Genomic DNA, 115343 nt, shown 5'->3' with positions numbered 1-115343 from the left:
CGTGGAGGGGCCGACGCTCGGGGCCGACTACGCCACGTACCGCCACGTGCTCTTCCTCGTGGCGAGCTTGCTCCGGCGCGTGGGCTCGCGGGCCAAGGACCAGGGCGAGAACGAGCAGCGCGAGCGGTACATGTGGTCGCGCATGCGGCAGTGGCTGCGCGAGAAGAAGGTGGACGCGAAGGATGCGATCCACGTCTGTGGCGCGATCCATGCGGTGAGCCCCATCCCCGAGTTCGGGGTGAACGCGACGACGGAGTGGGAGGTACCGCCGCGCACCAAGACCGCGTGGCTCTACGGCGTCGTGCCCTCCAGCTATGCGGCCATCGAGCACCAGTTCGGGCTGCCGTCGGGCGAGATCGCCATCGCGCGGCAGACCTGGGAGAAGGGGCACAAAGCGATCGGCGTCGAGCCCTTCCTGATCAAGGCGCCCAGCAAGCACCTGGCTCCCACCAGGCCCACCAAGAAGACCGCAGCGACGGCCGCAGCGACGCCCGCGACGACGTCAAAAAAACCTGCCCCCGGAACCACCTCTCAAGGGGTAGCGACCATCGGGAGCGTAGGGGGCTCCGCCCCCTCACCCGCACCGGCCGGGCCGGCGGCCGGGCCGGTGGCCGGCCCGGCGGGGGTCAGGCTCCATGACTTGCTGATGCGGCCGCCTTCGTTCGTCGAAGGGGATGACGAGCAGCTCATGGGGTGGTGCGTGGAGGTGGTGCGCCTCGCTCGCAAGAATGGGTATCTGTCGTCGACGGCGGACACCATTGCCATCCTCCACACCTCGTATCTCCTCGCGCGCTTGCGCGACCGCGCCCATCCCTCGCCGTATGACTTTCGCGAGGCGGCCATCACCTGTCTCGAGAAGAACCGCGTTCCTGGCAAGCGGAACATCGCGCGGATTTGCGACATCCTCCTCGGGGGCGACAAGCTCGGGCAGGTCGGGTACGAGTCGCTCCCGCCGCTCGCGCAGGACGTCTACGACAGGCTCGCCGTCCTCGGTGTGAACCTCAAGGCCAGCCAGATCCAGCGTGCCCTGCTCGACTTCACGGCGCGGCCGGATCAGCTCCCCGCCTCTGACCTGCTCTGGCGGCTGCGCTACCTCGGCGTCCCCGTGGTGCCTGTCATGGGGGAGCGCAACCTCGGCACGAAGCCCAAGCAGGAGTCGTGGGACATCTCGATCGGCAAGAGCCAGCACTCGCTGATCCAGCTCGGTTACGAGGGCATCACCGTCGAGCAGGTCCTGGAGAAGCGCCTCAAGGTCAAGGCGTTCGCGCAGAACGCGCGCACGGTGAATGCTCTGGAGGCGGCCGAGGACAGCGTCATTTACCTGAAGAGTGGACGCCTCGCGCGCGAGCTGGGCTTGCGCGCGGTGGAGCTGCTCAAGGCGGAGGCGGGCGGCGCGGATGCGCCCGAGATCTTCCAGCGCGTGCGGCGGCTCGTGCACTACTACCGCACGGTCGGGCTCCCGGACTGGATCAAGGAGTTCGTCGCCACGGGCTACCAGCATTACTCCACGCTGCTGCCCGAAGCGTTCACGGACCGGGGGGTCACGCCCCAGCAGCTCGCGGCGATGCTCGCGTTCATCTTCACCCAGGAGGCGCTCGCGTTCTCCGTGGGGTGCCAGCGCAGCCAGCTCCTCATCTCGGTGCAGCAGGCAGCGCCCGAGGATGCTCCGAAGCGCGCGCTGCTGTGGGCCGCCCAGTGGGTGCTCCTCCTCAAGAGCGAGGATGAGCTGCGGCAGGAGTTCACCCACCTCCTCTCGCAGCCGCTGCTCCTCCCGGTCTTTCCAGAGTACGTGGCGGGGTTCCTGCTCGCGCTGGAGTTCACCCCGCGCATCACCCGCCTCTGCGTGGAGCTGATGACGCGCGCCTTCTCCGAGCTGCCGGAGGAGGTGCTGGTGCCCTGGCTGCCGAAGCTCGTGGTCGCGCTCCGGCCGCTCGGGCCCGGGGTGATGAGCACCCTGGTGAAGGAGGCGGGGCTCGCGTTCCCGCGCGTGGCGAAGGAGCTGTCGGGCTGGCAGTTCCCCTGGGAGCGCCAGGCCAAGACCGCGGCGAAGCCGGCGCCTGGGCCCACTGCGGCGGGCGGGGCGGCGGTGCCCGAGCCTCCGGGAGGCGCGGCGGCTCCCGCGCCGACGGGGCCTGCGCTCTCGCCTGCCGAGGCGAGCATTGCAGCGATGCTGCGCGCGCATCCCGAACCGCTCGACGGCATCGCCGCGCGGCTCGGGATCGACGGGCGCTGGGCGGCGGCAGGTGCCGTGAGCGCTGGAGGTGCTGCGGGCCCCACGACGGGCGACGCGGCGCAGCAGGGCGCAGCGGGGGAGGTGTCGCAAGATGCTGCGTCCGCGACGGCGGGGGCCACCGAGGATGTGCACGAGACTGCGCGGGTCCTCGTCGACCATCCGGAGGCCGTGAGGGCGCTGGCTGCCTGGATCGGCGTCGCCTGAGAGACGGCGACCGTCGATCCAGGCCGTGGCTCCTGGTAGCATCCGCGGCCATCCCTCAGGCGTCATCGCGGTCATCTTCCTGGAGCAGCAGCATGCGGCCTCGGCTCGTCGTCGCCTTCGCGACCCTCATGGCCCTCGCGGCCTGCATGAACGACTTCGATCGGTTCGACTCGACCTCGGGTGATTCCACCACCACCACCACAGGTCCCGGCGGGGGCGGCGGCAGCACCTCGTCGAGCACCGCGACGACCACCAGCAGCGGCGGCGGGACGGCGGTGGGGGGCGGGGGGAGCGGCGGCTCCGGCGGGTCGCCGGTGGAGCCGGAGACGGAGTGTCACGACGGCGATGACAACGACGACGACGGGCTGACCGACTGCAGGGATCCGGACTGCGCCGGGCCGAGCTGCGCCGAGGTCTGCGATGACGGTGTCGACAACGATGGGAACGGCGACGTCGACTGCGACGACATGCTCTGCGCCTTCTCCTCGGCGTGCGAAGAGGACTGCACCAACGACCAGGACGACGACGGGGACGGCCTGACCGACTGCGAGGACTTCGGCTGCTACGACTCGGGGGACTGTGACGAGAGCTGCTTCAACCCCAACGCCGACGACAACGGCAACGGCCTCTCCGGCTGCGCGGACTTCCACTGCTTCGAGTTCGGCGGGTGTCCCGAGTTCTGCACCAACAACCAGGACGACGACGGGGATGGCATGACCGACTGTGAGGACTACCGCTGCTGGGATCACCCTGCGTGCGAGGAAGACTGCACGGACGGCGTCGACGACAACGACAACGGCACCATCGACTGCCAGGACTTCTCGTGCATGGAGGCGGATGCCTGCAGGCCTTGAGAGGCCACGCAGGACCGCCGGCGTGGGTCGCTGCGCGGAGGCGCCCGCAGCGCCCCTCCGGTGAGCTGTCCCGGGCTCAGGGCCCGCAGGATCAAGGGATGTCGTAGGTGAGCAGGCGGCACTCGATGTCGCCGTTCCAGACTGCCAGGGAGCGGGGGCGGGGGGCGGGGGGCTCCGGGAGGCGTTGCTCCATGGCCCGCTCGATGTCGGGGGTGCCGGAGAGGAGCGCGACCCGGTGGCCGTGGAGGCGGCGGAGGGCGCGGGCCATGTCGCGGTAGAGGTCGCGGGTGCCCGGCAGGCGCTCGTTGTAGGGGGGGTTGAGGATCACGTGACCTGGCGGATCGGTGGGGCCGAGGTCCTCCACGCGCGCCTTGTGGACCGACACCTCCACCCCTGCGGCTCTGGCGTTCTCGCGCGTGAACGCGACCATGGCGGCGTCGCTGTCGCTGGCGAGGATGGGGGGGGCCGAGGTGCGCACCCGTCCCCGCGCGGCCTCCCGGATCTCTGCCATGCGGCGCGCGGCGGCCTCGTCGTGGCATCCCCAGCGCTCGAACCCGAACTGCCGTTCCTCGCCGTCCGTGGCGAGCAGGCCGGGGGCGATGTGGCGTGCCCAGAGGGCTGCCTCGATGGCGATGGTGCCCGAGCCGCACATCGGGTCCACGAGCGGGCGCTCCCTGTCCCAGCCCGAAAGCCGGAGCAGCGCCGCGGCGAGCGTCTCCTTCAGGGGCGCCTCTCCCGCCATGCTGCGGAAGCCACGCCGGTGGAGCGAGGCCCCGCCGAGGTCGAGGTAGACCGTGGCCCGGTCGCGGACGAGGTGGACGAAGATGAGGACGTCGGGGTCGTCGCGGTCCACGCTCGGGCGCGCCCCGTGGCGCTGGCGGAGCTGGTCGACCACGGCGTCCTTGGTCTTCTGGGCGATGTACTGGGTGTGGGTGAGGGCGCTGGAGCGGCAGGCGGCGCGCACGGCGAGGGTGCGCGAGGGGTCGAGGAACCGGGTCCAGTCGATGCCCTGCACGCCCTCGTAGAGCGCGCCCTCGTGCGGGGCGTCGAAGCTACCCAGCTCGGTGAGCACCCTGAGGGCGCAGCGCAGCTCGAAGCAGGCCCGGAAGCCCTCGTCCAGGGCGCCGGTGAAGTGGACGCCTCCCCGGTCGGCCCGCACGCCGCGGAAGCGAAGCTCGCGCAGCTCGTCCCGGATCGCGGGCTCGGTGCCCTTGGCGGCAGTGGCGAAGAAGTCCATCGGGCCCGGGTTCTAGACCAAGTGCGGGGGCTGCGTCCCCCGAATCAGGGGCATGGGCATCTCCGCGCGTCCCCGCGCGTCCCGGAGGAGAGCCAGGGAGCGAACGCACGAAGGCCCGGCCGCCGACCGGGGACGTTGCCGTCCGGGTCGAGGGTCAGGCCTTGGCTCGGTGCGAGGTCGTGAGGGGTGACCGTGCTCGGGTCACCGCCGCGACGTCAGCGCTTCTCGACCGGCTGAACGATGATCTCCACGCGGCGGTTGTTGGCGCGGCCCTCGGCCGAGTTGTTGTCGGCGACGGGGCGCGACTCGCCGAGGCCGGTGGCGGAGATCATCTCGGCGGGCACGCCGCGAGACACCAGGTAGTCGCGCACGGACTGCGCGCGGTTCTTGCCGAGGACCATGTTGGACTCGTCGGTGCCCTGGGAGTCGGTGTGACCCTCGACGATGATCTTGCGGTCATCCTGGTTCTTGAGGGCATCGGCGACCTGGTCGAGCTTCTGCTGGGCCGCCGGCAAGAGGGCGTACTTGCCGGAGGTGAAGAGGACGCCGCTCGGGATGGTGATGACCGTGCCGCGCTGCTCTTCCTTCACGGCGAGCGCCGAGGCGACGGCGAGCTTGTCCATGGCGTCACGCGCTCGGCGCTCTGCCTCCTCGCGGGCCTTCTTCTCGCTGGCCAGCTCGGCCTGGGTCTTGTTCAGCGCGCCCTGGGTCGCCGCCAGGTTGGCCTGAGCGGCCTGCATGCCCGCCTGCGCGTTCGCGAGCTGGCGGGTCTGCATCTGGCTCTGGAGCTGTGCGAGCTCCCGATGGGCCTGGTCGCGCTGCGTCGTGGCCTGCGCGGTGTTGCCCTTGGACTCGGCGAGGAGCGCCTTCCGCTCGGCGATGTAGGCGAGATCGCGGGTGCGCTGCGACTCGGCGTCTTCGTTGAAGGCTCCCTCGGCGGCGTTGAGGGCCTGCTTCGCGTCGTGCAGCGGCACGGGCGTGAGCTGCGGCGCCTTGCTCGCCTGGGCACGCTCATAGGCGGCCCGCGCGTTCACGAGCTCCTGGGGCGGCTGCGCTGCCGCGCACCCACCCAGACAGAACCCCAACCCCAGCACCAGTGCGCTTCGGCTCCACTTCATGGTCGTATCCTTCCTAGGTCCTTGAGCTCATTTCATCTGGTTGCGGAGCTGGGACACCTGTCCCATCACCTGCGCAGCGTCGGTCCGGGCCTTGCTCTCGCGTGCCAGCGACAGCGCCAGCTCCGCGTCCGACTGGGCGCGCTTCAGGAGCCGGTCCGCCGTCTCGTTGTCGTCCTCGGCCATGGCAGCCTTGGCCTTGGCGATGCCTTCCTCGGCGAGGCGCAGCTCGAGCGATGCCTGAGGCACGCGCTCCGCACCGACCTCACGGGCACCGCGAACCGCAGCCTCTGTGGAAGCCATCTGTTCCGTGGGCGCGGGCAGGCTTGCACAGCCGGCTGCGAGCGGAACGAACAGCGCGAGCATTGCTACTGATTTCATGCGTTCTTTCCCCTTGTCGATCAGGGTCAGCAAGCCCCTTGCCTAGGCACGGCGACGCGCGGTGGCGCGTCCTCGTTCCTGGGCACCGAGGTCCCAATCACTGGTTGATAAGATGTTCGAGGCGGGCCTCCGTTGCTCGCGGTTTCAGGCGTTCTTTGTGCCTCGGGCGCGCCCGTACGCGCTTCATCAACGTCCTTCACGGCGCTGCGCTGCGCCCCTGCTGCCGCAGAATCTGCGGGCCTGGATCAAGGCGAAGATGCACTCCAGACAGGCGGCGACGCGCAGCCCTGCAAGCGCGATCGCGACGCCGTTGCCTGGCCTCGCGCCGCGCACGGCAGGAGATCTCGGGCGCTGTCGCAGGCGGCGGAGATCAGGCCCGAAGGCCGAGGATCCAGGGAGGACTGGTCGCTGACAGCAGAGACGTACGCGGGTCAGCGAAGCACGAAGAGATAGACGATCACGAGGATGGCGGTGATCACCATGCCGGCCATGAACCCGATGAGGAGGCCCACGCGGCCGCTGAGCAGCCCACCGCCCGTCGAGGGCTGGGGGCCGGAGAACTGCGCCATGTCGTTGACCGTGGGCGGCAGGACGGGGGCCTGTGGGGGGATGGGGAGGGTGCCTGTCGGGCGGGGTACGGGGGTCCCGAAGGTGCCGCCGGAGCCGTAGTTGTCGCGCGGCGGGGCAGGGTTCGGGCCGGTCCCCGCGGGCTGGTTGATGCGTACCGTCTTTAGCACCTGGGGCGAGACGGCCGCGGCCGGCACGCCACGCCCGGATCGGGCGAGCATGTCGGTGGGGTCCGACGAGGGTCCGGCGTGCCCGTGCCGGGCGCCGGCAGCCGGGATCTGGACCTGGACCTCGGGGCGCTTCTCCGGGACCGGCGGCTTGATCCCGAACTCCTCGGCCGAGCGGAGGGTGGACTTCACCTCGCGGACGCCGGGCCTCTGGGCGCCAGCGGCGAAGTCCAGGTCGGGTGAGGAGTCGCTGGCGGTGCGGATCAAGGTCACCGCGCGATCCTCGTCAGGGTCGTCGTCGCGCAGGTCCCCGGGCAAGCGCGCCCCGGCGCGGGGTACACCAGGGAGCACCGAGGCCGTGGGCCACCCGGCCGAAGGTGCCTGCTCCGCCATGGGGCGCGGCCTGGTCGCGATGGCGTCTTCGGTGCGGGGAGCGGCAGGCGGCGCGGCGCTGCGATCATGCTCCAGCGTCTGGATGTCGTCGCTGCTCGGGTACGACTGCCGCACCTGGAGGGGGTCGTTCAGGAGGACCTGGGGGAGCGTGCCGATCTCGGCTGCGGTGGAGACCAGGGTCTTCGCCGATTCGAGCGACTCCTCGTCCGAGTACGGTTCGTTGGACGAGGCCACCAGCGCGGCGAGGGGCCCCGGCGGGCGCGCAGGGGTCGGGGCCTGGGGCATGAGCGCTGGCTGGATCTGGACGCGCGGGGTGGCCGCCAGGCCCGCGATGGGGGTCGCAGGAGGGGTGTCTTCGAGGGCAGCGCCGATGACGCGCGCCTCTTCGCGGGGCCACCTCGAGCTGATCTGGCGGCGCGAGATGGGGCCAGTGACGAGGGAGGCGTCGGAGAGCATGGGGAGCAGCTTGCGCAGCGAGGCGCCGAGGTGGCGCGCGGTCTGGTGCCGCTCCGCAGGGCGCTTGGCGAGCGCCTTCTGGATGAGGGCGTCGAGCCGAGGATCGAGGCCCGGCGCGAAGGCGGCGGCGGAGGGGATGGGGGCGTGGATGTGGAGCGAGGCGGTGTGGAACGGGGTGTCGCCTTCGAAGGGCAGCCGGCCCGTGACGAGCTGGAAGAGCAGCACGCCGCACGTGTAGATGTCGGAGCGGGTGTCGACCGGGAGGAGGCCGCACTGCTCGGGCGACATGTACGCGGGGGTGCCCACGATCTGGCCGACGCGGGTGATCGCCGAAGGGGGGCCGTCCGCGGAGTCGATGGGTCCGGACTCCTCGATTTCCTCCACTTCGAGCAGCTTGGCGATGCCGAAGTCGAGGACCTTCACGCGCTCGCCCTGGGGCACGCGCACGTCGGGGATGACCATGATGTTCTCGGGCTTCAGGTCGCGGTGGATGATGCCCATCTCGTGGGCGACCTGGAGGACGTCGCAGACCTCGGCCAGGATGCGCGCGGCGCGCGCCTGAGGGAGCACGCCGTACAGTTCGAGGAGCTGGTAGAGGTCGTGCCCGTCGAGGAGCTCCATCACGATGTAGCTGAGGTTTCCCTCGGTGCCGTACTCGTAGATGGTGACGGAGCTCGGGTGCTTCACGACCGAGGCGGCCTTGGCCTCGCGCTGGAAGCGGCGCACGAAGGCGCGGTCGGCGCAGAGGTCGGCGTTCATGATCTTGACCGCCACCTGGCGCGGCTCGATGTCGCGCTCCCCCACGTAGACCGCGGCCATGCCCCCTTCGCCGAGGAGCCGCTTGACGGTGATGCGTCCGGCGATCTTGCGGCCGATGATCCCTTCGTGCCTCATGCGACGGTCCTCCCTCCACGGCCCGGGGCTCCGCCAAACGGGTCGGCCGACCCGGCCCAGGGCGCTGCGAGGAGGGAAAGGTCCACGTCGCGACCATAGCAAAGAACAGCTCGGCGCACGACCTGGGGAGAGGTGGTCACAGGCCGTCCCCATCCTGGCCATGGACTGGCCACGGAGGCGCGAGGTTCCCCGGAAAACCCGGCCAGGAGCGACGCGGAGGAGCGACGTGCACGAGGACCGGACGCCTGGCGAGGTGCTCTCCGCGGGCAGGCGGTGACGCTCGGGGGCACGGCCACGGAAAGAGCAGGGCGCGACGGTCCCCAGATCCGGGGCCCGCGGGACTACCATGCGGCGCATGCAGCGCCTGCATCCCCCAAACGAGCTGGACACGGTGGCGCCGGTTCTGCCCGCCACGAAAGAGCACGTGCGCGCCTTCACCGCCTTCGTCCTGGAGCACGCGGCGGAGTCCGGGCAGGACGGCATGCCTCCCCATGCGTTGCAGCCCGATCGATCCGGCGAGGAGGTGGAGGCAGTGGCGCTCGAGCGCTGGTCGCGGCCGCTCACGAGCCCGAGGTGGGGGCGCGCGTGGCTGCTGTGGTCTGGCCCGCTTCCTGCGGCAGGGCCGGCAGGGTTTCACGATCCGGGGGCGCGGGTGGTCGGGCACGTGGAGCTTCAGGGAGGGCGCATCGGCGCGGAGCTGCACCGGGCGACGCTGGGCATCGGGCTGCTGTCGGCTTACCGGGGGCAGGGCCACGGGCGACGCTTGATGCAGGCGGCCATCGACTGGGCACGGGGCGAGGCCGGGCTGGATCACGTCGATCTCGGGGTCTTCGTGGGCAACGACCGGGCAAAGCGGCTCTACGTGAGCATGGGGTTCGTGGAGATCGGGGTGCGCCACGATGCCTTCCGGGTGGATGGCCGCTCGGTGGACGACATCGAGATGACCCTGGCGCTCAGGGCATGAGCGGGGGCGGAAAGGGGTTATGCTGCCCGCGCTCCGTGACCAGGGCGCCGCCTCAGGGCCCGGTTTGCCGGCCACGCGCCCAGGGTCGATCGACAGGCACCGATGCTACGTTCCCCTCTTCTGCCGATATTTCTCACGATCTTCGTCGACGTCTTCGGCATGACGATGATCATCCCGGTGCTCCCCTTCTTCGCGCAGCACCTCGGCGCGTCGGAGGTGGTGACCGGGGCGCTGCTCGCGACGTACGCGGCGTGTCAGCTCGTCTCCGGGCCGATCCTGGGGCGCATCTCCGACCGGGTGGGCCGCAAGCCGACGCTCCTCGCGAGCCAGCTCGGGACCATGGTCGGCTTCACGGTGCTGGGCTTCTCGCACACGCTGTGGATGCTGTTCCTGAGCCGGTTCATCTCCGGCTCGACGGCGGGCAACCTGACCGTCGCGCAGGCGTACATCGCCGACGTCACCAAGCCCGAGGACCGGACGAGGGCCTACGGCCTGGTGGGCGTGGCCTTCGGGACAGGGTTCCTGATCGGCCCCGCGCTCTCCGGTGAGCTCGCCGAGCGGTACGGGTATGGCGTCCCCGGGCTCGCGGCGGCAGGCCTGTCGCTGCTGTCTTTCGTGCTGACGGCGACGCTGCTCCCGGCCCGGAAGCCGCTGACCGTGCCCGATACGAGGGGCCGCGTCGCGGCCTTCCAGCAGCTCTTCCAGCGGCCACTGCCGCGGCGACGCCTGATCGAGTTCTTCTTCTTCAGCCTGTCGTTCGCGACGCTGACGGGGGGGCTGTCGTTCTACCTGCAGCGGCGGTTCTCGTTCACCATGAAGAACGTGGGTCACCTGTACGCCTACTCGGGGCTCATCGGGGGGATGGTGCAAGGGGGGCTGATCGGCAGGATGGCGAAGAAGCTCGGCGAGCAGCGGATCGCCATCATGGGCTTCGCGCTCATGGCGGTCGGGTACGCGTTCCTGGGGGCGCTCTACACGCTGCCGATGCTCCTGGTCGTGGTGGCGTTCTCGTCGATCGGGTCGGCGGTGGTGAGGCCGGTGCTGACGACGCTGATCACGAAGAGCGTGGGCCCGCACGAGCAGGGGACGGTGCTCGGGGTGAGCCAGACCCTGTCGTGTCTGGCGCTCATCACCGGGCCACTCCTCGCGAACACGTTCATCGGGCAGGGGAGGCTCGCGGCGTACGGCCTCTCGGCGGCGATCTTCGCGGCGATCGGGGTGGGGATCGGGCTCAGGGACGCGCCGCCTCCCGAGACGGTGTCCTGATACACGCGGCAGGGGACATCGTCCGCTTCCCGAGGCGACGGGCGTCAGGCCCGAAGCGGCAAAACGCTCTGGAGACCGCGGGTGGATCGCGGAGTGGGGGGCCCCGACGAGCTTTGCTCGGCGGGGGGCGGGGGCGCGAGCCCCTGCCGTGTGAATGAGGTCAGCGGAAGTCGCAGCTCCCGCCAGTGCAACCGGAGGGGACGGTGATCCGCGGCTCGCCAGCGAAGACGGTCTCGAAGTACTCGAACATCTGCTGGCGCGCGGCCTCGCCGCCAGGGCCGCTCTCGGCGGCGAAGCCGTGCACCGCGTAGGCGTCGTCGCCGGGGACCCAGTACTGGGTGATGGCGCTCTGACCGACGGCTTCGTCGGTAGAGGTGACGCCCTCGATGGGCACCAGGGTCGCGCCGACCATCACGGCGCCGACGGAGATGGCCACCATCTCCGAGCCGGGGTTCGGTAGCACGGGGTCGCCGATGCTCTCCTGGACGAGGAAGTAGGGGTCCTTGGCGCGGAGCTTGTCGATCCACGCGGCGCCGTCGATGTCGTCCCAGTTGCCCTGGCTCATGCTGAGGGCGTGGAGGAAGCCGAGGTTGCCGCCGTAGCTGCTCCGGAGCAGGCCCTCCACGACGCCGTAGACGACCGACAGGGGCACGAAGTGGGTCCAGCCGGCGCCCGGTACGTTCAGCAGCCCGGCGCGCATCTCCGGGTCGGCGCTCGCGTAGACAAGGCCCAGCGATCCGCCCAGCGATCCGCCCGCCCACACGGGGATGCTGCCGTCGGGGCGGCGGCCGGCGAGGGGGTTCGGGGTGGTGTTCAGCATGGGATCGGCGAGCGCGTCGCCGAGGACGCCGCTCATGGCCTCCTGGACGGCGGCGGCGTCGGCGAGCGACTGCATCAGCCGCGCGGTGGAGAGGTGGGTCCCCTCCGCCATGCTCACGAAGCCGGCGAAGGTGTCGATGAGGTCGTCCCCGGTCCACCCTCGGAACTGGATGCCGACCTTGGCGAGGCCGCTCGCGGTGACCTCTGCGTCGAAGGAGTCGTCGCTGTAGGAGCCGCCCATGCCGTGGCCGTACATCAGGAAGCGGTAGTCGCCCGTGCCTGCGGGGAGGGAGACGCGGAAGGGGGCTTCGCCCTTGCCCTGAGCGATGGGCAGGCCGGCGTCGCTGAGGGTGAGGCCCGCGTCGCCGCTGAACGTCGGCAGGCCGACGAGGCGTCCCTCGACGACGGCGGCGATGGTGCCGTCCGCGGGGACATCGACCACGTCGAAGGTCACCTCGACGTCTCCCGAGCGTACGGCTTCGCGCGCCTCCTCTTGCATCGCGAGGAGCCGGCGGGTCGCGTCGTCGGAGGAGCGGGTGGTGAAGTCCCAGGCGCGGACCACGCGGGTGGGGTCGATGCCGGCGCGCCCGAGGACGTCGCGGGTGGGGGCGTGGTAGCCGAGCAGGTCGGCCTCTTCCTGCGAGGCGGGCGCCTCGCGATCGAGCGCGAGGAGGGTCTGGCGCGTGGGCTGGAGCGCGCCGCCGCTGGTGGAGCGGAGCGCGTCGGTCACGACGGCGACGTAGTCGGCGTCCGGCTCCAGGGGGCGCAGGGGGTAGGCGACGATCATGGAGCGGTCGGGGAGGTCGGGGTCGGCGTGGGCGACGATGCGCAGGGGGACGGGCTCGCCGTAAGCGGGGTGATCGTGCTGTGCAAGGATGAGACGGACCACGCCCTCGGTGGGAGACGCCTCGGGCAGGGCGGCGAGCCCCGCCTGGAAGCCGACCACGAGGGGCGTGAGGCGAGAGAAGCCGTCAGCCCGGTTGAACGAGGCGGGGTCGTCCTCGGCGTGATAGAGGGCGCTCGCGTCGACGTGCACGCGGAGGCCCGTGGGCGAGGCGGTGTCGACCTGGCTGAACGTGCTCGAAGGCCAGGGCATCAGGCAATGCAGGTCCTCGGTGTCGCCGCAGCGCGCGGTCAGGGGGGTGCGATCCCCGGCGGCGCGGTTCGGCGCGGTGAACTCGGGGGCGTCGTCGCCGCCGCAACCCGGGATGGCTGCCAGGGCGAAGGCGGCGAGGAGGGCATGGGAGGCGCGGGGGAGGCGGGGCAGCATGGGGTGGATCCCGTGTACCACCCCGGCGGTGACGCGCGAAGAGGGCGTCAGCGCCGGGCGAGGGCGGGGAGGTTGCCCCAGCGGTCGTCGCCTTCGACGACCCAGGCGAAGGCGCGCCGCACCTGGTCTTCCATGACGCCGCCGTAGCTGTGGCCAGCGCCCTCGACATCGAGGACGCGCGCGGTGACCCCGGCGGCTTCGAGGAGCTTCGAGGCGTGGGTCGCCTTGGTGACGCAGGAGGGGCCGCCGCAGGCGAAGAGCGCGCGCTCGCCGCCGCGATCCTTGAAGAGCCGGGCGGCGAGCGCGCTCCATTCGCGGTAGCCGCCGTAGCCACCCTCGATGAGCACGGCGCGCGAGAAGCGGGCCGGGCCCTCGAAGAGCACGGGGACGCCCTGGATGGCTCCCTGCGAGAAGCCCGTGTAGACGGGTGCCTCCAGGTCGAGGTGCTCGGGGAACCGCGCTTCGAGGGCGGCAAGGGCGGCGGCGATCTCGCGGCCGAGGTGGTGGTGATCCCGGTAGAAGTAGCCCGTGTAGGGGCCGGGCTCTCCCGCGCCCATGGCGGTGCCGCGCGGGCAGAGCACGAAGCCCCGATCCTGGATGGTGTTGCGCCAGATGGTGCAATGCGGCTCGGCGCGATCGCCGGCGCCGTGGGTGGCGACGATGACCGGGCGCGGGGAGGTGGCACGGCGCGGGACGGAGACGACCGCGGGGTGGTGGCCAGGGACGTCGATCTCGATGAGCGGCTCCTCGTCGAGCGCGGGGAGCGCGCCACGCGGTGCGGGGACGCCGGGGTCCTCCGGTTCCACGCGTGACTCGAAGGTCGGCGTTCGGGCAGAGGCTCCGGAGGAAGCGCGCGCGCCGGACGCGGGGCTGCTGGCGGCGTTCCATGCGGACGAGCCTGTTCGAACATCGTGCCCGTCGGCGCTCCGACCGGGTGTCGTCGACGCACAGTGGACAGCACCGAGCGCGACGCAACCGAGCGCGATCAGGCCGAAGGGATGTGCTTTGGCTGCATGCATTCTGTTCACGCTGCGCCTCCGTCAGGGGGCTCCAGCAATGGCGATGCCGCGGGCGGTTGCGGGCCCGACGCCGCTCCTCCTTGCTTGCTTGCACCGACCGGGTCGCCCGTCGCACGGTGAGGGCCATGGACTTCGACGGCGCGGGCTGGGTGGTTGGGCGGGTGGATCTCATGCCCGTGGCCGAGGCGTGGTCCGTGCTCTCCCCCGACCCCGAGGCGCGCGTGGACGAGGCGCGCTGGGCTCACGTGGCCACGGCGTTCTTCCGCGTGGATCTCGGCGTGGTGCAGAAGAAGTCCTACGCGTCGGGGGCGACGCCCCTCGCGGACGCGCTGGAGGTGGACGTCGGTTGGCGCGGGGGCGCGACGACGCGGGTCCGCATGGTCACGGTGCCGTTCGACAGGGCAGACGCCGTGCGCGCGGCGGCAGCGCGCAGCGTGGCGGCCATCGGTGGCGCCGGGATGGATGCGCTCGTGGCGCGGGCGAAGCGGGTGTGGCAGGTGCGCGCCGCCGTGGAGGAGGGCGGTGATGCGCGCGCTCCCCTCGCGCTCGCGGCGGTGCTCGCTGCCGCGCTGCAGGCGCCCATCGTGCCGCCAGACGAGGTGGCCATCTTCGGGGTGAAGGGCGCGCGCGAGAGGCTGGAGGCGCGAGGTCTCCGGGCGTGAGTGACGCCTCCGCAGCGCGGCGGATCCCGCTGGCGCCTGGAACGCAGGCGGGACGTCCTGGCGACGCGCAATCAGACGTGCACGGTTGAACAACTACCGTGGTGACGTCGCCGAACCGATTACGGACAGCATTCGGTTGGACAAGTACCGCGGCAACGTCCGGTGCTGGTCGTTAACAAATTCTCACTATGGTTCGTGTTGCACTGGTGGTGCGGTGGAGGTAAGTCGATGTGCCATGCGCAACCCGTCTCTCCTCCTGTTCACCACACTCACCGCGGCCCTCCTTTCTGCATGCACTGCCGATGTCGATGGCCCCGAGGACCTCGGCGATGAGGCCGCGCACGAGGAAGATTCCGACGCCATTGTCGGCGGGACGAACCAGAACATCACCAGCCATCCCTGGCAGATCTCCTTGCAGTCCTCCTCGGGAGGCCATTTCTGCGGCGGCTCGATACTCAATGCGAGCTGGATCCTGACGGCCCAGCACTGCATCGCGACGGGCAATGCCTTCGAGGTCTCGGCTCCCGGGACGATGCGCATCGCGGCGGGCAGCTCCACCCTGAGCGGGATGAGCACCAGCGGCCAGATCCGGCAAATTGAGCAGGTGATTCCTTATCCGGGGTACGTGGACACGGATGAAGGCAAAGACGTCGCGCTCATCAAGCTTTCGACCCCGCTCACCCTCAACACCACCACCGTGAAAGCGATTGCGCTCGCGACCGCGGCCGACGCCTCGGCAGGGCTGCTCAACGTCGGGGTGACGGCCAACGTGAGCGGCTGGGGGACGCTGTCGTCGGGTGGATCGTCGCCGAACACCCTGCAGGCGGTGAACGTGCCGATCGTCTCCAATGCGACGGCCGGCAGCCTGTACGGGATGACCATCAGCAGCGATCAGCTCCCCGCGGGTGACACGGTGAACGGCGGCGAGGATTCGTGCCAGGGCGACAGCGGTGGGCCGCTGACCGTGGCCAAGGGCTCGGGCAGGATCCTCGCGGGCGTGGTGAGCTGGGGGAACGGCTGCGCCGACAAGCGGTGGCCGGGCCTCTACGCGCGGGTCACCTCGTTCCAGTCGTGGATCACCGACGTCATCGGGAGCCCCTTCACGCTCGCGGTGAACCAGGCCAACCAGGCCGGAAGCTCGGGGACCTGGAAGCACTTCACGGTGACCGTTCCCGCCGGGGCCCAGGGGCTCGCGGCGTACGTGACGAACGGCACGAGCGCGAGCGGCGACGTCGACCTCTACGTGCGCCAGGGCTCGCAGCCCACGACGAGCAGCTACGCCTGCACGGGCCAGAACAACGGGCATTACGAGGCGTGCGTGATCCCCACGCCCGCTGCCGGCACCTGGTACGTCTCGCTGCGGGGCTACAACACCTACAAGGGTGCGAGCCTCACCGCGTACACCTTCCAGTGAGCTGCACGGCGATCGCGCTCACCGCAATCGCAAGGAACGCGACCGCGCTCACCCTGACGGCGTAGGCTGGCCTGCAGAGCGACCTGCACCTGCGCCGTTCATCTTCACGCTAAAAAGACACTCCGCTGCGGTATCATGGGGGGATGCCCTACCCCCTGCTACCCCGGGAGGTTCGGGAGCTGCTGGATGCGCTTCCCGAGCCCGTGGCCCTGCTCGATGCAGGGTTGACCATTCAGTACCTCAACGAGGCCTGGCGGCAGGTGACGCCCGCGGAAGAGCGCGAGGCGGAGGATGGCTATGCGGAAGGGCGCGCGTTCGGGGGGTGCAGGAGCCGGAGGCTGGGGCGGGGTGAGGACGATACAGGCCTGCTGAAGGCAGGGCTGCACGGGCAGCGGGGTGAGCGACGGGGGCGGGTGGAGGAAGCCGACGACGAGCGGTGGGTGCTGACCCAGGTGGCCCCCTGGCTGCAGGGAGACGGGGCGGGGCTCGTCGTCACGAAGCGGGACGTGACCGTGGAGCACGTGGGGGCGCGGGCGTCGGAGCGCTACCACGAGGTCCTCAAGTCCGTGGGCTTCGCTGCCTCGCAGTTCCTCGGGGGCGGCGTCTGGGAGGAGCGGGTCGCCCGGGCGCTCGGGCGGTTCGGCGAGGCCACCGACGTCAGCCGGGTGTACGTCTTCGATGCGCGGCTCTCGGCAGAGGGGGGGTGGATCTGCAGCCAGAAGTACGAGTGGTGCGCGCCAGGCGTGAAGCCGGAGATCGACAACCCCGACCTGCAGGACATGCCCTTCGAGGCCCTGGGGCTGGGGCGGTGGGTGGAGCACCTCTCGCGCGATGAGGCCGTCTACGGGCTGGTGCGCGAGTTTCCAGAGGGCGAGCGGGCCGTCCTGGAGCCGCAGGAGATCGTCTCGCTCGCGGTGGTGCCCATCTTCGCCGAGGGCTCCTGGTGGGGGTTCATCGGGTTCGATGAGTGCCGGGTGCCGCGCGCGTGGTCGGAGGCGGAGATCGAGGCGCTGCGGGCAGGTGCCGGGCTGCTCGGCGCCGCCCTCCACAACGAGCGCGCCCAGGCGCTGGTGCAGGAGCACCTGGCACAAGACGAGGTGATCCGGGTGCAGAAGGAGGCGCTGCGCGCGCTGGAGGCGCCGGTGATCCCGGTCCACGAGCAGGTGGTGGTGATGCCGCTCGTGGGGAGCCTGGACGCGGACCGGATCGGGCGGGTGATGGAGGCGCTCCTCGAAGGGATCTCCACCCGGCAGCCGCGGGTGGCCATCCTCGACATGACGGGCGTCCGGCGCCTCGATGAGCGGGGTGCCGAGGGGCTCGCGCGGACCACGAAGGCGGCGCGGCTCCTGGGGGTGGAGGTGATGCTGACGGGGATCGGTCCGGAGGTGGCGCGGGCGCTCACGGACCGCGAGACGAGCCTCGGGGGGATCGCGACCAGCCTGCACCTGCAGGCGGGGATCGCGAAGGCGCTGGGTGGGGGAGCGCGCTGGTGAGGCGCGACGTGCGACGTGCGACGTGCGACGTGCGACGTGCGACGTGCGACGTGCGACGTGCGACGTGCGACGTGCGACGTGCGACGTGCGACGTCAGGCGAGGTCAGAAGCTGCCGCGGACGAGGATCGAGCCAGGTCCTGCGGCCACGCTGAGCGGCGTGCCACGTCGCCGGGGCGGTGACGTGGTCGAGGTGGTCGAGGTGGTCGAGGTGGGCGGCTGGTCGAAGGGCTGGATCACGAGGAGGGTCACGCCCGCTGCCGCGAGCACGCCGCCCACCACGAAGCCCACCGTGGACACGGTGCCCAGGGTGCGGGCGTCGTCGCCGATGGGCTGCTCGGCAGGAGAACATTGCCGGTCGGGGCAGAGCCGATCGAGCTCGCTGACCCTGGACAGCGACATGGCCCCTGTGACGGTGCCGATGCCGAGGCCGACAGCCCCGAGGCCGAGGACCACGGCTCCGGGCACCTTGCCGAGCGAGGTGCGGGTAGACTGGAGTTCCACCAGCACCTGCTGGTTCTTGCCTTCGGTGACCTCGACCTCGCGCTCGAAGGGGGCCACGGTCGGCGCGGTGACGCGGAGGTGGTGTGTGCCGGGGTCGACGTGGGCGCGGCTGCCGCGCGGCCCAGCTTCAAGCCGGTCGCCGTCCAGGAAGACCTCGGCGGTGGCGCCCTCGGGCACCCCACGGATGTCGACGCTGATCTCCGGGATGCGCGCTTTCAGGGAGGAGAGCTCGTCACGCGCCGCTTCCTGGGCGCTGGTGAAGGCCTTCGGGGCGTCCTTGCCCAGCTCGTCTTCGAGCACGCGCTTGTAGGAGCGCTCGGCGCTCAGGAGCTTTCCGAGCTTGCTCTCGGCGCGCGCGATGAAGAGCCAGTGGGTGGGGGCGTGGAAGTTCTCCTCCGCCTGCTTGAACATCTCGATGGCGGCCGCGTAGTCCCCTGCCTCGAAGCGCTCGACGCCGCGCTGCCCGAAGGTGCGCGCCGTCTCGCGTGCTTGCCGGTCCTCACCCGGGGGGCCCGGTGCTGCGGTGGCAGGAGGACCGACCAGCACCAGCGCGAGCACGGTCACGGCGGCGAGAAGCCCGCGGGTGAGGGGTCGCTCTTTCGTCATCGCCAGGGTGGATCAATACCCCAGGTCGACTTTCCCGGACGCCTTCTTCGTGGTCCCCGAGGGGCGCTTCCAGTCCTGGCGCGGGGTGTTGCCAGGGCGCGGGGTGCTGGAATCGGTCGGGGCGGGTGTCTCGGCGGGCGTGGTGGCCTCCACCCCCGACGTGGGCGCGGAGGTCGGCGCCGTCGCCGGGGAGGGCTCGGAGGGTTCGGCGGTGCCGACGCTGCCCTGCGCCGAACCGGGTGGCACCACGTTCTCGGCTCCGGGACGGTCCGTGTCGCCGGCTGCGGAAGGCGCGCTGGAGGGAGCTGGCGTTGCTTCGGCCGCGCCCTCTTGCCTCTCGTCGGACCCGCTCGTGAGGATCACCACGAGCACCAGCAAGGTCATCACCACCGCGGCGACGACCGCTCCGGTGGCCACATGGCGGCGCGTGTTCGGCGGAAGCGCCTGAAAGGGCTGGAGCAGCGCCGACACGGGGCCACCCGGCGCGGCAGCTTCCGGAGCCTTGAGGGGAGCCCCTGGAGACGGGGGATGGTAGCCCTCGGGCAGCGGCAAGGTGTCAGCCCGGCGCATCGGCCCCGCCGCGCTGGACACCGGCCCACCCAGGCCTCCCGCCTGGTACAGGGCGACATCGGCATCGGGTCCCAGCGCGGGGAGTGGAGCCTCGACGGCAGAGGGGAGCACCGGCGCGCTGGAACGCGGGTTCGAGGGGGAGGAATGGGGCTGAGGCGTCGAGGAGGGGGCGTGCGGCCGAGGCGTCGAGGAGGGGGCGTGTGGCAGAGGGGTGGACTGGGACGGCGCGCCCGACGGGCCCGCTGCGCTTGCTCGAAGAAGGCCAGCGTCGCCTTCGGCGCTCGGCACCGCAGCGCCCGCGGCGAGGGCGTGGGTCACCGCGTCCTCGACCTCGGCGCGCGCATGGAGGAGGACCGCCGCTGACATCGGCCTGCTCGGCGCTCCGGACTGGGGCTCACCCGCAGGGAGCATGCAGTCCGGGGGCATGGATGCGCTCGGTGAGAACCCGGGGGTGTCGACGGCTCCGCCTGCCGCGCTGGCGCGGGCGATCGCGGCGAACTCGGCGGCCATCTCGAGTGCGCTCTGGAACCGCTGCTCCGGGTCCTGCTGGAACGCACGGAGGAAGAACGCATCGAGTTCCGGGGGCAAGCCTGGCAGGATCTGCGAGGCCACGGGCGCTGGCTCGATGCACACCTTGATGATCAGCTCCGCGATGGAGTCGGCGGTGAAGGGCTTGAGGCCGGTGACCGCACGGAAGGTGATCACGCCGAGTGACCAGAGATCGCTCCGGTGGTCCACGGTGCGGTGGCCACGGGCCTGCTCCGGGCTCATGAAGGTCGGCGAGCCGAGCAGGGTGCCGGTCTGCGTGGCGTGGCCGAGGGCGTTCCAGCGCACCTTGGCGACGCCGAAGTCGAGCAGCTTCACGGTCTCCTCGTCGTCGACGGTGGAGATGAAGATGTTGGTCGGCTTGAGATCGCGGTGGACGATGCCGCTCTCGTGCGCGCGCCGCAGCCCCTTGGCGGCCTGGGTGAGGAGCGGCTCGAACTCCGCGGGCGTCATCCTCCCGAGCCTCCGCAGGCGGCCTCCGAGGTCCTCGCCTTCGAGGAGCTCCATCACGATGTAGGGTGCGTCGTGCTCGTCGACCCCATGGTCGAGGACCTGGACCACGTGCGGTGACCGGATCTGCGCCGCGGCCCGAGCTTCACGCTCGAAGCGCTGGCGCGCCTCGGGCTCCTCGGTAGCGCTGGCTTCCATGAACTTGATCGCCACCGGCATGTCGAGGCGCAGGTGCCGGCCGCTCCAGACGGTCCCCATGCTGCCGCGGCCGACGAGCCGTTCGAGCCGAAACTTCCCGGCGATGATGTCCCCTGCAGCGCTCAACCTTCGGCTCCGAGGAGGCGCTGCTCCTCACGGTCATGACGCCCGTCCCCGCGCGCCTGCAACACGCGCAAAGCAGCCATCGGGCCGGGCGCGGTGGGGGTGGGTGGCCGGAACGTCATCTCGTGAGAGCCCAGGAATCAGGGTGCGGTCGCATCGTAACACGAGGTTCCCGGGCCCTGCAGCCGCCCTCGTGGAAAGCAACGGCCGCGGAACACGGAGAGAAAGCGGCAGAACATGGGAGAAGGCGGAAGAGCGCGGCAATGTGCGGCCGCGGCCCGGATGACCTCGTCTCCCCCGACGCCTGCCGCGTGATGCCTGCGGCGCGCCGCGCCTCGGTTTTGGGCTAACGTGCGCCCCCGTGCGCTCCAGGTTCCCGCTCGTGGCGGCGTTGTTTCTGGTGTCGGGCGCGACTGGCCTGCTCTACGAGGTCGCGTTCTCCAAGCTCCTTGGCTACGTCTTCGGCGCGACCGCCTATGCCGTGAGCACGGTACTCGCGGCCTTCATGGGCGGCCTCGCGCTCGGCGCTCACCTCGGCGGCCGACGCGCCGCCCGTCTCCAGCGACCTCTCGTCACGTACGGGGTCCTGGAGATCACGGTGGGCATCGTCTGCGCGCTCTCGCCGTTCGCCTTCGACGCCCTCACGTCCATCTACGTGCACGTGGCGCGGGCGTTCCCCGGGTCGCTCGCGGTGCTGACCGTGGTCCGAGCCGGGTTGACGGGTCTGGTGGTGGTGATCCCGACCATGGGCATGGGGGCGACGCTGCCCGTCCTGTCCCGGATCATCGCCACGGCCTCGGCAGAGGCCCCTGCCGTCAGCGCTGCGCCCGGTGCGGCCCGGCGCCTCGCCGCGCTCTACGCGATCAACACCGCGGGGGGAGCGATGGGAGCGCTGTCGGGCGCTTACATGGTGCTCCCCGCCCTCGGGATCCGGGGCACCGTGTGGGCGGCAGCGATCGCCAACGTGGTGGTGGGTGCGGTGGCCATCGCGGCGGGCACCCGGGGAGCGTCGCCGCGCCCCGAGGAGGCGTCGCGCAGCGCCGCAGCCGCGTCCTCGGCGTCCCCGTCCGAGCCTCCTCGGGAGACGAGCGCCGCGCACGCAGCCGACGAGACGAAAGCCTCCTCGCGACAGCCCCGGGAGACAGCGCGAACCCAGCAGGTCCTCGCGGTCCTCGCCTTCGCGTCCGGCTTCCTGGTCTTCGCCGCCGAGGTGGTCGAGACCCACCTGCTCGCGCTGCTCATCGGCAACAGCGCGTACGCCTTCGGTCTGATGCTCGCGGTGTTCCTGGTGTGCCTCGCCCTCGGCGCCGCGCGCGCTCCCGGCTTCGCGCGCCGTCACGGTCCAGCCGCGCTCTGGCGGGGCCTCGCCGCGGCGGCGCTGACGCTCGCGGTGACCTTGCCGCTCTGGGAGTTGCTCCCCCTCTTCTTCGCCTTCGCCGGCAAGCACGTACACTCGTGGGCTGGCCGCGAGGTGGTGCGCGCCGTCGCGGCCTTCGCGATCCTCGCGCTCCCGACGCTGTACATGGGCACCACGTTCCCGCTCCTGCTCCAGCGCGTCGCGGGCCGCGCCGACGTGGCGGCGCGCGTCGGGGTGCTCACCTCGGTGAACACCCTGGGGACCATCGCTGGCTCCATCGGTACCGGCTACGCAATCCTGCCGGCGCTCGGCTCCCAGCGGGCGCTCGGCGTCGTCGCCGCGGGCTTCGGCCTGGCTGCCGCAGCGGCGGCGGTCGCCGTGGGCAACGACGCCGAGGCGCGGCGTGAGCGCACGCGCGCGATCATCGTCGCAGCGGCGGCGGCGGTCCTCGCGCTGCTCCAGCCGCGGTGGGATCTCGCGCGGCTCACCAGCGGCGCCAATGTGTACTTCGTGATGGGGCCTCCGCCGGATCGGATCGACTTCGTGCACGAGGACGTGCACGGAGGTGTGACCACCGTCGTCCGGCGCGCTGGCATCACCACCATGTACACGAACGGGAAGTTCCAGGGCGACGATGGACCGGAGATGGCCGCGCAGCGGCGCTTCGCCCACTTCCCTTCGCTCTTCGTCGAGGAGAGCCGTCGGGCCCTGGTGATCGGCCTCGGCACGGGCACCACCGTGGGGACCCTCGCGGCGTACCCGTGGCAGCGCCTCGACGTGGCCGAGATCTCTCCGGCAATCGTGGAGGCAGCCCGCATCTACTTCTCCGGTCCGAGCCGAGGCGCCCTCGACGATCCGCGGGTGCGCCTGTCGCTCAACGACGGCAGGAACGAGCTGCTCGTTGCCACCGAGCCCTACGATCTCGTCACGATGGAGGTGACGAGCATCTGGTTCGCGGGCGCGGCCACCCTCTACAGCCAGGAGTTCTACGAGCTGGTCCGCTCACGGCTCTCCGAGCGGGGCATCCTCCAGCAGTGGGTGCAGCTCCACCACATCAGGCCGCGGGAGCTGGCGACGGTGATCCGCACGCTGCGCTCCGTCTTTCCGCACGTCGCGCTCTTCGCGGGAGGTGGTCAGGGCATCCTCGTCGCCAGCGCGGCGCCGCTCGTGGCCTCGGAGGGGCGCCTCACTGCCCTCGAAGCGCGCCCGGAGCTGCGTGAGACGCTGGAGGGCCGGAGGCTCGCCGATCTGCTCGGCGAGATGCTCACCTCCGATGCCGAGCTGGATCGCCTCGTCGCCGACGTCGCTGCGGAGAGCGGTCCCGTCATCTCGACCGACGACAATCTCTATCTCGAGTACGCGACGCCCAAGGGCAACGTCCTCGACTACCCCACGTCGTTGCGGTCGACCCTGGATCTGCTCGAACGCTACCGCACTCCGGATCCCAGGGCGCGGCACCTCGCGCCTTGAGGGGAGGCGCGCGTCAGCCCCCGCCGCCGGACGGCTGCGCTTTGCCCTGCTGCCCTGCGGGGGGCGCCTGGTTGACAGGCTCGCTCGTGGGCGAAGGCGCGATGTTCTCGGGCGCCGCGCGCTTCTTGATGTCCTGCTCCCGCTTCTTGCGGTCGTACTCCTTCACCTCGTTGCCCGTCGCCTTGTACTGGGGAGGAGGCGGCGGCAGGCGCTTCATCAGCGCCTCGGCAGCGCGCTTCTTCCTCTCTTCCGTGCTCAGCACGTCGAGCGCGAAGCCCCCTGCATAGGGGTCCCTCCCCAGGAAGGGCCGGCCGTTCACCTCGGCGACGTGGAACTCGACCCGACGGTTGTCGCTCCGGCCAGCCTCGAACTCGTTGGGAGCGAGCGGCTTCTCTTCCCCGAAACCCACCGCGATGAGGCGGACCGGATCGACCCCCTGGTCCACCAGCCAGTTGGCCACCGCGAGCGCGCGCTCGGCGCTCAGCTCCAGGTTCTTGTCCTCGGCGGCGCGCGCGTCGGTGTGCCCCTCGATCCGGAGACGGCTCACCTCGGGGTGATCGCCCATGAACTGGAGCAGCGTTTTCAGCACCTTGTCGCTGCCAGGCCGGATGATGGCCCTGCCGGTGTCGAAGACGATCTTGCCCTCGATGAAGATCTGCGCCTCGCCGCTCTGCTCCGACCAGGGCTTCTCCGGGTACCAGCGCGGCAGGCCGGCCTGGTTTTGCTCCGTGGGCAGCTTTCGCGGCGGTAGCCGGTTGTCCCAGCAGCCCAGCGTGAGCGAAGCCCCGGCGAGCAGGGCCGCCGCGACGCTCAACTGCCTCGAAACCCGCGGGAAGTGCCCCCGGTTCACCCCGGACGCGCCCAGGGTATCGACAGCATCCCGCTTCTTGGTCCGATCCATGACCGCCCCAGCGTGTCAGAACCCGACCAGCGACCGCAAGTAACTCGCCAGGGTTCCGACCCCTGAAACCTCGGGAAGCGCACCGGCGCAGGCCGCCCTGACCGCCCGGGCGGCGGCCAGGCGGCGGCCAGCGGTCCCCCCGAACCGGCGTCGGGCGCCATGAACCCGCGGCCGCCGCGTGGTAGGAAGAAACCGTCATGGCCGCGACCAACCCCGATCCGGGCACCTCCATCGAGCCCAAGCTGGACCAGCTCCGCGCCCGCCTGCGCGACCTCGACTCGGTCCTCGTCTGCTACTCCGGCGGCGTTGACAGTGCCTTCGTGCTCGCGGTAGCCCACCAGGAGCTCGGCCCGCGCGCCGTCGGCATGACCGCGGTCTCGCCGAGCCTCGCGCCCTCCGAGAAAGAGGAGGCAGCCTCGATCGCCCGGCTCATCGGCGCCGACCACCGGCTCGTGGAGTCCCACGAGATCGACGACCCCAGCTACGTCGCCAACAACCCCGACCGCTGCTTCCACTGCAAGAGCGAGCTGTACCGCATCGCGGTGTACAAACAGCGCGAGTGGGGCATCGCCGCCATCGTGAACGGCACCAACGTCGACGACCTCGGCGATTACCGGCCCGGTCTCGACGCCGCGAGAGAAGCCGGGGTGCTCAGCCCTCTCGTGGAACTCGGCTTCACGAAGGCAGACGTCCGCGCCGGCGCCTCGGCGGTGGGCCTGCCCATCTGGGACAAACCTGCAGCCGCGTGCCTGTCGAGCCGCATCCCCTACGGCACCAGCGTCACCCGCGAGCGCCTCGCCAGGATCGGCGGCTTCGAAGCCGACCTGCGCACCCTCGGCTTCCGGCAGGTCCGCGTTCGCTTTCACGACGATCTCGCCCGCATCGAGCTGGACCTCGCCGACCTCACCCGCGCCGCTGGCACCGAGATGCGCGCGGAGATCGTCGCGGCTGGCAAGCGCCACGGCTTCCGCTACGTCACCCTGGACCTCGGGGGCTACCGCACCGGGAGCCACAACGAGGTGCTCGTGGGCCGCGCGTTGCGGGTCGTGAGCTGAAGGCGTGGGTCGCTTCGACGACCGCGCCACGAGGCCGAGCCGCGGCCCCGCCGACATCCTTCGCTGGAAGGTCGTCGACGCCCTCGCCGGCAAGAACCGCCGCGATCCAGGGGGGTTCCTCACCCCGACGCGCCCCTGGTCGCGCGACCTCGTCGCGAGCGACGCGCCCTCCCTCACCTGGATCGGCCACGCCTCTTTCCTGCTCTCCATGGGGGGTACGCGCGTGCTCCTCGATCCCGTCTGGCGCGATGCCCCCGGCCCGCTGAAGCGCCTCGTACCGCCCGGCATCCCGCTCGCCGAGCTGCCCTCCATCGACGCGGTGCTCCTCACCCACAACCACCGCGACCACCTCGACACCTGGACCCTGCAGCGTCTCGGCAACCACCCCGTGTACGTCGCCCCGCTCGGTCACGCCGCCGTGCTGAGGAGCATCGGCGCGGACAAGGTCGTCGAGCTCGACTGGTGGGAGAGCACCCGGGTCGGTGAGCTGGAGATCACCCTCGTCCCGGCGCGCCACTGGTCCATGCGGGTCCCCTGGGATCGCAACGAAGCCCTGTGGGGCGGCTACCTGATCCGCGGCCCCGAGGGCACCGCCTACCACTCGGGCGACACCGGCTTCTTCGACGACTTCGCGCGGATCGGCGAGCACGCCGGCACCATCGACTGGGCCATGCTTCCCATCGGCGCTTACGAGCCTCGCTGGTTCATGGAACCGCAGCACATGAACCCCGCCGACGCCCTGGAAGCCTACCGCCTCCTCCGGGCGCGCACCTTCGTGGCCATGCACTGGGGGACGTTCCGCCTCACCGACGAGCCCACCGGCGAGCCGCCCGAGCGCACCCGCGCCTTGTGGACCGAGCACGGACTCCCCGAGGAGGCGCTGTGGATCCTCGACGTCGGCGAGACCCGCAAGCTCGAACGCTGACCGGCGCCCCCCCCGAGGGACCCGTGCACGCGGGGCGACCCCGGGCGATCCCCGGCAGTACGCCGTTGACGACGCACAGCAGCAGGAATACTTCGTATACGTAAGATCAACACGCGTCAGATGCGTGGATCAACACGCGAGGAGCTGATGGCGAACGAGCTGCGTTTCGACGGTAGGGTCGCGATCGTCACCGGCGCGGGGGGCGGACTGGGGCGTGCGCACGCGCTGCTCCTCGCCAGCCGCGGCGCCAAGGTCGTGGTCAACGACCTCGGCGGCAGCATGCACGGCGGGGGCAAGAACTCCGCCGCTGCCGACCGCGTCGTCGAGGAGATCAAGGCCGCAGGAGGCGAGGCCGCCGCGAACTACGACTCGGTCGAGGAGGGGGGCCGCATCGTCCAGGCAGCCCTCGACCACTTCGGCCGCATCGACATCGTCATCAACAACGCGGGCATCCTCCGCGACGTCACCTTCCACAAGATGACGGAAGAAGACTGGGACCTCATCTACCGGGTCCACGTCCTCGGTGCTTTCCGCGTCACCCATGCGGCATGGCCGCACCTCAGGGACCAGGGCTACGGCCGCATCATCATGACGGCCTCCGCCGCTGGTATTTACGGCAACTTCGGGCAGTCCAACTACGGCATGGCCAAGCTCGGGCTGGTCGGCTTCGCGAACACGCTCGCCCTCGAAGGCCAGAAGCGCAACGTCCTCGTCAACACCATTGCTCCCCTCGCGGGCTCGCGCCTCACCGAGACGGTCCTCCCCAAGGAGATGATCGAGGCCCTCAAGCCGGAGTTCGTGAGCCCCCTCTGCGCGTACCTCGTGCACGAGAGCTCCACCGAGAATGGCGGCCTCTTCGAGGTCGGCGGCGGCTTCTTCGCCAAGCTTCGCTGGGAGCGCACCGAGGGCACCACGCTCCGCCTGGGCCGCCCCTTCACGCTGGAGCAGATCGCCTCGCGCTGGGACGAGATCACGAGCTTCGAGAAGTCGACGCACCCCCCCACCATCACCGCCTCCATGCAGCCGGTGATGAACAACCTCGAAGCAGGCCCGAGCAAGGGCGGCAACGACCTGATCGACGTCGATCTCGCCCTCGGCTACGAGTACCCGAGCCTCACGTCGAGCTACGACGAGCGAGACCTCTCTCTCTATGCCCTCGGGGTCGGCGCCGCCGCGGATCCGCTCGACGACAAGGACCTCCGCTACGTCTACGAGCTGCACCGGGACGGCTTCCTGGCGCTGCCCACCTTCGGTGTCATCCCCGCTATGGGCGCGCTCGTCGAGCAGTACAAGCAGGGCACCAAGGCCCCCGGCCTGAACTACGGCTTCGAGCGCATCCTGCACGGTGAGCAGTACACCGAGATCCGGCGCCCCCTGCCCCCGCACGCGAAGCTCACCCACCGCATGCGGGTGAAGGAGATCTTCGACAAGGGCAAGAACGCGGTGGTGATCACCGAGGTGCGCAGCACCGACGAGACGGGCGAGGAGCTGCTCTACAACGAGTACGCCTCCGTGGTCCGCGGGGCTGGTGGCTGGGGCGGCGGGCGCGGCCCGAGCGCCGAGGTCAACACGCCCCCCGAGCGCGCCCCCGACGCCACCATCACCGAGAAGATCGGGCCGAACCAGGCCCTCCTCTACCGCCTGTCCGGCGACGTGAACCCGCTCCACGCGGACCCGAGCTTCGCCGAGAACTTCGGCTTCCCGAGGCCCATCCTGCATGGCCTCTGCACCTTCGGCTACGCGGCCCGGCACGTGCTCCGCGCTCTCGACATCGACCCGCGGCTCTTCAAGAGCATCAAGGTCCGCTTCTCCGACAGCGTCTTCCCCGGCGAGACCCTGATCACCGAGATGTGGAAGGAGTCGGCCACCAAGGTCGTCTTCCGCGCCAAGGTGCAGGAGCGCGACAAGGTGGTGCTCTCGGCCGCCGCCATCGAGCTCTACACGGAGATCCCGAAGCCCAAGGCGAAGGCCCAGGCCGTGTCCGCTGCCGCGGTGGTCCCCGCCGCGGCCCAGGGCGGGGGCAGCGAGGACGTGTTCATCGCCATCCACGACTATCTCGAGCACAACCCCGAGAGCGTCGCCAAGACCGCCACCGTCTTCCAGATCAAGCTCGCCAGCCCCGAGAGCACCTGGACGCTCGACTTCAAGAACGGCAAGGGCGCCGTCGTCCAGGGCACCACCGACGCCAAGCCCGACGTCACCCTGGAGCTGAGCGACGCCGACTTCATCGGCATGGCCACCGGCAAGCTCGATCCCATGAAGCTCTACTCCGGCGGCCAGCTCAAGATCTCGGGCAACATCATGGCCTCCCAGAAGCTCGGCTTCCTCAAGAAGATCGATCCCGAGCAGGCCAAGGCCGCCGTCGCCGCGCATCGCGCCAGGAAGGGCGGCGGCGCTGCAACCACGACCGGAGCTGCGGTGGTCCCTGCCGCAGCGCAAGGGGGAGGCAGCGAGGATGTGTTCATCGCCATCCGCGACTATCTCGAGCGCAACCCCGAGAGCGTCGCCAAGACCGCCACCGTCTTCCAGATCAAGCTCGCCAGCCCCGAGAGCACCTGGACGCTCGACTTCAAGAACGGCAAGGGCGCCGTCGCCCAGGGCACCACCGACGCCAAGCCCGACGTCACCCTGGAGCTGAGCGACGCCGACTTCATCGGCATGGCCACCGGCAAGCTCGATCCCATGAAGCTCTACTCCGGCGGCCAGCTCAAGATCTCGGGCAACATCATGGCCTCCCAGAAGCTCGGCTTCCTCAAGAAGATCGATCCCGAGCAGGCCAAGGCCGCCGTCGCCGCGCACCGTCAGAGGCAGGCGCAGTCCGGCGCGACGACGACCGCAGCACCGGCCGCGGCAGGCGCGCAGTCCGCTGCCCCCGCCGCCTCGACACAGGTGAAGGATGTCCTCGACCAGCTCCAGGGCGTGCTCGGCGGTCGGGCGAAGGACATCAACGCCATCGTGCAGCTAAAGCTCACCTCACCGGACCAGGCGTGGGTGCTCGACTTCGCCGAGGGGCGGGCCGAGCTGCGCCCCGGTGAGGCGAAGGACGCGGCGGCCACGCTGACCCTCGCTGGCGAGGAGCTGGTGGCGCTGGTGCGTGGTGAGTCTCCCCTGTCGTCGCTCTTCCAGCGTGGCAAGGTGAGGGTCGACGGAGACGTGCGCGTCGCCAAGCGGCTGGGCCTCCTCGAAGGTCTGCTCGCCGCGAACGCAGGGAAGCAGAGCTGAGGAGGATGTCATGGGTCGACGTGTGAACGTGATCGGCGTGGGGATGGTGAAGTTCCAGAAGCCCGGCGCCAGCGACGATTACAACGTGATGGCAGCCAACGCCGCCCGGACCGCCCTCAAGGACGCCGGCGTGGCCTACGAGGACATCGAGGAGGCCTACGCCGGTTACGTGTACGGCGACAGCACCTGCGGTCAGCGCGCCATCTACGAGGTGGGCCTGAGCGGCATTCCCATCGTCAACGTGAACAACAACTGCGCGACCGGCTCCACGGCGCTCTACCTGGCGCGCCAGGCCATCGAGGGAGGGCTCGCGGAGTGCGTGCTCGCCCTCGGCTTCGAGCAGATGGAGAAGGGAGCGCTCGCCTCCAAGTTCACCGACCGCACGAACCCCATGGACAAGCACGTGGGCGTGATGAACGACGTGCAGGGCTTCGGCGAGGCCCCGCCCACGGCGCAGATGTTCGGCGGCGCCGGCCGGGAGTACCGCTGGAAGCACGGGACCAAGCGGGAGACCTTCGGCAAGATCGCGGAGAAGGCGCGCAAGCACGCCTCGAAGAATCCCTACGCCCTCTTCAACCAGGTCCTCTCGCTCGACGAGATCATGGCCTCGCCCGAGGTCTTCGACCCGCTGACCCGCTACCAGTGCTGCCCGCCCACCTGCGGCGCCGCCGCGGCAGTGCTCTGCTCCGAGGACTTCGCGCGCAAGAAGGGCATCCAGAGCCCCGTCTACATCGCGGCGCAGTCCATGACGACCGACGTGCCCTCCGTCTTCGGCGAGAAGAGCATGATCAAGATGATCGGCTACGACATGGCGGCTCTCGCGGCGAAGAAGGTCTACGACAAGGCCGGCGTCGGCCCCGAGGACGTGAAGGTGGTCGAGCTTCACGACTGCTTCACCGCCAACGAGCTGCTCACCTACGAGGCCCTCGGCCTGTGCAAGGAGGGCGAGGCCGAGAAGTTCATCTGGGAGGGTGACAACACCTACGGCGGCAAGTACGTCACCAACCCCTCGGGCGGCTTGCTGTCCAAGGGTCACCCGCTCGGGGCGACGGGCCTCGCGCAGTGCACCGAGCTCGTGTGGCAGCTCCGTGGTCAGGCCGATCAGCGCCAGGTCGAGGGCGCCAAGGTCGCCCTGCAGCACAACCTCGGCCTCGGTGGCGCCTGCGTCGTCACCATGTACCGCCGGGACTGAGCACCGCGTACCCGAGAGCAGGGGCCTCGCAGTCCCTGCACTCCCGCTACCTGCCCGCGAGCAGGTACGCCGCCACCCCCGCCGCCAGCATCAACCCCACGCCCGCTGCAGCGGCCACGATCCTCCAGCCACGGAGGAAGCCTCCCGTCGCATCCTCCTCCATCTCCCGCATCGCCGCTTCCAGCGCTGCGATCACTGCCCGTGCGTTGGGGTTCCGCTCCTCCGGATCTTTTTCGAGAAGCTTCCGCGCCAGCGTCTCCAGGGTCTGAGGCACCCGCACGCCAGGGGCGCGCTTCTCGATCGGAGGGACCGGCGCCTTCCGGTGCTTCGCGAACATCTCGCTCGGCGTCGCCGCGTCGAACGGGTGCTTCCCCGACAGCATCTCGTAGAGGATCACCCCCAGCGCGTAGAGGTCGGAGCGCTTGTCGATCGAGCGCATCCCCAGCGCCGCCTCGGGCGCGAGGTACGCCATCGTCCCCATCACCACCCCCGCCTGGGTCAGCTCGTGGTTCGCCTCCACGCCCACGCGCAGCTCGTCCACCGGCACCCTGGCGAGCCCGAAGTCGATGACCTTCACCACCTCGTCGCGCTCACCGTCTTCGCTGCCCGGCGCCGGACACACCATCACGTTCAGCGGCTTGATGTCGCGGTGGATGATCCCCATGTCGTGCGCCGCGTTCAGCCCCACCGCGATCTGCCGGGCGATCTTCGCCGCCCGCATCGGCGGCATCGGCCCCTGGGCGATGAGCTGCCGCAGCGTCACCCCGCGCACGTACTCCATCACCATGCACCAGGTCCCGTCCTCGAGCTGGACGACCTCGTGCACCGCCGCCACGTTCGGGTGGTAGATGTGGCGCCCGGCAATCGCCTCGCGCTTGAAGCGGTCGACCAGCTCGGGGAGCTGCTCGGTGTCGGGGTGGAGGATCTTGAGGGCCACGTCCTCGCCCTTGCCGTGGCCGATGACCCTCGCGCGGAACACCGCCGCGAGGCCGCCCAGCGCGACGAGCTCCTCCACCTTGTACCGATCGAGAATCGAGCGACCGAGAAAGGACTTCGCTCGCTCCCGCGCTGCGTCGCTGGCCGCGCCGCCCGCGAGCTGCCCATCCACCGTCATCCCGGCCCGCCTCCGCCTCCAACCGCCCTGTTCAGGCGCCGGAGTCTCCCCCGGAAGCCCTCGGAGATCCAGGGAATCCCTGCGGGGCGGGCCGCTCCGAGCGGGCCAGACTACTTCGCAACCACTGCGTCAGTCCGTCCCCCGGCCAGCGCGCTGGCGCGCCGCACAAGACCCGTGAACTCCTGCTGGTCACCCTTCTGGCTCGCCGAGGCGCGCGCGATCCGCTCCACGTCGGCCATCTTCCAGCCCCGCGCATGGGGGCTCTGCCTCAGGATCTCGGCGAACCCCACCACCGCCGACCCGAACCGGAAGTCCGCGGGCGCCGCCTCGAAGGTCTCCGAGATCGCGCCGGGCGCCATCCGCACCAGCGTCTCGGCCGCCTTGTCGGAACCGAGGGGCGCCTTGTGCCGCAGCCGCACCGTCACGGGCGCCTTCGCCGCCTTCCCACCCCGCAGCTCCAGCTCGTAGAACGCCGTCACGCTGTGACCCGACCCGATCTCCCCGGCGTCCACCTTGTCGTTCCGGAAGTCCTTGTCCGCCACGTCCCGGTTCTCGTACCCGATCAGCCGGTAGGTCTTCACCACGTCCGGATCCATCTCCACCTGGATCTTCACGTCGCGCGCGATCACCTCCAGCGTCCCGTCCACCTGCTGCGAGAACACCCGCCGCGCCTGCGCGTCGCTGTCGATGTAGTAGTAGTTCCCGTTCCCCTCGTTCGCGAGCCGCTCCATCATCGTGTCCTGGTAGTTCCCCATCCCGAAGCCGATGGTGGACAGGGTGACTCCCTTGTCACGCGCCCGCTTGATGGTCTTCAGGATCTCCTCGTGCGAGGTCGGGCCCACGTTCGCGTCGCCGTCGGAGAGCACGATCACCCGGTTCACGTGCCCCGCGACCATGGTGCGCTGCGCGAGGTTGTAGGCGAGGTCGATCCCGCTCGACATTGCCGTCGATCCGCTCGCGTACAGATCGTCGACGGCCGCCAGGATCCGCGCCTTCTGCTCCACCCCCGTCGGGGGCAGCACCTCACGCACGCTCCCCGCGTACGTGCACAGCGCCACCGTGTCGCCCGGCTTGAGCGCGCCGGTGAGCAGCCCGAGCGACTTCTTCACGAGGCCCATCTTGTCCTCGGCCTGCATCGATCCGCTGGTGTCCACGAGGTAGACGAGGTGCACGGGCTTCCGCTCCGACTGCGCGATGCGCTTGCCCTGCACCGCCACCCGCAAGAGGTGGCGCCCCTGGGTGTACGGCGACGGCGCCGCCGCGAGGTGCACCGAGAACGCCTCGCTCTTCGGCGCCGCGTAGTCGTACTCGAAGTAGTTGAGGAACTCCTCGGCCCGCACCGCCTGGAAGGGAGGCAGCGTCCCCTCCGTGATCTTCCGGCGCGCGATGGTGTACGACGCCGTGTCGACGTCGACCGCGAAGGTCGAGAACCTGTCCTTCGCCGGATCCGTGACCGGGTTGACCCCGTAGTCCGTGTACCGCTCGGTCCCCGTCGGCTCGGGCGGAGGTGCCGCCACGACCGGCGCAGGCACGACCGGCATGGCCGTCGCTGCCACGGAAGGTCCCGCCGCATCTTTCGCAGCCTTCTCGGGCTTCGCCAGCGCGCGCGCCGGAGCTGCAGCAGCCGCAGCACCCATGGGCGGAGGAGGCGGCGCGGGCGGGGGGGCGGCCCCCAGAGGTGCCTGCGCAGCCGGTGCCGCCATCATCTTGGACTCCGCCTCCGCCCGAGGTGCCGCGTCGTCCCTGGGCGCAGCCTCCTCGGAAGGCGCGAACAGCTCGGCCTGGCTTCCGGACGCCGACATGGCCGCCGGCGTGGACGCTGCCGTCTCCGCGGGGCTCTCGGGCGCCATCGCGGGAGCTGCGCCGCAACCGGCGAGCAGGGCGGGGATCAAGGTCGAGACGACGAGCTTCACGGTCCGGGCGCGCATGGTGTTCCTCCTGGGATGCATGCGAAGAACGGACGCCCTCGGGTGACCTTACAGCCCTCGTGACGGATCTCGACGGCGCCGGGGGACAGGGGCGCGTTGACAGGGCGGGAGGTGTCGTGGACCTTGCTCTTCCATGGGGATGCTCACTTCTTCTCTTGGCCGCGGCACGGGATGGAGATGCGCGCTCGCCGTCGGCCTGGCCTTCGCGGCGGGCTGCGGGAGTGGAGACAGCGAGGGCAGAACCCCTGGAGGCACCGGCACGGGCGGCGCCGGCACGGGCGGCATGGGCGGCGCGGACCCAGGCACGGGCGGGGCGGGCCAGGGAGGTGGAGAGGCAGGGGGTGGCCCCGGTGGTGGCGGCTCTGGAGGGCAGGGCCCAGTCCAGACTCCCGTCTGCGGGTCTGCCGATACGCCTCCTCCCACGCCCCCAAGCTGCGCCGCGGGCACGACGGGCGCCACGGAGGATTGCGGCCCTGACCTCACGGGCTGCTGCGAGAACCGGCTCATCCCCTGCGGCAGCTACATGCCGAGCTACGACGGTGACACCTTCAGCGTCCTCACGCCCACCGTGACCCTCAGCGACTACCGCCTGGATCGTTACGAGATCACCCTCGGGCGCTACCGCGCGTTCGTGGAGTCCGGCCACGGTACCCAGGCACAGCCTCCGCCAGACGCCGCCGGCATGCATCCCCGCATCCCCGGGAGCGGCTGGGATCCGGCCTGGAACCAGTACCTTCCCTCGACCACTGCGGTGCTGATCGACCGCCTCAAGTGCCACGACGTGCACGGCGTCTGGACCGACGCCCCGGGCGCCAGCGAAGGCCGCCCCATGAACTGCATCAGCTGGTATGACGCCTTCGCCTTCTGCGCCTGGGATGGAGGCCGCCTCCCCACCGAGATCGAGTGGAACAACGCGGCCAGCGGCGGCGATGAGCAGCGCGCCTACCCGTGGGGCACCGGCATCGACGACACCCTCGCCCTCTACGGATGCTTCCAGGGCACCTGCGATGCCGACTTCCTGTCTCCCGTCGGCTCACGCTCTCCCACGGGTGACGGCCGCTGGGGGCAGTCCGATCTCGCCGGGAGCATGGCCGAGTGGACCCTCGACTGGTTCGTCGCCTCCTACCCTGAGGGCTGCGTCGACTGCGCCAGCGTTGCCTCCGGCACCGAGCGCGTCCTGCGCGGCGGCGGCTTCGTCAACAATGCCGATCTCCTCCTCGCCTCGTACCGCGGCAGGGTCGCGCCCATCGTTGGCGATGTCGCCGGGCGCTACCGGTATGTCGGCGCCCGCTGCGCCCGTAATCCCTAGAGCCCATCCTGGCGGGGCCACCGTCGCTGGACGGTCGCTCCGTGGAGCTTCGACGCGTGGATCCACGTCGGAGGCGAGGGCACGCAGCTCTACTTCGGGACCTCAGTCCCCACGTCCGCGGGCGGCGCCACGGCCCCCCCGCTGCGCCCCGCCGCGAGGTGGTGACCGATCCCGATCACGATGGCGACCACCACGGCCACCGTGAGCAGGCTCCCTGCGCCGAGCAGCACCAGCATCCCCGTGCCGAGCCGCCCCGGCTCACGTGCAGGTGGCAAGGGCAGATGCCCCGAGGAAGGCGGGCCGGTCATCCGCGCTCCCACTGCGCCCGGCTGCCCTGAAAGCTGCTGCGGCACTGCCGGGTACCCGTCGGTCGAAGAAGGCGTCGAGGATGGCTCCCGATCACGGCTGGATGGCGGTGGCTGCCCCGCCCTGTGCTGCTGTGCTGCTGGATGGCCGTCGATGGACGAGGACGTCGAGGCCGGGCGCGGCGCGATGGGCGCCGACAGCATCGAGGGATGTACCGGCTGATTTCCTGGCGAGGCGTGCGCCTGCGCGTCCCGCGAGGACGGCGCTACCTGAGACGCGTGTACTGCCTGGGGCGGCGATGCGTTCTGCGCACGCCATGCCGCGTGCGCTGCCTGTGCATGCGCCTGCGCTGCCTGCGCCTGCGCTGCCTGCGCCTGCGCTGCCTGCGCCTGCGCTGCCTGCGCCTGCGCTGCCTGCGCCTGCGCTGCCCGGGCGGCCTCTGTCCCAGCGTTCCCCGCCCCGCCGGCCTCTGCGTGCGCCCGCGCGACAGCCATCGCGTCGCGCCAGAGCTGCGACGGACGCGACGAATCGAGCAACGTCGTCGGTACCGGCCGGAAGCCGTTCCCCTGAGAGCCCGGCGCTTCTTCGCTCCCCGCGGCCTGCCCCTGCGCCATGGTGGGAATCTGATCCTCATCCACGGCCCCCGGCAGCAGCGTCGCGGCCGTGCCTGACACCGGCGCCTCCAGCGCGTGCTCCGATGACGACCGCCGCAGGTCACTGGAGGGTCTCGACACCTCGCCGCCCGCGCACGCGCGCAGCATTGTCACCAGCTCCTGCGCCGTCTGCACCCGCTGCGTCACGTCGCGCACGAGGCAGCGCGACACCACCAGGGTCAGCTCCGGCGGGAGCCCCGGCACCATCGTGTCCACGGACGGGATCGGCGCCCCCACGATCTCCGTGATCACTGCGATGCTCCGGCTCGTGAACGGTCTCCGCCCCGCCAGCATCTCGAACAGCACCACCCCGAGCGACCAGACGTCGGTGTGGTGATCCAGCCTCTCGTCCGCCCGCGCCTGCTCCGGGCTCATGTATGCCGGCGAGCCCACGATCTCGCCCTCGCGCGTCATCTTCGGCCCGTGCCCGCCGAGCAGCTTCCCCACCCCGAAGTCCAGCACGCGCACCAGATCCTCCCCCGTCTCCGGGTCGCGGTGCAGGAAGATGTTCGACGGCTTCAGGTCCCGGTGGATCACCCCGAGCGCGTGCGCTGCAGCGAGCCCCCGCGCGACCTCCAGCGCGACCGCCGCAGCCTTCGCTGGCGCGAGCCGCCCCTCGCGCTTCAGCCGCTCCGCGAGCGTCTCCCCGAAGAGACGAGGCATGACCAGGAAAGGCTCGCCGCGCTCCGTCTCTCCCGCGTCGAGCACCTCGACCACGTTCCGGTGGCTGACCCGCCCGAGGATCTGCGCCTCCCGCACCGCGCGCTCGCGCAGCTCAGGGTCTGCGCCGGTGATCAACTTGATGGCCACCTCGCGTTCGGTGCGCGCGTTGATCGCCGACCATACCTCACCGGCAGCGCCATCCCCGAGGAGGTGCTGGAGGCGGTACTTCCCGGCGATCACCGTCCCCTGCCGCATCGTGTCGCCAGCGTATCCTGGCGACCCTGCAGAGACCATCGCCGACCCGGTGAACGGACCCGAGGGGCGGGCAGACAATGCCCTACCTCCTCATGGCTGCATACGGCTATCGGAGACCGGCCCGTGCAGCCTTCGCGCGCTCGTCCCGTTCCTTCAGGTGTTCCAGGATGATCACCGCCGTCTCTTCGATCGCCCTGCCGGTCACGTCGACCACCGGCCACTCGGGATGGGCGCGGAAGATCGAGTTCGCGTACTCCAGCTCCTGGCGCACGTGCTCTCGCATCGCGTAGTTCGTCTCCGGCGGCATCCCGAGCTGCCGGAGGCGCGCCTGCCGGATCTCGCAGAGCTGCTCGAGGCCGATGGTGAGCGCGACAATCTTGTCCTGGGGCGCCTCCAGGAGCTCGATGGGCGGCGGTACCCCCAGCACCAGCGGCTGGTTCGCCACCTTCAGCCCCCGCTGCGCCAGCAACGTCGACAGCGGCGTCTTCGAGGTGCGCGATACCCCCATCAGCACCACGTCTGCCTTCCTGAAGTTGCGCGGCTCCTTGCCGTCGTCGCTCTTCACCGCGAACTCCACCGCCTCGATCCGCCGGAAGTACTCCTCGGTCAGCGGCAACATCGCGCTTGGCAGGTTGATCGGCTCGCGATCCAGGTAATTCGTCAGCCGGCCGATGAGCGATCCGATCAGATCGATGGCCTCCACGTGCAGGTCCGCCGTGAGTGCGTAGACGAACTCCCGCAGCTCCGGGCTCACCACCGTGAACACCACCAGCGCGCCCTCCTTGGCGGCGCGCTCCAGCACGGGCCGCGCGATCTCCTGCGTCCTCACCCGGGTATGCAGACGGATCTGCACCCCAGCTTGCGGGAACTGCAGGAGCGCCGCGCGGACCACCTTCTCGGCGGTCTCACCCGTCGAATCGCTCAGAACATCGATGTACTTGGGCTTGTCGCTCTGCAAGGCAACCACGAAGACCTCGCTCCGGATGCAGGACTGCAGCTCACCGGAGCCCCGAGCCCCGACAGCCACACTGGCCAGGTCTTACCGTAGTCCCACCGGACACGCACGGTAACACTCAGCCAAACAACCCCTTCAGCTTGTCCATGAACGAGGCATCCTGCGGGTGCACACCCTCGCCCATCTCCTGCGCGAGCTGCGCGATCAGCTCCTTTTGGTGTGCCGTCAGCTTCGTTGGCACCTCCACGGTCACCTCCACGAGCTGATCTCCGCGTCCTCCCATGACGCGACGCGGTATCCCCTTCCCCTTGACACGAAGCACGGTCCCCGGCTGCGTGCCCGCGGGGATCTTGAGCTTCCCCTTCCCGTCGAGCGTCGGGATCTGCAGCTCACCGCCGAGCGCCGCCTGCGGAAACGAGATCGGCATCGTGCACACGATGTCGTCGCCCACACGCCGGAACAGGTCGTGCGGAGCCACCCGCACCGTCAGCTCCAGGTCACCCGCAGCGCGATCGGGGCGGGGCGCGTTGCCACCGCGCTCCACGAGCCGCGTTGCGCCGTTCTCCACTCCCGGCGGGATGGTCACCTCGATGGTCCGCTCCTTGGTGACGAGCCCTGCGCCCCTGCACGTCGTGCAGGGATCGATCACGATGCGCCCCGTCCCGCGGCACCGCGAGCAGGGGCGCTCGATGGCGATGGGCAGCACCCCTTGCTGCACCCGCACCCGCCCTCGCCCCGAGCACGCCGAGCACCTGTCCGGCGTCGACCCGGGCGCCGAGCCGGTCCCGCTGCAGTCCACGCACGACTCGACCCGCTCGTAGGTCACGTCCTTCGTGCACCCGAACGCGGCCTCTTCGAACGAGATCCGCACCTCCTTCTGGAGCGTGCCGCGGTCTCCCTGTCGGAAGCCGAGGGCGCCCAGCAGATCCCCGAAGATCGCGTCCAGGTTCAGGTCGTTCATGTCGAACGGCACGCCCTGGAAAGGCCCGGTGGTCCCGCCCGCCATCGCCGGACCGAACCTGTCGAAGGCCGCCCGCTTCTGCGGATCGCTCAGGATCTGGTAGGCCGCGTTGATCTCCTTGAAGCGCTGCTGCGCTCCGGGATCGTCCGGGTTCCGATCGGGGTGGTGCTGCGCGGCCAGCTTGCGGAATGCGCCCTTGATCTCGTCCTGCGTCGCGGATCGAGCGACGCTCAGTACATCGTAGGGGTCACGCACGCTGCGGGAAATAGCATGGGGGGGGCGCGCAGGACAGGACGACAGGCAACCGATACCTGCGGAAGACGGCCCGCCTCCTCACGCTGTCCTGCGCGTCACGCTTCCTGCCAGCGGACGAGCTCCCGCTTCAGCACCTTGCCGGTCGGGTTGCGCGGCAGCTCGTCCAGGAACACCACCTCGCGCGGCACCTTCGGACCCGCGAGCCTCGTGCGGCAGTGCGCCTTGATGGCCTCCTCGCTCGCGTCGTCCCCGGATGCACCGGCTCTCCGCACCACGAACGCGCGCACCCGCTCGCCCCACTCCTGATCCGGCACCCCCACCACCGCCGCCTCCGCGACGGCCGGGTGCTCGTGGAGCGCTGCCTCCACCTCGGCCGGGTACACGTTCACCCCGCCCGAGATGATCATGTCCCGCTTTCGCCCCTCGATGAAGTAGCGCCCTGCTGCGTCCCGCCGCGCCAGATCCCCCACCGAGAAGAACCCCTGCAGCGTCGCGTCCTCGGTCGCCTTCGCGTCGCGGTGGTAGCCCGAGATCAGCAGCGGGCTCCGCGCGAACAGCTCCCCCACCTCACCCGCGCCGCAGTCCTTCCCTGCCTCGTCGATGAGCCGGATCTCCACCCCCGGCACCGCGTGCCCGATGGTCCCCGGCGCCGCCCGCATGTCCTCGGGCGACGCCACGGTGACCACCCCCGTCTCCGTGGCCCCGTAGAACTGGTAGAGCTTGTCGCCGAGCACCTGCATCGCCTCCCTGGCGAGCTGCGCCGAGAGCGGCGCTCCGCCCACGATCACCCACTTGAGCGACGACAGGTCGTAGCGACGGATGCGCTCCTCACCCAGCTCCAGCACCCGGTACAGCATCGTCGGCACCACCGCCGTGGACGCCACCCGGTAACGCTCGATCGCCTCCAGGAACAGCTCCGGCCTGAACTCCGGCAGCACCACCACGCTCCCCCCCACCACGAAGTTCATGCTCGCGAACGCGAACGCCGTCGCGTGGTACAGCGGCAGCACCACGAGGTGCACGTCACCGACCTGGGAGGGCGTCTCCCCGATGAACGCGAGCGTCGCCGCCATCGCGTCCTTCGAGAAGGTCCGCACCGCCCCCTTCGGCTTGCCGGTGGTCCCCGAGGTGTACATCACCACCGACCCACCCTCGCTCAGGTCGGGCACGCGCCCTGCACCGGCCCGCGCCACCACCTCCTCGAAGGTATGGAAGCCGGGCGCGTCCCCGCCCACGGCCACGATGTTCTCCCGCGGGATTCCCTTCAGCCGGGGCGCCGCCTCCTCGATGAGCGACGCGAGCTCCGCGTCGAAGAACAGCGCCCCCGCACCCGAGTGCTCCGCCAGGTAGCACAGCTCCGGCACCGTCGAGCGCCAGGACACCGACACCGCCGCGGACCCGATCCGCCCCACGGCAGGCTGGATCATCAGGAACTCCGCGCGGTTCTTGAGCATCACCAGCACGCCCCGGCCCGGGCCGATCCCGCGCCGGTGCAGCGCGAGGGCGAGCCTGTCCATGGTCTCGTCGAGCTCCCGGAAGGAGTAGATCCGGTCCTTCGCGGGCTCTCCCGCCCCTTCCCCCGCCCCTTCCCCCGCCCCCTCCCCCGCCGCCATCCGCCGGTACATCGAGCGCGGATCCACCACGGCCATGGAGTAGGGCGTGTTCTCCCGGTGCACCTTGAACAGCGTCGAGGGACCGGTCTTGCCGCGCAGCAACTCTGTCACGAGCCGCCGCGCTCCGGGCCAGCGCAGGTTCGAGAGCATCCCCGTCTGCACCATCACCCGGGAGATGGTCCTGGCCTTCCACGCGGCGAAGCGCGCCCTCGCCTGTGCCCCGTCCAGCACCTCGCGCATCCTCATCGAGCAGACTTTACTCCGGCCCGGGCAGCCCGTGGTAGTGTCGCCCCGTGAGCCACCCCGACCGGCGTTCGGTCCCCCGCTCGGCCATCGAGCTGAGCGTCGAGTACAAGCGGCTCAACACGTTCTTCGCCGACTACACGCGCAACATCTCCAAGGGCGGCACCTTCATCCGCACCGATCGCCCTCTCGGCCTCGGTACGGAGTTCATCTTCGCCCTGCGCATCCGTGGCCTGGACGAGCCGCTGCGCATCAAGGGTCGCGTGAAGTGGGTCGTCCCCCCCGAGGAGACGACGACCCCCGAGCGGCAACCCGGCATGGGCATCGAGTTCCAGTGGGACAGCGAGGACGAGCGCCTCGCCACCGAGCAGGTCGTCGAACGCCTGATGACCAGCGAGCTTGGCGAGGTTCTGGCAGCGCGCCTCCTCGGCAAGAAGGTCGACGACCTCGCCCGATAGACACCCGGCACCCCGGCGCGTGCATGAAGGCCCCGCCTGTGTACACTGGTGCCCCCTACATGCACCGAGCCTCCTCTCCTCGCCGCACTGCGTTCTGCCGTACCGCGCTCCGCTGCACCGCGCTCGCGCTCGCCCTCTCGGCCACGGCATGCGGCGCCTCGGGCGGCCCTGCCCACGGCAAGCCGCCCGCCCTCGTGGAGGGCAAGGTCGTCCCCGTCGAGGTCCGAGACGACGACTTCTCGGCCAGCCTCTTCTCCATCCTCCGCGACGGTGAGCCCAGCCAGCAGCGCAGCGGCCTGCTCGTCGGCGTCGTCCGCCGCCAGCTCGCCCACGCTGCCACTCGCTTCGACTCGGGGCACTCCGAGCGTGCCCTCCGCAGCGTCCTCGGTGCCATGTACCTCATCCGCTCCGGTGAAGGCCGCGCGGAGATGATCGACGACGCAGGCGCCCGCGCCCTCGCCAGTGCCATCGCCCAGGTCAGCCAGCGCGGCGACGAGGGCCGCGCCGCCGCCTTCCTGGAGATGCGCGCCGCCGCACTTCCCGCTGGCACCCCTGGCCGCGCCGAGGTCGACGCGAGCCTCGCCGCCATCGACCGCTGGATGAAGGAGACCCGCACCGGCGGCCCCATGGCGAAGCTCGGCGCCGAGCAGCGCGCCCTCGTCAGCCGCGCCCTCGTCGACACCCGCCCCGAGAGCGTGAACCGCGCCGCCGCCGCCATCGCCGCGTGGATCGACGGCGCCATCCAGTTCAACATCGACTTCCGCCAGAGCGGCGAGCGCCCCGAGCGCGACGAGGCCCTCGAAGCCGAGCAGGCCCTGGAGAGCGGCGGCGCCATGCTCGCCGCGCTCTACCTCCGGAACGGTGACGCCCGCGGCGCCGTCGACAGCATCGAGCGCACCGGCGCCCGCCGCGTCATCCCCCCTGGCCTCTTCGATCGCCTCAAGGCCGCCGCCTCGTCCGTGAAGGACCCCGAGCCCTGGCAGTCCATCGCGGGTGCCTTCAGCCGCTACAGCGACGACGGCTCTGGCGACGAGGAAGAAAGCGCCCGCCCCGACGAGAGCGGCCTCGGACACGACCTGCTCGACGGTGCCCTCTGGGGCGCCTCGCTCGAAGCTTTCCGCCGCGAGCCCCAGAGCCTCCAGAGCGCAGCCCTCCTCTCCCGATCCCTCATCCGCCTCGGCATGAGCGAGGCTGCCCCCCTCGTCATGGGCCAGGCCCTCGGCAAGGAGCCGAGCCTCCAGTCCCTCGGCGGCACCATGGGCATCATCCTCCACGCCATGTCGTCGGACGCCGAGGTCGACGACCTCTCCGCCGTCCGCCGCACCTACGCTGCGGCCGCCCCCATCCTCGCCCTCGCCGACAAGGCGGGACGCGGCGGTCCCATCGTCTCCCGCACCCGCTTTCTCATGGCCTCCGTCGAGCTGCGCTCCGGCAACCTGAGCGCGGCTCTCCCCCTCCTGCAGGTCGCCACCAAGGCCGAGCCCACGGTCAACGCCCTGGCCCTCGTCGCCATGGCCGAACGCCAGAGCGGCAACCCGCAGAAGGCCCTCTCCACCCTCCGCCTCGCCCTCGCCGCCCCTGACGCTGCCGAGTCCCTCGATGACGTCGCCGAGGCCCACCTCCTCGCCTTCGACCTCCAGCGCGAGACCGGCGACACCGCCAGCGCCAAGACCTCCCTCGACGCAGCCCTTGCCGCCACCCTCGCCGCCCGCCAGCGCGCCCGCGGCGCCGGCGCCATGGCCCGCGCCGAGCGCCTCCTCGGCCGCGTTCTCGACGGCTACGGCGACGCCCGCGGCGCCGCCCGCGCCCACGAGCGTGCCCTCGCCCTCGCCTCCCAGGAGCGCCCCATCCTCGGCGCCACCATGCTCGACGCCGTCGGCCGCGCCCTCGTCCGCGGCGACCTCACCTCTGCCCGCGCCGCCCTCCAGCAGGGCCTCGAAGAGAACGCGGAGAACGACGACCTGGTCTACGGCGGCCTCTGGGTCACCCTCCTCGAACGCCAGCAGCGCGTCCCCACCGACGGCACCGCCGAGCGCGCCCTGAGCGGCGCCAAGAGCGGCTCCTGGACCGGCAGGCTTGCCGCCTGGGCCACCGGCAAGCTCAGCGATCAGGACCTCGGCACCGCCGCGCAGAGCGCTGCCCAGCGCGTCGAGGCCCAGTTCTACACCTCCATGGCCCGCCGCGTCGCCGGCGACCCCAACGCCGCCGAGGGCCTTCGCGCCGTCTCCCGGAGCCCCGTCATCGACCTGCTCGAGGTGCACCTCGCCCGCGAGCTGCTCGCCCCTCGCGTGAAGGCCGACCTCCCCCGCAACGTGAAGCTCCCCTGACGGCTCACGCCCCCGGCGCGCCCTCCCAGCCCCCTCCTCGCCCCCCCCTCGCCCAACTGCGCACCGCGCACCGCATAGGGCGTACCTTCGCGCCATCGAGCGGAAAAATCCGCCATTCATCGCCCTCGCTCCGCCATGAGGCCATCCGGCCATGTGAATGGGGTGGTTCCTGTCTAGCCACCTGGCGAGTGGATGGCACAATCCCCCCCGATGACGGGTGTGGACGAGATCAAGAGGCGCATCCTGGTCGTCGAGGACGAGCAGGACGTCGCGTACATGATCGCCCGCTTTCTGGGCAACGAGTACGACGTGGTCGTCGCCATGAATGGCCAGCAAGGCCTCGACATGGCCTTCGTCGACCCCAAGCCGGACCTGATCATCACCGACGTGATGATGCCGAAGCTCGATGGCATCACCATGGTCAAGCGCATCCGTGAGCGCGACCCGAACCGCAAGACGCCGGTCATCTTCCTGACCGCCAAGTCGGCCCCCATGGACATCGTGGCCGGCATCCAGGCCGGCGCGAAGCACTACATCACCAAGCCCTTTCAGTTCGACGAGCTGCGGAAGAAGGTCCGCAAGGTCCTCACCGGAAAGTAGGACCAGGCGACGTCCTCGGGACGTGCGACGGCGGAGGGGGGCGCGTCGCCCCGGGAGCATCGCCCACCTTTGCCCTCCATGCATCGCGTGTCACCGAGAGTGAGTCGTCATGTCGCAGCAAGATCCCCCGAATCACCCGCCCGGTGCAGCAGGCCTGGGCTGGGGCTGGACCCAGTACTTCGAATCCACCACCGAGCTGTTCATCTGCCTCGGCATCGACGGTGTGATCTACGAAGCCAGTCCGAGCTGGGAGCGCACCCTGGGCTTCACCCTCCCCGAGCTGCGCGCCGAGCGCTTCAATGACCTTGTCCACCCCGACGACCTCGCCTCCACCTGGACAGAGTTCGCGCGCCTCCGCGCCGGCAACGTTCACCTCCCCTTCACCAACCGCTACCGCCGCAAGGACGGCACCTACGCCCGCCTCTCCTGGGGCGACTCCGTGCAGATCGGGGATCGCTCCTACGCCATCGCGCGCGACATCAGCGCCAGCGAGGACACCCAGGCGGCCCTTCACACTGCCCACGAGCGCCTCCAGCACCTCCTGCAGTCCAGCGGCGTCGTTCTCTATGCCTTCCGCCTCGACGAGGATCGTGCCCTCAGCTTCATCAGCAACAACGTCGCCGAGCAGTTCGGCTACTCCCCAGAGGAGTTCCTGAGCACGCCCCGGCTCTGGCTCAACAGCATCCACCCGGAGGACCGCGAGCGCGTCCTCGCTGAATCCATCGCCCTCTTCGAGGCCAACACCGTCCGCCGCGAGTACCGCTGGCGCCACAAGGACGGCACCTACCGCTGGGTCCGCGACGAGACCAAGCTCGCGCGCGACCTCGCCGGCAACCCGCTCGAAGCCTTCGGGAGCTGGCTAGACATCACCGAGCGCAAGGACTTCGAGCGCACCATCCAGCAGCAGGCCAACACGCTCCTCGAGCTCTCCACCCCCCTCATCCCCGTCACCGACGAGATCCTGGTCATGCCCCTCATCGGCATGGTCGACAGCCGCCGCGCCGCGCAGGTCATGACCACCCTCCTCGAAGGCCTCGGCGCCCACCACGCCCGCTGGGCCATCCTCGACATCACCGGCGTCGGCAACATCAACGCCACGGTCGCCGACGCCCTCGTCCGCACCGCCCGCGCCGCGCGGCTCCTCGGCGTCGATGTCGTCCTCACCGGCATCCGCCCCGACGTCGCCAGCCTCCTCGTCACCCTCGACATCGACCTCGCTGGCCTGACGACCTTCGGCACCCTCCAGGCCGGCATCCAGCACGCCATGCGCCGCTCTGGCCCTCACCGCTGACCCCGCCGCCAGCGTCTGGATTTCCGCCTCCACGCACCACCACCTCACCGCATGCCCGAACAGCGCCGCGCACGCGCACGCTCCCGCACCAGGGAGGATGGAGGAAGCGCGAGGGCAGCGTCACTTTCCGTACGATGGCCTACGTGACATCATGAAGAGGTACTCCATGGAGCAAGATTCTCAGGACCAGGCCGCGGAGAAAGTTGCCCCTGACATCGCGACACTGGGCCCAGGCTGGGCGCGGTTCTTCGCATCCACCGACGACCTGTTCCTGAGCATCGGCGTCGACGGCTCCATCGACGACCTCAGCCCGAGCTGGGAGCGCACCCTCGGCTTTACCCTCCCGGAACTCCGCGCGTTGCGCTTCGACGATCTGCTCCACCCTGCCGACCGCGCCTCCACGTGGATCGAGTTCGCGCGCCTCCAGGCGGGCGGCCCTCCCGGGCCCTTCACCAACCGCTACCGCCGCAAGGACAGCACCTACGCCCGCGTCTCCTGGGGGCACTCCGTGCAGGTGGGAGAACGCAGCTATGCCGTCGCGCGCGACGTCAGCAACGGCGAGGACGCCCAGGCCTCCCTCAATACGGCCCACGAGCGCCTGCAGCACCTCCTGCACTCCTGCGACGTCGTCCTTTACGCCTTCAGCGTCGGCGAGGACCCGGTGCTCACCTTCATCAGCGAGAACGTGAGCACGATGTTCGGCTACACCGCCGAGGAGTTCCTGAGCACCCCCCGCCTCTGGTTCGACAACATCCACCCCGACGACCAGGAGCGCCTCCCGCAGACACCCAGCGTGCTCCCCAGCAGCGGCACGGTCTGTCACGAGTACCGCAGGCGCCACAAGGACGGCACCTACCGCTGGGTCCGCGAGGAGACCAAGCTCGCGCGCGACCTCGCCGGCAACCCGCTCGAGGCCTTCGGGAGCTGGCAAGACATCACCGAGCGCAAGGACTTCGAGCGCACCATCCAGCAGCAGGCCAACACGCTCCTCGAGCTCTCCACCCCCCTCATCCCCGTCACCGACGAGATCCTGGTCATGCCCCTCATCGGCATGGTCGACAGCCACCGCGCCGCGCAGGTCATGACCACCCTCCTCGAAGGCCTCGGCGCCCACCACGCCCGCTGGGCCATCCTCGACATCACCGGCGTCGGCAACATCGACGCCACGGTCGCCGACGCCCTCGTCCGCACCGCCCGCGCCGCGCGACTCCTCGGCGTCGCCGTCGCCCTCACCGGCATCCGCCCCGACGTCGCCAGCCTCCTCGTCACCCTCGACATCGACCTCGCCGACCTGACGACCTTCGGCACCCTCCAGGCCGGCATCGTGCACGCGATGGGTCAGGCCCCCGCCCGTCCCCGGCGCCGCGCGTATCAGGGCAGGTGATGCACCAGCATCGCGCCGCGAGGAGCACCCGCCTGGGGCCAGACGCTGCGTGGTCGATACCGGCCGAGATGGCCGTGGATGGCAATCCTAACGGGAGATGGTGGGACGCTGCTGGACGGGCGCCGACCGCATCGCCGGGGCGCGGCTCGCCGGCATGGCCCGCGGCGCAGGCGTGCTCCGCGCGGGTGCCACCCGAGTCGGCGCATGCATCGTCGGCGTCGCCCGCGGGGCCGAGGGGGTCGGTGCCATGATCCGCGGCGTCGGCGCGCTCGCAGGGGTCACCCGGTTCGGCGGCCTCACGATGGGCGCCGGTGCGCCCTGAGGGGCTGGCGTCCGGTTCGGCGCCCGGAAGACCGGCGACCCTCCCCGCTCTGTCTGCGAGGGCCGGATCGGAGCCGGAGCAGGCCGCGCCGGCACATCGTTCCGGTAATCCGGCCTGTTCCGCGACGGCCCCTGATACCCGTAATCCGGCCTGTTCCGCGACGGCCCCTGATACCCGGGCCCGCGATTCACGTGACCCGAGTTGTAATGGCCATGGTGGTGCGTCCCGTAATAGCCGCCGTAGTACCCGCCATAGTAATTGGGCCCGTAATATCCCCACGAGACCCGCTGCCGGTACAGGAACGGTGGCTCCGAGCGGTACATCGCCCAGCGCCCCGCGTACGGGTAGTACCAGTACCCATTGACCCAGTACACGTTCACGCCGCCGTACACGATGGTCGGGTACGCATAGATGTCTGCCGGCACCGTATCGGCGTACGCGATGTCGCCGTCGCTGTAGACCGCGCCGCTGCTGGCCACGTACACCGGCTCTGGTCCCACGGTGGCCACACAGCCGGTCCCGGCCAGCGCAGCAACCAGTCCCACGGCCCCGACCAGCACCCCTCGAATCCAGCGAGCGGCACCCACACCAGCGCGCACGGGGGAAAGTTCGTTGTTCTCCGACATGATGGCCTCTCTTTCGTTCCGTCCCGCTTCCGGGACGTCACCCTGGCTCAGCACCTATCCACGGTCCGTTCTTCCCAGAAGACAGTGCAACTCTGGTGCCGCAGCCTGAACCACGCAGAAATAGCCTCCAGAGTACCCTTGAGCCGCCCACGGCCCGCGTCCATCCGCCGTCGAGCTGACGGCGACTGCCTGCTCTCCGTTACCTACCGTTCACAGCACACCCGTTTCACACCCCGCCCAGCGACTGCTGGGCGTGCACCTGCGCTCGGCGCGCCCTGCCCTCTCCACCCCTGCCCCTGGCCGCCGCCCCGCCTCCGCGTTACGCCGCGCGCACCGACCATGCCGCGACGGAGGCGTATGCGCAGCGGAACACGGTGCCGCTGCCCCGACGCCCGAGCAGCGACCACACAGCAAAGGCAGCGCCCATGACCAGAGCCATGCAGCTTCGCAAACCCGGTGGCCTCGACAACCTCCTCCTCACCGAGGTCGGCGTCGACGGCCCGGGCCGCGGCCAGATCCTCGTCCGCCTGCACGCGAGCTCGCTCAACTACCACGACTACGCCGTCGTCGCCGGCATGATCCCCACCGACGAGGGCCGCATCCCCATGTCCGACGGTGCCGGCGTCGTCGCCGAGGTGGGCGAAGGCGTCACCGAACTCGCCGTCGGCGACCACGTCGTCAGCACCTTCTTCCCCAACTGGCCCTCCGGCGACCCCTCTCCCGAGAAGCTCACCTCCGTGCCCGGCGACAGCACCGACGGCTATGCCCGCGAGCGCGTCGTCGCCCCCACCCGCTACTTCACCAAGGTCCCCCGCGATTACACCCACGCCCAGGCCGCGACCCTCCCCTGCGCCGCCCTCACCGCCTGGCGCGCCCTCGTCGTCGAGGGCCGCATCAAGCCTGGCGAGACCGTCCTCGTGCAGGGCACCGGCGGCGTCTCCATCTTCGCCCTCCAGTTCGCCAAGGCCGCCGGCTGCAAGGTCATCGCCACCTCCTCATCGGCCGCGAAGCTCGAACGCCTCAAGTCCCTCGGCGCCGACCAGGTCATCAACTACAAGGACGTCCCGGCCTGGGGCGACGCCGCGCGCCACCTCGCCGGCGGCCAGGGCGTCGATCACATCGTCGAGATCGGCGGCGCCGGCACCCTCTCCCAGTCCATCGCCGCCGCCCGCATCGGCGGCCACATCTCCCTCATCGGCGTCCTCGCCGGCTACCAGGGTGACGTCAGCACCGCGACCCTGATGATGAAGCAGATCCGCCTCATCGGCATCGGCGTCGGCACCCGCGAGCAGCAGCAGGACATGATCCGCGCCATCGACGCGGCGGGCATCAAGCCGGTCATCGACCGCAGCTTCCCGCTGGAGGAGCTGGCGGCGGCCTTCCGCTACCAGGAGAGCGGCGCCCACTTCGGGAAGATCTGCGTGGAGTTCTGATCTCCTCCCCTCCCCATGGGCCCGCGGGCGCCCGCGCCCTGGATCAGCCCCGCGCCTTCAGGCCATCCGGGGTGCTCCCAGGCTCGACCTGCCCCCCGGGCTTCACGGCCCCGAGCGAGCGCAGCGCGCCGTAGTCCATGGTGGCCACCCAGTCTGCGCAGCGAAAGTAACGATCGTCGTGGGTGACCACGAGGACCGCCTTGCCGCGCCGCTTCAGCTCCTGGATCAGCTCCTCGTAGAAGAACCTGCGGAACTCCGGGTCCTGGTCTGCTGCCCACTCGTCGAACGCATAGATCGGCCGGTCTTCCAGGAGGGTCACGATGAGCGCCAGGCGCTTTCGCTGCCCCGTGGAGAGACTGAGCTTCGTGAAGTGCCCCTCCGAGAAGCCCGTCTTCCCGTCGAGCTGCATCGACCGGATCAGGCTGCCCACGGCGGCGTCGTCGAGATCGCCGAGCCCGTAGAGCTGCCTGAACAGGTGGAAGTCGGAGAACACTGTCGAGATCATCTCGCGATAGGCCTGAACGTTCTTCTCTCCGACGCAGATCCCATCCACCAGCAGGCTGCCCGAGGCTGGCGGGTAGAGCCCGGTGAGCACCTTGAGCAGCGTCGATTTTCCGCTCCCGTTGCCGCCGACGATGAACAGGATCTCCCCCGCCGCGACGGTGAGGCTTACGGGACCGACATGGAACGCCTCGTCGCTTCCCTGCGCCACGTAGCGGAACGCGATGTCCCTCGCCTCGATTGCCCCGAAGCGCCCATGCCAGGGGTCCGCTGCGCTTCGCTGGTCATGGGTGCTCTCCTCGAGCTTCCGCTCGAGCTTCTCGATGTTCTCCAGCGCCAGCTCCGCCCGCATGAAGTACTGGACGTTGCCGACGACGCCGGTGATGGGGTGGAAGATGAACATCCCGAGGGCGACGAGTGACGCCAGGGTCTCGGGCTCGGTCGGCATGTAGATGGGCACGATGAACGCGATGAGACCGAGCATCGCGAAGCTGTTGAGCGTCGGTGCGAGGAGGCTGTCCTCCAGGAGCAGGTTGGCCTTCAGCGTGCTCTCCCGCACCGTGTTCGCTGCCTGCTCGGTGGCCACCTGGAGATCGTCGCTGCGCCGCCTGCTGAACTTGACCTCCTTGAACCCCTGGATCAGGTCGGTCAGCACCTCGAAGAAGGCCAGGCGCTGGTGCGCGGCGTCCCGCATGTAGCCCTTCACGGTCTTCCTCGCCGACAGGAAGAGAGAGATGAACACCGCGAACAGGAACACCTCCAGGATGAAGACGTTCGGGGACAGGTAGATCATGTACAGCGCCCCGAACGAGACCATGAACACCGAGCGCAGGAAGATCGCCACGGTCCCGGACAGCTCCGAGACGACCGTCATGTTCTCCGTGATGCGGTCGTAGATCTCCGCCGTCCCGATCTGCTCCAGCCCCTGAAGCTCCATCCGGCGCAGCTTGTCGGTCACCCGCACCTTGATCTTGTAGAGCAGGTTCTCGAACGTGATGGTCACCTGCCGGGCCGTGTAGCGGTAGCCCACGACGAACAGCAGGATAAGCACCAGGAACAGGAAGAACAGTTGCCCCACCGAGGCCTTCTGGTTCTCGATGGCCTCGTTGACGCAGACCATGATGCCGGTGTGCGCCGCCCCCGTCAGGAAGTTGGCGAGCAGGATGCGCCGGCGCGACTCCCCCGCCTCAAGGTTGATCTGCTGGATGAGCCCCACGGTCCCCGATTCGCCGCGCTTCAGCCGCCAGCCTGCGCCAGTTCGGCGAGGTGCTCTGCGGCGTGCTGGCTCCCGCCTGCCTCCTGGAACGACCGCTGTACCCGCGCCGCCGCCGCCCGGTAGGAGGGCTCCGCGAGCACCCGGTGCACCGCCTCGCGCAGCTCACCGGCCTTCAGGCGCAGGAAATCGAGCCGGACGCCCACGCCCGCGTCCACCACCTGCTGGGCGATGAACGGCTGATCGGCCTTCACCGGCACCACCACCAGCGGCAGCCCGAACCAGAGCGACTCGCACACCGTGTTGTGCCCCGCGTGGCACACCGCCGCGTCCATCCGCGCGAGGACGCCGAGCTGCGGCACGAACGGCCGCACGATCACGTTGGGGGGCACCTGCGAAGCAGGCCTCTCCGCGCCGGCGAGCACCACCTGGATCTCGTCGCCCGCGAAGGCTTCGAGCACCAGATCGTGAAAGGGCCCGCTCACGTCGCCGTTCATCGTGCCGAGCGAGATGAACACCCGCGGCCCCTCGCGCAGCGCCTCGAAGGGAAACGGCGTGCTCTCCACCCGCGCCGCGATCGCCGGACCGACGAGGCGCATCTGGGGCGCGAACCACTGCCTCGCCAGCTCCCGTGTGGAGAGCACGATGCAGAGGTGGGGCGAGACATCCAGATCGGTCGTGTGCGGGAGCCCCATCTCCCGTTCGAGCAAGGCAAAGTACCCGCTGCGCGTCTCGTCCGACTCCGGCATGTTCATGCTGGCGCGCAGCAGCTCCTGGGGCGTGGTCACCAGCGTGGCCCACCGCAGCCCGTGCCTGCGCGCCACGACCGCGCCTCCCAGGGTCTGCTGGTCCACCAGGAGGACGTCGGGCGCGAACGCGGCGACGGCCGCCTCGATCGCCGGGACCATGACCCGCGCGAGCGGCAGGAAGAAGTGCTCCCAGTAGCTCTCATTGTCGGCGGCGACGCCGGTCTCCTGCTCCCTCTTCGCCAGCATGGCGAAGCAGCCATCCACCGCGGCGTCGTCGAGCGTGAACAGCTTCGCGCTGGCCGGCAGGATGCCCCACGCCGCCCGCGCCTGCACGACCCACGCGACCTCGTGCCCGAGGCCTTCCAGCGCGTGCGCGATGCTCGACGACGGGAAGAGGTGCCCGGCCATGGGGGGTACGACGAAGAGAAACCGTGCCAAGGACGTCCAGGCCTCCTGCGGACACCCGCACCTCGGTGCGTGTCCACGCGCTCCGTCGATGGGCGCTCGCTGCACGGTCGCGGATGATCTGGCAACGTCGCCAGCGAGCAGCGAGGGGTTCGGGTAACCGTATCCCGATCATCCGTCAAGCAGGCTCGCGGGCGGGCGGCTGAACCGTGCCTGCGCGTGACCCGTCCCCTCCCCTCATTCACACGGCAGGGGCTCGCGCCCCCGCCCCCCGCCGGGCAAAGCTCGTCGGGGCCCCCACTCCGCGATCCACCCGCAGTTTCCAGAACCCTTTGCCGCTTCGGGCCTGACACCCGTCGCCTCGGAAAGCGGACAATGTCCCCGGCCGTATGGTTCAGGCCTCCTGGGCGCGCGCGATGGCCCTTCAGGGACGCGCGCCGAGGGAGACCACGTAATCGAGGAAGGCCCGGACCTTCGCCGACATCAGCTTCGGAGAGTGGTGGTACGCATAGAGGGGGAACATCTCGTCAGCCCACTCGGGGAGCACCTGGACCAGGCTCCCCGCCTCGATGAACTGGCGCGCATAGACGTCGAGGAGCTGCGCAAAGCCTTGCCCGCCAAGGCACGCGCCCAGCAGCGCGCCCGTATCGTTCACCATGAGCTGCCCCGAGACCTTGACCGGCACCGCCTTCTTCCCCCGGAGGAACTCCCATTCGAAGTGGCTCCCGGTGGCAGGGTCACGCAGCAGAATGCACTGGTGCCCCCGCGCCAGGTCGCGAGGCTGCTTCGGCGTGCCGTTGCGGGCGAGGTATCCGGGCGAGGCGCAGGTGAGCACGCGTGTCTCCAGCAAGAGGCGACAGGTGAGCGACGAGGGCTCCGGAAACCCGAAGCGAATGCACACGTCGAACCCCTCGGCCACCATATCGCCCATCCGGTCGCGGACCGCAATGTCGAGCATCAGGTCGGGATGCCTGGCAAGGAATGGCTGGATACGCGGCGTCAGCACGAACTGACCGATGGCGCCATCGACGTTCACGCGGAGACGCCCGCGGACCACCTCCGAAGCACCGCCGGCTTCGATCGCAGCGTCCTCGATACCGGTGAGATGCGGCGCCACGGCCTCGTAGAACCGCCGCCCCTCCTGGGTCAGCGCAATCGATCGCGCGGTGCGGTGGAACATGCGCACGCCCACGCGCTGTTCGAGCCGGGCGATGGCGCGGCTCACGGCAGACTGCGTGAGGCCCAGCGCCTCTCCCGCCCGCACGAAGCTCCCGGCCTCGATCACCGCGCTCAGCACCCCGAGACCGCTGAGGAGACGACCATCGAACCTCATCCAGCCCTACTTTCCATCATGCTTAGACTGCCCAGTATGCGCGTGCGGAAGGCTCAGACAAGCCCTACATCCTTCTCCGAGGCCACCGCGCAAGGAGCGCGGCGCCGGGATGGAGAGCACCATGGGCACCCAGACGAGAGTCGCCATCATCACCGGATCGTCACGCGGCATCGGGCAAGCCATCGCCAGACGGCTCGCGAAGGACGGCTTCTCCGTCGTCGTCAACTACGCCGGCAATGCCGAGAACGCCCGGGCCACTGTCGCTGACATCGAGGCTACGGGAGGCCGCGCCATCGCCGTGCAGGCCGATGTGGCCGACGAGGTCGCGGTCGCGGCCATGTTCGACAGAGCCGAGCGCGAGTTCGGCGGCATCGACGTCGTCGTCAACTCGGCCGGGCTCATGGTCCTCGGCACCATCGCCGACTTCAACCTCGCCGACCTCGACAGGATGCACCGCACCAACATCCGCGGCACCTTCGTCGTCACCCAGCAGGCCGCGCGGCGCGTCCGCTCCGGAGGCGCGATCCTCAACGTGTCCACGTCCGCAGAGCGCCAGGCCCTCCCCACCTACGGAGCCTACGCCGCCTCCAAGGGCGCCGTGGAAGCCTTGAACCTGATCCTCGCCCGCGAGCTTCGCGGGCGCGACATCACCGTCAACACGGTCGCCCCCGGGCCTGTCGCGACCGACCTCTTTCTCGACGGCAAGGACGCGGCGACCGTCGACCGCATCGCGAAGCTCAACCCCATGGAGCGCCTGGGAAAACCCGATGACATCGCCGAGGTCGTCTCGTTCCTCGCGGGGCCTGCGCGCTGGATCAACGGTCAGGTCATCTACGCCAACGGCGGAATGAACTGACCCCACTCACGCGCAGCCCCTCCGCCGCCCCCCGCGGGCCGTGCCCCCCTCGTCCCGCCGCTCCTCTACGATTTCCTCAGATCGAGCCCGATCATCCCGAGCGTCCCGCCTTGCTTGAACGCCGCCCGGCCCGTGCGGAGGGCGAACTGGGAGCGGGGATCGAGCAGATCGAGGATGTCCTGCTCGTAGTGGTAGACCTCCAGGTCCACCTTCCCGCCGCCCAGCATCAGCCCGGGCTTCAGCTTGATGTAGGTGCTGTTGTGCCGGGACTGGAGCAACCGGATCTGCTCGTCCGAGATGTACAGGTTCAGCTCGAGGTGGAACGCCTTGAAGTCAGGCGCGCCGTGCGTGTGCGACGCGTCCCCCACGAGGGCGACGGAGGCATCGACGTCGAACAGGGCCTCGATGTCAGAGCGCTGGAGCGTTTCCCAAACCCGGTGTCCCGACATGACGTGTTCCTCCCTCGCGCGAAGGCGCGCCAGAGGACGCTACAGCGTGTGGGCGCGTGACCGCAACCAGTGCCTGGTGGTCCCATGGATGGATCGGGTCGTCCTGGAGTGCATGCTGACGCGCAGTCCGCTGCGCTCTCCCACCCGACCTCTCGTCACTCCGCCGCGGGCTTCAACGACGCGAAGTGCCCGAGCACGTGCGCGAGCGCATCCTCCGAGACGAACGCGAGCCCCTCCATCGCTCCTGCGGCAGCCTCCGCGGCGCGCTCGAACATCTCTGCCTCGTAGCCGGCCACCGCCTCGCTCCAGTCGGAGACCTCCGAAAGCCGCAGCCCCAGCTCCAGCCCATCGAGCATCGCCATGTTCACGCCCTCGCCCGAGAACGGCGGCATCACGTGGGCCGCATCTCCGAGCAACGTCACCCCGGGCCGATGCGCCCACCGATGCCCCACGGGGAGCGCCACGATGGGACGCGCGTGGATGGTGTCGCTGCATCCGTCGATGAACGCCAGCAGCGAGGGCGCCCACCCGGGCAGCATCGCCTTGAGCTGGGCACGGGCGTGCGCAGGCGACGACAGGTCCACAACGCCCTCCTCGAGCTGCGCCTCTGGCACCCGGAACATGACGTAGGCACGGACGTGGCCGTTGCTGCTGCGCTGCGCGATGAACCCCTGGCAGTTCCCGACCGCCGAGATCTTCCCGCGCGGAATGAGCGCCGCGAGCCCCGGGTGCTGCGCATCCACATCGTCGATGCTCAGCTCGATGAAGAGGATGCCCGTGTACGCCGGCTTCTCGCGCGACAGGAGCGGCCGGACCCTGGACCACGCCCCATCGGCGCCAACCACCAGATCGAACTCGCCGAGCGCCCCCTCGGCGCCCACCACGCGGTGACGGCCATCCGGGAGCGGCTCCACCGCCGACACCTTGCTGCCCCAGCGGATGGTCTCCTCCGGCAGGCCATCGAGCAGGATCGCCCGGAGCTGCGTGCGGTCGATCTCCGGCCGATCCCCGCCGCTCGCATCGGCGTGCTCGAAGCGGAGCGCCCCGAGGTGATCGTAGATGGCGTCGTACTGATCGTCGTACCGCGCCAGCGCTTTGAACTGAGCCTCCAGCCCTGCCTCGCGCAGCGCGCGCTGCCCCGACTCGGCGTGGAGGTCCAGCGAGCCCCCCTGGGGCCGCGCGAGCGGGTGCTCGTCGAGCTCGAACACCGTGAACCCGATGCCCCGCGTCGCCAGGAGCCGCGCCAGTGTGAGCCCCCCCGGCCCCCCGCCGACAATGCCAACATTCCTCTTTTGCATAGGGAACTATATATTTTACCAAGGACCCTATGCAAGACGGAAAGTCACCGCCTCCCTGGGACCCGGCGTCCTCGGCCTCGTTCTGGATCAACCGCGCTTCCAGGCAGATCCTGCGGCTCCACGAGGGGCGCCTCCGCCCTCTCGGCTTCGGGATGAACCAGATGCCCGTCCTGCACGCGCTCGGTGACGGAGCCGCGCTCTCGCAGAAGGAGCTGGCCAGGGGGGCGCGGGTGGAGCAGCCGACGATGGCGGAGATGCTGGCGCGCATGGAGCGCGACGGCGTGGTCCAGCGCGAGCCCAACCCCGACGACGCCCGCGGGACCCTGACCTCGCTCACCCGGAGCGCGCGCCTTCGTCTGCCCAAGGCCAAGGCTGCGCTCATCCAGGGAGAGCAGGAGGCGACGGCCGGCCTCAGTGCCGAGGAGAAGGTGCTGCTGGTGAGCCTCCTGCAACGCGTGGTCAGCAACCTCGAAGGGTGAGGCCTGGGCGGGGCGAGGCTACATGCAGCAGAAGGTGGCTGGTTGGACAGGGACGCCGCCGCCGATCATCTGTCCCCCCTGCGGCGCGCAGGTGCCTGGCTGATTCACGGTGAAGACGGCCTCCACGCTGCCGACCTGGCCCGGAATAGTGTTCACCGGCCAGCATCTCTCCATGTCCAGCGATGCCGGCACATTCCGATCCCCCTGGGAGCAGGTCGCGTCCGTATACATCTGTAGCGCGGCTTCACATACGCTCCCTTCGGGCGGCAAGCAGGTGCAGGGCGAGCAGGTGATGTCCCCGACGGCGCCATAGACCACATGCCGCTCGGAATACCCCAGCGGACAGGGAAGATCCGCGCCCCTGTAGAAGATGCACTGCTGGGAGTCTTCCAGAGACTTTCCGGAGGGAGGCGCACAGAGCTTGCCGATGTCCCCGCACGGCTCGAGCACGAGGCTCGAAGAGCACGCCTTGGCCAAGGTGCGCCAGGCAACTTCCGTGTGAGGAGGTGCCTCCACCAGGGGCGCGCACGAGGTCACCGTGGTCGCCTCGACGGAGAAAGACTGGGGCATGTCGATCGGCGTGGGTGCGATGCACGAGCCGTCCCAGTGCGCAGGGAGATCGACCGACTGCAAGGTGCCCCCACAGGAGGCGTCGGTCGTGCTGGCCGCGAGCCCGTCGGGGAACTGACACGAAGGCGGTGCACACCCGCAGGTGGGGCACGAGATGTACCCAGGTGCGTCGCAATAGAGTGCCCTTCATTCGATGCAGTTCTCTCATCATCGTCCGTGCCGTCGCGGCCCCCTTCTGCATTGCATGCAAGCCGCTCGTACCATGCCGGAATCCGGTGAGATGCTGTTCTCATGGCGTCAAAGTCATTATGTCGAACCTTGCGCCGACCGCGCCATTTTTGCCATCTCTTGTGGTTTCTGGAACGGAGGCCATACCGTGATTCACGGAGAGGAAGTCTGCGAACCCTGGCAACAGAATGTCGTCGGAAGCAAGGGTGTAGCTTGACCCGCCAGATTGCCCCCCCTCAGCGATGCATGCGGCGGGTTCGACCGGATGAATCTGGCCAATGACGCTCGCGTACCGATCCGAGACATCCGTGCTGTCGCAAAACGGCTCCTCGAAAGAAACGCGTGTGCCTAGCCAGGGAGAGACGCAGTGGTTGCCTCTGTAGATCCCGACGAAGATCCGACAGCCGGTGTCCTCGGGCAGGGTGCAGGTGCAAGGAGTGCAGGACAGCCTATCGTCAATTGTCCCATGAAAGCGGCGAAGCTCCGGGGTTGCCGCGGGACACGCATCATGCTCGCCCTCCCGCAGGATGCATTGCTGAAACCCCGGGCCAGGCGGCCCCTCGCACGTCGCAGAGCCCTCCTCACAGCCGTCGGACGTCGCGGCTGCCTTGCAGGCGCGCGCGAACGTATCCCACGCGAAGTCAGCCTGCCTGGCGGGGTTCGGGGCAATCGGTTCAGCCCGAGCATCACGACGAGTGCAAACGCCTTCGGCGCGCATCGCATCGGTAAACACTCTTTACGTGAGGAGAATGGAGAATCCGTCGGGGAGTGCAGTCGATAGGAGAGCTATCGGGAACGTGCAGTCACCTTCGCCGCTCGCATCACGGCAGGTGCGTTCAAGAAGGTTCTTTCTGGCGGCCGAGAGCGTATGGCATTGCCCTTGCCTGGCATCGGACAGCTCTTGCCTTTGACGGTCGCAATCACGACACGTCCCCGCGATGGGCGGACGGCTCTGCACCCTGGTGCCCGCGCTACCGCTCGCAGGAGCTCACGGCGTGGAGAGCCACGGGTTCTGACAGCAGAGGATGGTTGGGTAGTGCAGACCTGGTCCGACCCGTGACCACGCGACCCTGGGCGGGACGTCCTCCGGCCCGCGCGTCAGTGCAGGACGGTCTGAGGGCTCCGGCAACCCGAGGTCGCCGGAGGCAAGGGCGTGGCATACGCCGCCAGCTTCCCATCTGCGGAGTACAGCTTCTTGACCTGCGTACAGGACATCTCCTGCTGACCGCAGGCGCAGCTACCGTCGCCTGCGGACGCGCGCGGCTCGGCCCCGCCTTCAACCACCAGCGGCTGCGTGCCCTCCGGGGAGGCCATCACCCCGTTGCCGGCGGCTGGATAAAGCCAGACCCACGTCCACCCCGGCGGAGGAGCGGGAGCGGGGGAGGGTGATGCGGGGATGCCTTCAGGGTTCCAGCGACGAGCGTTCGCCCGCGCGTAGCCACAGTTCGCAGCGTCATCCGCCTGGCAGGCGGTGAGCACACCCAGTCCGAGCGTCATGAGGAGCGCCATCGCCGTCCGTGCGCAATGCATCGGCAAATTCCCTTTCGTGAGGAGAATGGATCGTTCAGGCCCGGGGATACACCGCACGAGACGTGCAATGTCCCGTAATGCGCATTAACATGTCACGCTCGCCCAGGAAGGCTCTTTTCTGGATGCTGAACGCTGCGAGGTTCCATTGCGAACGTCTCGCCCAAATTGCCTCTCTTCGCACGAGGCTACGGCAGGGCTTTGAGGTCATTACTTGAAGGATTGAATCTTTACCAGCCCACGCTGCCCGTCCTGCTCGCCCCACGCTGCTCGTCCTGCTTGCCCCACGCTGCTCGTCCTGCTTGCCCCACGCTGCTCGTCCTGCGTGAACGCGGGACGCGCACGCCGCGCACCTGCTCGCCCACGGGCTGGGAGCGCCAGGCTGGACGCTCAGGCGGCAAATCCCGGGCGACGTTGACAAGGCCATGCTCTCCCCGTGTACTAGAGGGATGCGCTCCCACGCTGTGAAGGCGCCTCTGAATCTCGCGGCTCGACCGCTCGGGACCTTCACGGAAGACGCAGAAATACAGGGGCATGCAGCCTCTGGAGCGCGGAGTGCATGACGGGTCCGGGTCCTGTCGCGGGGGCGACACAGATCACCGAGAAGCTCATCAGCGGGGACCTCGGTCCGCCTGATCCCGAGGGAACCCCGCGCTGGATCCTCGTGCTCTACCACCGCGAGGGTGCGGTCACGGTGCAGCTCGAAGCCGGCAAGTCCATCGTCATCGGGCGCGAGCCGCCTGCCAGCGTGATCCTCCCGGACGCGAGCCTGTCGCGCAAGCACGCGCGCATCACGCTCCTCGCGGACGGGGTGTGCATCGAGGACCTGGGATCGACCAACGGGATCCAGGTCGACTCCAGGCGCATCAAGTGCGAGGTCCTCTCCGGGAGCCACGAGATCCGGCTCGGGAACGTGGTGGGGTCCCTCTTCCTCCGGCGGGGGACGCCGCTCGCGCTCCCTGGCATCGAGAGCCATGACGTCTTCCACGTGGCCCTGGAGCAGGAGATCATCCGCGCCCGGCACTTCGGGCGCCCGCTCGCGCTCCTGATGATCCGGCCCCTCGATGCGCCGGCGCCGCACGTCAGCCGCTGGAGCATGCCGCTCCGGGAGCTGCTCCGCAGCGTGGATCGCGTCGGCCTCTACAGCGCCGACACGCTCCAGGTCCTCCTGCCGGAGGCCGGCCTGGAGCGCGCCACGGAGCTGGCCGAGCTGCTGAGCCGGCGCGGGGATCAGGAGAGCGTCCACCTCGGCGTGGCCGTCGCGGTGTTCCCGGAGTCGGCGCCCACGGCGCACCGGCTGCTCGAAAGCTGCCGGGATGCGCTGCAGCGCACGGAGGCGCGGAGCCCCGTCTGCGTTGTGCGTGAGGAGGCGTGGGTCCCCAGCCACTCCACGGAGCAGGAACTCGGGGACGCTCCCATCGTGGGGCGAGCGACGCATGGCATCTTCGAGATGGCGACGCGGCTCGCCTCCGTGACGCTCCCGGTGCTGGTGCTCGGCGAGACGGGCGTGGGGAAAGAGGTGTTCGCCCGGGCCGTGCACGAGCGCGGCCCCAGGCGCCAGCGCAGCCTGATCACCCTGAACTGCGCCGCCATCCCCCCCCAGCTCGTGGAGAGCACCCTCTTCGGACACGAGCGCGGGGCCTTCACGGGTGCCGGGCAGCAGCAGCGCGGCGTCTTCGAGGCCGCGAACGGGGGGACGCTCTTCCTCGACGAGGTGGGGGAGCTGCCCCCGGCCGCGCAGGGCGCGCTCCTCCGCACCCTGGAGACCAGCCGGGTCATGCGGGTCGGGTCCACCCGGGAGATCGAGGTCGACGTGCGCATCGTGGCCGCGACGAACCGCAACCTGGAGGTGATGATCCGGGAGGGCACGTTCCGCCCGGATCTGTTCTTCCGGCTCAACGCCATGAGCGTGACCTTGCCGCCGCTGCGGGATCGCATCGACGAGATCGAGCCCCACGTCAGGCGCATGCTGGCCCGCGGGCTGCGCGGGACGGAGCGCAAGCTCTCGGTGTCGGAGCCTGCCTGGGAGCTGCTGCGACGCTACCCGTGGCCAGGGAACATCCGGGAGCTGCGCAACGTCATCGAGCGGGCGCTGGTGATCGCGCAGGGCAGCGAGATCACGGAGCAGGACCTGCCGGAGCGCATCCACAGCGCGCTCTCGCCCGCGACCCTCCGCTCCTCGTTCCCGGGCCCAGGAACCTCTCTGCCACCGGGGGTGAGCCTCTACCCCTCCGCGGGGAGCCTGGTCCCGCTTGCGGGCCTGATCGCTCACCCACCTGCGGATCTGAACGCCTACTTGCCGCCAGGGTCGAACTCGAACCCGCCGCCGAGGTCGAGCTCGAACCCGCCGCCGAGGTCGAGCTCGAACCCGCCTCCAGGGTCGAGTTCCAGCCCCCCTCCCGAGGTGGACCCTGCCTCCCTTTCCCCTGTCGCGCCTCCCCCTTCCACCGAGGCGCTGCCGGTGAGGTCGGTGGCGGGGGTGAGGCGGATCGCGCGGGAGACCGAGGCGCGCATGATCCTCGACGCGTTGCGCGAGACCCAGGGGAACCAGACCGAGGCGGCGCGTCGGATCGGCATGCCCCTCCGCACCTTCGTGCGCAAGCTCGGCGCGCTCCGGCGAAAGGGCAAGTCCCGTGGCGAGCGATGAGACGCGCGACGGCGACCCTGCCAGCACCGCGCCGGCCGCCGCCGGTGAGTCCGACCAGCTCCCCTCCGAGATTGGCCCTTACCTGCTCCTTGGGCGGCTCGGCAGCGGGGGCATGGGGGTGGTGTACCGGGCCGAGCACCGCATCAGCGGCGACATCGTCGCGCTGAAGACGGTCAACACCCTGGCCGAGGACCTCCTCCGCGCCCTTCGCCGCGAGATCCGGATGCTCAAGCAGGTCCAGCACCCCGGCGTGGTACGGATCCTCGCCGAGGGCGTCGCCGGTGGGCGGCCGTGGTACGCCATGGAGCTCATCGAAGGGCCGACGCTCCGCGACTTCGTGCCCACGGCGCTGGCGGACGCCTCTGCGTGCACGTTACCGCTCGACCCCGTCCCGGTGACGGAGCCCGTCGAGGGTGCCGCCTCGTCGAGGCCGGCAACGCCTGCGACGCTTGCCAGCGCGCCTCTCGACAGCTCCCTCGCGCGCCGGCTCGAACTCACCGCGCGCCTCTGCGAGCCGCTCGCGTGGATGCACGGCGAGGGCCTCGTCCACCGCGACCTCAAGCCTGACAACGCCATCGTCCGCGCGGATGGCACCGTCACCCTCATCGATTTCGCGCTCGCCTCCCGCTTCGATGGCGCCACGGGGCGCGACACCCTGGAGGTCGACGAGAGCCTCGCCGGGACCTGCGCCTACATGGCCCCGGAGCACTGGAACCAGGAGCTGCTCGACGCCCGCGCGGACCTCTACGCCCTCGGCTGCATCCTCTACGAGCTGGTGACCGGGCGGGCCCCCTTCCACGGCAGCATCCCCGACCTGCACCGCCAGCACGTCCTCGAGGCGCCCCTCCCGCTCTCCCGGCACAAGGCAGGCATCCCGCCGCTGCTCGACGCCCTGGTCCAGCGCCTCCTCGCCAAGCGCCCTCAGGACCGCCCTGGCCACGCCCTGGAGGTCGCGGCAGCCCTCGCCGACCTCGGGCTCGTCCCCCCACCGACCCCCGGCGACGGCCCCGCGCCGCGCTCGTTCCTGTACCGCGCCCCCTTCGTCGGTCGCGGCGAGATCATGGCCCATCTGGGCCGGTGGATGCAGCGCCTCGCCCAGAACGCAAACCCCCTGCTGCTCCTCGGCGGCGAGAGCGGCGTGGGCAAGACCCGCATCGCCATCGAGCTCGGACGCCTCGCGCGCGCGCGGCAGCTCGCGCTCTTCACCGGCGAGTGCGTCCCCATCGCCGGGGACAGCCCGGCCGACGCCAGCCGGGGCGGCGCGCTCCACCCCTTCCGCAGCCTCCTCCTCGCCCTCGCCGACCGCTGCCATGCCCGCGGGGAGCCGGAGACTGGCCTTCTCTTCGGGTCCGCGTGCAGGCTCCTCTCCGCCATCGAGCCCGCCCTGGTGTCCATCCCCGGCTACGAGACCTTCCCCGAGCCCCCCGAGCTTCCCCCCCAGGCAGCGCGCGACCGCCTCCTCGCCGCGCTCCACGAGGTCCTCTCCGCCGTCACCCAGGACCGGACGCTCCTCGTCGTCCTCGACGACCTCCAGTGGGCGGACGAGATCACCCTCCTGTACCTCCAGGGCCTGCGCTCCGGGCGCTTCCCGCCCGCGAACGTCGCCGTGTTCGGCGTCTACCGCTCCGAGGAGCCCTCCGAGGCGCTGCGCGAGCTGCTGGGGACCCTGGGCGAACGGCCCCTCGTGCTCGAACGCCTCGGCTCCCTGGCGGTGACGGAGATCGTCGCTGGCATGCTCGGCGTCGAGCGCGCCCCCGCCGGCCTCGCCGAGCAGCTCGGGCGCGAGGCCGAGGGCAACCCCTTCTTCGTCGGCGAGTACCTCCGCACGGCCCTCGCCGAGGGCTACCTTTTCCGCGACCGCGCCGGCGTCTGGCGCCTCGCCGAGGAGCCCGGAGAGTCCGCCTCTTCCCGGCGCCTCCCGCTCCCGCGCTCCCTCCGGAAGCTCGTCGAGCGCCGCCTCCAGAAGCTCTCGCCCAGGGGCAGGGCGCTCGCCGAGGTCGCGGCGGTGCTCGGACGCGAGATCGACGAGGACCTGCTCGTCCAGGTCTCGGCCCTCGACCGCGAGGCCGTGCTCAGCACCGTCGGCGAGCTGGTGGCCTCCCAGATCCTCAAAGAGCCCGCGCCAGGGCGCCTGCGCTTCCGCCACGACCGCCTCCGCGAGCTGATCCACGACGCCCTCTCGCCAGCCGCGCGACGCACGCTCCACCGACGCGCCGCCGAGGCGCTCGACGTGGGCCCCGAGCCACCTCCGCCCGAGGTCCGCGCCGCCCTCGTGCAGCACTGGGACCTCGCCGGTGACGGCGACCGCTCCCTCCACCACCTGGAGCACCACGCCGACTACCTCCTGCGCGCCGGCGCCTACCACGACGCCATCGCCGCGCTCACCGCCGCCCTCCAGCGCGCCGACACGCGGGATGCGCGGGATGCGCGGGATGCGCGGGATGCGCGGGATGCGCGGGATGCGCGGGATGCGCCACACCCGCGCGAAGGTTCGAGCCTCCCGCCCTCGCGCCGCGGCGCCCTGGAGCGGCGCCTCGCCCAGGCGTACCTCAACCTCGGCGACCTGCCCCGCTGCCAGGCGCACGGCGAGGCGGCCTTGCACCTCCTGCTCGGAGATTCCCCCTCGACCAGGCCAGGGTGGGGCTTGCTCCTCGCCCGCCAGCTCGCGCTCCAGGTGGGGCACCTCCTCCTGCCCGTGCGCGCTTACGAGCAGCCCGAGGCGAGCCCCGTCCTCACCGAGGGCGCGCTCGCCGCGGGCGCCCTGGCGCGGGTGGGCTTCTTCGCCAGCGACCCGCTCCGGATGATGGGCGCGAGCCTGCTCGCCATCAACCTCGCGGAAAAGGCCGGCGCCGCCGTGGAGTCGGCACGCAACTACGCGGGCCTCGGCTTCATGCTCGGCCTCCTCGGCGTCCGCCCCCTCGCCGACCGCTACTTCGCCCGCGCCCGCGCCGCCGGAGAAGCCTCGCGCGACGCCCCGGGCCTGGTCTTCTCCTTCACCGCCCAGGCCACCACCTTGCTCGGCGCGGGCCGCTGGGGCGAAGCGCGCGGCGTCCTCAAAGACGCCCTCCGCCTCTGCGACCAGACCGGAGACCCCCAGGACGCCGAGCTGGTCTCCACCCTCCTCAGCCACCCCGATTACTTCCAGGGCCGCATTCCCTCTTCAATGGCCTGGTGCTCCCGGGTCCTGCAATCGGCGCGCGCCCGTCGCAATCAGCAGGCCGAGGCCTGGGGCCTCTATTGCACCGCCCGCGCCTTGCTCGCCCTCGGCCTCTCCGACCGCGCCACTGCGCTGCTCGTCGAGGCCCGCGCCCTCCTCGCCGTCCAGGCCGACCAGATGTCCTCCATCGTCTGCGCGGGCCTCCTCGCGCGCGCGCGCCTCGCCGAGGCCGATCCTGACGGCGCCGAGATCGCCGCCCGCGAAGCCGACACCTCGCTGGCCCACTCACGCCCCACCATCTTCCTTGTCCTCCACGGCCACGAGGGCGTCATTGCCTGGCACCTGGACCGCTGGACGCGCACCCTCGCCGCGGGCCGCAGCAACCCCACCGCCGCCGCCGCCGCCGCCGCCGCGTGCCGCCGCCTCCACGCCCTCACCCGGCGCTTCCCCGTCGCTGCCCCGGCAGCCTCGCGCCTGGAGGGCGCCGTCCACACCCTCGCGGGCGACCCCCGCCGTGCCCTGGACGCCCTCCAGCGCGCCCTGGCCTCCGCCCAGGCCCTGGGCATGGCCCTGGAGGAAGCCCTGACCTCGGCCGCCCTCGGCCAGGCCACGGCCCTCCCCCCCTCCGAGCGCGAGGCACACACTTTGCGAGCGCAGTCCCTCCTGGAGGCCATGGGGAGCACCCGGCCTCCCGAGGCGCCCGACGCCTCGTAGCTGCGTCCCCTGAAGCGGAGTGCCGAGAGGCCCCGCCCGCCAGAGGACCTCGATGCCCCGTCCCGGCGCGCCCAGGTGCGTCGAGGACAGGAACGAACCCGGGGAACCGCCCGCGAGACGCACGCGGGCACCCCCACCGAGGGAACCATGCGCGACAACGAGACCTATTACTTCGACTTCGGCCACGGAAAGTGGATCGGCACCTTCGACTTCGAGATCACCGGCCTCACCGACCTCGTGCGCTCCGGCGCGAGCCTCCCGGACATGGTCTGGGCCACGGCGCTCCACGCCGCGTGCAAGATCGGCAAGGCCACCATCAACTCCGCCATCACCGGCTACCCGGGCAGCACCCTCGCCCGCAGCCACGCCGCCATCCACCTGGAGACCCTCGTGCTCCTCCCGGCGCTGCGCATCTACACCCTCCGCGGCGCCTACCAGCTCGATCCCAACGGACGCGACGTCCAGGTGGACATGATCGAAGCCTACGGCCCGCTCTCCATGCTCTTCCAGCGCCGCACCCCTGCCACCGCGGTGGTCACCGAGGGCGGCAGGCGCGCCGAGTACACCCTGACCATGTTCGGCACCCCCTGGAAGGGCGTCTACGCGATCGACCGCCCTGCCGGCGACCAGGTGGACGTCGCCTACGCCTCCACCTGGGGCAAGCTCACCTACCAGGCAAACCGCATGGGCCCCCCGCGCCCGCCCTCCGAGGACAGCGTCTCCGGCCCCGTCCTCGAGCTCCGCCAGGGCGCCGAGCGCCTCTCCAGCCACACCAGGCAGCTCCGCGCCCGGCGCGACCTCCGCGCCGCCTTCACCGAGGTCTACGCCGACACCCTCTTCGCCCTCTCCCAAGTTGTGGAGCGCGGCCTGCTCCGCGCCAGCGTCCCCACCCATCCCGCGCGCCGCATCCGCGACGCTGCCTGGATTGCCCGCCTCAGCAACCTGTTCCTGGAGCGCTACCTGAGCGCCCTCGACGCCCACGACCAGCACCGCCACGTCCCCCGGCCCTGGGCCCTCGTCTTCGACGCCCTCGAACGCCGCACCATGACCGAGCTCGACGCCGTGGCCCTCTCCATGTTCGTGCACCTGACTTCGGACCTCCCCCACGCCCTCGCCGCGGTCCGGAGCGAAGAGACCGACGGCCCGGAGAGAGCCCTGGAAGACTTCGAGCTGCTCAACGACGTGCTCGCCTCGTTCATCGACGACATGCAGCAGGCCATGTCGGACCGCCACGGCGTCCTCTACGGCTGGCTCTCCCTCCTCGGAGGCGGCGCCGCCGACATGGTCCTCGGCCACCAGGTCCGCGTCCTGCGCACCGCCGCCTGGTACACCTCCGAGCGCCTCATGGCCCGCGACCCGGCCATCCGCGCCGACGCGGAGGACCGCATCGTCCGCGACCTGGAGCGCTTCATGAGCGCCCTGCTCGACCCCAGACCCTGGGCACTCCGCGTCGCGGCCCACCTCGCCCGGAGCGCCCTCGCCCGCCGCCGCCTGTGGTGAGGCCCAGTCCCGTCCGCCCACCGAGAGAACCACGAGGGAACCCATGAACACTGCCCCCGGCATCGAGAACCAGCGAAGTCCCGGCGTCGCCTCCCAGCGCCACCCGTCCGGCGTCGCCTCCCAGCGTCACCTGTCCGGCGTCGCCTCCCAGCGTCACCCGGCGAGGGTCGAGCCTCAGCCCACCCTGCCCTCCACCCTGCGCCCCCGCGATGACGGACGGCCCATCGCCCCCCAGGAGCCCTCCCCCTTCCCGCGGGGCACCGAGGTGGGACGCCACGAACAGCTCCACGTCGTCCCCGGCCGCGGGGGCCGCATCTACCGCGCCAGCGTCAGCGTCACCTTCACCGAGCCCATCGAGGAGCTCGCCCACATCATCCAGCCGCAGTTCTGGAGCCAGTGCATCCTGCAGGTGAAGAAGGTCGAGTTCATCGACCCTGCCGAACCGCCCCACGGCAACCAGTGGAAGGCCCAGATCCGCGAGTTCGTCAGCCTGCTCAACCCGCTCGCGCCGGACGCCGTCGATCTCGACTGTCGGCTCGACGTCGCGTACGAACACCATCCCGGCATCGCCGCCACGACCACCTACAGGCTGCAGAGAAACGGCAGCGAACACGTCGATCTCAACCAGGGGAAGCTCACCATCCGGGCCCTGCTCCCCGACGTCTCCGTGGTCACCCTCCAGAAGGAGCTGCGCCTCAAGCCCGGCTCGGCCCTCGTCGAGCAGCTCTTCGCGCTCGACCCCCGCGGCCTCGACCGGATGCTCAGGTTCTGGCTCCTCGACGTGCCGTCCCGCTGCGGCAGCCCGCAGCACCCCCCCTTCTCGATGCCCTGACCTAGTACTGGAGCGCCGGCCCATCGCTCTCTTACGTGCTCACGGCGGGGCCCCCCAACCCAACTTGCAGACGTCGGGAGCACTCCGAACGCGTGTGCGCCCCGCCGGAACCCATCCCGGCGGGGCGCGCAGCAACTCTCCCGGGTCCGCGCTTCAGCAGCCGATCATCTCGTCGTAGCCGACCATGAAGCGGAACAGCCCCGTCATCTTCAGCAGGGCCCGCAGCGCCGGGATGAACCCCCCCGGCTCGCTCATCGGCCGCACCTCCCGCTGCGGCAGCCCGAGCCGGCGGAGCGCCGCGTTCGCCGCTTCGATCCCCGAGACCACGGCCCCCTCCATCCCCACCACGCCGAAGCTGTGCGCCGTGTAATCCCCCGCCAGCAGGAAGTTGCCGAGCGGCGTCACGGCCGGCGGCCGCTGAGCATCCGACCCCGTGGCCGTGACGAAGTACTCGTCGTGGTTGGTGCAGTGAAACCAGCGGCGCTGCACCCGCTCCGGCAGCGCCTCCGGAAACATCTCCTGGATGTACTTCTCCGCCTCCTGCACGGCCTCCTCGATCTGCTGCGGATCCGAGAAATCCCCAGGCTTCTCCTCGCCCACCAGCTCCAGCACGGAGCCCGGCCCATCCGGCGCCTTCCACACCCGCGCCCGATCGAGGAGCGCGGAGAACCGCCCCGGCAGCCCGATCACCATCCCCTCCACCGACGGCGGGGTGACGATCCGGTCGTAGTAGATCTGACAGGCGATGGTGCGCTGGGTGATGAGCTTCCCCAGCGCCGCGAAGAACGGCGTGCTCCGCAGCCCCTCGTCCAGCACCTTGTCCAGCGCGCGCGGCGGCAGCGCCGAGATGTACACGTCGGCCTCCACGCGCGACCCCGCCCCGGGTCCCGGCGCAGGATCCGGGCTGTGGTAGGGGCTGAGCCGGATGGGCACCTCCGGCCTCTGTTTCGCCTCCGCGCCATGCGGCCACGCCGGCCGCGGCCCCACCCGCACCCCGGTCACCCGCCCGCCCTCGTGCTCCAGCCCGCTGACCGGCGAGAACGGCAGGATCTTCCCCCCGCGCTCCTTGAACGCGCGCGCCAGCGGCGTGATCAGCACCTCCCCGATCGGCCCATCCAGGTGACCGACCTGCTGCGACTCACACCGCTGCTGCGTCAGCCGCAGCGCATGCAGCATCGCCAGCGCCGAGGCCGGATAGGGAAACGCAAACGTCGCCCGCTCCCCCATCGTGAACAGCGGATCCGCCAGGTCCAGCTTGCTGAACCCGAGCCGCTCGACGAATGCATCGTACTTCGTCTCGTCGAGCCGCCGCCGCTCCGACGGCGAGAGACACTCGGGCCGGAGCATGATCCCCGCGAGCGCCAGCCGCGCCAGCCGGAAGGGATTGGCCTTGCTCGCCGCCTTCCGCCCCCCGATGAGGTGCAGCGGCGAAGGCAGGTTGACCGGCCGCAGCCAGGACAGCCCCCGCCCATCCGGAAACGCCGCGCCGCTCGTGTTCTTCTTGATCCTGGTCAGCGCCTCCGGCGCCGCATCCCCGAGCAGCCGCCGGAAGTTCGGGTAATCGAAGAACGCATGGAGCCCGTGCTCTATCTCGTAGCTCCGATCCCCTTCCCGCAACGCCTTCGACGACGCTTTCCCTCCCAGGAGGTGCCCGCGCTCCAGCAGTGTCACCTCGAGCGCCCCGTTCGAGCACTCAAGAAGTGTCCACCCCGCGGCCAGGCCCGCGAGCCCGCCACCCATGATCAAGACCTTGGTCATCGATGTCTCTCCAAGCCAAAAGCGAGGCTCGCCGCCCCGAGGCAAAGGAAGCCAAGGGCTCCCTTCTTTCCAGATGAGTGTAATGACGACGAAGCCAAACGCCCCTGGGCCGGCCGGTTATTCGCGCAAGTCGTGGCGCGCCACGCGTCACGCCACCGGTGGCGTGGTGCGCCACTCGTGGCGTAGCTGGTCACGACCGAGCGCCGCTCAGGCAGCCGTGCACCTGGTGAGTGCCTGAGGGCCTCAGCGCCCCTCGCGGTGGGTGCTCCCATGCCTCAGCGCAGCGACTTCACGATCGCGCACAGCGCCTCGACCGACAGCCGCCCATCGAGCACCACCCGTGGCGTCGCTGAAAACTCCTCGTCGATCATCCTCAAGATCCCTGGATGCAAGGTCTCCTGGTAGTGCGCAATGAACTCCAGGTGCTTGTCCATGATGTCTTCGTAGGAGCAATCCTCCTGGGTAAACCGGTTCGGAGCCTTCTTTTGCTCCTCCATCCTCTGCACGGCGCGTTCAATGCAGATCTCGAACGGTGTCTCCAGCAGAACGATCCGCTCCGCGGCGGCCAGGATGCGGCGTCGCTGGGCCTCTTCGGTATACCCTTCGATGATCCATCCGTCCTCCTGCACGCGCGCATCGAGAACGGGCGCGATCTCCTCCATGGTCGCGAAGATCCAGCCGGGCTTGAACACGAGGAGATCCAGGTGCAGGACCGGCAGCCCGGTGATCCGCCCCCAGCCCTCCGACAAGGTGGACTTGCCGCTGCCGGGACTCCCCAGCACCGCAACCCGCTGGAATGGCAAGCGCGAGGCGCTTCGCGGCCGCTCCATTCAGGCCTCCAGAGCCCTTGCAATGGCGGCCCGCAGCTCACGCACGACCACGTCCACGCCGTCCTCGGTCACGACCGAGCAATGGTCTCCCGGGACCTCGTGAATGCCGTGCGGCCTCTCGCACACGGTCTCCCAGCCGCCCGAATCGGTCCTGCAGAAGTTGGAGCTGCTGCCCCGGAAGAAGAGGAGGTCACCCGAGAACATGCCTCGCGGGGTGTACGTGTTGAACGCCACCGCCCTGAAGAGCCCGAGCAGCGTATCGATGTGGTCATCCTCCGCGTCCGGCGTGAAGGCCCCGAACGCCCGCGCGCGCTCCATGAAATGCCTCGACCGCCGCTCCGGCGCGAGCGCCAGCAGCTCCTCGCGGCTCACCGGCATGGCCCTGCCGAACCAGTCCTTGAACCCACGGCCAATGATCTCCAGGAATTCGAGAGGGTCCTGCAGATACCCATAGCTCCGACCATAGAAATGGACCGGCGCCGGCCCCTCGATGGCCGCCAGCAAGGCGACGCGCTCCCCCTGTGCCTGGAGCTGGAGCGCCATCTCCAGCGCGACGATACCCCCGACGCAATGGCCCGCGAGGAGGTAAGGCCCTCGCGGCTGCACGGCCCGCACCGCGACCAGGTGCTCCGCCGCCCTCTCCTCCACCTGATCGTGAACGGGCCCCTCCTTGTAAAGCCCGCGCACCTGGAGCCCATGGAGCGGCTGGTCCGGCCCCATCGCCCGCGCGAGGCGATGGTAATTGAACACGATCCCATCGCCCCCCGGCACGAAGAACAGCGGCGGCCTGGTTCCCTTCGGCTGGAGCGCCACGAGAGGCTCCCAGCCCAGTGACCTCCGCTCCCGTCGCAGGAGACAGCCGAGCCTCTCCACCGTCGGCCCCTCCAGAAACGCCGGAAGCTCCACGCGCGTCCCGAACTGCTGCGCCACCGCCCCGAGCATGGCCCCGGCCCGCGGAAGATCCCCCCCGAGCGCGAAGAAGGTGTCCCTGACACCGACCGCGTCGATCCCCAGGACCTCCTCCCAGAGCCGCGTGAGCTGCAACTCGAAGACGTCCCGGGCCGGAATGAAGGGCTCTCTCGTCTCGCTCCTGGATCCATCCCCGTGGCGGTCGAGCCGCCCATCGCGCCCGCAGGCGCGCGCTACATCGAGGTCTTGAGGGTCAGCCATGCGCCCCCACCCTCCCGGGATCACCGTCACCCGTCAAGAGCACGCGCGCAGGGCGGCCGCCGGTAAATCATGGAAATCCTTGTGGTTGCCACCCCGATCCCTGCGGACGACACTCCGCCCATGAAGAAGGTCCTCATGGTGGCCGATCCCTTCGGCTTCGGTGGCGTCGGCAGCCTGATGAGCTGCCGCGAGCTTCTCTCGCCGCTCGATCTCACCTTCCGCTTCCTCATCCCCGCCTTCGCCCGCGACCTCGTCGACGCCGCCCACCGCGAGCACTGCACCTTCTACGAGGGCAAGCGCGCGCCCATCGAGGCCCACCTCCCCTGGTGCGACATCCTCTGGAGCGCCACCGAGAGCCACTCCATCCATGAAGCCGCCAAGGCCGGCAAGCGCGTGATCTTCTACGACCCCATCTTCTGGTTCTGGGCCACCGTCTCCCCGTTCCACGTGCCTGACATGCTGTACCTCTGCCAGAACTTCCCTGGCGTCCCCGAGCGCGTGCAGGCCCTCCCGCCCGCGATCCGATCGACCCTGCGCGTGGTCGCTCCCCGCACCTTCCCCCGCCCCGCCAAGCGCCCCTCGGACGCCCCGCCCCACCTCCTCGTCAACCTCTGCGGCCTCCACAACCCGGTGCGCATCCTCCACGGCTACACCGAGCTGGTCACGTCCTGCCTCCTCGACGCCCTCGCCGACACCCGCTGGGCGCGCGTGACCATCGCCGGCTGGCGCCCCGAGCTCGCGCACATCGAGCGCCGTGACCCCCGCGTCGTCTGCCGCCCCCTCTCCCACGAGGAGATGATCCAGGGCATGTCCACCGCCGACCTCCTCCTCTCCAGCCCCGGCCTGAACTCCGCCATGGAGGCCATGGCCCTGGGCACCCCCGTGGTGTTCCTCCCCTCCCAGAACGCCTCCCAGGCCCGCCAGCTCCGCACCTTCGTCGCGCACGGCCTCACCCCCACCGCGACCGACTGGGACACCCTCGCCGACACCCCCACCCGCTGGGAGGACCTCGACGACCCCCAGGCCATGGACCGGTTCGCGCAGCTCCTGGAGACCTGCGCCGCGTCCCCGGAGCGCGTGGACGCGCTGCGGAAGGTGCTCTCGGAGCTGGTGCGCCTCGACCCACCCGCCCTCGCCTCCGTCGCGGACAAGCAGGCCGAATTCTTCGCGTCACTGTCGCGAGGACATGGCTCGCTCGCCGAGGTCCTCGCAGCAGAGGGCATCGGATAGGCGCGCACCGCCACGGTCCTCCGATGGCGCCTAGTCCGAGAACGATCTACCGCCCTCGCGACAGAATGAAATCAATCACCGCCCGCACCGCCGGACTGACGGCCTGCTTCGGGTAGACCAGCGAGAACTTCCGCTTGCGACCATTGCGTGCCGGCAGCACCTCCACCAGAGCCCCCTCCCGGCACTCGGCTTCCACCATGAAATGGTAAATCTGGCAGATACCCACCCCGCCCCTGGCCAGCGCAATCACCGCCTGCGGATCCTCGAAGGAACGAATCGGCCCCGCGGGGATCATCTCCTCCTCCGGCCCCGCGAAGATCCACGGAAACACCCGCCCCGTTCGTGGCGCCACGAACGGCAGCAGCGTGTGCTCCGCCAGCTCCTCCACGGAACTCGGCGCCCCGCATCGCTCCAGGTAGCGCGGACTCGCGAACATGCCCACCGTCGCCTCCCCGAGCTTCCGCGACACCAGGCTCTCGTCCTCGATGCGCCCCAGCCGCACTGCCAGATCACACCCCTCCCGCACGAAATCCACGACCATGTTGCTCACCAGGATGTCCAGCTCCACCGCCGGATGCGCCTCCGCGAACCCTTCGAGCTGCGGCAGCAGCCGGTGCAGCCCCCACGTGGTCGGCACGCTGATCCGCACCCGCCCCCGCACCACCCCCCGCTCGTGCACGCGCTCCTCCGCGCCCGCCAGCATCTCCAGCGCCGGACGCACCTCCTCGTAGTACCGCGCTGCCGCGGGCGTCGCGCGTAGCTGCCGCGTCGTCCGTCGAAACAGCACCACCCCCAGCGCCGCTTCCACCTTGGCAATCGCCCGGCTCACCGCCGCGGGCCTGAGGTGCAACGACCGCGCCGCCCCCGTGAACGACCCCTCCTCGAACGTCCGGCAGAACGCCACCAGCAGCGGCAGCGAGATCTCCGGGAACGCCGACCGCGTTCGTTCACTCAAGGAACAACTCTTTCATTCCCATCGAGCGTACCCAGAGCCCGTCGCGCCGAGCAAGCTGGGTGCATCCGAAACGGCCCGTCAACGCCGAGGACCAGAAAGGCTCCCCCATGCTCCACCGCGCCCACACCGACCTCACCCGCACCGACCGCAACCCCTCCGCAGCTCCCTCTTCCCGCCGCACCGTCCTCTCCTTCCTGCTCGCCGGCACCCTCGGCGCCGCCGCCCTCTCCCTCGGCTGCGGCGGCACCGACACCCCAGGCGCCCACGGTGACACCACCCCACCCGACGACAAGCCCTCCGTGCTCGTGGTCCTCTCCAGCCGCAACCAGCTCGACCTCCGCGACGACCGCGTCTTCGCCACCGGCTACTACCTCAACGAGCTGATCGTCCCCGTCCGCGCCATGATCGACGCTGGCCTGCACCCCGTCTTCGCCAACCCCGACGGCAACCCTGCCATCACCGACCCCCACTCCATCAGCGCCTCCTACTTCGGCAACGACGAGGCGGCCCTCCAGCAGGCCCTCACCCTCCGCGACAGCCTCGACGGCCTCCGCCACCCCCTCCCCCTCGCCCAGGCCATCTCCGAGGGCCTCGACCGCCACGCCGGCGTCTTCTTCCCCGGCGGCCACGCCCCCATGGGCGACCTCCTCGTCGACCGCGACGTGGGCCGCATCCTCCGCCACTTCCACGACGCCGGTCGCCCCACCGGCCTCCTCTGCCACGGCCCCATCGCCTTGCTCGCCGCCATGAACAACCCCGAGGGCTTCGTGGAGGGGCTGGTGAGCCGCGACGGCGCTCCCCGGACCGACCCGCCGCCCGCGTGGCCCTACGCCGGATACAAGCTCACGGTGTTCAGCACCGCCGAGGAGTCCGCCGTGGAGGAGGGTGGCCCGGCCGCGATGCTCGGGGGCAAGGTGCGGTTCTACCCGGAGGCAGCGCTGCGCGAGGCAGGTGGAGAGGTCATCGTGGGCGAGCCCTGGAAGAGCCACGTCATCGTGGACCGCGAGCTGTACACGGCGCAGCAACCCGCCTCGGATGGGGAGTTCTCGGCGAAGTTCGTCCCGGCGCTGGTGGCGGCTGCGAAGGCGCAGAAGCGGTGAACACGCAGGCCCCTCCGGGGGTCGCCGACGTGCCTCTCATCCCCTCTCAGCCGCCATCCCTGCGCGCGCGTGGGACGTCGCCTCCCGGGGTTTCCTGCACCCACACCCCACGCTTGAGCGCATCGTCGTACCGCGTCCACAGCGACGGGTCCTTGCCCATCTCCAGGCGCTTCGGATACCGCCCGAAGGCCTTCCTGAACTCGATGGCGACCCGGCCCGGGGCCCACCCGCGCGCACGCGCCTGCTTCGCCCATCCCTCGTACACGTAGACGCGCTCCTCCAGAGAGCGCAGCTCGACCATGCTCCCCTCGGCGCGCGCGCTCGGCCTCTCGGCCTCCCGGGCATCGCGTGGCAGCTCGCTCCCACAGGCGGGACAGTGCCCCGGCCACCCGCGCAGCACCTCCCCGCAGAAGGGACACTCGAACCTCGACGCGCCGCCCTCCCGCTCCTTCCCCTCCAGCGAATTCTCCTCGGGATCCGTGAGGAACCCGAACCGCTTCCAGCACCCGCCATGATCGAGGATGAGACAGTCGACCTTCCCCACCTCCGGCGCCGGCCGCAGCGCCCGCCCACACATCTGCTTCCACAGCGACCGTGACCGCGTGGGCCTCGCCAGCACCACGCACGAGCACCGCGGCAAATCCCACCCTTCCGTGAGGATGTTGCAATTCGAGAGGACCTGAATCTCCCCTCTCGCGAGCCTCCCCAGCACCGCCGCCCGCTCATCCTCCCCCATCTCCCCATCCACGTGCCCCGCGGGGATCCCTGCCTCCGTGAACGCCGCCGCGATGTGCTTGCTGTGCGCGATGTTCACCGCGAAGACCACGGTCAGCCGACCCGCCGCCTTGTCGCGCCAGGCCTCGACGATGTCCTCGACCAGCTCGTCCTGATCCATGACCTCCGCGAGCTGCCCGAGGTTGTAATCGTTCCCCACCTTCCGCACCTTGCTCAGGTCCGGCACCCGCCGCCCGAACACCCGCGGCTCCACCAGGTGCCGCGACTCGATGAGAGCCCCGAGCGTGGTCACCTCGATGAACGCATCGAACACATCCCCCAGCGCCACCCCATCCGCGCGGTACGGCGTCGCCGTCAACCCCAGCACCACCGCCTCGGGCGACGCCTTGAGCACGGCCCGGTACGACGCCGCCGTCGCGTGGTGCGCCTCGTCCACGATCACCAGCCGGAACGGCTCACTCTTCCCCCCGAGCCGCCTCGCCAGCGTCTGCACCGACCCCACCTGGATCGGCAGCTCCGGCCTGACGCGGGGATGTCCGGCCTTGATGACCCCGTGATCGATCTCCATCTCGTCGAGCTTCCGCGACGTCTGCTCGATGAGTTCCCGCCGGTGCGCCATGAACAGCGTCCGGCTCCCCTTCTCCATCGCGCTCTCGACGATCGCGCACGCGATGACCGTCTTCCCCGCCCCCGTCGGCGCCACGATGAGCGGCCGCTTCTTCCCGCTCCGGATGGCCTGACGCGCACGCGCGATGGCTCTCTCCTGATAGTCGCGGGGTTTGTACTTCATCGCTCTCCCTCCGGCATCTTGCCCGCCCGCGCCCGCTCTTGCCGCCGCTCCCGCGTCTGCCCCCTGTCCTGACCTCTCGGGAAGGTCGACACAAGGCAGGCATCCGGCGGTCGCCAGCGGGCGATGGGGTGCCGCGCGCCAGGCATGATTTCAGCGAACTCTAAGCATGTGCTGACGTTCCTGGACGCTACCACTTCCAGGCGGCGCTGCCCCCGGACTTGCCGGAGCGCCACGCACCGCGGCCGAATCGCGCTGCGTAGCGCTGGCTCCAGGCCGAAGAACGGGCCGAGCCGTGCATCGCCGAGAAGGACGAGCATGACCAGACACGCATTCGAGTACAAGCACCATCCCGGCACCGAGCCCACCGACGGGGTGCCGAGTTCGCGTCTGCTCGCCACCGGTCCGGTCAGTGGGCTTCGGCGCAAGACCGGCGCGCCGCGGGAGCTCGTGGAAGTCCAGCGTCACCTCCCCGAAATCGAGCGCCGCATGCTGCAGACCGTGGCGACCACGGGGCTGGTGCGCGAGATGATCCGCTACCACCTGGCCACGGGCGGGAAACGCGTGCGCGCGCTGCTGCCCGTCTGGGTCTGCGAGAACCTGGGCGGAGATGGCGAGGCCGCGCTCGATCTCGGTGCCGGTCTCGAGCTGTTGCACAACGCCACGCTCGTTCACGACGACCTCCAGGACGGGGACACGCACCGGCGCGGGCACCCGACGGTCTGGCATCGCTGGGGCATGCCGCAGGCCATCAATGCCGGGAATGCGCTGATCTTCGAGGCCTTCGCGCACATCGCGCGCGCGCCCGCCGCCCCGCGGATCCTGGAGCACGTGGCCGCCGCGCTGGTGCAGGTCACGGAGGGACAGGCCATGGAGTTCCAGCTCCAGCTCCCCCCGGGTCACGTGGAGCATCTCCCGCCGACGCTCGCGAGCTGGGAGGTCATGGCCCGGGGCAAGACAGGCGCGCTTCTCGCGGCCTGCATGCGCGCTGGCGCTGCCGCGGCGGGCGCGGACGACGAGGTGCTGGAGAGCGCCGCGGCCTACGGCAGCGACATCGGCCTCCTGTTCCAGGTCCAGGACGATTACCTGGACCTCGTCGGCGACAAGGGGCGCGCGCGGCGCGCCACCGATCTCATGGAAGGCAAGCTCTCGTTCCCGATCGTCTGGGCTCACGAACACGCCGCGCCGGCCGACGTCGCGCTCCTCCGCGCGCTCCTCGATCGGCCGCGCGAGCAGCGGACGTGGGAGATGGCGGACGCGGCGCTCGGGGCGCTCCGCCAGTGCGGGGCGCTTGCCGCCACTGCGGCCTGGCTCGTCGCCGCGAGGAAGACCACCGAGGAGCACCCGGTGGCGGACCTCGTGCCGGGCTGGGCTGCGCAATGCCTGGCCCCCGTGGCGCATGCGCTCTCAATGTGCCCCTGAACCCCGCAGCCCGCCCCGCTTAAGAATCCTAAGCGCCGGGCCAGACCTCCCTCCGGGAGCCGCGGTTCACGGCATCGCGTGCCCCCCTCCCGCCCCGGCACTCTAAGGTCAACCTAACGCCCACCTGGGGCGCGGATGCCTATGCTCCCTGGCCGAGCCGCAGTCGGCCCCGCAATCGGCGTGGGCGGCGCTCCAGCGCGGGCGGCGCTCCAGCGCGGGCGCGGCCACGGATACCGGCGCTCAATCACCATCGCTCACCAGAACGCATGCACCCCAGCACCTCCATCGACGACCCAGGGCCGTTCCCATCGCGCCGCGCCCCCGCGGCCTTGCGCGAGTATCCGCTGCTCGGCGTCCTTCCGCATCTGGTCGGCGATCCGCTGCGGCTGCTCGACGCGGTGGCGGGCAAGGCCCCGACGCGCGTCGTTCCGCTGAAGGCGGGACCCGTGCGCTTCTACCTCCTCACCCGCCCCGAGCATGTGGAGCACGTCTTCGTCAGCCACGTTCGCAACTACGAGAAGGGGCAGATGTTCTGGAAGCCGGCGCGCCGGCTCGGTGGCGATGGTTTGCCCCTCAGCGAGGGCGACCTCTGGCTGCGCCAGCGCCGCCTGCTGCAGCCGCTCTTCACCCCGAAGCACCTCGCCGGGCTCGTGGAGCTCATGATCCCCGTCATCGCCGAGGAGGTCGAAGCGCTCGGGCGCGCGGCGGCGGATGGGCCCATCGACATCGCGCCGGAGATGGTCCGTATCGCGCAACGCGTAGTCGGGCGGGCCCTGTTCGGCGCGCAGATGCCCGCCGCGGATGCGGAGGCATTGCGGGCCGCGGTCGGCGTCGCGCACGGCGTCATCGCCAGCCGCATGTTCCTGTTCTTCGTGCCCGACTGGGTCTACCTGCCCGGAGAGAGCGCCCTGCGCCGGGCGATTGGACAGGTCGACGAGATCCTTCATCGGTTCATCCGGCAGCAGCGCGCGGCGGCGGCGGCGGCGGCGCGGCGCAGCGGAGGCCTGCTCGATCTGCTGCTCGGCGCCAGGGATGAGCACGGCGAGGGGATCAGCGATCGGCTGCTTCGAGACGAGATCCTCTCCATGTTCTTCGCGGGCAGCGAGACGGTGGCCCTCACGATGACGTGGCTATGGCACCTGCTCGAGGAGCATCCCGAGGTGGATCTTCGGATGCGCGCGGAGATCGACGAGGTGCTCGGGACGCGTACGCCGCGCTTCGAGGACCTCGCGCGGCTCACCTGCACCAGGGCGGTGATCCAGGAGACGATGCGGCTCTACCCGCCGGGGTGGATCCTGCCGCGATTCTCGGTGAAGGACGACGTCGTCGGCGGTTGTCGTATACCCGCCCGCTCGGCGATCGTGGCGAGCCCTTATCTCCTGCACCGTAACCCCACGGTGTGGGATCGCCCGAAGGCGTTCGAGCCCGAACGGTTCACCCCCGAGCGCTCCGAAGGCCGCCACCGCCATGCGTTCATTCCGTTCGGTGCCGGGCCGCGCGTGTGCATCGGCAATCACCTCGCCATCGCGGAGGCCCAGCTCATCACCGCATTGCTTGCTCGGCGCTTCCGGCCCCGGCGCGTCCCTGGCCACCCGGTCGAGGCAGCGGCCGGCGCGACGCTCGCGCCGCGCCACGGGCTGCGCGTGCGCCTGGAATCCGTGTGAGGTGACGATGACCCCCGCCATTGCCTGGATCGATCCCGCCGACCGCGCCCTCGTCGCCGATCTCGGCCGCCGGATGTATCCCGACGTGGTTGCATGGACCTCGCGGTTTCCGAGCGCCCTCAGCGACCGCATCCCCAACGTGTGCCTGACCTGGGCGGCGACCTGCCCGGACGCGTCGCTCCCGCTGCTCGTCACGCTTTCACGCTGGGCCATGGCCACCTTCGCGGTCGACGAGGTCATGGATGGCTCCCGGTACGACCACGCGCAGCGCGAGGAGCTGCTCACGCTGTGCGCGAGGGCGGTCGAGGACAAGGGCCGGAGCGAGCACTCCGAGCTTCCTCGCAGCCTGCCCGGCGGCGTTGCGGAGCCCTGGCGCGAGGTCCTCGACGCCGTCACGGTCGTCTGCCGTGAGGTGCGGGCGCTCCCGGCCGCCGATCGGTATTACCCGCTCTTCGCGCAGGACATGACGCGCATGCTGCGCGGCATGTCGCGAGAGCTGGCCTGGCAGCAGGCCCTCGTCACGCGCGGCGCGTATCCCTCCTACGAGGAGTACCTGCACTGCGGCGCTCTGACCATCGGGGCGCCGGCGGGTGTCGCCTTGCTCCTCTGTGGCTCGTCCGGGCGATGGCCTGGCGCGAGCGTCGAGACCGGCGAGCTTGCCGCGCTGCGCGAGGAGATCGCCCTCGCGTGCGGGGCGAGCATCCGGCTGGCCAACGATCTGCGCACCTACGCCCGCGAGATGCGCGAGCAGAAGCCGAACAGCGTCTCGATCCTCGTACATGTCCACCGGCTCGCGCAGGACGCGGCCCGAGCGCGCATCGAGGAGGTGCAGAAGCAGCACGGACAGCGACTCGCGCAGCTCGCGGCAGAGCTTCCCGAGGCGCTTGAGCGCTGGGGCGCCTGGGTGGTGCGGCTCGAGCGGGTGAGCACCTCGCTCTACCGGAACCACGACTTCCACGACGCCTCGGAGGCGCTGCGCCGCTGGTTCACGGGCGCCCTGCCCGGCGCCGCCTCCACCCACGCCTGATCCGGGGGCGTCGGCCTGCCGGCATTTCTTCCTGCAACACCCTCTCGGAGCCATTGCCATGGATCACCTTCTCGATTCGTTGACCGCCGAGCTGCGCTGCACCATCCGCGATCTGCGCCGCGGCGGCGGCATGATGGGGCCCAGCATCTACGACACGGCGCAGGTGGCGCGCCTCGCCCCACCTCCCGAGGGCGCCCGGCCCGCGCTCACCTGGCTCGTCGCCCAGCAACAGCCCGATGGCGGATGGGGCGACCCGCTGCACGGACACGCGCGTGACGTCCCCACCCTGGCGGCCCTGCTCGCGCTCGGAACCTCGCCCGAGGCAGAGCATCGGGCGGCGCTCCGCCATGGCGTCGCGTTCCTGCACGCGCACGCGCGCCTCTGGGAGGGACCGCAGCCCGAGGACATGCCCACCGGCGTCGAATTGCTCGTCCCGTGCCTGCTCGACGAGGCGCGCCGGATGGGGATCGAGGTGCCCCATACGTCCTATGCGACCTTGATCGCCATGGGCCGAAGGCGTCACGCCGCGATCGTGGCGCGCCCCCTCCGGGCCGGGACGCCGATTTGCGCCTCGTGGGAGGCCCTCGGCCTTCCGCCGACCACCGCCGTGCTGGATGCCACCGGAGGCGTGGGCCATAGCCCCGCAGCCACCGCTGCGTGGCTCCACGCCACGGAAGGTCGGGACGACCTCGCCGCGGAGCGCGCGAACGCCCGCGGGTTTCTGGAGCAGGCGTCGGCCTCGACGGGCACCGGGGTTCCGGGGGTATATCCGAACAACTGGCCCATCGACCGGTTCGAGCAGGCCTTCGGCCTTTACGCGCTCCTGCTCGCCGACCTGCTGCGCGCAGCTCCGCTCGCGGACGTCGTGAGCGCGCAGCTCTCCGATCTACGCGGCGCGCTGGGCCCTTCCGGCCTCGGCTTCAGCGATGTCTTCGCGCCCGACGGCGACGACACGGCCTGCGCGCTCGCGCTGCTGCATGCGGGAGGCCTCGCCGCCGACGCCTCGGTCCTCTCGCGCTTCGCGAGCGGCGATCATTACTGCGCCTGGCCCGGTGAGCTGCAGTCGGCCGTGTCCGTGACGGCCCACGCCGCACACGCGCTGGCCCTCCTGGGGACGCCAGATGCGCGGGCCGAGGCCCACGTCGCCGCAGAGCAGCACCCCGATGGGCGATGGACCGGCGACAAGTGGAACGGCTCCTGGCTCTACACGACGGCGCAGGCGCTCGTGGCGCTGCCCGGCCCCGCGCACGCGCGCGTCCGGAGCAAGGCGGTCTCGCTGTTCCTCTCGGAGCAGCGCCGGGACGGCGGCTGGGGCACGTACGCCTCCAGCGCGGAGGAGACGGCGTATGGGGTGCTCGCGCTGCGCACGCTGCCCCCCGAGGAGCAGGGCGCGGAGGCCGTGCAGCGCGCGCTCGCGGGGGCGCAGCGCTTCCTGCTCGACGACTACCGCCCCTTCACGCCGAGCACCCAGCGCATCTGGCTCGCCAAGGAGCTCTACCGTCCGCTGCGCATCGCGCGGCTGTTCGAGCTCGCCGCGACCTACCCCGCCGCGACCGTCGTGCAGCGCGCGGAGCCGCGTCGGGTGGGCATGCTCGGCGCGCCCGTCCCTGCCGCTTGACGCTGCTACCCCTTGGTCGGCGCGCCCGTCCCTGCCGCTTGACGCTGCTACCCCTTGGCGGGCGGCGGATCGTGGTGCCGGTGGACGACGATGTCGGGGTCCAGCAGGTAACCCCCGTCGCGGGTGCAGAGCGCCCCGCGCAGCCCGAGACCACGGAGCACGGCCACCGCGTTGTGCAAGCGGTTCGCGGCGGCGCTCGGCAAGATGCGCTCCCCCGGCCAGCCCGCCTCCACGAGCTCGGCCACCGTCGAGGGCTGCCCGGGGGCGGTCGCGTGGCGCTCGGCGAGCCGCGCGAGGATGCCGCTCATCACGTGGCGCCGGTGCAAGCTCACCCTCTTGCCCTTGCGGAGGCGGAACCAGCGGCCGTTCGCGTCGAGTTCGAGGTCCGGCTCCGGCGTGGACGGCGCCCTCTCCGACCCGCGCCCGCCCTGGGGCGTCGACGGGCACGACGCGAAGACGCCGGCATCGTAGGCGGCGATGGCGCGCTCCAGGGCGGGCGCGACGGTCAGCGCGCCCAGGCGTGTCACCCCCACGAGCAGCTCACCCAGAGAGGCGAGGCGACGGCAAGCGGCGACCCGGTGCGCCCGCGCCTCCTCGTGTCGCCCGTCGGCCGCGCAGCGGTGTGCGCGCGCGAGGTCCAGAAAACCCTCCAGCAGGTGGATCTTGACGTAGGCGGTCGGGTGCATCTCCGCCTTGGCGTCCGAGCACGCCTCGGCGAAGCGGGCCTCGGCGAGCTCGAGGCGCCCCTCCTCGGCATCGAGGGCGCCGCGATAGGCGGCGAGCATCCACCTGGCGGAAGGGTAGTCGCGCGAGGCGAACACGCTGACCAGCTCGTCGAGGATCTCGCGCACCTTCTCGAGTTCGCCCCGGCCATGGAAGAACCCGGCCAGGTGGAAGAGCGCAACCTCATGCGAGAAGCCGCCGCCCATCGCGCGGAGCCGGTCGGACGCCTCCGCGAGCTCGCGTGCATCCTGCGTGCGGCCCAGGAACAGGTCCAGCATGAGCGCAAGCGAGGCCATCGTCGCCTCGAGCATGGGGTCGCCCGTGCTCCGGGCGGCGACGCGCGCCATCTCGGCCGCTTCGAGCGACCGTTCGAGCCTTCCCCTGACCATCCTCCGGATGGTCAAGCTCCTCAAGGCGATGGCCCGGGAGCGGGCGTCTTTCAGCTCCTCCACGAGCGCCTGGACCTCGACGGCGTCGAGCTCCTCGTCGTCGGGCCCGCTCAGCACTTCGGCCTGGGCCGCGCGATCTCCATGGCGGCGCGCCACTGCGTCCGCCTGCCGGTAGTGCACCCCGAGCGTCTGGGCATCGGTCTGGTACACGGACAGGTCGCCGAGCGCGACGAGGGTGGCCGTCTCGGCGCGCGGGTCGCCCTCTTGCTGCGCGAGCGCCAGGGCCCGCTCCAGATCCAGGCGCGCCTCCGGGAAGCGGTAGCTCATCCACTCGGCCTCGGCGCGTATCCGCAGATACCGGAGCACCTGCGCGGGCGTCGCGGTCTGCTCGCCCGCGGAGACCTGTTCGAGCACGGAGAGGCGCGTCTGGAGCGGCCCCACGCGCGCGAGCAGCGCGTCGAGGGCCAGCGCGGCGCGAAACGTCAGCGCGGGCTCCTCCGCGTGACGGTGCACGATCTGGAGGATGTTGCTCGACTCCAGGCTCAGCCGCTCCAGCCCGACCGTGTACGCGGAGCCGGACGCCATCTGGGCCCAGGTCTCCGCCGCCTCGACGAAGTGACGGCCATGCCGCGCCTCGGCCTCCCGGCGGCTCCCCTCCTCGAGCTTCCCGTCCGCATAGACCCGCAAGCTCTCGAACAGCCCGAAGCGCGTGCGGCTCGACTTGCCGGGCGGGAGATACCGGCGGACGAGGGACTTCTGACAGAGGGCCTCGAGCACATCGAGCACCGGGGGCGCACCGGGGTACGGTGTCAGATCGAGCACCGCCTCTGCGGCTTCGAGCGAAAAGCCGCCGCGGAAGATGGAGGCCTGAGCGAAGGCTGCCTTCTCCCAGGGCGTGAGCAGATCGAAGGAGCCATCGATCGCCCGCTCCAGGGCCAGGTGGCGCTCCGGTGCGCCCCGCCGGCGCATCCGCAGGAGCCCGAGGGGAGATCCGAGCCGCGCGTCGATCTCGGACGGGAGCAGGATGACCACCCTCGCGGCCGCGAGTTCGATCGCCAGCGGGATCCCCTCGAGCTTCTCGACGATCCGGACGACGGCTTGTCGCTCCTCGCCCGCGAGCACCAGGTCGGGGCGCACGAGGCGCGCGCGATCCTCGAAGAGCCTCACCCCCTCCGCCAGCGCCAGCGGCTGCAGCTCGAAGCACACCTCCTCATCGAGCTTGAGCGTCTCGCGGGAGGTCACGACCAGGATGGCGAGCGGCGCCATCGGAAGCCAGCGCCCCACGGTGGCCTCGGCGTGCGCGACGACCTGCTCGAAGTTGTCGAGCAAGAGGACGCTCGGCCCTCGCGCCGCGAGTGCGCGCCCGAGCTGGATGCTCTCATCGTCGTCCGTCGCGCCGCTCGTCAGCGGCACGCCGAGCTCGCGGGCCACGACCCCGAGCAGGCCGCTCAGGGTCGTGGCCGCGGTGAGATCGCAGAAGCACACGCTGGCCCCCTCGTCGGCGAGCATGCCGCCGAGGCGCCGGAGAAGGCGCGTCTTGCCGAGCCCTGGTGCCCCGAGGATGGTCAGCAGGCGCGCGCCATCCTCGAGGTACTCCTGAAGCTGCTGGATGGAATCCGCCCGCCCCACGAAGCTCGATCGCTCGACGCGCCAGCTCGCCGTGGCGCTCGGCGGCCCTCTCCACGTCTCCCTGGAGCTCGGCGCGGCCATCGCGTCGGGTCCGTCGAAAGCTTTGCTGTGTCCCATACAGCGGCGAGTACGGCTCGAGTCCTGCGTCCCCCCGTGCGTGAACCGGAGGCTCGGTGCGTGTGTCGGGTCGTCTTCGAGACGAGCGCGGCGAAACCTTTCATCCCAAGGTGCGCCGGGATGCGTGGTGAGATCAAGGAGCCCGTACGCGAGGCCGTCATGCGCGAGGCCGGCGGAGCCTCAGGCGCGGGGCAAGCGGGCATACGTACGGAGAGTGGCTGGTGGGCTCGCTGCCCATCGCCAGCCTCATGGGTCCAGGATCTGGCGTTTTTCGCCACCCTCATGGGTCCACCCATCGCCAGGGTCATGGGCCCACCCCCAACCTGGCCCTCGTCGACGATCACCAGCCGGAAGGCTCCCTGTTCCCACCGAGCCGTCGAGGCAGGGACCTACGGCGCAGCGATTCGGCGCGTGCTCCTGCATCTCGCGCACGAGTTCCGTGGCCAGGAGCGTGAACAAGGCGAGCGCCGCACTCTCCGCGCCCCAGCGCGCCTCTCGCAGCTCGCCCTCCATCTCGGCCACCACGCGCTCGATGCGCTGTCGCCGCGCTTCCCCGGGCCGCAGCCGGAGCAGTCCCCGCAAAAAGAGGCTGCGCACCGGCACCTCCTTCGCATCCCCCCGCCGTCGTGGTCCTCGTGGCAGCCGCTCCGAAGCGCCCAGCAGCGTCGGATCGAAGCCCACGATCCATCCCTCCAGCGCGCGGACATCGAGGGGCTGGTGCTCCACACTCGGGGGGACGGTGTGGATGTCCTCGGCAAGCAGCTCGACCTGCTCCAGGTGACGGCCTCGCCCCCTCCCCGCCGTCAGCACGAAGACCATGAAGAAGGTCGAGACCATCGGCGCAGGCGACGCAATGAGCCCCTGCCCCGGGACGCGCAGGACACGCAAGGGCAAGCCCTCAGCCCCGATCTCCTCCAGCGTGAGCACCTGGGGAGGAGAGCGCTGAGGCGTGCGAGGCATGGGCTGCAGCATCGCAGCATCGCATGGGCCGGGAGGCATGAGGCAAAGCGCAGGGAGCACGACACCGCCTGCATCGCCTGCTTCGGCAGCGCCGCGGAGAGGCCGGCAAGCCCCGCAATGAGGACGACGCTTACGACCATGACGCCAATCCAGAACCCCCTCCCCATCCCCCCGTCGCCTCGAATCGGCGCGGACTTGCTTCAACGCCCCCAGGTCAGGATGCTTGAGGATCCATGACCGCCATGCCTCCGCGTATGTGAAAGTCAGGTTCCCGGGTCACCTCGGCGGCAGCTTCCCTTTCGGCTCGAGCGGCCGCGGGGTGTTTAGTCGGATCCGCTCGCCGTCGAGCGTCACGTCATCGTTCGCCACCAGCGCGACGTCCCCGCTCCGCGCGCGGTGCCGCTGGGCGAAGGCCTCCGTCTCAAGGTCTCCCTCTGCCCGGGCGTGAAGGGATCCGCCGGTGGCGAGCGTGAGGCCGCTCTTCGCCGCCACCTCGAAGCGGTCGCACGCGACGCGCACGTCGCCGTCGGAGACAATCGAGAGCCCGACGCTGGACAGCTCGACCTCGGGCCCTGAGGGCGATAGCGAGATCTTCAGGCAGATCCGCCCGTCCGGGGCGCGCAGCCGAAGCACCTCGTGGCCGCCGCCATCGACCACGTCAACCGCATAGCCCGATCGAAGGACCATCTCCCGCCCTTGCTCGTCATTGCCTTCGTTCGTCCTCACCAGTTCACCTCCAGCGGCATGTCGACGAGCTCCTCGAGCGTGTAGCGGCGAAGCGCGGGCGCCGCGCCGCGCCACACCACGCTCACCCGATCGAGATCCGGCTCGATCACCACGTGGTGAAGCACCGGATCGGTATGCAAGAGCTTCCCGTTGCGCCCATCGGCCTTGATCACGGGAGCATTGGACGGCAGCCGAAATGTGATCTGCGGTCGCCGAGGATGAAGGTGGCTCAGCCGGAAGACGATGCCTCCCACGGCCACGGGCGTGATTGGGCCAATCTGGAGGCCGAGCGAGCCTGCGTTGAACACCCGGTCGCTGAACATCTCCTCCGGGGGCCCGCCGCGCCGCGGGTATCCTCGAACCAGGAAGCCGCGGTGCACCTCGGGGAAGTCGTCGGGGAGTGGCTCGTGCTCGGGGGAGCCACCGATATAAGCGTAGCGCGGGAAAGAGGCCATGCTCGCCCAGTCCGTACACCACGGGAGCGGCATCCTCGGCCACGCCAGCGGCGATCCGGCGGCGAGGCGCGAGGGCGTCAGGCGGTCCGCAGGGTCTTCGAGGTTCGGCAGGGTGATGGCCGCGAGCGCCTCGGCGGTCGCCTCGATCAAGAAGCCTTTGCCGACGCCATTGCGCGGGTAGCGGTAGGGGCTGTACCTCCACCCCTTGAGCATGGGGGAGAGGTAGGGCTTCAGGGCCTCGTGCGGGTTGCCGTACTTCGCCTCCGCGACGCGGTCGACGCCGCCGTAGGCGTGGCTGTAGCGCAGGGGCACTTTGTGGACGGGCGCGGGCTCGCTGAAGACCACGCGGCCCCTGTGGAGGCTCGCGCGCCGGTCGCCGATGACGGCAATCTCTTTCGTGAGTTCGCCGATCCCGACCGCGGCAGAGCCTTCACCCCGCGGCGCCTGCGGGTAGGCGTGCCCCCGCACGACGATGTCGGTGAGCCGCTTCATCGGCCAGATGTCGGCTTCGTCGAGCACCGCCTCGGGCTCCTCGGGGTCGACGCGCAGGGGCAGCAGCGGCACCTGCTCGGGCGCGATCACGCACGCATCCCCGTCGAGCACATAGGTGCGTTTGACGAGCACCGAGAGCAGCGGCGCCCCTCGCTCGTCGGTCGTCGACAACTGCGCGACACACGCGGTGAAGCCCGTCGCCTTCAAGTCAATGCTGCTCCACGGCATCGTCATCGGCGAAGCTACCGACAAAGTTGGCGAGACTACGGTTGAAACAGTCAACCATGTCGCCGGCCCCGTGGCCGATCATCCCGGGCAAGTCGTCTGGGGTGAAAGGGTCCTCCAACGTGGGTCCAGGAGCGATCAGGGGCTCAGGAGGCGAGTCGATGAGCTGCAGAAAGACTGCGCTGGCTGTCTGCTCGACCGCCTCGACGAACCACTTGGCTGTCCCCTCAGCAAGGTGCTTTTCGGCATACCACTTTCCGAACTTCCCGCCGATTTTACCCAGGAAGTAGCTCATTGCCATGTCGAGAGACATTGCCACGAAACCCCCGAAGACGTCGCCCAGCGTGAGTCCGCATACGACGGTCGACCAAGAGAAGGCTACTCCAGTCGGCAACGAGAGCGGGTCGTTGCAGTTCAGCTGCCAGTTCTTCCAGGATTCGAGCGCGGCAGCGATCGGCTTACCTCCGGCGACGACGCTGCTTGGCCCGAAGTAGCTCTTCGAGCTGCTGACGCGTTGCCAGAGGGGAGCCAGCAAGCAGCTGCTGATAGGTATTGGCACGTGGAGGATGTGGGAGCCGATGTCCGAGTCGCGGAGGATGATGTTCCAGTTGTTCGCGAGGACATCATCGCCCGTCATACTCGCACCGCCGACGCCTTTGAGAAACTCGCCTACCACATGCGGAAGGAAGAGCAGTGGCGGTACAGGGGGGAGCTCAGGGTGGAGATCGAGCCCGAGCATGGGGTGCCATTTCAAGAGCAGCAGGTGGAATGCCATGGGCTATGCCTCCACGATGAACAGGGTGCAAACCCTGCGCTGGTGAGGGACGAAGACATAACGGAATGGGTAGCGGTACCCGAGGAAGACCTTGCGCGCGGGCACGTCCACGCCCACCGCTTCGATCGTCGGGGTCCGCTCCACGATCTTCTCTCCGAGTTCGAGACGCACGCGCAGTTGCGTCGCCGGGATGCGAAACGAGATCGGCCCTTCGGCCGAGAAGCCGGTGAGCGTCGCGAGATCGCCCGCCGCGACGCTCGGGGCGATGAGCCTGGGGAACGCGCGGTTGAACATGCGATGGGACGGCTGGATGTTCACGCGTGGCTCGCCCGGACCGCGCAGCGCGCTCTCCTCCGTCACCGGGCGCCCGTCGAGGAGCATGGATTCCCGCAGGCGTAGCGGATGGGGATACTGGCAGAGACCAAATCCTACGGGCTCGGGCCGATCGTCCCACGTCGTGATCCTGGCCGCCGGGTCCTCGAGTTCCGGGAGGGGCTGGTGCAGCGCTGAAGCCTCATCGGTGTAGAAGCCCTTGCCGACGGGATTCAGGGGATGAGGAGCCTTTTGCCCGTCCATCTCCGCCATGCCGCCGAACGACGCCTCCAGGCCGATGGGGAGCGCGGTGAACGGCGCAGGATCCGTCGGCACCAGCGCGCCAGAGAGCGCCTTGCGCCACACACGTGGACCGATGGCCACGGCCGAAGCACGGAAGCCCCCGACCTCGACGGAGAGATGCACCTCTCTGGCGGGCTCACCCCCGGGCGCGCAGGCGTTGCCTCGGACCAGGAGATCGACCCCGCCGGTCCGATAGGGCTGGTCAGGATCGAACGGGCCCAGTGGAGACTCCCACGGCTCCACCGACACGATCCAGGGCTGGTCGGGGGATGGCGTGAGCTCCCCGTCGGTCAGGTCGAACGTGACCCGAGCGATCATCGATGCGCTCAGGCGTTCCTCGTCGATGACCGTCGTGAGCAGCATCGCGGGGTAGGGCGTGAGGTTCTCGCCGTCCATCAGCAGTTCAGCTTGATGATGCTCCCCTTGATGGTCGTCTCGCCGCTGGCGATCACGTTGGCGGCACCAGCGCCGATGCTCACGGTGGTCCCCTCGAGCGTGACCATACCGGTGGAGATGAGCTCGATCAGCGCGGCTTTCACCACCGCCATCGTGCTGGCGTCGATGTTCAAGACCGGCGTGTCTATCGTCTTCACCGTCGTCACGGTCTCTGTCTGCGACCCGACGTGAAAATGCGTCGACGTCCCGACCCGGATCTGTGTCTCGTTGCCGAGCTGCGCGTGCAGCTCGTTCCCGAGCCGCAGCTCCGTCTCGCTGCCCAGATGGAGCAGCGTCCGGCTCCCGGCTTGCACCTCCGTCTGGCTCCCGAGCTGCACCAGCGAGATGTCGCCTGAGACCGTCTCCGACTGGTTGCCCGAGAGCGTCACGGATTGGTCGCCCACCTGGGTGAGCGTCGCGTTGCCGATGATCGTCTCTGTGAGATTTCCGGTGAGCACGAGCGTCCGGTCGTCCGTGATGGTCTCGGTCTGCTTACCGCCCACGGTGAGCGTCTGGTCCGCGCCGACGGTGATCGACTGGTTCGAGCCCACGGTCACGCTCTCGTTGTTTCCGACCATGCGGCTCCGATCGTTGCCCACCGAGAGGCTGTCGTCGTGGCCCACAGACGTCGAGCGATTACCGCCAATCGACACGGACTCGTTGCGCTTCACGAGCTTGGTCAGGTCCCGCTCGGCCTGGATCCGGACGAGCTCCTGTCCACCCAGATCCTCGAACATGATCTCGTTGTAGCCGCCCGATTTGCCGGTCGAGCTGCTCTTCCATCCCGACTGCGTCTTGTGATCCGGAAGTTTGTACGGCGTCTTCATGGTATTCGTGTAGACGCGCCCCACGACGATCGGCCGATCTGGATCGCCGCTGATGAAGTCGACCAGCACCTCCTGCCCGACCCGAGGCAGCTGCGTCGTCCCGAAACCCGCGCCCCCCCACCCCTGGCTCACGTGAATCCAGCATGAGCTCTTCTCGTTCATCGAGCTCTCGCGATCCCAGTGGAAATGCACGCGCACGCGGCCGAATTCATCGGTGTGGATCTCCTCCCCCTTCGGCCCGACCACTGTCGCGCTCTCGACGCCGGACACCTTGGGCTTCGGTGTATGCAGCCTCGGACGATAGGCGAGCGAAGCGCTCCGCACCTCACAGGCGTGGGTAAAGGATTGTGACGTCCCGCTCAGCGTCGACCCGATCACCAGCAGGCCCTCGCTCTCGCCCAGCTCGGCGCGCGGGTGGTCCAGCATGCTCATCACCATCCCCGGCGCGAGATCGAGCGCGTTGGTCTCGAACGTGCAGGTCCGTGCGTTCCCTCGCTTTGCATCGAGGCGCCGCTGCGCCAGGGATTTCGCCTCCCTCTCGTCCGTGCGGGTCTTGCCGCGATCGTCAGCGTGCGGCGTAGACTCACCCTTGTCTGTCCCGAAGAGGAACGCGCCCGGCGCGTAATGAACTTGTTCGAGCTGCTGCTCGATCACGTCGCCGCCTACCGCGTCGGCCAGGAGCTTGTAGTCTGGCGGCTGTCGGTAGTCGTGATCGCGCATCGTATAGCGGCCCGGGCGCACCTCCCGGCCGATACGCACGGCAGTCACATAATCCCACGAGGCCGCCATGTGGCCGTCCCGGTACTGGATCTTTTGCGCCCGCGGCTCGTTCGTCTGCGGCGCGTCGGAGAGCACGAGCCGCGTCTCCTCGCCGCGCGGCTCGAAATAGTAGGTGATTCCCGCGTCCTCCAGCATCCTGCTCATGAATGCGAAGTCGCTCTCACCATACTGCACGCGGTATTTTCGCTTCTTGTAGATGCCGGTGAGCTTCTCATCCGGCACGATGCCCCATTCGTCGAGCAACTGCAGCACGATCTCGGGCTCCGATGCCTGCTGGAACATCCGGTAGTTGCGGCGCTGCGTCGCCAACCAGATCCTCGGGACCACGTTCAGGTGGTAGATTGACATCCCCTCTTGCTCGAACCCGATCTGCTCGAAGCGATTACACAGCCCTGACCACGAGCGCGCGTGGCGCTCGCCCTGGATCGAGAACCGGGCCGGTTGACCCACCACGGCGTCGAAGTCCACGCCGGCGTTTTCGCTGACCACCACCAGCGACACCAGGAAGGGCGACGACAGCGCCTCCTGGACGGTGAATTGCCGGACCGAAAATGCGTCGCTCGAAGCGACCGACACGGCCAAGTTCGCGATTGACATCGTCGCCTCCACCCCGTCACTGCGCGAAGACAGCTGGAGCGCTTCGAAGCACCCCCAACCCTGAGGAGGCTACCCAGGTCGAGGCACGAGCACAAGCGGGGGTTCCCGCGCGCACCGCGCCCGTTCTTTCCCACCGGGTGTGCATCAAGGTAGCTGCCAGTGCACGACGGTGCGGATGGACGCCGAGCGTTCCTCCCATTCGACACCGTCGACGAGCTGGACCATGTCGACGTCCACGTCTCCCAGCACCCGGCCCGAGCTGTCCATCAGCACGGCCCTCCCGGGCGCATCACTCGCCTGGCCCGGAAACACCCCCAGCCATACCGGCCGCCGATACACCTCCACGCGGTACTTGCCGTCAGGACTCGTGAAGGTTGCGTGCAGTTCTTCTCTCGGCCGGGAGAACGCCACCACCGCCGCCAGCACGACAAGCAGGAGGAGACAGGCAAGGAGCCAGCGTCGCCAGCGAGCCCTGACCTCAGACATCGAAGACCTCGGGCGGAGACCGCATGAGCTTCTTCGTGTCAGAATAGACCAAGAAATCACCACCCATCCCGGTGCCTCGCCGGTACGCCTGGAAGCTGGCGTTTTCGACCCGGTCCCCCGATAGGAAATTCATCGTGCTCACCGAGCTGTCCGAGTCGTCCCAGTACCCCAGGAACTGCGAGTCGTTGAAGTCGAAGGAGTCACGCACGTAGATGCCGACCTGATGCACGTACACGCGGGTGCCACCCGTCGACAGGCCCTCCGCCTCTCCTGCGATGGCCACGCGGTAGGCGAAGTTGCCGAGCGCAGCGCTCAGGTCGTCGAGGTTGCTCAGGCCAAAGCCCACCGTGCGGTGATTGATGTACTCCCCATCGAGGATCATTGGCGACCGGTTGATGTCACCGAACCAGGCCCGCGGGCCGCCGAGTCGGCCGAGCCGGCCGAGAAGCCGGCGTACCTCGGCCTGCGCGGCGGGGTTGGCCCAGATGCAATCGCGGACCAAGGCGTCGTAAACGGCGCGCGCTCGCGGGTAGGTCAGCACGAACCCATCCATCTTGATGGTGGTCGTGTCGGGTGTTCCATAGGCAGGCGCGATCGCGCTCGGACGCGAGAACCACTTGTCGAGCAGCTGCGCACCGTTATGCCAGCCCTGATGGCGCATGATCTTCGGTATGCTGGTCAATCTCAGGGTCATCTCTCACCGTCCCCCCACGACGCTGGACGCCGCTTTGCGATACGGCATCCAGGCCATCACGAGCTGCGGATGTCCGCGGCCAGCGCCCGCATCTCCTCGCCAAGCTTCTGGTTGGTCGCGACCTTCTTGGTCCAGACGCGGACGATCCGCATCAGCGCCGGCTGCTGGATCCCGAGATCGTCGAGGACCTGCTTCGCCGAACCCCGCTCGAGGCCGATCACGATCCGCACGTATTCCGGCAGGGTGATGGGCCCGCGGAACCCCTCGACCGCCTCGAGGTACGCGCAGTCGCTCGCCGTCCGCAGCCGGCTCGATCCCTTCGCCCTCTCTTCATCGAGCGCCTTCGTCCAGCGCTGCTCGTTTGCGCTGAAGGCGTGCTCGGTCAGCTCGTGCCGGCGCACCACCTCGGCGCGGGAGGCTCGCCCCTCGGCGATCTCGGCGCAGATCCTCGCGTAGCGCTCGATGGAGACCTCGACCTGCGCCTCCTCGGGAACGCTATCGGGAGTCGCCGGCGCCTGCGCCTGCGGCGTCGCAGGCTGCTCCATGTCAGCCCTCGCCAGCGGTCCAATCATTGGTGGAGGCGGAACCTCCTCCGACGAGACCACCTCGCGCTCGGGCCCCCACGCGTGCTTCAGCTCCGCCGGGGCCTCGTAGGAGAGGTGCGGTTGCGGCCACGACGCCACGATCGGGGGAGGAGCTTCGGCTCGATCCGGTGCTCTGAACGGCAGCACCGTCGTCGACGGCAGGAGCTCTGCGTCGAGGGTGCTCGTCCCGTCACCCCCGCTGCGCGGCGCGCCCGCCTTCGTTGTCGGCGCCGCATCGGCCGTCCATCCCAGCGGCTCCGCCGTGAAGGGCAGCACTGACCCAGACGCCACCAACTTCCCCGGCAGGGTGTTGAGCAGCGCCTCTTCCTCCTCATCCGCCAGCAACGGTGCGCTCACCGGCACGTTCCCGTAAGAGGGGCCAACCCCTGCGCTCATCACTCCCGGTGGCGTCGCGAAAGCCTCATGAACTCCTGCTCCTTCCGCGGTGATGACCACTCGGCCCGGCTCCGTTTGCCACGCCAGCACCGCTTGTCCGCGCCACACCAGGCTGCAGATCCCCCGGTCCGTATCGATCGACAGGGTATCGCACCGCAGCCGCAGCTCCTGCGGCGCGCCGTCGGGGCGCTCCACCACCGCCCGAGGAGAGATCCCGGGCAGGTTCGTCACGAGTCGCGCATGATCTGGGTGCAGGTGCTCCAAGATGAGCCGCTCGTCGCCCCGGAGCTCGCCGACCTGCTGATCCAGAGGCGCCACATTGAAGAACGCCGCGTCGATGTCCTCCGGTAACGGCCGCTCCGTCCACGTCCGGTCATCCCAGCTCGCTGAGTGCCGGTACAGCTTCGCCAGTCGATCGGACCATTGATACGCGATCGGACCAAACCCGATCGGAGGGATCACGACCCCCCGCTGTGCCACGTGGATCCCTGGCGGCTGCAGGTTCGGTATCGCCACCCTACCGTACACGTCCACGTGCGCGTCGGCGCGCATTCCTGCCGGGTTCGAGGTCCCGGGCCCGCCCCCCGCCCGCTCGTAAACCAGCGGCATCCTGGTGAACAGTGGTCCCTCGATGATCTGCCCGTCCTGTGCCCACGCGCGATCAGTATGGACCTCGATGGTCTTATCCACCTCGCCCACGATAAGCCTCGCGACCAGCGACGACACAGGCTGCCCCCGAGGCGCATAGGCGTGGCCTACCAGGACGACGTCTGTGCGACGCTTGATCGGCGCCAGATCGCTCGCCGCCCTCAGGCTGCGTTGCTCATCGCCGTTCCAGTGCTCGTCGGCCTCGTTGAGGGGGTCCTGCTCAGGAGCGAAGACGGAGTTGACCGGAAGCAGGACATACGTCGCCTTGCAGACCACCGTGAGCATCCACGCGGCAGGCCTAGGCTGCCAGAGGATCGAGCCGACACTGAGGGGGCAGGCAGAGACAAGATCCATGATCACTCTCGACGATACATCACGCTCGGCGCGACCTGGTGGACGCTAAGAGACGAAGAGCAGGCTCGAGGAGCGGATCCTGGTGGACGAAGAGCGATCGGCGCGTGGAAGCGCTGCTTGTTGCTGAGGTTCCGCCCTCCATCCCTCCGGGCCTCCGGCACGGACGCCGTGCCGCCCCTCTCTACTCCGCCGACCGTCCCCCGACCGACGTCTACCCATACCCACCCCATCTTCGGCCGCCTGGTCCAGCCGGCATGGCGCGATCCGAAACGGCGACAAGACGCTCGGGCGCCAGCGATTCAACGATACCGGCAAGCACGGCCGGGCCCCAAAGGATGAGCCCAGACACCGCTAGCAAACTCGCCGACGCTGAACTGAATTGAGGGAGGCCGTGAGCATTGAGAGCGCGCTTCCTGTGCTCCTGCATGCGCTCAGGTTGAGAAGTTCTGCACCTCAACTCCCCTCCTCCAGCCCCTCCCCCAAGTACCCCGCCAGCCACATCGCCCCCGGCTTCATCCCGCCCTCCTTCCGGCTCACCCTCTCGAAGTCGGCCATGCACTCGTAGACGGCCTCTCCCTTCTCCCTCCGCGCGTGGAGCACCTCCTCCGGGTCCATCTCGTCCAGCACCACGGGTGACTGGCTCGTCAGCAGCACCTGCACGCCCTCCTGCGCGAGGTGGCCGGTGGTGCCACCGGAAGCGCCACCGTTGCCCACGCTGCAGGAGCAACACTGGTCACCACCCACCAGGACGACCAGCGCGTTGCCCGCGTGAAGCCCGAAGCCGGGGCCATCGCCCAGACCAGCCATGACACGCCTCGCCAAAGGCAACGGCGAGTTGCTTCTTTGAAACGTTTCCATGACATTCCTGTTACAGAACGTGCACCAACCAGTTGCCGTGACGCCCGGCGCGCCGTGCACGAACGGGCCCGTACATGCGGGCGACCGGCAGCACCCAGGGTGACGAGGAGGAGAGCAACCATGAAGACCAGCAGCGGTGCGATGTTTGCCGGGGTGGAGTTTCGTGCTCCTGGGCCGGGGTCCTGGGAGCTCGAGACGAGCCACCTCGCGCGGCCGATGAGCACCTTCGTCGAGCCGGTCACGTTCCGCGCGCTGCAGAGGGGGATGGACGAGGGGGCGGAGCGCTACGGGCTGAAGATGCCCATGCGGATGGCCGTGGTGAACCGCTTCACGTACGTGCAGCGGGTGACCCCGAGCTGGCCGGCGTGGCTGGGCGGGACGCCTCCGAGATCGCTGATGTGGCTCGTGACGCGGCTGCACCCGGCGTTGCGCGAAGACGCGGCGCGATGCGCGCAGGCCTTCGACAGCCGCCTGTGGCGCGCCGACCTCGAGCGGTGGGATCAGATCGACAGGCCGCGCTGCATGGCGCTGCACAGGGCGCTGATCGCGGAGGACATCGAGGCGCTCGACACAGAGGGGCTGTGCGCGCACCTGGCGCGCGCGGAGGCGCACCTGGCGGAGATGGTCGTCATCCACCACCGGTACAACATGGCCTGCATCCTGCCGGTCGGGGAGTACGTGGCCAGCGTGCAGGAGTGGACCGGGGCGAGCTCGGGCGAGGTGATGGAGATCTTGCGGGGCTCGACGCCGATCGCGAAGGGGGTGGCCGCCGCGGAGCTGGGGGTCCTCGCGGCGGCGCTGCGTGAGAGCGGAGAGGGACGCGCAGCGCTGGTGAAGCGCGGCGATGCCCGGGCGGTGCTCGATGCGCTCCAGGCGATGGCAGGACCGATCGGGGACGCGACGCGCGCCTACCTGGACGTGGTGCGCTTCCGCTCCCTCGGGTACGACGTGACGGACAGGATGTTCGGCGAGCTGCCGGAGATGCTGGTCGGCGCGATCCGGGCCGTCGTCGACGGCGACACGCGGGAGACGAGGCTCGAGGGGCTCGCAGAGAAGCGGGAGGCGCTCCGCGCGCGGGTGCCTTTCGGCCTGCGCGGGCAGTTCGACGCGCTGCTGGAAGAGGCGCGCCTGGTGAACCGGCTGCGCGACGAGCGCGGCCTCTTCGCGGACAGCATGGGGACCGGACTGGCGCGCAGAGCGCTGCTCGAAGCGGGGCGACGCCTCGTCGCCGCGGGCAAGCTGGAGAACGCCGAACAGGCCGCGGAGCTGAAGCTACCGGAGGTCCAGGGGCTTCTGCGGGGGCGATCCGCGCCCTCCATCGAGGAGATCCAGAGGCGCTGGACCTGGCGCACCACGACGCGCATCGAGGACGCGCCGCGCTGGCTGAACGCGCCGCCGGGACCGACACCGCCGATCGATGTCCTGCCGGCGCCCTTGCGGCGCGGGGCGAGGGCGATGTCGGTGATCCAGACGGAGATGCTGACGGAGCCCGAGGTCGCCGAGCGCGCGGAGACCGAGCCCGCGCGGGTGGTCTCCGGGCTGGCGATCAACACGGGGGTCTACGAGGGGACCGCCCGGGTGGTGCTCGACGCCGCGGACTTCGACCGGATCCAGCGGGGTGACGTGCTGGTGACCCGGTCGACGTCGGCGTACTTCAACGTGGTCCTGCCGCTGCTCGGAGCGCTCGTCACCGACCGCGGAGGACAGCTCTCCCACGCCGCGATCGTGGCGCGTGAGTACGGGATCCCGGGCATCGTGGGGACGAAGGAGGCGACAGCGGTGATCCCGGACGGAGCGCTCGTGCGGGTGGACGGCACGACGGGCGAGGTGAGTTTGCTCTCCGAGAGATCCCAGGTGCAGCCGTGATCGCGCGGGTGGAGCAGGCTGAGCGCGAGGAGGACTTCGGCGGCAAGGCGGTCCAGCTCGGGCGCGCGCGGCGGCTGGGGTTGCCAGTGCCTCCCGCGTGGGCGCTGTCGTCTGCGTTCGTCGAGGCGGTGGTCGCTGGCGACGCGGGCGCGATCGCGCAGGTGGTCGAAGCCTTCGCGCAGCTCGGGGGGCCCGTCGCGGTGCGGTCGTCGGGCATCGGCGAGGATGCGCTGGAGGCGAGCTTCGCGGGGCAGCACGCGACAGCGCTGAACGTGCGGAGCCGTGAGGCCTTGCTGGCCGCCGTCGCGACGGTGCACGCCTCGGCGCGGACCGAGGCGGCGCTCGCCTACAGGCGCAAGCTGGGGCTCCCCGCGGAGCCCCGCATGGGGATCGTGGTGCAGCGCCTGGTGCCCGCGACGTGCGCCGGGGTGCTGTTCACGCGGCACCCGACCACGGGCGCCGACGAGCGCGTGATCGAGGCGACGTGGGGCCTCGGCGAGGCGGTGGTGGCCGGGCTCGTGACGCCGGACCACTACCGGCTGGCGCGCGGCGGCGGCGTCCTGGAGCGGAGGCTCGGCGAGAAGGACCTGGCGATCCTCTGGGACGAGGCGGGAGGGACCCGGGAGGTGGAGGTGGACGCGCACCTGGTCAGCGCGCCGTGCCTCGACGAGGCCAGGCTCGCAGCGCTGGAGGGGCTCGCAGGGTCGTGCGAGGCGGCGTTCGGCGGGACGCAGGACCTCGAGTGGGCCTTCGTCCACGATCCCGAGGAGCCGCGCGACAGCCTTTACCTGCTTCAGAGGCGGGCCATCACCCGTGGCTGAGGGAGCGCGGCTCCCCCTCGGGTTCCTCGCGGCGCTCTCGCTGTCGGTGGCGGTGGCGCCGCTCAACTCCACGATGATCGCCGTGGCGCTGCCGGAGATGGCGCGGACGCTGCCCGCCGAGTCCGCGACGCTGCGGCAGGGGCTGGTGACGAGCTACCTGCTCACCAACATCGTGCTGCAGAGCCCCGGCGGGAAGCTCGCGGACCGGGTGGGGCACCGGCGAACGCTGGCGCTCGGGCAGATCCTCTTCGCCGTGGGCGCGGCGGCCGCGTACCTCGTGCCGGTGTTGCCGGTGCTGGTGGTGGCGCGCATGCTGATGGCCGCGGGCGGCGCGGTGATCGCGCCGAGCGTGATGGCGCTCCTCCGCACGGAGCTGCCGCCGGAGAGCCGTGCCCGGGCGTTCGGCGCGTTCGGGGCGCTGATGGGCCTGTGCGCGGCGGTCGGGCCGAAGGTCGGCGCGCTCCTGGTGGGACACTTCGGGTGGAGGTCCATCTTCCTCGCCAACGTGCCGGTGCTCCTGCTCTCGGCGATCCTGCGGCGCGCGACGGACAGGCAACGGGCGAGAGAGAACGAAAGGACGATGGCCACGGCGCCGGCGCCCACGGGAGGCGCAGGACCGGCGCCCGCGGAGGGCGCAGCAGCGGCGCCCGCGCCGCGCAAGCCCTTCGACGTGGTGGGCTCGGTGCTGCTCGGGGTGTCCCTCCTCGGGCTGGTGCTGGGCCTGGAGAACCCCGGGCTGCGCTGGGCGGCGGCGCTCGGCGCGCTGGGGCTCGTGCCGTTCGCGCTCTGGGAGCGCCGCGTCGCCGATCCGGTCATCGACTTCTCCCTGTTCCGCCGTCCGGCGTTCGTGGGCGGAGGCGTGATCATCGCGCTGCAGAACCTGGGGATGTACGCGGTGATGTTCGAGCTGCCCCAGGTGGCCGGGAGGCTGTTCTCGGTGGGGCAGCAGGACGTGGGCAACACCCTGGTGGCGATGATGGGGTCGATGCTGGTGGCGACGGCGCTCGGCGGCAGGGCGGCGGAGCGCTTCGGGGAGCGGGCGATGGCGCTCGCCGGGTGCGTGCTCAACCTGTCGGGCATGGTGCTGCTCGGGACGCTGCATTTCGACGCGCTGACGGACGCCATCCCCGCGCTGATCCTGCTCGGCGCGGGCCTCGGGCTGGCCTCGGCGCCTGCGCAGTCCGCTGCCATGAGCGACGTGCCCCGCGACCGGAGCGGGATGGCCGCGGGCGTGACCTCGACGATGCGCTACATCGGGGGAGTGACCGGCGTCAGCCTGCTGGGGATCGTGCTCACCGAGTCGACCACGCGCGCGGTGGTGCTCCGCGAGCACGCGACGGCCATCACCCTCTTCTGCGGGGCGCTCGTCATCGCCGCGCTCTGCGCCCTGCTCCTGCCGAAGCGGGTGGTCACCGCAGCGGCAGCGCGCCACTGAGCGCCGGCAGCGCGCCACGGAGCGCCCCGGGTAGAGGTCGCACGAGGACGGTCATGAAGGTCGAGACCAGCGGCCCGGGCACCGGCGCACCCCCTCTACCTCACCGCGGCATCCACCACGTCGAGCCCGCGAAGCTCTCCCCGACGCGCATCGTCGTGGATGGCTCCACGTGCTAGAACATGCACAAGACTCCTGACTGGAACGGACCCGATGCAAGCCATGAGCGGCCAGGATGACGTGAACGCTGCACTCGCACACATCCTGCGGACCCTTGGCCCCCTCACCGCGACACCGCGCGTCCGGGATCTCCAGGTCAAGCTCGGCACCGACGTCAATGGCCGCGATGCAGCCTTCATCGTCGTCATTGTGGAGGACCAGCCCTCGGGCGACCCCTATCCCTGGTCCCAGCTCAAGCCAATCAACGATGTGATCTGGAAGGGTTTCAACGACAACGGTGTCGCGAGCTGGCCTTACGTCGAGTTCCGCCTTCATTCGGAGGAGGGCGGCGAGCTGGACGAAATAGGAAGCTGACCCTGATCAAGCCCAAGAGCCCGAGGATCTGCTCGATGTCGCCCGGGACCTGGCGAAGCTGGATGCGCATCGCCCTCGGCAAGCGAGCCTGCGCCGTGCGGTGTCCACCGCTTACTACGCGCTCTTCCACCTCTTGAACCAGAGCGCTGTCGAGGCCTGCCTCGGTTTCGGCCCCAGACCTGCCCATCGCCAGATCGGCGAGACCGCAGTCCGGTGGTACACCCACACCCGCATGGCTGCGGTCTGCGCGCAGTTCGCCGGCACCGGCGTGCATGCCAAGAGCAAGCTCCGCAGGGCGCTGCCCTCGCCTGCCAGCACTACGCCTCCCTCGCAGGCCTTGCAAGACGTCGCCAAGGCATTCGGCACGCTTCAGCAGGCGAGGCACGATGCCGACGACGACCCTTCGAAGCGCTTCACGCGCCAGGGCGTGCTCGCCCACTTGGGTGAGGCCGAGCAGGCGTTCAAGGACTGGCAAGCCACGAACAGCGAGCCCTTCCGGCCCATCTTCCTGCTGATGATGCCCACTGAAGACGACATCATCCGCGAACGCTGAGCAGTTCACGCCAGCTTCGTCGTAGATTACAGACATGCCTCTCGGTGGCTCGTCAAGCGCACCAGGGCGCCCTGCTGGGATAGCATGTGACCGCATCTCGCCTGCAATGGCAACGGCGTGACCTGCCATTGCGACTTGCCGGTCCTGCGCACGGCCGAGTCACCCGCTTCTCCGCCTAGCTTCTCGGAATCACCCCGCTGGACCCTTAAGCTCCGAGCTAGAGCTGCCTTTTAGGGTCCTGAGAGCCCGCAGAGCTGCTAGGCTGGCGCTCTGCGCAGGTTACCAGCATGACGAACTGGCTGAACGAAATTGATCGATTTGAGGAAGATCTGCGACTCCTTGCGGGCCGCATGCGGGGATTGACAAATCAAATGGAGCAAGATCTGTGTCCCCCAAGCGAGGACATGATCGATGCGATGCTTGAGGTGCTCAAGCGATTTAAAACCCTCGCCGAGCAACTCGCTCGTGAGCTTAATAATAATGTTCCCGGGTTCACGACCGATGTTGTGCACAATGCACATGACCTACGTGAGCTAGTCCGCAAAGGGGTTCAGGCACGTCGCCAGAGTCTCGAGAAGCCTCTTCGAGAAGCGCAGAAGCTTGTCTCCACCATCGTGGCACTGAACCATCGTGAGTCGCCCACATTTGCTCCCCTGCGTGAGTGTCAGGATAGAGCCCGGCAGCTCCAAGAACGTATCACCTGGGCACTGGAGCACTCCACGGATGACGCAACGCTTGATATGATTCGCAGTGAACTCCCACCATTTGTTGCAGTTCTCCGAATTGTGGAGCGGATTGAAGAGCTGTCAGACGATGAACTCGATGACTTGGAAGATCGCGTAACGGATTTCTGGAGCAGGGCGCTGGCGCGGGCTGCGATCCGGCGGAGACTCGTCATCGGGCCAGGATCCAACGACCAGGTCCTCTCGATGAGCCAGCATGGGCAAGGTCCAGAGATGGCGTCCTCCAACACCGAGGCACCCAGAATCATGGCCACACCGCTACCACCGGCTGCTGCGCCAACAGATACAGACACGGATCTTCGGAGTCAGCGTCTCGAGCACAACGACCCAAAACCACCGTCAACAGAACGAAAAGACCTGCCGATGACGGCATCTCGGCGGAAGCTAAAACGGGCGAGCACCACCGCGCTGCTTGGTGGTATCGAACCCGGAATCCGCAAGGATGCTTTGGAGGCCGGCAACGAGCCCCGCTCCGCGCTGCGGACCACCACAAGCCCGCCACCCCCACCGAGCATTCTGCAGAGGCCGGTTCCGCTTGAGCAGCTGCTAGACGGCTTTCTAAGCCCTCCGCCACCTGCGGCTTGCCGCGTAGGCCCTGCGGATGGAACTTCCACCGACAGTGACGTCGTGCAGGTGGCATCACCAAACACCGGAGTAGCCTGCATCACACCTTCTGCTCGCACAGACTCGGCTTTGCCCACGGCTACTGCCCAAGTGATGACGGCAGCCGTGGAAGCGCATGAATCGCAATATGTTCATCCGGTGGAGCTGATATCTCCGACTCCCGCGCCAGTTGTCGACACGCGCCACGCTGCGCTGGTCGAGGCCGAAGCGCAACTCACTACATTGGCTCCTGACGTGGCGCCACTCGCCACGTTCCCGGCGCCGCAGGTAGTTTCCCTTGAAGCCCTACCTCAGGAGCCTGTTGAACTCGCCAGACTTGCACGCGGGGATCTGCGCGAGCACCCGAGGCAGGTACTGGTGCGCCTGGTCCGGGAGCTGCTTCGATTGGGTCGTGTCGGTATTGCGTACCATCTAGCGCGCTGCCTCGAAGCTAGGCAGGAGGGCTCGCTGGAGGCCATCCCGCCGAGCGCCCTCCGCGCTCTCGCACTGGGTCCCCTCATTAATTCATCTTTCGGCGAACTCGTGGACGACGTCGGCGAGTGTATTCGCGACCTCCACGACTATGCAATCCGTCTCAGCAACGTGTCGGGCACAACGCGCCTGGCTGGGGACCTTGTGCTTTTTTCGCTCTCCCTCCGGCCGGCGCTCTTCGCTCCAAGCACTGGGGCCGCAGCTCTCCTAGAGCAGCTCGACCTACAGGGGCAACTGGCGGGCCTGAGTTCGCTCTTGAATGCAATCCTGGCGTTCTCGCACCTAAATCTGGAGCTCACGCCCAGCATTCTGAAGGGCGTGCGCGAACACGCGGCGTGGGAGAGCCAGGTGCAGAGTCACCGGGAAAAATGCCAGCTCTGGCGGGAGCGCAGCAGGCTCGCCCAGCTCGTCTACGTACCAGCTACGCACGTTTGGCGGAGCTGGTTCGAGCCTGGGGGCAACTTGGCCGCCCTCTTCGACATTATCGGTGAGGACCGACGCGACCGAGCCGGCGAAGTTAGACGCGCCGTGGAGTCCTGGTCATCTCCGCAGCACGTGGATCACATGGTCAATAAGGTGGACCGCGAGATCCGGCCCGACGCCAGGACTAAGCCCATTGAGGCACGGGCACGGGTCAAGCTGCAAGAACGAGTGAAAGAGGCGATGTCGCTGCTGAGGGACTGGCTCAACCTCCTCGCGCGCGATCCGCACCCCGGCTCCGATCCTACCTACGTGCGGGCGAACGAGTGCCGACTCGCAGTCCGAAGCCACATCGGGGAGGCCGAAAAGGTAATGGAAACCTTGCTGGCAGGGCCCACTGCCGCCTCGCTCTCCATTGCGGGTCAGGTTGCCTTGGACACACTACGAGATTTGAAGCGCCTATTCGATCCAACCACAGAGGCTCCTTCCATGAGCCCCCTCCCGCGCCAAGCGCTATGTGACGAGCTACTCACGATCACGACACTCTCGCTCGATCATGAGTGGAGTATCCCCAGCACAGATTATGCGTCGCCGGAGCTATTGAACGCGCTCCTTCAGCACCTGGAGCGCGGCCCGGTCGACTGGTGTAAAGCGTTCGACGAACAATCCGCGCGGGGCAACCACGAGGCGACGGACCGTATCCTTGAGCGCCTTGCGCGCCGTCCAGTCGCCGGGATGGATGTGGGCGAACTCCGCCGCGCCCAGCAGAAGGACATTGGGGAGCGCTGCGCAAAACTGAAGCTCTCGATCGGGACCACTACCACGCTCATCGAGCGTGCGATCGCGGAGGATCTCTTCCCGGAGTCCGAGGTCCTCGAGTTCCGGAGCATCATCGAGAACTCAAACAACAGCGAGGTTCGTAATTTCGCGTCTGCGGAGGGGCGCCTTGAGGAGGTGCGTCAAAAGGTCGACGTGCGGCGCCGAGAGCGAATCGACGAGGTTCGTGCGCGGCTCAGGAGCCACCCATTCTCTGTCGACCTGGACGCGGTCGAGCGCGCCCTAGAGAAGGGCGATCTGCTCGCAGCCAATGAGTACATCGCCATGCTGGAGCGCGGAGAGCCCATCCGTCCAATCGAGCAGGTGCGTGACGTCTTTGCTCGGTTCTTCCCCGAAGGAGTGCAGGCCGTCCAGAATTTGCTGGATCGCCAGGGGCAAAGTAAGCGTGAGCTGATTCGCGCCGTTGGGCGGCGCGAAAGTCAGGGGCCGCTGGACATGAGTGGCGTCTCCGACGAGCAAGCGGAGGAGAGCAAGAAGATGCTCCTCGCCTGGATGGAAGCGTTCGGCTTCGAGGGGTCCGATGCCGGGGGGCGGCTCCAGCAGGTGCTGGTGGATGTGCTCCAGGCGCTCGGGTTTCGCAACGTCCGTCTCACTCCCAGCGATGGTCAGGCCTCAGATCGCGTGCGCTCTTACAACATGCAGACCGAGCAAATCCGAGAGCAGCAGACCTGTGTAATACCGCAGTACGGGTCCCTAGCCGCCGGGCGCTATCGTCTGCTCTGCGCCTGGAAGCGCCCCTCTGAGGAAGAGGTAGTCGAGCTTGTAGGCTCGGCGCACCATCACGACCGGCAGATCATCCTCCTCTATTTCGGGAGGATGAGCGATGTGCGGCGTAGGAGCCTGGCGTTGCTCTCCCGTCAGCGCCGGCGCACCTTCATTCTAATCGACGAGAACCTGATCTTTTTCCTGGCCATGGAGGAGAGTCAGCGCCTGCACGCCTTCTTTTCTTGCACCTTCCCGTTCACGGTCATTGATCCTTACACGACAACGGCCGGCCTCGTGCCGCAGGAGATGTTCTTCGGTCGCAGCCGCGAGAAGCAATCAGTTTTCGAGCCGACAGGGACCAACCTTGTTTATGGAGGCAGGCAGCTCGGCAAGACCGCTCTTCTGCGGGACGTCGAGCGACGGCACAGCGCGCCTGCAAAAGGCATCATCGTGAAGTGGATCGACCTCAAGGCCGAAGGCATCGGGATGAATCGTCCGATCCGGGATCTGTGGGTGGTCATCGCAACCATCCTCTCTCAAGAGAAGGTGCTGACGAGGTCAGATTACAGCCCCGACACCCTCGGCACCAAAGTGGCTGAGTGGCTGGATAGGGATGCAAGCCGGCGCGTGGTGCTGCTCCTCGATGAGTCCGATGCATTCCTGAAATCTGACGCCGAGACCCCAGAGGGCCCCAATCGCGAGGTTTTCTCAAATCTTTGGCGCCTCAAAGGAATCATGGATAAGACAGGCAGGCGATTCAAGGTAGTTTTCGCCGGGTTGCATAACGTGCAGCGCACCTCGCGCGACGTGAACTCCCCTCTCGCGCACCTCGGCACTCCCATCTGTATCGGCCCGCTGCTCGAGAACAGTGAATGGCAGGAGGCAAGGCGGCTTGTCACCATGCCATTCTCGCAACTGGGCTACCGCTTTGAGTCGGAGGACCTACCGACCCGGATCCTCGCGCACGCGAACTGGTATCCCAGCCTGATCCAGCTATTCTGCAAGCACCTGCTCGAGCACCTCACTCATCCGAATCGCCCCTCGTTCAGCATCCATAGCTGCCCGCCGTACACGATTACCTCGCAGCATATCGAGGAGGCGTACCAGAGCCAAGAACTTCGTAAGGCCATTGTCGATCGATTCCGCTGGACTCTCGACCTCGACCCTCGCTATCGCATTATTGCCCTCGTCATCGCCCACGAGAGCGCTACACGGCGCGCTGGTTTGGTTAATGGCTTCCCGGTACAATGGATACGCGAGCAGGCACTCGATTGGTGGGAATCCGGATTCAAGGGCACGACCACGCTTGAGGGTTTTCGCACGATCCTCGATGAGATGATCGGCCTCGGTCTTCTCCGCAAGGTCAACATCGCCAACTATGCGCTTCGTAGTCCGAACGTGGTCAACCTGCTCGGAACTAAAAAAGAGATTGAGCAGGCAATCCTAGACGCAGCTCAGCACCAGCCGCCTCCGGAGTACGAGGCATCCACGTTCCGGCGCGCCGTACCGCACCTACAGATCTCCGGACGCAGTCCCCTCACGGCGCTCCAAGAGTCACAGTTCTTCACTCCAACAAATGGCATTTCATTGCTTTTCGGTAGCGAGCCCGCGGGCCTCGTCGATACCATTGCATCCCTCAGGGCAGCATCGTCAGCGCAGAATATAGAGATTGAGGATGAGTGGGCTGGCGTAAAGAGCGCCCAGGAGTTTCGCGCCATCCTCGACGATCGTTTTGAGCGCCGCGGTGAGAGGATCTCTGTCTTCGTAGTTCCCGACGCGTGCCCTTGGACCGTCGACTGGGTGGCCGAAGCCGCCTCAAAGGTAGCTCAGCTTAAGTCGCCGAAGAAGATCGTTAGGATCGCCTTCCTGGCCGACCCATTGAAGGCCTGGCTGTGGGTGCAGCGAGACGCCGGCAAGCGCGAGAAGCTGGAAAGTGCTGGCATCAAGGAGGTGAGCCTGGCTCCCTGGCACGACACTGCCGTTCGACGCTGGTTGATTGACGTAGAACTAGGCCCGAGTGGAGGCAATGGCGCCGAACTGTTCACGCGGGTGACTGGGAACTGGGGTATGTTGCTGCACGAGGTTGCGAGGCGCTGCGACAAAGGCAGACACCAGTGGGAGCGTCACCTGCAGGAGTTCGAGCAGGAACTCGTCTCTACGAGGAGCTGGCTTGACCACTTTGAATTGCCGCCTGTGCCGCTGGCTGTTCTGAAGGTACTCTCCGACATGGATGACGTGCTCAGCTTGGACGATCTCTGTGACCTCACCCCGGATGTGGATCGGGAACGCGTGGCGCAGGCTATGGCTTGGGCCGAGCTGCTTGGTTATGCCATGCTGGTAGGCACACAGCAATGGCGCCTTGATCGCCTGCTCAGCCGGCTGCTTGCGCAGTGTCCAGCATGAAGACATGAGCGGACTGTTTTGGCAGCTACCGGGACCTTCGCTGTTCCTTGAGCGCGTCGCACAGAGCTTTAGGGACGGCCGAAACGTCTTCATCATCGTTCCCGAGCACGGCCCAGCGCGTATTCGTTACGCCATTGCGGAACTCGTGAATCGCCGCGAACTGCACGCCTGGCACCCCATCGATGCCTCGGAGGACACAAGCGACGCGCCCACACCCGCAGAGATCGTGGCTCGCCAGTGCATTTCTGGCGTCCGCCCCTGTACGGTCAAGGAGCTGTCCGAACACGAGCAGTTTCGTCACATGATCGTGTGGGTGGACGGCATTGACCCCGGAAGCTGGGGCTCGTGGCGGGACTTCCTTCAAGAATACAGCCACCTATGTCGAGCGCGACCGCAGCGCGAGCGCGCGGTCTTCTGCTTGCCCGTACTGGGCGCGCAGATCGGCGACCTGCCTGCGGAGGACGTCGTCTGTGCTGTCCACGTATGGCGCGGGGTTGTGACGCGCCTCGATATGACCCTCTTCTTCTCGCATCTCCTCGCAGCTCGGTCGGTTACGCGCATGCATGCAAAGCTCTGGAATGCTGTAGGCGTCGAACTCGCGGGGACCGACTCAGAACTCGCCATTCACCTTGCCAGGGCCGATCTTCCATCGGTCCTGGCACCAGCCCACATCCTGCAAGAGTTCGCGCGCGGGCGAGGCTGGCGCCCGTGGGGGGCTGAGAAGTCTCCTTCATGGTCACTCGGGGACGAGGACGTACTCGATGGCAAGTCCATTCTGCACTCGGCGCGCGTCATTCTTGAGAAAGACGGACGGGACGAGATCGAGCGTCGGCTCTGGCGCGGCCAAGTAGGCACTTTGTTCCCGTTCGTCGAAGAGCAGCGCGTCGAACTCATCGCCCGCTTCCGCAGCTTTCTGCGGGTACCTCATGAAACCCCCTTCGGAACCATCACCGACATCCGCGACTTCGAGCTGGGTCATCTGCTCTATCAAGTCCGCAAGCGCAACATCGACGAGCCCACACGGAGGCTTCTTGGAACGCTCACCGATATCCGCCATAGATTGGCACACCTTGAGTCAGTGCCTTACGAACTTCTAGCATCGCCGGAACTCGCCGGTCGGTTTGCTTGAGCGGCTGAGCGGCGGCCGCTGTGGCGGGTACACGCAGCCTACTTACGTCGTTTTGAGCCTCTCCAGCGAGCCAACCGGACCCGAATCAAAGTCGAGGACGAGATAACGTAGTTCGTGTACCGGAGAAGCCGCGCGTAGCTCCGCAAGTGAAGGGAGTGCATGCGGCAAAATCTCGAGCACTGGGATCCAGCCACCTGTGTTGAATATACTGCACGCGCGGCCACCGAAGAATAGTGGGCGCGCCTCGGGCTTGTGCGTATGGCCGAAGGCGACGATGTCCACCGTGCCAGAACGCAAGACCTCCTGCGCACGCTGCTCGAGGCCGTTCTCGTCGGTGCGACCGAGAAGCCCTGGGGCGAATTGCATTCCTGCCGCTGGCTCCTCGTGTTCTTCCGCGGCTCCTGTATCGCGGGCGACCTCCTCAACGAGCGCTCGCTTCTCTTCGTGTGAGAGCTTCTCAAGACCACCCACGAACTGCTCAATTGCCTGACGGGTCATCGGCTCGTCAGCCTCTTCCGGGCCTGCACCGAGCATCTGTTCGATCAGATAGCGTTTGCCTTTGGTCATGAAAAACTTGACGAGCAACGCTAGCTTGGGCAGCGCGGTCTTCGTGTCTTGGTAGAGGAGCACCTTCGCGAGTGCGCCGTGCGGGAATATCCGGTTCACGAAAGGGTATGCCTCTTCGATCTCGTTATAGGTCTCGTCCATGAAGAGGGTCCCCCATGGGCGCTCGATCCTGCGTTTGCCATCGGGCGCCTCAAGGATTGGGCTTTCCCAGTGATCGAAGCGATTATCGAAGGCGTACTGGTTGCCGTGCTCGATGTACACACGCTTCTCTCGCAGGAACCCTTCGGGCACGAACGCAAAGTCCGTCGATTGAGAAGCTCCGACGGCAGCCTGGATCTCCTCGAGCACCCCAGGGAAGTGCAAATCGATGTCGTGATTACCGGGCAGCAGCAAGACCTGGTTCCCTCGATCGAGAAACGTACGCAGCGCCGAGAAGACGAGGTGGTGACCCTCGATTGCACGACGCACCCGGGCGACCGACTCCTCCTCGGTCGTACCATAGAGAGCATGCGGGCTGTTCTTCCCCAGTACAGGCAGGATCTGCGGAAAGTCGATGAAGTCACCGCCGATGATCAGCGTCGCATCTCCACGGGTACGCGCTGGAATTTCTTCGAGCAATAGGCGGGCGAAATCCGCGTCTCTGTCGAAATCCTCAAGCGCCGGGCTCTGCGGATCGCCGACGTGGATGTCGCTGATCATGAATGCTGTCTTGTGCCGAATGCGGTCGGGCATGGCTTTGTTTTATTTTTTAGATGAACTGGGTGCCCGTCTTGCCGAAGAGCGTGTATAGGAGCCCCAGCGGGTTGGAGTACTTCTCAAAGAGCTGGATGCGCGCGTCGAGCAGAGCCCTGCCGAGGGTACGGCCTTCGATAAAGTCATTCCAGAACGCCAGACCGAACGCTCTGCCGAAAGAAGCCGGAACCGGCGCGAAGGTGGTGACACAACACAGACGCATCTTGCCTTCTTCCCAGAGCAAACCAGCAACCGAATCGTTATTCCACAGGTGGAGTGGCGCGGTTTCGCAACCATTGAGAAATACCACAACCGGGTTCTTCTCAAATTTCGGTTCGGCTTGCGAAATCTCGTTGGCAGTCAGGTTCAGACCGTCCAGCTTCAGCCAGCTTGTCGTCTGGAGCGGCGGGTTGTCCTGGTGGGCGTGACCATAAAAATAGAGGCAGTCGGCGTCGAAGTTCGAGAGCGCGCGCCGCAGCTCCGCCGTTGACTTCACCCACTCTACGCTGATATCGCGCTGTGTCGCGTGGAGGCCGAGGGGCCCGCGCGCGTGCTCCTCGCCCTTGTCGGTCTGAGGACATACAGCGGCAATCAACCGGGCTGGCCTTCGAATGGGTGCCCTCCTGGCGATACCGTCGATTTCCTCCCCGATCAGGTGTTTGAATCCCCAGAAGCGCTTGGTACTGAAGGAACTCTGGTTATTCGGATCGAACGTCTCGTCGTACAGAAATGTCCAGGGAAAGAGCCGCACAGGGCTCTTGATGATGAGATTGTTGGGCCTGGTTAGAACGGAACGAACGACCTCTTGCAGCATCGCGTTATCGCCTGGAAGATAGCCCTCGAAGTGTGGTCGACCGCCGAAGAGCCTGCGGAACACCGATTCTCCGACCACGGCGATGGGCGCGAACATCTCTCGCAATTTCTCGTCGGGCACGAGCTTGAGCGGGTCGGAGCACAGAAGCTGCGGGCTACGCAAGTCACTCTTGTAAATCGCCTGTATCAGCTTCGACAGCTCTCCGCGGGCGACATCGAGGTTCACCCTGACCTTGTACTGAAGCTCGATCCGGCCGCCGGCAGGCGAGAACAGGTCCATCGCCTTTGCCTCGACCTCGTAACGCCGGTTGAGGACCGCTGACAAGGAGATGTGAAGCTCGTCGCTACTGTTGGGCAAGGAAGCGATCCAGATAGTCGTCCACTCGTCGGCGGACGGCACCGACATGGGCACATTGTAGGAGGCGTTCGCGGGCGCGCTCATGACCGTGGCTCCTGCTCCTGGGAAGAACTCTCTGCAGCGATGAAGGTGAACGTCTTGCGGTGAATAGGTTCGCCGCGTATGAGCAAAAGGACATCCAGAGCGAGTCGACCTTCGCATTGAGGCGTGATCGTCCACGTCGCCATGTGGCCGAGGTGCTGTGGCAGCTCGAACCTGTTTCTGGCCGGCGTCACCTGGGCTCCAGGGCAGAACACCATCACGTCCAGGGGAGTAGATCTCAGCAGTTCGATGTTCGACGACCGCTCCCTATCGATCATGACCTCGAATTGCGCTGGGACCCCGCTGGTAAGGCGCACAGGGGCAATTCCGTCTTGTCCGAGGAACCCTGCCGTGACCTGGAGGAACGCAGAGCTGGCGCCTGTATCCGCCCTGTCAGCATCCCGGGACGCGGCGAGGAGGAGCGCGTCGATGACGCTCTGTGCGGCCTTCCTGTTCAATCGGTTGATCACAGTCTGGGTGTTGAAGGAGAGCAGGCACCCGTGGCAGGCGCGGTCGCACCGCCGCGGGCAGGCGACTATGGCGCGCGCGCGCCATAGCAGGCTGGGAAGCTGGTCGCGCGCAACAGCAACATGGCCAGCGCCACCCGCAGTCGCGTCGAAGAGTACGATCGAGCGACCCGCAGTCTGCTGCGCCGTGCTTGATACAGGAACCGCCCAGCCAATCTCCCGGGGCTCGATTCCCAGCATCTCCGCTAGCGCCTGGCGCAAGGCAATGGCGATCGATGTGCACTCCGTCGCATCGGAGACGTCAGCCCCCGTGTCAGGCCGCGTGAGCTGGAGTTCAAAAATGTCAGTATGCTCCTCGCCGCCCAGATCAACGTTGCGCTGGATGGCGAAGCCACCATCGCTTCCTGGGCAACGTGCGCTCTTCGGGTCCTCTTTTCCACCCCTCAGCCTTGAGTGTTCCTGTAGCTCGTGCGGGATGGAGGTCCGTCCCCCTAGTCCACGCTCCGACGCCGCTCGTCCACAGCGAAGGCAGATCGCATAACCATGGTGTCCAACACCATCGTTCCAGTGGAAGACGATGCCATCCTGCATGTAGCGCCACCGGCCCACCGGGAAGTCTTCAAACCTTACCCAAGGCTCGTTGCCCGCCCATATCCAGGGTTCACGTGCAGGCACGAAGCGCTGCTGGGACAAATCGTTGTGGGGCTTCTCGCGAATATCGACCGCAAAGCCGGCAGGGCGAATGTAATGTTTTTTCGCGAGCCGATCGCTATTGCATCCTTTGCATGAGGAAGGCTTTGTCGCAGTCGTCCCGTATTGACCGCAGTTATCGCACCGCCACGCCCAGCGCAGCGACTGAATCTCTCGAACCTGCGCATCGCTCGCTGGGATCTTCCAGTTGAGCGTCAGTCCCTTGGATTCGTAGATCATGCCATTCAGCACGATGCCGCTTCCGGGAGCATATTCGCGGATCGCCAGCGCAAGGTGCCGGGCCGGATAACCCCGCTGAAGCCCGTACCCCTCATCGCGCTCTCGGTGCTCCTTCTCGTAATCCAGCATCTCTTTGGTGGTGTGGATGAAGGGCACCACATGAAGGGGAAAACCGTACGAGGGAAGGAAGCCCTCGCTGGCGAGCGTCTTCAAGACGTATTCTTCCCGGAGCCGTCGCCTCTGAATCCACAGGGCACGCTGGATCGGGCTGCTGGGCTTCTCGTCTTTTCCTTTTGGCTTGAAGCCGGCCTCGGCGAGCAGAAGGGCCAGTGCCTCGTCTTCGGCGTGCCAGTTCCGCGCGACTGTCTCGATCTTCTCACGCGCAGCATCGAACAGCTCCTTGCCGCTCACGCCATCGAGCGCGGTCCGCGCGATGAGGTGCCGCACGCCGCGCATGAGGATCTCGTCCGAACTGGCGTGGTCTTGCAGCCAGAGGCAGAATGCGTTCGCGGGCGAGCCTGACCGCTCTTCACCGTCACGCAAGAAAAATGCCTCGCAGAGGAGGCTCGCTCCGTCGCCTCGGTATACCTCACGGAGGAAGTAGCCCAGCGCGATTGCATTGGCATGACGTTCCACGATGCGCTTGCGCTCGAGCGACACGACAGGGACATGCACGGGCGTGACGAAGGGCCACGAGGTGTCGGCGAACACGGCTTCGCCATGCGGTGAGCCCTGGCATAGGGTAAAAGCCAGCGCGCGTGGCTCGTCGCGGCGACCAGCGCGACCAGCACGTTGGAGGTAGTTGGCAGGGCCAGGAGGGGCGTTGTTCATCCCCACTGCCGTCAGCGCACCGATGTCGATACCCATCTCCATGGTCGTCGAGCAACTGAGGACGTTCACCTCGCCTTGCTCGAAGGACCGCTCGAAATACTCGAGCCTCGACTTCGATTGCTGCGCGGAATGCTCGGCCACCTGGAAGTAGAGCGCGTGGCCGAACGAGGCGATCCGATCCGAGAACTCGGTCCATACTCCTTTTGCGCGCGCCTGCTTCACCTGTTCATCGTGGTCCAGCCACCTGGCGACGTCCTCGGGCGAGACCCCCTGTCCGCGCTCCCCGAAGGGGAACGAAATCTGGGGCATCTGGATGGGCTCGCAGCGCTGTTGAGAATCGAGCCAGCGTTCAGTCTGGTAGGGCGAGAAGGCCTGCAGCGTCGTATCCAGAACACGGCGCGTCACAGGGCAGATCCACCCCTCGGTGATGAGCGCGAGTTGCGCCTTGTCCTCCAGTTCTAGGACGAGCCCCTCGCCGGTGTCGGTGAGCAACCGCGTCCTGAGCACGTCCCATGCCTCGCGCAGGACCCCATCCACGTCGGAGCGCGCTCTCGGGTCCTTCTCGTCGAGGCGGAAGGCCAGAAAGAGCAAGCGCGCCAGACGGGGAAGTCGCTTGCCCTTCACGATGGTTGGCCAAGCGTACTTCCTGTTCTTCTCGGTCCTGTCGCCCGGACTGGTGATCCGGGTCGGACTGATGTTGGCGCCCATCCAGCGAAAGAAGGACCTTGGCAAATCGATGGCTGTGTGGCTCCTGACGAAGAAGTCGACCACGATCTTCAAAAAGCCTATCCAAGATGCGAGATCGTTCCCTGCGAGGTTCGACCATGGAGCAGGCACCCGCGTTTCCTTCGCGAGATCCGGATACTGGACTGCTACCATGCCGAGGGTTTCGAGGGAGTTCTGCCGCTTCGGACGCCTCACGAATTCGCGGAACAGACATAGGCGGGCCATGTCTTGAGTCGACAGTTCCGCGGGGGCATAGCGGTTCTTCAAGCTGGTTCGCATCCACTCACCCACCACGGTGTCGCCCTCGAGCCACTCGCGCATCTCCTTCCACGGCACCGCGCCGGAGCGCGCAGTGGTGCGTAGCCGGTCCAGTGCGTCCTGCTTCTCGGACAGCATCGCCTTGAAATCAGGATCTTCTATCGCCTTCAGCTTTGCAATCTGGCCGATGAGTTCAGCTTCTCTCACCGGGTCGGCTTTGCCCACTTTGCTCCAGAGCTGGTGATACACCTTGGCGCGTATGTACATGCGCTCGGCCTCGAGCTGGGCCCGGGCTGCGAACCGCGCCGTCCCTTGTCGGCTATCATTAAAGGTGATGAGGCGTCGGCCGTCCGCGGGTAGACGCGTCGTGCGGTCATTTTTCGGTGCCAACCGCTCAAGGATGGCAGGTACTGCCACGCCGAGGTAGAAGGGGCCGCCGAGGCGGACGGGACGGAAGATCTCGTTTTGGAGGTTCTCGCGGTCACCGCAACGAGCACAGCGGTGAGAACCCTTCTCCTGACGGAGGAGCACGATCCGTCGCCGTCGCTCGCCGCCACCTTCGAGGATGCCGGTGTCCATCGATAGCGATATGGGTGCGGAGGTGTGGTCGTTTTGTGTGCTCCCCGCGATGTACGTGAGAGGGTTCGCCACCTCGCTTTCGCTTTCCTCGTCGTCATCAACACCCTCGGCCGCATCGAAATCACCGTTCGAGGGTAGGGGCTGGACCAGCGTGCCATGGTGGTCGCGCACGGCCAGATAGGCCGTGCCGCAACCTTGGCAAATCACGAGGGGATATGCCCGCGCTCCACAGTCGCACTCTTCGCGCCGCTCGAAGTAGACTTTGCCGAAGGGCCAGTCGGATTCGGCGAGCGCCGTGCCCGCCCTCTTGTCGCACCGATTGTCGCAGCAGGCCCAAAGCCCCTGCTGCGTGCGCATAAAGAAGTGTCCTCGCAGGGGAAGAAGCGTCGGCAGGTGATTCTCGGCCGAGCACGCGCGAGAGCAAAGATCCAGTAGTTGAAGGGTCGTTCGCTGTCGCTCCTCAGAAAGCGCAGCCTCGCACTCCCGGCCGAAGACCCATTCGGACACGACAGGTAGAGGCTTCGGATTCTCGGACAAATGGAGGCGCAGATCGCGGATGGCAGGCACCGAAGCCAGCCGCTCGAACAGCGTCGCATCGTCGAGCGCTTTAAGTTCAGCGAGGTCGGGCAGCGGTGCTGACACGGCCTCAAACCGCTCCGGGAGGGGAGTCACGCTACGATGCCCGCCTATGACTTCAACTCTGGATGGGTCCACTCCCGCGAG

The 115343-nt window shown here is 69.0% G+C and carries 81 protein-coding genes (2 of these 81 cut by a window edge); 39 read left to right on the top strand and 42 right to left on the bottom strand.

The genetic code is table 11. From position 1 onward, the window contains the following. Nucleotides 1-2437 carry the 3' portion of a DUF5682 family protein gene (locus CAP_RS00990; protein ID WP_052373912.1) on the top strand. It extends 719 nt beyond the left edge of the window, so only the last 2437 of its 3156 coding nucleotides appear in the window; its start codon lies beyond the left edge, outside the window; its stop codon occupies nt 2435-2437. Between the two features lie 92 nt (nt 2438-2529). Continuing rightward, nucleotides 2530-3291, top strand: coding sequence for a hypothetical protein (locus CAP_RS00985; RefSeq protein ID WP_044234969.1), 762 nt, complete (start codon nt 2530-2532; stop codon nt 3289-3291). A 91-nt stretch (nt 3292-3382) separates the two neighbouring features. Here the strand turns inward: CAP_RS00985 and CAP_RS00980 are convergent, their stop codons facing one another. From CAP_RS00980 to CAP_RS43425, 4 genes are all read right to left on the bottom strand, one after another. Next, nucleotides 3383-4528: a THUMP domain-containing class I SAM-dependent RNA methyltransferase gene (locus tag CAP_RS00980; protein WP_044234967.1), complete on the bottom strand. Its 1146-nt coding sequence runs from the start codon at nt 4526-4528 to the stop codon at nt 3383-3385. 215 nt (nt 4529-4743) lie between these two features. Further along, nucleotides 4744-5646, bottom strand: coding sequence for an OmpA family protein (locus CAP_RS00975; protein ID WP_044234965.1), 903 nt, complete (start codon nt 5644-5646; stop codon nt 4744-4746). 27 nt (nt 5647-5673) lie between these two features. Then, nucleotides 5674-6057: a DUF4398 domain-containing protein gene (locus tag CAP_RS00970; protein ID WP_081864426.1), complete on the bottom strand. Its 384-nt coding sequence runs from the start codon at nt 6055-6057 to the stop codon at nt 5674-5676. A gap of 398 nt (nt 6058-6455) precedes the next feature. Then, entirely contained in the window at nt 6456-8501 is a 2046-nt protein-coding gene (locus CAP_RS43425; RefSeq protein WP_052373910.1) for a serine/threonine-protein kinase, read from the bottom strand. A gap of 391 nt (nt 8502-8892) precedes the next feature. Between CAP_RS43425 and CAP_RS00960 the strand changes: the two genes are divergently transcribed. Then, nucleotides 8893-9465: a GNAT family N-acetyltransferase gene (locus tag CAP_RS00960; RefSeq protein ID WP_231511014.1), complete on the top strand. Its 573-nt coding sequence runs from the start codon at nt 8893-8895 to the stop codon at nt 9463-9465. 102 nt (nt 9466-9567) lie between these two features. Then, nucleotides 9568-10731 carry an MFS transporter gene (locus CAP_RS00955; protein WP_044234964.1) on the top strand — a complete coding sequence of 388 codons (1164 nt, stop codon included), beginning with the start codon at nt 9568-9570 and terminating at the stop codon, nt 10729-10731. A gap of 160 nt (nt 10732-10891) precedes the next feature. On the opposite strand, the gene CAP_RS51810 is transcribed toward CAP_RS00955, so the two are convergent. Both CAP_RS51810 and CAP_RS51805 read right to left on the bottom strand, forming a co-directional pair. Then, nucleotides 10892-12820 carry a hypothetical protein gene (locus CAP_RS51810; RefSeq protein WP_044234962.1) on the bottom strand — a complete coding sequence of 643 codons (1929 nt, stop codon included), beginning with the start codon at nt 12818-12820 and terminating at the stop codon, nt 10892-10894. A 47-nt stretch (nt 12821-12867) separates the two neighbouring features. Next, nucleotides 12868-13626, bottom strand: coding sequence for an alpha/beta hydrolase (locus tag CAP_RS51805; protein ID WP_044234960.1), 759 nt, complete (start codon nt 13624-13626; stop codon nt 12868-12870). Between the two features lie 338 nt (nt 13627-13964). On the opposite strand from CAP_RS51805, the gene CAP_RS00940 reads away from it, so the two are divergent. From CAP_RS00940 to CAP_RS00930, 3 genes are all read left to right on the top strand, one after another. Continuing rightward, nucleotides 13965-14501: a hypothetical protein gene (locus CAP_RS00940; RefSeq protein ID WP_044234957.1), complete on the top strand. Its 537-nt coding sequence runs from the start codon at nt 13965-13967 to the stop codon at nt 14499-14501. A 235-nt stretch (nt 14502-14736) separates the two neighbouring features. Beyond that, complete coding sequence (locus CAP_RS00935) at nt 14737-15915, top strand: trypsin-like serine protease (protein WP_044234955.1); 1179 nt, start codon at nt 14737-14739, stop codon at nt 15913-15915. Nucleotides 15916-16058: 143 nt separating this feature from the next. Further along, nucleotides 16059-17408, top strand: a complete 1350-nt coding sequence (locus CAP_RS00930; RefSeq protein WP_044234952.1) for an STAS domain-containing protein — start codon at nt 16059-16061, stop codon at nt 17406-17408. Nucleotides 17409-17511: 103 nt separating this feature from the next. Here the strand turns inward: CAP_RS00930 and CAP_RS00925 are convergent, their stop codons facing one another. Beyond that, complete coding sequence (locus tag CAP_RS00925) at nt 17512-18516, bottom strand: PEGA domain-containing protein (RefSeq protein ID WP_044234950.1); 1005 nt, start codon at nt 18514-18516, stop codon at nt 17512-17514. 12 nt (nt 18517-18528) lie between these two features. Beyond that, nucleotides 18529-20406 (bottom strand): serine/threonine protein kinase, encoded by a 1878-nt coding sequence (locus CAP_RS43420; protein ID WP_052373909.1) that lies wholly within the window; start codon nt 20404-20406, stop codon nt 18529-18531. A 358-nt stretch (nt 20407-20764) separates the two neighbouring features. Between CAP_RS43420 and CAP_RS00915 the strand changes: the two genes are divergently transcribed. Further along, nucleotides 20765-23230 carry a fused MFS/spermidine synthase gene (locus CAP_RS00915; RefSeq protein ID WP_044234948.1) on the top strand — a complete coding sequence of 822 codons (2466 nt, stop codon included), beginning with the start codon at nt 20765-20767 and terminating at the stop codon, nt 23228-23230. 13 nt (nt 23231-23243) lie between these two features. Here CAP_RS00915 and CAP_RS00910 read toward each other — a convergent pair whose 3' ends face one another. Beyond that, nucleotides 23244-24131, bottom strand: coding sequence for an OmpA family protein (locus tag CAP_RS00910; protein ID WP_081864423.1), 888 nt, complete (start codon nt 24129-24131; stop codon nt 23244-23246). Between the two features lie 197 nt (nt 24132-24328). Between CAP_RS00910 and larE the strand changes: the two genes are divergently transcribed. The 4 genes from larE to CAP_RS00890 all read left to right on the top strand — a co-directional run bounded on the left by larE (nt 24329) and on the right by CAP_RS00890 (nt 30525). Further along, a complete protein-coding gene (gene larE / locus CAP_RS00905) occupies nt 24329-25186 on the top strand; it encodes an ATP-dependent sacrificial sulfur transferase LarE (protein WP_044234946.1) in 858 nt (285 codons plus the stop codon). 4 nt (nt 25187-25190) lie between these two features. Next, nucleotides 25191-26111 (top strand): MBL fold metallo-hydrolase, encoded by a 921-nt coding sequence (locus CAP_RS00900; protein WP_044234945.1) that lies wholly within the window; start codon nt 25191-25193, stop codon nt 26109-26111. Nucleotides 26112-26231: 120 nt separating this feature from the next. Further along, nucleotides 26232-29333 (top strand): peroxisomal multifunctional enzyme type 2, encoded by a 3102-nt coding sequence (locus tag CAP_RS00895; protein ID WP_197040933.1) that lies wholly within the window; start codon nt 26232-26234, stop codon nt 29331-29333. Between the two features lie 10 nt (nt 29334-29343). Continuing rightward, nucleotides 29344-30525: a lipid-transfer protein gene (locus CAP_RS00890; protein WP_044234942.1), complete on the top strand. Its 1182-nt coding sequence runs from the start codon at nt 29344-29346 to the stop codon at nt 30523-30525. Nucleotides 30526-30571: 46 nt separating this feature from the next. Here CAP_RS00890 and CAP_RS00885 read toward each other — a convergent pair whose 3' ends face one another. After that, nucleotides 30572-31639: a serine/threonine-protein kinase gene (locus CAP_RS00885; RefSeq protein ID WP_052373908.1), complete on the bottom strand. Its 1068-nt coding sequence runs from the start codon at nt 31637-31639 to the stop codon at nt 30572-30574. A gap of 110 nt (nt 31640-31749) precedes the next feature. Continuing rightward, entirely contained in the window at nt 31750-33567 is a 1818-nt protein-coding gene (locus tag CAP_RS00880; RefSeq protein WP_052373907.1) for a vWA domain-containing protein, read from the bottom strand. Nucleotides 33568-33706: 139 nt separating this feature from the next. Between CAP_RS00880 and CAP_RS00875 the strand changes: the two genes are divergently transcribed. After that, nucleotides 33707-34876, top strand: a complete 1170-nt coding sequence (locus CAP_RS00875) for a formylglycine-generating enzyme family protein (protein WP_156040375.1) — start codon at nt 33707-33709, stop codon at nt 34874-34876. A gap of 89 nt (nt 34877-34965) precedes the next feature. Here CAP_RS00875 and CAP_RS43415 read toward each other — a convergent pair whose 3' ends face one another. The 4 genes from CAP_RS43415 to CAP_RS00855 form a co-directional block, all read right to left on the bottom strand. Beyond that, the gene (locus tag CAP_RS43415; protein WP_081864421.1) at nt 34966-36831 is read right to left on the bottom strand and encodes a serine/threonine-protein kinase; all 1866 of its coding nucleotides are present in this window, start codon (nt 36829-36831) and stop codon (nt 34966-34968) included. Nucleotides 36832-36859: 28 nt separating this feature from the next. Further along, on the bottom strand, nt 36860-37780 hold the full coding sequence (locus tag CAP_RS00865; RefSeq protein WP_231511013.1) for a pyruvate, water dikinase regulatory protein: 921 nt from the start codon (nt 37778-37780) through the stop codon (nt 36860-36862). A 46-nt stretch (nt 37781-37826) separates the two neighbouring features. Next, nucleotides 37827-38924 (bottom strand): molecular chaperone DnaJ, encoded by a 1098-nt coding sequence (gene dnaJ / locus CAP_RS00860; protein ID WP_052373904.1) that lies wholly within the window; start codon nt 38922-38924, stop codon nt 37827-37829. A gap of 95 nt (nt 38925-39019) precedes the next feature. Further along, entirely contained in the window at nt 39020-40768 is a 1749-nt protein-coding gene (locus CAP_RS00855; RefSeq protein WP_231511012.1) for a class I adenylate-forming enzyme family protein, read from the bottom strand. 62 nt (nt 40769-40830) lie between these two features. Here CAP_RS00855 and CAP_RS00850 point away from each other — a divergent pair, with 62 nt between their 5' ends. The 5 genes from CAP_RS00850 (at nt 40831) to CAP_RS43405 (ending at nt 46840) form a co-directional block, all read left to right on the top strand. Continuing rightward, nucleotides 40831-41238, top strand: coding sequence for a PilZ domain-containing protein (locus CAP_RS00850; protein ID WP_044234935.1), 408 nt, complete (start codon nt 40831-40833; stop codon nt 41236-41238). Nucleotides 41239-41297: 59 nt separating this feature from the next. Then, nucleotides 41298-43565: a hypothetical protein gene (locus CAP_RS00845; RefSeq protein WP_044234934.1), complete on the top strand. Its 2268-nt coding sequence runs from the start codon at nt 41298-41300 to the stop codon at nt 43563-43565. 210 nt (nt 43566-43775) lie between these two features. Then, entirely contained in the window at nt 43776-44165 is a 390-nt protein-coding gene (locus CAP_RS00840; protein ID WP_044234931.1) for a response regulator transcription factor, read from the top strand. 109 nt (nt 44166-44274) lie between these two features. Further along, nucleotides 44275-45456, top strand: coding sequence for a PAS domain-containing protein (locus tag CAP_RS43410; protein ID WP_052373902.1), 1182 nt, complete (start codon nt 44275-44277; stop codon nt 45454-45456). A 166-nt stretch (nt 45457-45622) separates the two neighbouring features. Next, nucleotides 45623-46840, top strand: coding sequence for a PAS domain-containing protein (locus CAP_RS43405; protein WP_052373901.1), 1218 nt, complete (start codon nt 45623-45625; stop codon nt 46838-46840). Nucleotides 46841-46927: 87 nt separating this feature from the next. Here the strand turns inward: CAP_RS43405 and CAP_RS49650 are convergent, their stop codons facing one another. Further along, entirely contained in the window at nt 46928-47788 is an 861-nt protein-coding gene (locus CAP_RS49650; RefSeq protein WP_197040932.1) for a hypothetical protein, read from the bottom strand. A gap of 425 nt (nt 47789-48213) precedes the next feature. Between CAP_RS49650 and CAP_RS00820 the strand changes: the two genes are divergently transcribed. Next, nucleotides 48214-49221: a zinc-dependent alcohol dehydrogenase family protein gene (locus tag CAP_RS00820; RefSeq protein ID WP_044234926.1), complete on the top strand. Its 1008-nt coding sequence runs from the start codon at nt 48214-48216 to the stop codon at nt 49219-49221. A 43-nt stretch (nt 49222-49264) separates the two neighbouring features. On the opposite strand, the gene CAP_RS00815 is transcribed toward CAP_RS00820, so the two are convergent. From CAP_RS00815 to CAP_RS00805, 3 genes are all read right to left on the bottom strand, one after another. Further along, nucleotides 49265-50938: a cyclic peptide export ABC transporter gene (locus CAP_RS00815; RefSeq protein ID WP_044234924.1), complete on the bottom strand. Its 1674-nt coding sequence runs from the start codon at nt 50936-50938 to the stop codon at nt 49265-49267. A 20-nt stretch (nt 50939-50958) separates the two neighbouring features. Continuing rightward, nucleotides 50959-52092 (bottom strand): glycosyltransferase, encoded by a 1134-nt coding sequence (locus CAP_RS00810; RefSeq protein ID WP_052373900.1) that lies wholly within the window; start codon nt 52090-52092, stop codon nt 50959-50961. A 421-nt stretch (nt 52093-52513) separates the two neighbouring features. Further along, the gene (locus tag CAP_RS00805; RefSeq protein ID WP_044234919.1) at nt 52514-53422 is read right to left on the bottom strand and encodes a LysR family transcriptional regulator; all 909 of its coding nucleotides are present in this window, start codon (nt 53420-53422) and stop codon (nt 52514-52516) included. Between the two features lie 121 nt (nt 53423-53543). Here CAP_RS00805 and CAP_RS00800 point away from each other — a divergent pair, with 121 nt between their 5' ends. After that, the gene (locus CAP_RS00800; protein ID WP_197040931.1) at nt 53544-54278 is read left to right on the top strand and encodes an SDR family oxidoreductase; all 735 of its coding nucleotides are present in this window, start codon (nt 53544-53546) and stop codon (nt 54276-54278) included. A 65-nt stretch (nt 54279-54343) separates the two neighbouring features. Here CAP_RS00800 and CAP_RS00795 read toward each other — a convergent pair whose 3' ends face one another. Next, on the bottom strand, nt 54344-54727 hold the full coding sequence (locus CAP_RS00795; protein WP_044234915.1) for a hypothetical protein: 384 nt from the start codon (nt 54725-54727) through the stop codon (nt 54344-54346). Between the two features lie 155 nt (nt 54728-54882). Further along, nucleotides 54883-56025, bottom strand: coding sequence for an FAD-dependent oxidoreductase (locus tag CAP_RS00790; protein ID WP_044234913.1), 1143 nt, complete (start codon nt 56023-56025; stop codon nt 54883-54885). Nucleotides 56026-56054: 29 nt separating this feature from the next. On the opposite strand from CAP_RS00790, the gene CAP_RS00785 reads away from it, so the two are divergent. Continuing rightward, nucleotides 56055-56504 carry a MarR family winged helix-turn-helix transcriptional regulator gene (locus CAP_RS00785; protein ID WP_044234910.1) on the top strand — a complete coding sequence of 150 codons (450 nt, stop codon included), beginning with the start codon at nt 56055-56057 and terminating at the stop codon, nt 56502-56504. An 18-nt stretch (nt 56505-56522) separates the two neighbouring features. Here the strand turns inward: CAP_RS00785 and CAP_RS00780 are convergent, their stop codons facing one another. Beyond that, nucleotides 56523-57074, bottom strand: a complete 552-nt coding sequence (locus CAP_RS00780) for a hypothetical protein (protein WP_156040373.1) — start codon at nt 57072-57074, stop codon at nt 56523-56525. A gap of 1326 nt (nt 57075-58400) precedes the next feature. Next, nucleotides 58401-58799 (bottom strand): hypothetical protein, encoded by a 399-nt coding sequence (locus CAP_RS00775; protein ID WP_156040372.1) that lies wholly within the window; start codon nt 58797-58799, stop codon nt 58401-58403. 589 nt (nt 58800-59388) lie between these two features. On the opposite strand from CAP_RS00775, the gene CAP_RS00770 reads away from it, so the two are divergent. The 4 genes from CAP_RS00770 (at nt 59389) to CAP_RS00755 (ending at nt 67679) form a co-directional block, all read left to right on the top strand. Beyond that, nucleotides 59389-61476: a sigma-54-dependent Fis family transcriptional regulator gene (locus CAP_RS00770; protein WP_052373899.1), complete on the top strand. Its 2088-nt coding sequence runs from the start codon at nt 59389-59391 to the stop codon at nt 61474-61476. Continuing rightward, nucleotides 61463-65347 (top strand): serine/threonine-protein kinase, encoded by a 3885-nt coding sequence (locus tag CAP_RS00765; protein ID WP_052373898.1) that lies wholly within the window; start codon nt 61463-61465, stop codon nt 65345-65347. The genes CAP_RS00770 and CAP_RS00765 overlap by 14 nt, the downstream gene beginning before the upstream one ends. A 147-nt stretch (nt 65348-65494) precedes the next feature. Next, the gene (locus tag CAP_RS00760; RefSeq protein WP_044234904.1) at nt 65495-66847 is read left to right on the top strand and encodes a DUF5995 family protein; all 1353 of its coding nucleotides are present in this window, start codon (nt 65495-65497) and stop codon (nt 66845-66847) included. A 43-nt stretch (nt 66848-66890) separates the two neighbouring features. Further along, entirely contained in the window at nt 66891-67679 is a 789-nt protein-coding gene (locus CAP_RS00755) for a hypothetical protein (protein WP_044234901.1), read from the top strand. 153 nt (nt 67680-67832) lie between these two features. Here the strand turns inward: CAP_RS00755 and CAP_RS00750 are convergent, their stop codons facing one another. The 3 genes from CAP_RS00750 to CAP_RS00740 form a co-directional block, all read right to left on the bottom strand. After that, nucleotides 67833-69437, bottom strand: coding sequence for an FAD-dependent oxidoreductase (locus CAP_RS00750; protein ID WP_044234898.1), 1605 nt, complete (start codon nt 69435-69437; stop codon nt 67833-67835). A gap of 275 nt (nt 69438-69712) precedes the next feature. Beyond that, nucleotides 69713-70129 carry a P-loop NTPase family protein gene (locus tag CAP_RS43400; protein ID WP_156040371.1) on the bottom strand — a complete coding sequence of 139 codons (417 nt, stop codon included), beginning with the start codon at nt 70127-70129 and terminating at the stop codon, nt 69713-69715. Between the two features lie 138 nt (nt 70130-70267). Next, nucleotides 70268-71437 carry a thioesterase domain-containing protein gene (locus tag CAP_RS00740; protein ID WP_052373896.1) on the bottom strand — a complete coding sequence of 390 codons (1170 nt, stop codon included), beginning with the start codon at nt 71435-71437 and terminating at the stop codon, nt 70268-70270. Between the two features lie 120 nt (nt 71438-71557). Here CAP_RS00740 and CAP_RS00735 point away from each other — a divergent pair, with 120 nt between their 5' ends. Beyond that, nucleotides 71558-72667: a glycosyltransferase family protein gene (locus CAP_RS00735; protein ID WP_156040370.1), complete on the top strand. Its 1110-nt coding sequence runs from the start codon at nt 71558-71560 to the stop codon at nt 72665-72667. 46 nt (nt 72668-72713) lie between these two features. Here CAP_RS00735 and CAP_RS00730 read toward each other — a convergent pair whose 3' ends face one another. Then, a complete protein-coding gene (locus CAP_RS00730) occupies nt 72714-73622 on the bottom strand; it encodes a LysR family transcriptional regulator (RefSeq protein WP_081864419.1) in 909 nt (302 codons plus the stop codon). A gap of 59 nt (nt 73623-73681) precedes the next feature. Here CAP_RS00730 and CAP_RS00725 point away from each other — a divergent pair, with 59 nt between their 5' ends. Next, complete coding sequence (locus tag CAP_RS00725) at nt 73682-74722, top strand: type 1 glutamine amidotransferase domain-containing protein (RefSeq protein WP_052373895.1); 1041 nt, start codon at nt 73682-73684, stop codon at nt 74720-74722. 46 nt (nt 74723-74768) lie between these two features. Here CAP_RS00725 and CAP_RS00720 read toward each other — a convergent pair whose 3' ends face one another. Continuing rightward, nucleotides 74769-76247 carry a DEAD/DEAH box helicase gene (locus CAP_RS00720; RefSeq protein WP_052373894.1) on the bottom strand — a complete coding sequence of 493 codons (1479 nt, stop codon included), beginning with the start codon at nt 76245-76247 and terminating at the stop codon, nt 74769-74771. A 315-nt stretch (nt 76248-76562) separates the two neighbouring features. Here CAP_RS00720 and CAP_RS43395 point away from each other — a divergent pair, with 315 nt between their 5' ends. The 4 genes from CAP_RS43395 to CAP_RS00700 all read left to right on the top strand — a co-directional run bounded on the left by CAP_RS43395 (nt 76563) and on the right by CAP_RS00700 (nt 81975). Then, on the top strand, nt 76563-77666 hold the full coding sequence (locus tag CAP_RS43395; protein WP_052373893.1) for a polyprenyl synthetase family protein: 1104 nt from the start codon (nt 76563-76565) through the stop codon (nt 77664-77666). A 266-nt stretch (nt 77667-77932) separates the two neighbouring features. Next, nucleotides 77933-79330 (top strand): cytochrome P450, encoded by a 1398-nt coding sequence (locus tag CAP_RS00710; RefSeq protein WP_044234893.1) that lies wholly within the window; start codon nt 77933-77935, stop codon nt 79328-79330. Between the two features lie 7 nt (nt 79331-79337). Next, the gene (locus CAP_RS00705) at nt 79338-80357 is read left to right on the top strand and encodes a terpene synthase family protein (RefSeq protein ID WP_156040369.1); all 1020 of its coding nucleotides are present in this window, start codon (nt 79338-79340) and stop codon (nt 80355-80357) included. Nucleotides 80358-80415: 58 nt separating this feature from the next. Next, nucleotides 80416-81975 (top strand): hypothetical protein, encoded by a 1560-nt coding sequence (locus CAP_RS00700; RefSeq protein WP_044234889.1) that lies wholly within the window; start codon nt 80416-80418, stop codon nt 81973-81975. Between the two features lie 47 nt (nt 81976-82022). On the opposite strand, the gene CAP_RS00695 is transcribed toward CAP_RS00700, so the two are convergent. The 11 genes from CAP_RS00695 to CAP_RS00645 all read right to left on the bottom strand — a co-directional run bounded on the left by CAP_RS00695 (nt 82023) and on the right by CAP_RS00645 (nt 95689). Beyond that, nucleotides 82023-84833 (bottom strand): ATP-binding protein, encoded by a 2811-nt coding sequence (locus CAP_RS00695; RefSeq protein ID WP_044234887.1) that lies wholly within the window; start codon nt 84831-84833, stop codon nt 82023-82025. Between the two features lie 246 nt (nt 84834-85079). After that, nucleotides 85080-85793, bottom strand: a complete 714-nt coding sequence (locus CAP_RS00690; RefSeq protein ID WP_156040368.1) for a hypothetical protein — start codon at nt 85791-85793, stop codon at nt 85080-85082. Nucleotides 85794-86069: 276 nt separating this feature from the next. Further along, nucleotides 86070-86519: a hypothetical protein gene (locus CAP_RS00685; RefSeq protein WP_052373892.1), complete on the bottom strand. Its 450-nt coding sequence runs from the start codon at nt 86517-86519 to the stop codon at nt 86070-86072. Beyond that, nucleotides 86516-87700 carry a DUF2169 family type VI secretion system accessory protein gene (locus tag CAP_RS00680; protein WP_081864417.1) on the bottom strand — a complete coding sequence of 395 codons (1185 nt, stop codon included), beginning with the start codon at nt 87698-87700 and terminating at the stop codon, nt 86516-86518. The genes CAP_RS00685 and CAP_RS00680 overlap by 4 nt, the downstream gene beginning before the upstream one ends. Next, a complete protein-coding gene (locus CAP_RS00675) occupies nt 87675-88466 on the bottom strand; it encodes a hypothetical protein (RefSeq protein ID WP_044234877.1) in 792 nt (263 codons plus the stop codon). Before CAP_RS00675 ends, CAP_RS00680 begins: the two co-directional genes overlap by 26 nt. A 3-nt stretch (nt 88467-88469) precedes the next feature. Then, nucleotides 88470-89477 carry a DUF2169 family type VI secretion system accessory protein gene (locus tag CAP_RS43390; RefSeq protein WP_052373891.1) on the bottom strand — a complete coding sequence of 336 codons (1008 nt, stop codon included), beginning with the start codon at nt 89475-89477 and terminating at the stop codon, nt 88470-88472. Further along, nucleotides 89477-91720, bottom strand: coding sequence for a type VI secretion system Vgr family protein (locus tag CAP_RS00665; RefSeq protein ID WP_052373890.1), 2244 nt, complete (start codon nt 91718-91720; stop codon nt 89477-89479). The genes CAP_RS43390 and CAP_RS00665 overlap by 1 nt, the downstream gene beginning before the upstream one ends. Before the next feature lie 144 nt (nt 91721-91864). After that, nucleotides 91865-92206, bottom strand: coding sequence for a hypothetical protein (locus tag CAP_RS00660; protein WP_044234874.1), 342 nt, complete (start codon nt 92204-92206; stop codon nt 91865-91867). After that, complete coding sequence (locus CAP_RS00655; protein ID WP_156040367.1) at nt 92199-92900, bottom strand: DUF6402 family protein; 702 nt, start codon at nt 92898-92900, stop codon at nt 92199-92201. Before CAP_RS00655 ends, CAP_RS00660 begins: the two co-directional genes overlap by 8 nt. A gap of 56 nt (nt 92901-92956) precedes the next feature. Then, the gene (locus CAP_RS43385) at nt 92957-94882 is read right to left on the bottom strand and encodes a DUF2169 family type VI secretion system accessory protein (RefSeq protein WP_081864416.1); all 1926 of its coding nucleotides are present in this window, start codon (nt 94880-94882) and stop codon (nt 92957-92959) included. 453 nt (nt 94883-95335) lie between these two features. Then, nucleotides 95336-95689: a hypothetical protein gene (locus CAP_RS00645; protein ID WP_044234866.1), complete on the bottom strand. Its 354-nt coding sequence runs from the start codon at nt 95687-95689 to the stop codon at nt 95336-95338. Between the two features lie 171 nt (nt 95690-95860). On the opposite strand from CAP_RS00645, the gene CAP_RS00640 reads away from it, so the two are divergent. The 8 genes from CAP_RS00640 to CAP_RS49640 all read left to right on the top strand — a co-directional run bounded on the left by CAP_RS00640 (nt 95861) and on the right by CAP_RS49640 (nt 108278). After that, entirely contained in the window at nt 95861-97606 is a 1746-nt protein-coding gene (locus CAP_RS00640; protein WP_044234864.1) for a PEP-utilizing enzyme, read from the top strand. Continuing rightward, nucleotides 97603-98427 (top strand): PEP/pyruvate-binding domain-containing protein, encoded by an 825-nt coding sequence (locus CAP_RS00635; protein ID WP_044234860.1) that lies wholly within the window; start codon nt 97603-97605, stop codon nt 98425-98427. Before CAP_RS00640 ends, CAP_RS00635 begins: the two co-directional genes overlap by 4 nt. After that, nucleotides 98420-99862: an MFS transporter gene (locus CAP_RS00630; RefSeq protein WP_044234857.1), complete on the top strand. Its 1443-nt coding sequence runs from the start codon at nt 98420-98422 to the stop codon at nt 99860-99862. Before CAP_RS00635 ends, CAP_RS00630 begins: the two co-directional genes overlap by 8 nt. Before the next feature lie 53 nt (nt 99863-99915). Further along, nucleotides 99916-100038, top strand: coding sequence for a hypothetical protein (locus tag CAP_RS54800; RefSeq protein WP_269324126.1), 123 nt, complete (start codon nt 99916-99918; stop codon nt 100036-100038). 34 nt (nt 100039-100072) lie between these two features. Further along, nucleotides 100073-100393: a hypothetical protein gene (locus CAP_RS00625; RefSeq protein ID WP_044234854.1), complete on the top strand. Its 321-nt coding sequence runs from the start codon at nt 100073-100075 to the stop codon at nt 100391-100393. A gap of 100 nt (nt 100394-100493) precedes the next feature. After that, a complete protein-coding gene (locus CAP_RS00620; protein ID WP_052373888.1) occupies nt 100494-100946 on the top strand; it encodes a hypothetical protein in 453 nt (150 codons plus the stop codon). Between the two features lie 287 nt (nt 100947-101233). Beyond that, entirely contained in the window at nt 101234-107149 is a 5916-nt protein-coding gene (locus CAP_RS51800; RefSeq protein ID WP_197040929.1) for a hypothetical protein, read from the top strand. A gap of 4 nt (nt 107150-107153) precedes the next feature. Next, nucleotides 107154-108278: a hypothetical protein gene (locus tag CAP_RS49640; RefSeq protein ID WP_156040366.1), complete on the top strand. Its 1125-nt coding sequence runs from the start codon at nt 107154-107156 to the stop codon at nt 108276-108278. Nucleotides 108279-108320: 42 nt separating this feature from the next. On the opposite strand, the gene CAP_RS00605 is transcribed toward CAP_RS49640, so the two are convergent. The 3 genes in view from CAP_RS00605 to CAP_RS00595 are tightly spaced (at most 49 nt apart) and all read right to left on the bottom strand, a layout consistent with a single transcriptional unit that may run on beyond the window. Further along, nucleotides 108321-109544, bottom strand: coding sequence for a metallophosphoesterase (locus CAP_RS00605; protein ID WP_197040928.1), 1224 nt, complete (start codon nt 109542-109544; stop codon nt 108321-108323). Between the two features lie 49 nt (nt 109545-109593). Then, nucleotides 109594-110832, bottom strand: coding sequence for a CHAT domain-containing protein (locus tag CAP_RS00600; protein ID WP_044234840.1), 1239 nt, complete (start codon nt 110830-110832; stop codon nt 109594-109596). Continuing rightward, nucleotides 110829-115343: the 3' portion of a DEAD/DEAH box helicase gene (locus tag CAP_RS00595; protein ID WP_044234837.1), read on the bottom strand. It continues 948 nt past the right edge of the window; the window shows 4515 of its 5463 coding nt (coding positions 949-5463); the start codon falls outside the window, past its right edge — the gene reads right to left on this strand; its stop codon occupies nt 110829-110831. The genes CAP_RS00600 and CAP_RS00595 overlap by 4 nt, the downstream gene beginning before the upstream one ends.

The sequence above is a fragment of the Chondromyces apiculatus DSM 436 genome (assembly GCF_000601485.1).
Taxonomy (GTDB): domain Bacteria; phylum Myxococcota_A; class Polyangia; order Polyangiales; family Polyangiaceae; genus Chondromyces; species Chondromyces apiculatus.
Note: the sequence above shows the minus strand (reverse complement) of the source record. Positions and strands in the feature narration are given on the sequence as shown.

Coding starts and splice junctions, on each gene's coding strand:
- CAP_RS00985 (WP_044234969.1), top strand. CDS start 2,530: ATGCGGCCTCGGCTCGTCGTCGCCTTCGCGACCCTCATGGCCCTCGCG.
- CAP_RS00980 (WP_044234967.1), bottom strand. CDS start 4,528: ATGGACTTCTTCGCCACTGCCGCCAAGGGCACCGAGCCCGCGATCCGG.
- CAP_RS00975 (WP_044234965.1), bottom strand. CDS start 5,646: ATGAAGTGGAGCCGAAGCGCACTGGTGCTGGGGTTGGGGTTCTGTCTG.
- CAP_RS43425 (WP_052373910.1), bottom strand. CDS start 8,501: ATGAGGCACGAAGGGATCATCGGCCGCAAGATCGCCGGACGCATCACC.
- CAP_RS00955 (WP_044234964.1), top strand. CDS start 9,568: ATGCTACGTTCCCCTCTTCTGCCGATATTTCTCACGATCTTCGTCGAC.
- CAP_RS51810 (WP_044234962.1), bottom strand. CDS start 12,820: ATGCTGCCCCGCCTCCCCCGCGCCTCCCATGCCCTCCTCGCCGCCTTC.
- CAP_RS00940 (WP_044234957.1), top strand. CDS start 13,965: ATGGACTTCGACGGCGCGGGCTGGGTGGTTGGGCGGGTGGATCTCATG.
- CAP_RS00935 (WP_044234955.1), top strand. CDS start 14,737: ATGCGCAACCCGTCTCTCCTCCTGTTCACCACACTCACCGCGGCCCTC.
- CAP_RS00930 (WP_044234952.1), top strand. CDS start 16,059: ATGCCCTACCCCCTGCTACCCCGGGAGGTTCGGGAGCTGCTGGATGCG.
- CAP_RS00925 (WP_044234950.1), bottom strand. CDS start 18,516: ATGACGAAAGAGCGACCCCTCACCCGCGGGCTTCTCGCCGCCGTGACC.
- CAP_RS00910 (WP_081864423.1), bottom strand. CDS start 24,131: ATGGATCGGACCAAGAAGCGGGATGCTGTCGATACCCTGGGCGCGTCC.
- larE (WP_044234946.1), top strand. CDS start 24,329: ATGGCCGCGACCAACCCCGATCCGGGCACCTCCATCGAGCCCAAGCTG.
- CAP_RS00895 (WP_197040933.1), top strand. CDS start 26,232: ATGCGTGGATCAACACGCGAGGAGCTGATGGCGAACGAGCTGCGTTTC.
- CAP_RS00890 (WP_044234942.1), top strand. CDS start 29,344: ATGGGTCGACGTGTGAACGTGATCGGCGTGGGGATGGTGAAGTTCCAG.
- CAP_RS00885 (WP_052373908.1), bottom strand. CDS start 31,639: ATGACGGTGGATGGGCAGCTCGCGGGCGGCGCGGCCAGCGACGCAGCG.
- CAP_RS00880 (WP_052373907.1), bottom strand. CDS start 33,567: ATGCGCGCCCGGACCGTGAAGCTCGTCGTCTCGACCTTGATCCCCGCC.
- CAP_RS00875 (WP_156040375.1), top strand. CDS start 33,707: ATGCTCACTTCTTCTCTTGGCCGCGGCACGGGATGGAGATGCGCGCTC.
- CAP_RS00845 (WP_044234934.1), top strand. CDS start 41,298: ATGCACCGAGCCTCCTCTCCTCGCCGCACTGCGTTCTGCCGTACCGCG.
- CAP_RS00840 (WP_044234931.1), top strand. CDS start 43,776: ATGACGGGTGTGGACGAGATCAAGAGGCGCATCCTGGTCGTCGAGGAC.
- CAP_RS43410 (WP_052373902.1), top strand. CDS start 44,275: ATGTCGCAGCAAGATCCCCCGAATCACCCGCCCGGTGCAGCAGGCCTG.
- CAP_RS43405 (WP_052373901.1), top strand. CDS start 45,623: ATGGAGCAAGATTCTCAGGACCAGGCCGCGGAGAAAGTTGCCCCTGAC.
- CAP_RS49650 (WP_197040932.1), bottom strand. CDS start 47,788: ATGTCGGAGAACAACGAACTTTCCCCCGTGCGCGCTGGTGTGGGTGCC.
- CAP_RS00820 (WP_044234926.1), top strand. CDS start 48,214: ATGACCAGAGCCATGCAGCTTCGCAAACCCGGTGGCCTCGACAACCTC.
- CAP_RS00810 (WP_052373900.1), bottom strand. CDS start 52,092: ATGGCCGGGCACCTCTTCCCGTCGTCGAGCATCGCGCACGCGCTGGAA.
- CAP_RS00805 (WP_044234919.1), bottom strand. CDS start 53,422: ATGAGGTTCGATGGTCGTCTCCTCAGCGGTCTCGGGGTGCTGAGCGCG.
- CAP_RS00800 (WP_197040931.1), top strand. CDS start 53,544: ATGGGCACCCAGACGAGAGTCGCCATCATCACCGGATCGTCACGCGGC.
- CAP_RS00795 (WP_044234915.1), bottom strand. CDS start 54,727: ATGTCGGGACACCGGGTTTGGGAAACGCTCCAGCGCTCTGACATCGAG.
- CAP_RS00790 (WP_044234913.1), bottom strand. CDS start 56,025: ATGCAAAAGAGGAATGTTGGCATTGTCGGCGGGGGGCCGGGGGGGCTC.
- CAP_RS00785 (WP_044234910.1), top strand. CDS start 56,055: ATGCAAGACGGAAAGTCACCGCCTCCCTGGGACCCGGCGTCCTCGGCC.
- CAP_RS00780 (WP_156040373.1), bottom strand. CDS start 57,074: ATGCCCCAGTCTTTCTCCGTCGAGGCGACCACGGTGACCTCGTGCGCG.
- CAP_RS00775 (WP_156040372.1), bottom strand. CDS start 58,799: ATGACGCTCGGACTGGGTGTGCTCACCGCCTGCCAGGCGGATGACGCT.
- CAP_RS00770 (WP_052373899.1), top strand. CDS start 59,389: ATGACGGGTCCGGGTCCTGTCGCGGGGGCGACACAGATCACCGAGAAG.
- CAP_RS00760 (WP_044234904.1), top strand. CDS start 65,495: ATGCGCGACAACGAGACCTATTACTTCGACTTCGGCCACGGAAAGTGG.
- CAP_RS00755 (WP_044234901.1), top strand. CDS start 66,891: ATGAACACTGCCCCCGGCATCGAGAACCAGCGAAGTCCCGGCGTCGCC.
- CAP_RS00750 (WP_044234898.1), bottom strand. CDS start 69,437: ATGACCAAGGTCTTGATCATGGGTGGCGGGCTCGCGGGCCTGGCCGCG.
- CAP_RS00740 (WP_052373896.1), bottom strand. CDS start 71,437: ATGGCTGACCCTCAAGACCTCGATGTAGCGCGCGCCTGCGGGCGCGAT.
- CAP_RS00735 (WP_156040370.1), top strand. CDS start 71,558: ATGAAGAAGGTCCTCATGGTGGCCGATCCCTTCGGCTTCGGTGGCGTC.
- CAP_RS00720 (WP_052373894.1), bottom strand. CDS start 76,247: ATGAAGTACAAACCCCGCGACTATCAGGAGAGAGCCATCGCGCGTGCG.
- CAP_RS43395 (WP_052373893.1), top strand. CDS start 76,563: ATGACCAGACACGCATTCGAGTACAAGCACCATCCCGGCACCGAGCCC.
- CAP_RS00710 (WP_044234893.1), top strand. CDS start 77,933: ATGCACCCCAGCACCTCCATCGACGACCCAGGGCCGTTCCCATCGCGC.
- CAP_RS00705 (WP_156040369.1), top strand. CDS start 79,338: ATGACCCCCGCCATTGCCTGGATCGATCCCGCCGACCGCGCCCTCGTC.
- CAP_RS00700 (WP_044234889.1), top strand. CDS start 80,416: ATGGATCACCTTCTCGATTCGTTGACCGCCGAGCTGCGCTGCACCATC.
- CAP_RS00695 (WP_044234887.1), bottom strand. CDS start 84,833: ATGGGACACAGCAAAGCTTTCGACGGACCCGACGCGATGGCCGCGCCG.
- CAP_RS00690 (WP_156040368.1), bottom strand. CDS start 85,793: ATGCCTCGCACGCCTCAGCGCTCTCCTCCCCAGGTGCTCACGCTGGAG.
- CAP_RS00680 (WP_081864417.1), bottom strand. CDS start 87,700: ATGACGATGCCGTGGAGCAGCATTGACTTGAAGGCGACGGGCTTCACC.
- CAP_RS00675 (WP_044234877.1), bottom strand. CDS start 88,466: ATGGCATTCCACCTGCTGCTCTTGAAATGGCACCCCATGCTCGGGCTC.
- CAP_RS43390 (WP_052373891.1), bottom strand. CDS start 89,477: ATGGACGGCGAGAACCTCACGCCCTACCCCGCGATGCTGCTCACGACG.
- CAP_RS00665 (WP_052373890.1), bottom strand. CDS start 91,720: ATGTCAATCGCGAACTTGGCCGTGTCGGTCGCTTCGAGCGACGCATTT.
- CAP_RS00660 (WP_044234874.1), bottom strand. CDS start 92,206: ATGTCTGAGGTCAGGGCTCGCTGGCGACGCTGGCTCCTTGCCTGTCTC.
- CAP_RS00655 (WP_156040367.1), bottom strand. CDS start 92,900: ATGACCCTGAGATTGACCAGCATACCGAAGATCATGCGCCATCAGGGC.
- CAP_RS43385 (WP_081864416.1), bottom strand. CDS start 94,882: ATGGATCTTGTCTCTGCCTGCCCCCTCAGTGTCGGCTCGATCCTCTGG.
- CAP_RS00645 (WP_044234866.1), bottom strand. CDS start 95,689: ATGGCTGGTCTGGGCGATGGCCCCGGCTTCGGGCTTCACGCGGGCAAC.
- CAP_RS00640 (WP_044234864.1), top strand. CDS start 95,861: ATGAAGACCAGCAGCGGTGCGATGTTTGCCGGGGTGGAGTTTCGTGCT.
- CAP_RS54800 (WP_269324126.1), top strand. CDS start 99,916: ATGAAGGTCGAGACCAGCGGCCCGGGCACCGGCGCACCCCCTCTACCT.
- CAP_RS00625 (WP_044234854.1), top strand. CDS start 100,073: ATGCAAGCCATGAGCGGCCAGGATGACGTGAACGCTGCACTCGCACAC.
- CAP_RS51800 (WP_197040929.1), top strand. CDS start 101,234: ATGACGAACTGGCTGAACGAAATTGATCGATTTGAGGAAGATCTGCGA.
- CAP_RS49640 (WP_156040366.1), top strand. CDS start 107,154: ATGAGCGGACTGTTTTGGCAGCTACCGGGACCTTCGCTGTTCCTTGAG.
- CAP_RS00605 (WP_197040928.1), bottom strand. CDS start 109,544: ATGATCAGCGACATCCACGTCGGCGATCCGCAGAGCCCGGCGCTTGAG.
- CAP_RS00600 (WP_044234840.1), bottom strand. CDS start 110,832: ATGAGCGCGCCCGCGAACGCCTCCTACAATGTGCCCATGTCGGTGCCG.